Below are 112,327 nucleotides of genomic sequence, written 5' to 3' on the forward strand. Positions count from 1 at the left end.
GACCGGTGCGCGAAGTTGCATGTTGTTCTCCTGGAGGGCCGCAGGCGGGACGCCGGGTGGCCTGTCCATGAAACGGAGCACGGCCGTCGGCGGGGTTGAATTCCGCAGATTTTTTTCGCTGCACGCTCCGCCAGGTGACGGAAATCAGACTTTGCCCGACCCCCGCATGCGCCGATCGCCACTACAATCGCCTGATTCCTTCCCCCAGGAGACATCGCATGGCCCACTTTGACCTCAATTCGATGGTGTGGCGGAGCACGCTGGCCCTGACCACGGCCGCGCTGCTTGGAGCGTGTGGAACGCAGGGCGGAGGGACAGGGACGCCCGCCGCGGCCGCCGCGCCGGCTGCGCCAGCTGCCGCACCGGCCGCGGCAGCGCCCGCGGCGGCCATGCCGCCGGCTCCGGAGGTCGCCTCCGGCTACCGCGCCGGCATGTCGACGGTCCATGCGCAGCGCCATATGGCCGCCGCGGCCAATCCGCTGGCCACCGAGGCCGGGCGCGCCATGCTGCGCCAGGGCGGCTCGGCCATCGATGCCGCCATCGCCATGCAGGCCGTGCTGACGCTGGTGGAGCCGCAGGCCACCGGCATCGGCGGCGGCGCCTTCATCATGTACTGGGACGGCAAGCGCGTGCAGGCCTTCGACGGCCGCGAGACCGCACCCGCCGGCGCCACTGAAAACATGTTCATGCGCCCCGATGGCAAGCCGATGGAGTTCAGCGAAGCGCAGATCGGCGGGCGTTCGGTCGGCACGCCGGGCGTGATGCGCGCGCTGGAGATGGCGCATCGGCAGCACGGTCGCCTGCCATGGGCCAAGCTGTTCGAGCCGGCGATTTCCCTGGCGGAGAAGGGCTTCCCGATCTCGCAGCGCCTGTACACGCAGGTTGCCGCCGACAAGTTCCTGGCCAATTCGCCGGAAATGGCTACGTACTTCCTCGATGCGCAGGGCAAGCCCAAGCCGGCCGGCACGGTGCTGAAGAACCCCAAGCTCGCACAGACGCTGCGCGATATCGCCCGGCGCGGTGCCGGCGTGCTGTACGGCGGCCCGATCGCGCAGGACATCGTCACCAAGGTGAACGGCGGCACCAACGCCGGCTCGCTGTCGATGGCCGATCTGCGCAACTACAAGGCCAAGCAGCGCGTGCCGGTCTGCACCGACTACAAGCGCTGGAAGATCTGCGGCATGCCGCCGCCGTCGTCAGGCGGTATCGCCATTGCGCAGATCCTGGGCACGCTGCAGGCGCTGGAGACCAAGAATCCCAAGTACGCGCTGGCCGCGCTCAAGCCGCAAAACGTCAACACGCCCGCGCAGGTGGAAGCCAATCCTGACGCGGTCCACGCGATCGCCGAAGCCGACCGCCTGGCCTATGCGGACCGCGGCCTGTATGTGGCCGATTCCGACTTCGTGCAGATCGACGTGGCTGGCCTCGTCAACCCGAACTACCTCGCGTCCCGCGCCGAGCTGATCAGCGACAAGAGCATGGGCAAGGCGCAGCCGGGCGTGCCGCCGGGGCCTGCGGTGGCGTATGCCCCCGACCGCTCGCCGCCGCGCATCTCCACCTCGCAGATCGTGGCGGTCGATGACCGCGGTGGCGCGATCTCGATGACCACCACGATCGAGTCGTACTTCGGCTCGCATCTGATGGTGCGCGGGTTCATGCTGAACAACCAGCTGACTGACTTCTCCTTCGTGGCGAGCGAGAACGGCAAGCCGGTGGCTAACCGCGTCGAGCCGGGCAAACGCCCGCGTTCGTCGATGGCGCCGACGCTGGTGTTCGACCGCCAGACCGGGCAGCTCGTGGCCACGGTTGGTTCGCCTGGAGGTTCGCAGATCATCGAGTATGTGTCCAAGACGCTGGTTGGCATGCTGGACTGGAATATGGATCCGCAGGCTGCGATCGGGATGGGTAACTTCGGCAGCCGCAATGGGCCTACCGAGGTGGAGAAGGGGCTGGTGTCGCCGGGGCTGGTGCAGGCGCTGCAGCAGCGTGGGCATCAGGTTGCCGAGATTGAGATGACCAGCGGGACGCAGGCTATCGTGCGCCGGCAGGGGCCCGATGGGAAGGTGGCGTGGGCTGGTGGCGCGGACCCGCGGCGGGAAGGGGTGGCGTTGGGGGATTAAAGGGGGAGGGCAGTTTTTCTGTCGTGGTCGCTGCTGGTGACATGCTGTCCGCCTTTGAACCGCCTGGTTCCGCCCTCCTGGGCGGGTTCAACGGCCGACAGCATGTCACCAACCGCGACCACAGCGTCAGAGCCTAACTCCAGTCAACCCTTAGCCTTCTTCGCATACTCCCACCCCATCTCCGCCATCGGCCGCGCCCGCTTGCCCGCATCAGTAGCCTGCGCCGACGAAGCCGTCCCATCCACCACGCGCTTCATGATCCCCTGCAGGATCCCGGCAATACGGAACATGCTGAAGGCCAGATAGAAATTCCAGTCGCCAGTGATTGCACGCCCGGTACGCTGCTCATACATGCGCCGATACGCAGCTTCATCGGGAATTCCCAGCCCCGCATAGTCCAGCCCCGCAATCCCACGGAACTGCCCTGGCGCGATATGCCAGCTCATGCAGTGGTAGCTGAAGTCCGCCATCGGGTGCCCCAGCGTGGACAGCTCCCAGTCCAGCACCGCCAGCACCCGCGGCTCGGTCGGATGGAACATCAGATTGTCGAGCCGGTAATCGCCATGCACGATCGACGTCAGGTCCGCGTCTTCCTGCGGAATATGCTGAGGTAGCCAGTCAATCAGCGCGTCCATGGCCGGGATCGACTCCGTCTCGGACAGCTTGTATTGCTTGCTCCACCGCTCGATCTGGCGCTGGAAGTAGTTGCCGGGCTTGCCGTAGTCGCCCAGCCCGATGGCGTTGTAGTCGACCGTGTGCAGCGCGGCGATGACGCGGTTCATCTCGTCATAGATGGCGCCGCGCTCCACGTTGCCCATGCCGGGCAGCGACTGGTCCCACAGCACGCGGCCGGCGACAAACTCCATGATGTAGAAGGCGCGGCCGACCACCGATTCGTCTTCGCACAGCGCGTACATGCGCGCCACCGGGACATCGGTGCCGGCAAGGGCGGCCATCACGCGGTATTCGCGCTCGATGGCGTGCGCGGACGGCAGCAGCTTGCTCTTGGGGCCGGGCTTGGCGCGCATCACGTAGGTCTGCCCCGGCGTGACCAGCTTGAAGGTCGGGTTGGACTGCCCGCCCTTGAACTGCTCGACGGTCAGCGGGCCGGCAAAACCTTCCACGTGCTGGCGCATCCAGGCTTCCAGCGCGTCGGTGTCGAAGCGTTGCTGGTCTGCCACCGGGCGCGTGCCCTCGAAGTGCGATACGTTGCTCGTCATGCTGTCTCCGTTGGTTTTCTGTTCGGGTTCGGTTGGATGGCTTGGGTGACTCAGGCGGCCGGCTGGCGTCCGCGCAAATACTGGTGCAGCAGCACTTCCATGGTGGTGTGGCGCGAGCCGCTGTGGACGGGCGTCGGCGGCGAGTAGTTGGTCATGCGCACCACCCAGTCGAGCGGGCCGTCGCCCATGTCGAGCACATTGATGCAGCCCGCCGTTTGCAGCAGCGAGCCGAACAGCACGCGCCGCCCGCAGGTGATGGCCTGCGACAGGATGGCGCGGTTGGTGCCGCCATGCAGCACCATCAGCACGGTGTCCCATTCCGGGTCGGCGCGCAGGCGATCCAGCCCGGGCAGCACGCGGTCGAGAAAGGCGCCGATGGTCTCGCCGTTGAGGAAGCGCTTGTCTTCGGGGACTTCGCCTTCAAAGGCGCCGACGAAGGCGTCGCGCAGGTCGGCGTCGGCAATTGCGGACAGGTCGCCGCCGCGGATTTCCTGGAACTCGGGCCAGACCTCGGGCACCACGTCGTCCATGTCGGGCAGTTCGGCCAGCACCCGCTCGGCAGTCTCGACCGTGCGCGGCAGGCCGCTGACGATGACGCGGTCGAAACGGATCTGCTCGGCGGCAAAGGCGCGTCCGGCGGCGGTAGCCTGCATGCGGCCGGTTTCGTTGAGCGGCACCATCTCCGGCAGGGCGGGGCGCCCGCCTTCATCGAAGTACGAAACGGCACCGTGGCGCATCAGATAGATGCGGCGACGCGAGGACGGCGGCAATTCCATGCGTTGTCTCCTTGTGTTGTGCTGGCGTGCCCGTCTGTTGCGGGCTTGCCGTGAGGACGGGCAGTGGCCCGTCCGTGTGCTTCAGGTCCGTCAGCGGTATTGCGGCTTGCGCTTCTCCAGGAACGCGCTGATGCCTTCGCCGCCATCCGGGTGATGCAGGGCGGCGACAAAGTTGTCGCGCTCGGCTAGCAGGTGTTCGTCGAGCGAGGCAGTGGCCGCATAGTTGATCAGGCCCTTGATGCGGCCGACCGCATGCGGCGATTGCCTGGCCAGCCCCGCGGCCAGCCGCAGCGACTCGGCCACCGCCTCGCCCGGCGGCGTGACGCGGTTGACGAGGCCAAACTGGGCCAGCCGCTCGGCGCTGACCGGCTTGCCTTCCATCATCATCTCGCTGGCGAGCTGGCGCGGCAGGGCGCGCGCCAGTTCGTACGAGCCGCCGCCGTCGGGCGTGAGGCCGACCGAGACATAGGCCATCACAAACTTGGCGTCGCTGGCCGCGACCACGAAGTCGCACGCCAGCACCAGCGACAGGCCCGCGCCGGCGGCCGCGCCTTCCACCGCCGCGATGATCGGCTTGGGAAAGGCGTGCAGCGAACGGATAAAGCCGTTCAGCACTTCGATGCTGGCGGCCTGGACCTCGGGCGGCTGGCTGCGGTTGCCGAGCAGCCGGTTCAGGTTGCCGCCGGCGCAGAACATGCCGTCGGCGCCGGTGAAGATCACCGCGCGGATCGAATCGTCGGCGGCGGCCGCATCCAGCGCCGCCTTCGAGCCCGCATAAATGTCCGGGTGCAGCGCGTTGCGCGCCTCGGGGTTCGAGATGGTCAGGACCAGCGTCGAATCGACGCGTTCGGAAAGCAGTTGTGCGGGCATGGGGGCGGACTCTGTAAAACCGGACTCTGAAAACGATAAGGGACGGGCTTACTGCTCTTCGGCCAGCAGCGACAGGCCGAGGCCGGCACGGCGCCACAGCCACGGGCTCGGGCGGTAGCGCATGTCGCCGGTCAGCGCTTCCATGTTGCGCAGCGTCTCCAGCACCAGTTGCGGGCCGACCGCATCGCCCAGCGCCAGCGGGCCCTTCGGGTAGCCGAGGCCGAGGTTCACGGCGAGGTCGATGTCCGCCGGCGTGGCGATGCGTTGCTGCGCGATATCGCTGGCGATATTAATGATGCAGCAGAGCACGCGCTGCGCGACGAAGCCGGCCGAGTCGCGGATCAGCGTCACTGGCACGCCGTCGCTGGCAAACAGGCCATGCGCGGCGTCACCCGCGGCGGCGCTGGTGGCCGGCGTGGTCATCAGCGTGCGGCGCCTGGTGGCCTCGAACGGCAGCAGGGTGTCGATGGCGACGGTGCGGGCCGGGTCCAGGCCTTGTTGCAGCGCGCTGGTGGTAGCGTCCAGGCCCAGCGGCGTGACGACGATCAGCGCGTCGGCCGACGGCTTGTTGCCGCCTTCCGGGGTCACGCCGAGCGCGCCCAGAAGCCTGGTCACCATGGCGTGGCCGCGCTCGCTGTCGTGGCTGACCCACACGCTCGACGGGCGCGCGCTCGGCACCACGGCGGCGGCAGGCACCTGCTTCTGGCCATCGGCGTACGCATAGAACCCGGCGCCGGCCTTGCGGCCGATCAGCCCGCCGACCGCGCGGATCGCGGTGATCGGCGACGGACGGTAGCGCGGCTCCTGGTAGAACTGGTTGTAGATCGACTCCATCACCGGGTGCGACACATCCAGCCCGGTCAGGTCCATCAGCTCGAACGGGCCCATACGGAAGCCGGCCTGCTCGCGCATGATGTTGTCGATGTCGGCAAACTCGGCCACGCCTTCCTGCGCGACCTTCAGGCCCTCGATGTTCATGCCGCGGCCGGCATGGTTGACGATAAAGCCCGGCATATCCTTGCAGCGCACCGGCGTATGGCCCATGCGGCGCGACAGCGCCATCAGCGCGTCGCCCACCGCGGGGTCGCCCGACAGGCCGTCGATGACCTCGACCACCTTCATCAGCGGCACGGGGTTGAAGAAGTGATAGCCGGCGACGCGGCCCGGGTGCCTGGCACCCACGGCGATCGCGGTGATCGACAGCGAGGAGGTGTTCGAGGCAATGATGGCGTCTTCGCGCAGGATCGCTTCCAGCTTTGCGACCAGGTCGCGCTTGACTTCCAGCTTCTCGACGATGGCTTCCAGCACCATGTCGCAGCCGGCCAGGTCTTCCAGCGCGCCGCAGGGCCTGACGCGGGCCAGCGTGGCCTCGGCGTCGGCGGCGCTGATCTTGCCCTTGTCGGCGAGCTTGGCCAGCGTGTCCTGCAGGTACTGGCGGGCGGCGGCCACAGCTTCCGGGTTGGCGTCGTACAGGTTGACGGTCAGGCCAGCCTGGGCGGCGATCTGTGCGATGCCGCGGCCCATGGCGCCGGTGCCGACGACGCCCAGCGTGTCGATGGTGAAGGTGCTCATCATTTGTCCCAAAAGTTGTGGTTAAATTAGCACGATCGTACGTTTTTTGCACCTTTCCGAACAGACCGGAAGGGCAGGCGGCGTGCGCTGATCGGCCAGCCCGGACACGGCAGGCTCCGGATGGGCCACAATCCCCCTCAGACCCGCGACGCGCGGGCGACCATTCCAACAACGGAGAGAGACGACATGCTGAAGCTCTGCGGCTTTGCCGCCAGCAACTACTACAACAAAGTGAAGCTGGCGCTGCTGGAAAAGAACGTGCCGTTCGAAGAGGTGCTGGCATGGATCGGCGAAACCGACCCGTCTGCATCGCCCGCGGGCAAGGTGCCCTACATGATCACCGAATCCGGCTCACTGTGCGAGTCGGAAGTCATCGTCGAATACCTGGAAGCGGCCTTCCCCCAAACGCCGCTGCTGCCGAAGGATCCGCTGCAGGCAGGCAAGGTGCGCGAGATCGTCACCTTCCTGGAGCTGTACCTGGAACTGACCGCACGCGAGCTGTATCCGGAAGCGTTCTTCGGCGGCAAGGTCAGCGACGGCGTCAAGGAGCGCCAGCACAAGCTGCTGACGCGCTATATCCCGGCGTTTGCCAGGCTGGCCAAATTCTCGCCGTATATCGCCGGCGAAAGCTTCACGCTGGCCGACTGCGCGGCAGCCGTGCACCTGCCGCTGGTGTCGTCGTGCACCAAGATCATCTATGGCACGGATATGCTGGCTGACCTGCCGGTCAAGGATTACCTGAAGACGCTGTCGCAGCGCGAGTCGGTGCAGCAGGTCAATGCGGACCGGAAGGCGAATACCGAGCTGATGATGAGCCGGAGCAAGAAGTAAGCGTCCAGCGCTTTTACGAGACAAAGCAAAACGCCCACGAGCAATCGTGGGCGTTTTGCTTTTTGGCCGGATGCCGGGCGCTTGCTTATAGCTTGGCGAGCCGTTCCAGCGCCAGCGCCAGCGTCTCTTCCTTCTTCGCAAAACAGAACCGCACCACGCCTGACTCACGCGGCTGCGTATAGAACGCCGACACCGGAATCGCCGCCACGCCGATCTCGCGCGTCAGCCACATGGCGAAGTCCGCCTCGCTCAGGTCGGAAATGGCCGAGTAGTCGACGCACTGGAAGTAAGTGCCATCCGACGGCAGCAGCTTGAAGCGCGAACTGGCCAGCCCGGCACGGAAGAAATCGCGCTTGGCCTGGTAGAACGCGGACAACTGCAGGTACGGCGCGGGATCGGCCATATAGTCGGCCAGCCCGTGCTGCACCGGCGTGTTGACGGTGAACACGTTGAACTGGTGCACCTTGCGGAACTCTGCCATCAGCGCCACCGGCGCGGCCACGTAGCCGACCTTCCAGCCGGTCACGTGGTAGGTCTTGCCGAAGCTCGAGACCACGAAGCTGCGGCGCGCCAGTTCGGGATGGCGCGAGACCGATTCATGCCGCTGGCCGTCGTAGACCATGTGCTCGTAGACCTCGTCCGACAGCAGCAGGATGTCGGTGCCCGCCAGGATCTGCGCCAGCTTGTCCATGTCGCCCGCGCGCCAGATCGTGCCGGTCGGGTTGTGCGGCGTGTTGATGAGGATCATGCGCGTGCGCGGCGTGATCGCGGCGGCGAGCTTGTCGAAGGGCACGCGGAATTCCGGCGCCTCCAGCGTGACCGGCACCGCGGTGGCGCCTGCCAGTTCGATCGCCGGCAGGTAGCTGTCGTAGCAGGGCTCGAGCACGATGACCTCGTCGCCCGGATGCACGGCGCACAGGATCGCGGTCAGGATGCCCTGCGTAGCGCCGGCGGTGACAGTGATCTCGGTATCCCAGCTGTATTGGTGGCCGTAGAGCGCGGCGATCTTGTCGGCGATGGCCTGGCGCAGGCGGGGCACGCCCGCCATCGGCGGGTACTGGTTATGGCCGGCGCGCATGGCCCCGGCGACCGCGTCGACGATCCTGGGGTCGCAATCGAAGTCCGGGAAACCCTGGCCCAGGTTGACGGCGTTCTTCTCGATGGCCAGGGCCGACATCACGGTGAAGATCGTGGTGCCGACGGCGGGCAGGCGCGAGGGCGGCGGGGTCAGGGGAGCGAGCGTGGTGTCTGCGGACATGTTGCGGGCGTCAGTGCGGTAAGAGAAAGGCGCGCGTGCCGGATTGGCCCCGCGCGCGATGCGGCAATTTTAAAGCGGATCGGCCGCGGTGTCGGTTGTGAAGTCGGCCGTGGTGCCGGCCTGAGCGGCCAGCCAGGCGCCAAAGCCCGGCGGCGTCAGCACCTCTACGCCGCTGGAGCGGCGCAGGCGGCTGCGCAGCTTGAGCACCGCCTTGTCCTTCGATACCAGGCACGCGGCGCCGGCAAAGTGGGCCAGCTCGACAAACTTCTGGTCGTCGGTGTCCTTGCAGCGGGGCAGCCTGATGGCGTCGGCTTCGTCCTGCGGCGGCAGTGGTTCGAGGCGGGTCAGGCGATCGACGGTGGCCAGCGCGGCGTCGATATCGACCTCGAAGCGGGCAAATTGCGGATAAGCCAGCACTCGGCGCAGCTCTTCGCGGCAATCGGCGCGGATCACCGGGGCGATGGTGCCGGCTTCCAGCGCCTGGCGGATGGGCTCGACATGCGGGTCGCGGAAGACCAGCAGGTCGACCCAGATATTGGAGTCGAGCACCACGCAGGGCGCGCCCGTCAGGGCGGATGTGATGCCGGCGGGGCTGGCGGGATGGTCGGTTCCGGTACTGTCGAGGCGCATTCGCTACAATCTTGGCTGGTTTGTCCTTGGCTACTGCCGCGATTTTGCCATGCTCATCGTTTTGTCTCCCGCCAAATCACTGGACTACGAGACACCCCCCCGCATCAAGACCCATACGCTGCCGCGTTTCATCGACCGTTCCGCCGCGCTGATCGAGCGCCTGCGCAAGCTCGCGCCGCAGGACGTGGGCGCGCTGATGGACATCTCCGACAAGCTCGCCGTGCTCAATGTCACGCGCTATGCCGAGTGGTCGCCCGAGTTCACCGCGGCCAACAGCAAGCAGGCGGTGCTGGCCTTCAATGGCGATGTCTACGACGGGCTCGATGCTAAGACGCTGCCCGCCGAGGACCTGGCCTTCGCGCAGAAGCACCTCCGCATCCTGTCCGGCCTGTACGGTGTGCTGCGCCCGCTGGACTGGATGCAGCCCTACCGGCTGGAGATGGGCACGCGCCTCGACAACGCCGCGGGCAAGGACCTGTACGCGTTCTGGGGCGACGAGGTCACGCAGATGATCAACGGCGACATGGCCGCGCTCAGGCAGGAAGGCGCGCCGGTGCTGGTCAACCTGGCCTCGGAAGAGTATTTCAAGGTGGTGCGGCCCAAGGTGCTGCAGGCGCGCATCGTCACGCCGGTGTTCGAGGACTGGAAGGGCGGCCGCTACAAGATCATCTCGTTCCACGCCAAGCGCGCGCGCGGCACCATGGCGCGCTACGCCGTCACGCACCGCATCACCGAGCCGGAAAAGCTCAAGGGCTTCGCCGAGGATGGCTATGCCTTCGATGCCTCCGCTTCTGACGCCGGCCGCTGGGTGTTCCGCCGCCGCCTGGAAGACTGATCCTAACGAAACGAGACCGCCAGCCATGCCTTCCGCCCTGCATATCTCCTCGCATTTCGATTCGGGTGCCATCGAGGTCGAGGCGCTCGACCGTGCCGACGATATCCGCCTGCGCCTGCGCGCCGATTCGCACGCCGACTTCCGGCAGTGGTTTCACTTCCGCCTGCAGGGCGCGGCGGGGCAGGCTTGCCGGATGCATTTCCTCAACGCGGGCGACTGCACTTATCCGGACGGCTGGCGCGACTATCGCGCGGTGGCCTCGTATGACCGCGCGCACTGGTTCCGCGTGCCGACGAGTTTCGACGGGCAGGTGATGACGGTGGAGTTCACGCCCGAGCACGACAGCGTCTGGTTCGCGTATTTCGAGCCCTATCCCGACGAGCGCCACCTGTCGCTGCTGGCGAGCTGCCAGCGCTCGCCGCTGGCGCAACTGTCGCACCTGGGCAGCACCGTCGACGGCCGCGACATGACCCGTGTCACGCTGGGACAGCCCGGCCCCGGCAAGAAGACCATCTGGATGATCGCGCGCCAGCATCCGGGCGAGAGCATGGCCGAATGGTTTGTCGAGGGCGTGCTGCAGCGCCTGACCGGCACCGGCGTGTGGAATGGCGATCCGGTCGCGCGCAAGCTGCTAGAGCGCGCCGTGTTCCATATCGTGCCGAACATGAACCCGGACGGCTCGGCGCGCGGCAACCTGCGCACCAACGCCGCGGGCGCCAACCTGAACCGCGAATGGATGTCGCCCAGCGCGGATACCAGCCCGGAGGTCTATCACGTGCGCCGCGCCATCGAGGCCACGGGTTGCGACATGTTCTTCGATATCCACGGCGACGAGGGCCTGCCTTACAACTTCGTCGCCGGCAGCGAGATGCTGCCCGGCTTTACCGAGGCGCGCCGGCGCGAGCAGCAGCGCTTCATCGAGGCCTTCAAGCGCGCTTCGCCGGACTTCCAGGACGTGCACGGCTATGCCGCCAGCAAGTACAACGCCGACGCGCTCAAGCTCGCGTCCAAGTACATTGGCCATACCTTCGGCTGCCTGGCGCTGACGCTGGAAATGCCGTTCAAGGACAACGCCGATTTGCCCGATCCGGCGGTGGGCTGGAACGGCGCGCGCAGCGCCCTGCTGGGCACGGCGATGGTGCAGGCGATCCTGGACTACCTGGGCTGAGGTGGTGCCTCTCTCGCACGCTGAGGGTTTGCTCCCTTCTCCCTGACGGGAGAGGGGAGACACAGCGCGCTTACTGCTTCTTCTTGGTCGTGCTGCTCGTCTTCGCCGACCCTGACGCCGATTTCGACGAAGCCGACTTCGTCGACTTGGCCGACGAGGACTTGCTCGACTTCGACGACGCCGTACTCTTGCCTTTCGCACCCTTGCGGCTCTTGCTGGATGACGTGGCCTGGCTCGACGTGGGCACTGCCGGCGCGGCAGCGGGTTCGCTGATGGTGGCGCCGCTGGTGTCCTGCAGTTCATACGCCAGCATCATGCCGTCGTCGTAGCCGCAGCGCACGCGCACCGGCTGCCAGTCGTTGTCGCCACGGCGCTTGTGCGCCGTGGCGTTGAAGGTGACCACGGTGCTGACCGGCACGGCCTGCTTGCCGGGCGAGAAGCGTCCGCTCCAGGGCTCGGTCGTGGCCTGCCCGGCGGCGAGCGCGCCGGTGGGGATCTTCAGGGCATCGTAGGTGGCCGAGCGCGGCACCACCCAACTGGCGTGCGCGGCGCAGTCCGCTACGTCGCTGGTGGCGTTCTCGGTCTTCATCAGCTGCTCGCGCATGCGTGCGCGGTACTCGGACAGGCTGACGCGGCCGCGCTCGGGCAGGGTGATGGTCTTGGTAGGCGGCGCGGAAGTGGCGGCGGGAGCGGAAGCGGCGGGCCGGGCAGGGGTGGCCGTCGGGGCCGGGACCTGGGTGGCGGCCTCGTCGGCGGGCATGTTGGCGCAGCCCGCCAGCCCGATCGCACCGGCCACCGCGGCAGCCACCATGCGGAGCCGGCTGCCGAGCAGTTCGGAAATTCGTCGGATCACAGTGTTTGCGGTGTTTGCGTTCTGGGATTGGCCTGCCGGCGCGGGGCCGGCAGGCCGGGTAGCTTCGCAAAGGAATGCCATGATAGAGGAAACCTATCTGGCAAAGTTCCTAAATCTTGTTACCTATTCTTCTAACGCATGACGACGCGCAGGAAGCGAGGCCTGCTTTCTAGCAGATATTTCCCACGTGGCACAACTGCGGGCAACCCGCACGACCGGTCCGCGGTGATCCAGCGCGGCCCGGCCGTGGTGCGTTGGAAAACGCCTCAGGCTACGCGCGAGGGCATTGCGCGCGTGAAGCGCAGCAGTTCGTCGAGCAGTGCGTTCAGATTGTGGCGCAGCTTGGCAAAGCCGGCGGTGTGGGTCAGGCCCACTTCGTCCATGTACAGCTTGCGGTTGACCTCGAGCTGCAGGCTGTGGCGCCCGGCCTGCGGCTGGCCGACCACGCGCACGATCTCCACGCCTTTGTACGGGTGGTTGCGCCAGACCTCATAGCCCATGTCCTTGAGCACGCCTTCGATGCGGTCGGTGAAGCGCTTGTCGCAGGTGGTGCCGTCGCGGTCGCCGACGACGAAGTCGGGATGCTCCAGGCCGGGGAACTCGGTCGCGTATTGCGCGGCCTGGCTCGGCATCGAATGGCAGTTGATGTGCCAGGCGCTGCCATGGCTGGAGACGGCGCGGTCGGCCAGCTTTTGCAGTTGCGCGTAGTAGGGCAGGTAGCAGCGGTTGATGCGCGCCTGCACTTCTTCCACGGCGAGCTTGCGGTCGTAGATCGCCTCGCCGCTGTCGAGCACGCGCCAGACCAGGCCCTTGCCGAGCCGGGTCTTGGAGGTTTCCTGCCTGGCGCCGGGCCAGGGGGTCTCGAGCAGGGCTTCGTCGATTTCCTCCAGCGCGCGGTTGGCGTCGAGGTAGCTGCGCGGGAAGCCCGCGCACAGCAGCGGGATGCCGCGCGCCGGCGCGCCGGCGTAGAGTTCATCGACAAAGGTGTCTTCGGCCTGCCGCAGCAGCGGCAGCGGCAGGGCGGGATCGGGGCGGAAGTCCGTCGGGTAGATGGTCGCGCTGTGCGGCGAATCCAGGAACAGCGGAGCGGACTCGCCCTCCGGCTGGTACAGGAAGAACGGACTATCCGCGGTGGTTCGGTCGGTATCGGTCATGGTGCTGCGCCAGGGGTCAGTCGAGCGAAATCTTGGCGGCCGCGGCCACGCGCTTGTTCTTGGCCACTTCGCTCTTGATCTGCGCGGCGAAGTGCGCCGGGGTGTCGCCCACCGGGGTCGCGCCCAGCTTTTCCAGCTTGGCCTTGACCTCCGGCAGCGCCAGCACCTTGACGGCGGCGGCATGCAGCTTGTTCTGGATGTCGGCCGGCAGGTTGGCCGGCGCGATCAGGCCGAACCAGGCAGCGTCGTTGACTTCGCCCAGGCCCAGCTCGGCGAAGGTCGGCACGTTCGGCAGCGCCGCCACGCGCTTGGGCGCGGCCACGGCCAGCGCGCGCAGCTTGCCGCCTTCGATGAACGGCAGCGACGACGGCAGGTTGTCGAACAGGATCTGCACCTGGTTGGCCAGCGCGTCGTTCAGCGCCGGGCCCACGCCCTTGTACGGCACGTGCAGCAGTTCGGTCTTGCTGCTCATCTTGAACAGTTCCCCCATCATGTGCGAGACGCTGCCGTTGCCGGCCGAGCCATAGGCCAGCTTGTTCGGCTGCGATTGCGCCAGCGCGATGAAGGACTTCATGTCGGTGGCCTTGACCGCCGGGTTGATGCTCATCACGTTCGGCACGGAGGCCAGGTTGGTGATGGTGGTGAAGTCCTTGGTTGCATCGTAGGACAGGCGAGGGTAGACCGCAGGGTTGATGCCGTGGGTCGAGGCCGTGGCAATGCCCAGCGTGTAGCCGTCCGGCGCGGCCTTGGACAGGAAGGTGGTGCCGATGCTGCCGCCGGCGCCGCCCCGGTTGTCGACCACAACGGCCTGGCCCAGCTGCTGGCCGAGCTTGTCGGCGACGATGCGTGCCACGATATCCGTGGTGCCGCCGGCGGGGAATGGCACGACCAGCGTGATCGGCTTGTTCGGGTAGCCGGACTGGGCGGCTGCGCTGAACGACAGGCCGGTGGCGAGGGCGGCCGAGGCGGCGGCCAGGACGCGGAGGAGGTGGCGACGTTGCATGAGGGTTTTTGTAGGGAAAAGGAGAGACAGAGGTGGTTTCCTGATTCTGCGCGTTTGAGCAAGACCCTCGCAAACGAAATAAAATCCCTAGCTCATTCCATCTGGTCGTGAAGTAGAGGTGAATTATGCGACGCATGTGTCCGTCGCTGACCGAGTTGCAGGCCTTCGAGGCCGCAGCCCGGCACAACAGCTTCACCGTGGCGGCGCGCGAGCTGCATGTGACGCAGGGTGCGGTCAGCAAGCAGGTGCGCAGCCTGGAGGCTTATCTTGGCGTGGAGCTGTTCGATCGCGTGCGCCAGCGGCTGGTGCTGACCACGGCGGGCGAACGCTACCTGGAACGCATCGGCCCCAGCCTGAACGAGCTGGAGGCGGCCACCGTCGAGCTGATGGCGCGGCAGGGTGGCGGCGGCGTGCTGCATATCGCCAGCATGCCGACGCTGGGCGCGAAGTGGCTGATCCCGCGCCTGCCGCAGTTCTTCGCCCGGCATCCGGAAGTAACGCTTGAATTCGTGCCGCATGCGCAAGGCTACGATTTTTCCGAGCCTGACCTGGATGCGGCGATCCGCTTCGGCGACGGTGTCTGGCCCGGCAGCCTGGCCGACTACATGACGGGGCGCGAAGTGCTGCCGGTATGCCGGCCGGGCCTGCTGGCAAATGAACCGGATGGCATCGCGCGCACGCCGGCTGCATTGCTGCACTATCCGCTGCTGCACCACACCACCGTGCCGGAGGCCTGGCCCGACTGGTTCGCCACCCTCGGCGTGACTACGCGGCAGGCGTGGGGCGGCGCGCGCTTCGACCAGTTCTCGCTGCTGACGCAGGCGGCGCTGTCGGGCCTGGGCATTGCGCTGATCCCGCGCTGCCTGATCGAACAGGAACTTGCCACCGGCGCGCTGGTGGTCGCCCATCCGGCGCAGGTGCTGGCCAAGAAGGGCTATTACCTGTGCTACCCGGAGCAAAAGCAGCACTTGCCCGCGCTGCGGACCTTCCGCGCCTGGGTGATGGAAGGCGCTGACCTGGCGCGGCCCGGCTGAGGCGGGGAGCCCAGCATACCGGCGGTTTGCTCCCCTCTCCCGTTTGCGACCCGTTTGCGGGAGAGGGGAGCCTGGTTCGCGCGGCGTCGGCTACGGCGCGCATTTTGAAAAGTCTTACTTCGACAAAACCTTCATCGCCTGCTCCAGCCCGGCCAGCGTAACGGGGAACATGCGCCCCTTCATCAGCTGGTTGATCACGGTGATCGACTGCCGGTATTGCCAAAGGCCTTCCGGCTCGGGGTTGAGCCATACGAAGTGCGGGAACTGCTCGGTCATGCGGTTCAGCCACACCGCGCCGGCCTCGGCGTTGTTGTACTCGACCGAGCCGCCTGGCTGCAGGATCTCGTACGGGCTCATGGTGGCGTCGCCGACGAAGATGATCTTGTAGTCGGAGGTGTACTTGTGCAGCAGGTCCCACGTCGCCAGCTTTTCGGCATGGCGGCGGCGGTTGTTCTTCCACACGTAGTCGTACAGGCAGTTGTGGAAGTAGTAGTACTCCAGGTGCTTGAACTCGGTCTTGGTGGCCGAGAACAGTTCTTCCACGCGCTTGATGTGGTCGTCCATCGAGCCGCCCACGTCCATCAGCATCAGCACCTTGACCTTGTTGTGGCGCTCGGGCCGCAGCTTGATGTCGAGCAGGCCGGCATTGGCGGCGGTCGAGTGGATGGTGTCGTCCAGGTCCAGCTCGGTGTCGGCCCCGTCGCGCGCAAAACGGCGCAGGCGGCGCAGCGCCACCTTGATGTTGCGCGTGCCAAGCTCGACCTGGTCGTCGTAGTCCTTGTAGGTGCGCGCTTCCCACACCTTGATCGCGGTGCGGTTGCCCTTGCTGGGGCCGCCGATGCGGATGCCTTCGGGGTTGTAGCCCCCGTGGCCGAACGGTGAGGTGCCGCCGGTGCCGATCCACTTGTTGCCGCCCTCGTGCTTTTCCTTCTGCTCCTCGAGCAGTTGCTTGAGGCGCTCCATCAGCTTGTCGAGGCCGCCCATGGCCTCGATCCTGGCCTTTTCCTCGGGCGACAGCTCGCGCTCCAGCGTCTTCTGCAGCCAGTCGAGCGGAATGTCGGACTTCCAGTCGACCAGGCTTTCCACGCCCTTGAAATAGGCGCCGAAGGTCTGGTCGAACTTGTCGAAGTGCTTCTCGTCCTTGACCAGCGTCATGCGCGACAGGTAGTAGAACTCGTCGATCGACGGCGTGATGACCTGTGCCTTGAGCGCTTCCAGCATGGTCAGGTATTCCTTGACCGAGACCGGCAGCTTGGCGTGTCGGAGCGAGAAGAAGAAATCGATCAGCATGATGCCTCGCGTTCAGTAGGCGGCCGCTTCAGCGCGGTCGGTCAAGCTGGAATTGCAGGTGTTGACGCACCGTCGGCCACTCGCTGGCGATGATCGAAAACACCACGGTATCGCGCAACGAGCCGTCCGGCATGCGCTGGTGGTTGCGCAGCACGCCGTCCTGCTTGGCGCCGAGCCGCGCGATCGCGGCGCGGCTCTGCTGGTTCATCCAGTGCGTGCGGAATTCCACGGCGATGCAGTCGAGCTGGTCGAAGGCATGGCCGAGCAGCATCAGCTTGCACTCGGTGTTCAGCGGCGTGCGCTGGACCCGGCGCGCATACCAGGTGGAGCCGATCTCCACGCGCCGGTTGGCCGCGTCGATATTCATGTAGGTGGTCATGCCCGCCAGTTCCCCCGCGGCGTCGCGCACCGCGAACGGCAGCATCGAGCCCTGTTCCTGCAGGCCCAGGCGGCGCGCGATCTCGGCTTCCAGGCGCTCGGGCGCGGGCACGCTGGTGTACCAGAGCTTGTGCAGCTCGCCGTCGGCCGACGCGGCGCGCAGGCCGTCGGCATGTTCGGGGCGCAGCGGCTCCAGCGTGGCGTGCTTGCCGGCCAGGGTCACGGGTTTGGCAAAGGCGGTCATGACAGGCAGCTCGCTCAGCGGTTGGCGCGGTTCATGAACACCAGGCGCTCGAACAGGTGCACGTCCTGCTCGTTCTTCAGCAGCGCGCCGTGCAGCGGCGGGATCGCGGCCTTCTTGTCCGGGCTCTTCAGCGCCTCGGGCGGGATGTCCTCGGCCATCAGCAGCTTGAGCCAGTCGATCAGCTCGGAGGTCGACGGCTTTTTCTTCAGGCCCGGCAGGTTGCGCATCTCGTAGAACGATTCCAGCGCGGCGGCGACCAGCTCGCGCTTGATGCCGGGGTAGTGCACGTCGACGATCTGCTGCATGGTGTCGGCGTCCGGGAACTTGATGTAATGGAAGAAGCAGCGGCGCAGGAAGGCGTCGGGCAGTTCTTTCTCGTTGTTCGAGGTGATGATCACCAGCGGACGGTGCCTGGCCTTGACCAGTTCGCGCGTCTCGTAGACGTAGAACTCCATGCGGTCGAGTTCGCGCAGCAGGTCGTTGGGGAATTCGATATCGGCCTTGTCGATCTCGTCGATCAGCAGCACCACCTGCTCGTCGGCCGAGAAAGCCTGCCACAGCACGCCCTTGACGATGTAGTTGCGGATGTCGTGCACGCGGTCGTCGCCGAGCTGCGAGTCGCGCAGGCGCGAGACCGCGTCGTACTCGTACAGGCCCTGCTGGGCCTTGGTGGTCGACTTGATATGCCACTGCAGCAGCGGCATGCCCAGCGCGGCGGCCACTTCCTCGGCCAGCATGGTCTTGCCGGTGCCGGGCTCGCCCTTGATCAGCAGCGGGCGCTGCAGCGTGCGCGCGGCGTTGACGGCCAGCTTGAGGTCGTCGGTGGCGACATACTGGTCACTGCCCTCGAATTTGACCTGCTGGGCGGAGGGTGCTTGGGCGGAAGCGTTGGCGGTGTTTGACATGAGGCAACCTGGAGGTGACGGCCTTGTCCTGGAAGGGTCGGGCCGGGTTGGCGTGTTTTGGCGCAGTCTCTTCGCGCTGTCACGCGCGCTTTCATTATGGGTGGTACGGTACGGCCGGGCTGGCTGCGGGCGCCAGCGAACGGTCGTGCGCTTTCCCGGAATGGGCCAGTATAAAAGACCTTTGCGGTTCGTGTTGGACGGGGTTGACAGCCCGCCCGCCACGGGGGGCGGTGGCTGGACTGCCAGGTGTCGCCTGCTGTACAATGCGCCGGTTTGACGCGCCCCACGTCCAGTTCTCCAGTATCCGGCAGTCCGCGTTCAGAAGTCCCAGCGGCCCGCCCGGGTCGCGGCGATTGCGCGAGGTGGTTCCAGAATGGTGTTCCACATCTCGGCATTAAGACCGGGTGCCGAATGCCTGGCGGGTTGCACCTCTGGCAACCCCATTGCCAAGCCAGGCTTCCCCAGAAGCATTCTGAAACCGTCTCCCGCCCCGGCAGGGCAGGTCACGCACGGTTTAACTTCCAATCCGCAAAGACAATGAAAAAGCTCCTCACGATGGTGGTGCTGGGCGCGGCTGCAATGGCCACGCAGGCACAGGAAGTCAAGGGCAATGGAGACGCTGCCAAGGACAAGGTTGCAATGTGCATCGGATGCCACGGCATTCCGGGCTACCGTGCGTCGTTCCCCGAGATCTATGAAGTGCCGCTGCTGGGCGGCCAGAGCGCCAAGTACATCGAAAACGCGCTGAAGGCGTACCAGAAGGGCGAGCGCAAGCACCCGACGATGCGCAGCATCGCCGCCACGCTGACCGAGCAGGATATTGCCGACGTGGCTGCCTACTACTCGCAGCAGAAGGCGAATACCCAGAACAACTCCCTGAAGTAAGAGACCCATCATGAAGACGCTCAAGACGCTTTCGATCGCGCTCGGCGCACTCGTGCTGGGTGCCGCCGCAGTGCCGGCCTCGGCCGCCGACCTCGCCAACGGCAAGACGCTGGTGGAAAAGGGTGCCTGCGTGGCCTGCCACGGCGCGGGCATGAACAAGCCGATTTCGCCTGACTATCCCAAGCTGGCCGGCCAGCATGCCGACTACCTGTACCACGCGTTGCTGTCGTACCAGGTGTCGGGCAACTCCCTGGTGGGCCGCTCCAATGCAATCATGGCCGGCCAGGTCAACGCCAATCCGGCCGTGACCGGCAAGGACGGCAAGCCCCGTCCGTTCACGCGCAAGGAGCTGAAGGACATGGCGGCGTATATCGAGTCGCTGCCGGGCGACCTGGTGCTGAAGAAGTAAGCCGTGGCGCGGCGCCTGCCGCGCCGTCGCAGAGGGAAAGGCCGCCTTGGTACAGGCGGCTTTTTCATTGGGCAGCGCGCCAGCGCGTCCTACGCCGCGACACCTGCCAGCCGGCGGCGCATCCCTGCCGTGGCCCAAGGCTCGCCGTCGCCTACGACCAGCGCGTCGACGCCGGCCGCACTGTGCAGCAGGCTGGCCGCGGCGGACTCGCCCGCGACCATCAACGCAGTGCCCAGTCCATTGACCGCCGCGGCCTGTGAAGCCACCAGCGTCACGCCATGCGGACCCGCCGCCGGCATGCCGCTGGCGGGGTCGAGCACGTGGTGGTAGCGCCTGCCGTTGGCGACGAAGCAGCGCTCATAGTCGCCCGAGGACGCGACCACGGCATCGGAAACCGCCAGCACGCCCAGCAGCCGCGCCGGTGCGCGCGGGTCGCGCACGCCTACGCGCCAGTCGCGCCCTTGCAGCTGGCCGCTCGCCAGCACATCGCCGCCGCCATTGATCATGGCATGACGCAATCCATGCCTGCGCAGCACCTGCATGCCCGCCTGCAGGATCGGCAGCTTGGCGATCCCGCCCAGGTCCAGGCGCATGCCGGGGCGCAGCAGCATTGCTTCGCCCCGGCGCTCGTCGAGCATGACCTGCCGGTAGTCCACCAGCGCCCGTTCGCGTGCCAGCTCGGCGGCAGGAGGCACGCGCGCGTTGTCTTCACCGAAGCGCCAGCCGGCGAATGCACCAACGGTAATGTCGAACGCACCACCGGTACGCGCCGACAGCGCCGCCGCCGCTTGCAACACCGCCATCACTTCCGGTGCGACCGGCACCGGTTGCCGGCCGGCTGCGCGCTGCAGTGCGCTGACCTGGCTGTCGGGCCGGTAGCGCGACATCAGTTGCTCCAGGCGCGCCATCTCGGCAAAGGCGGCGGCGATTCCGGACCTTGCATCCAGGTAAGAACTGTCCTGCACCAAAATATCGACTTGCGTGCCCAGCAGGCGCCGCGACACGCGCGTGACCGTGGCATCGGCCAGCGCCGGCCTGAAGAACATGGCAGTGGCAAGCATCGGCACGCTGGCCGCGGCGGCGCGCAGCACGTTGCGCCGCATGGCGTCGATGCGAGGGGAAGAAGACAGCGTTGCCGGTAGGGTCTTGGCGCGCATGACAAGGTGGGCGGCGCTTGCCGCATTAGTTGATGACGTTGTGGTGCCGCCATTCTCCCGGCAGTTTTCGCGAAAACATGCATTAAAAATGAATATTTAAAAGATCCATGACGACCGTCAACCTCGTTCGCGTCAACTGCTTCGACTATTTGTAGCCGGCACCAACAGGCCACCAACAGGCCACCAACACAACGAAGAAAGCGGGCGGAGCCCTCCGCCCTTTGCAATGACGGTTCGAGGATCGAAGATGACGAGGCATTCCCAAGACCCCCTGGCACACACCGATGCACCGGCGGCACCGGGACGAAGGCGCTTTATCAATACGGCGGCGCTCGCCGGGCTGGCCGGCGTGGCGGCGTGCACGGACAAGGGCGGCGCGCCCGCCGCGGCCACCGCCACTGCGGCAAGCGGTGCGCACGCAGGACATGGCAGCGCGCATGCCGGTGCTTCGGTGCACCTGAAGCCGGGCGAGCTCGATACCTACTACGGCCTGTGGAGCGGTGGCCATGCGGGCGACGTGCGCGTGCTGGGCCTGCCCTCGGGGCGTGAGCTGCATCGTATCCCGTGCTTCGTGCCCGATGCGCTGACCGGCTGGGGCATCACCAATGAATCCAAGCGCGTGATGGGCACGGGCCCCGACGGCCACGTGATGTACACCGTCGGCGACACGCACCACGTGCATGCCTCGTACAAGGACGGCAATTACGATGGCCGCTACGCATGGATCAACGACAAGATCAACGCGCGGCTGGCGCGCATCCGGCTCGACTATTTCGTCTGCGACAAGATCACCGACCTGCCTAACGTGCAGGGCTTCCACGGCATCTTCCCGGACAAGCGCGACCCCGTCGACGCGAACATCAACTACACCACGCGCGTGTTCTGCGGCGCGGAGTTCGCCCTGCCACTGCCCAATACGCCGACCGAGGACGCGGGCAAGTACCGCTCGCTGTTCACCTGCGTCGATGCGCAGACGATGGCGGTGCGCTGGCAGGTGCTGATCGACGGCAACTGCGACCTGGTCGCGACCTCGTACGACGGCAAGCTGGCCGCGACCAACCAGTACAACGTCGAAATGGGCGCGCGCTATGAAGACATGATGTCGGCCGAGCGCGATGCCTGCCTGTTCTTCAACATCGCCCGCATCGAGGCTGCAATCAAGGCTGGGAAGTTCAAGACCATCGGCGACTCGAAGGTGCCGGTGGTGGACGGCACGCACACGGCCAACGCCGACCCGAAGACCGCGCTGACCGCCTACGTCTCGGTGCCGAAGAACCCGCACGGGGTCAATGCGAGCCCGGACCAGAAGTACTTCATCTGCGCCGGCAAGCTGTCGCCGACCGGCACCGTGATCGAGCTTGCGAAGGTGCTGGACTGGTTCGACGGCAAGCTGGAGAAGCTCGACGACGCCATCGTCGCCGAGGTCGAACTGGGCCTGGGGCCGCTGCATACTGCCTTCGACGGGCGCGGCAATGCCTACACCACGCTGTTCCTCGACAGCCAGATCGTCAAGTGGAACATCGACTCGGCGATCCGCTTCCACAAGGGCGACAAGAACGCCAAGTACGTGGTCGACCGGCTCGACGTGCAGTACCAGCCCGGCCACCTGAACGCCTCGCAGTCCGAGACGATTGCCGCCGACGGCAAGTTCCTGGGAGTAGGCTGCAAGTTCTCCAAGGATCGTTTCCTGCCGGTGGGGCCGCTGCATGCCGAGAACGAGCAGCTGATCGATATCTCCGGCGACAAGATGGTGCTGCTGGCGGACCACCCGGTGCACAGCGAACCGCACGACTTCATCATCTTCCGCCGCGAGCTGCTGCGGCCCAAGCAGGTCTACGCGCTGGATGATTTCCCGCTGGCGGTGAAGGATCCGCAGCAGTCGGGCGTGTTCCGCAACGGCAAGAAGGTGACGGTGAAGATCACGTCGCAGGCGCCTGTGTTCTCGCTGCGCGAGATCAAGCTGAAGAAGGGCGACGAGGTCACGCTGATCCTCACCAACCTGGACAAGATCGAAGACCTGACGCACGGGTTTGCCATCCCCAAGTACAACATCAACTTCATCGTCAATCCGCTCGAAACCGCGTCGGTGACCTTTGTCGCCGACAAGCCGGGCGTGTTCTGGTGCTACTGCACCCACTTCTGCCACGCGCTGCATCTTGAGATGCGCAGCCGCATGATCGTCGAGGCCTGAGACGGCATGCGTGGATGACATGGCGCGGTGCTTGCCGCTGCGCCGGTTGTCTGCTTGCCCCCAATTCCATGATCCACGCATTTCTCGAACGGCTCGCGGCGTGCTTCGCCGCGTGCGTACTGGCGCTTGGCTTTGTTGCGCCGGCACATGCGGGCGCCTACGAGGCAGCCTTGCCGCCGGAACTGTCCACCGCGGCGGACCTGTGCGCACTGGTGCCCTGCACCGAAGTGCTGCCCGGCGCGACCAGCTTTTCCACGCGCAAGGGTCAACCGCCCTACGTAGAGGGCTATCGCACCGGCGCGGACGGCAAGCAAGATCTGCTCGGCTACGTGATGCTGTCCACCGATATCACCGATACGCCGGCGTATTCCGGCAAGCCGGTGGTGACGCTGATCGGCATGGATACGCGGGGACAGTACACGGGCGTCAGGGTACTGAAGCATTCGGAGCCGATCCTGCTGCTGGGCATCCCGGAATCGGCGCTGCTCGATTTCAACCGGCAGTACGTTGGCAAGTCGGTTGGCGACAAGATCGAGGTCGGGCAGTCGCGGCCGGACGAGGGCGTGGTCGGCGTGGATGCCATTTCCGGGGCTACCGTGACGGTGATCGCGCAGAACCAGGTGCTGACCATATCGGGCGCGGCGGTGGCGCGGCAGGTCGGCATCCTGGCGCCGACGCAGCGGGCACCGGCGCGATATGCGGAAAGCGGCAAGCACTATGGCTGGCAGCAAATGGTGGCCGGCGGCCTGGTGCAGCGGCTGCTCGTGCAGCCGGCGCAAGTCGGGCTGGCCGGTGGCAGCGAGCCCTTTATCGAATTATGGTTTGGCGACCTCAACCATCCCGACATCGGCCGCAGCGTGCTGGGCGATGCCGGCTGGCAGGGATTGCGCGCGCAGCTGAAGCCCGGCGAGCATGCCATCTTCGTCATCCGCACCGCGGGGTCGGAGTCGTTCAAGGGCTCCGGGTTCGTGCGCGGCGGCATCTACGATCGCGTGCAGGTGCGACAGGGTGCCGACGCGTTCACCTTCCGCGACCTGGACTACCTCAACCTCTACGGCGTCGCGGCGGAGGGCGCGCCGGCGGTGACGGAGTCTGCGATCTTCGTGATCCGGTCGACGGCGTTTTCCGCCGCCTATCCATGGAAGCTGTCGTTCCTTGGCAATCGCGTCGACCGCGCCACCGGCACGCGCAGCTTCGCCAGCTTCGATGCGCCGTACTGGCTGCCGGCAGCGATGCTGCAGGGCGGCCGGCCACAGGTCGACGAACCCGAGGCGCCGTGGCGCAAGGTCTGGCGCAAGCAGGCCACCGCAATTGGCCTGTTCATCGCGCTGCTCGGTGCGGTCACGCTGGTCTACGCACTGCGCGACCGCCTGACGCGGCGCGCCACGCACAAGAACAAATGGCCGGTCAACGCGTTCAAGTACACGGCCTGGGGCCTCAGCATCGTCTTTGTCGGCTTCGGCGCGATGGCGCAGCCGTCGATCACGCAGGTGCTGACGTGGTTCCATGCGCTGCTGCTGCGCTGGGACTGGGCGTTGTTCCTCAGCGATCCCTTTATCTTCTGCTTCTGGATCTTCATCATCGCCACCGTGCTGCTGTTCGGGCGCGGGCTGTTCTGCGGCTGGCTGTGCCCGTTCGGCTCGCTGTCCGAGGCGATCTACAAGCTGGGCCGCTTCCTCGGACTGAAGCGATGGCAGCGGCAACTGCCGCGTCGCTGGCATGACCGGCTCAAGTGGGTCAAGTACGGTGTGTTTTTCGGGCTGCTGGCGGTGTCGGTGTTTTCGATGGGGCTGGCCGAGATGCTGGCTGAGATCGAGCCGTTCAAGACGACCTTCCTGGTCGGCATCCCGAACCGCGCGTGGCCGTACGGGCTGTTCGCCTGCACGCTGCTGGGACTGTCGCTGTTTGTCGAACGGCCTTACTGCAAGTACCTGTGCCCGCTCGGCGCAGCACTGGCGATGCCCAGCACGTTCCGCTGGTTTGGCCTGCGGCGCAAGCCCGATTGCAACCACTGCAAGGCATGCGCGGTGGGCTGCGGCGCGCAGGCGATCGATGCCGACGGCCGCATCGACCAGCGCGAATGCCTGCATTGCCTCGACTGCATGGTGCTCTATACCGATACGCGCGGCTGCCCGCCGCTGGCCCGCGAGCGCAAGCGGCGCGAGCGCGACGGGCTGGCGCTGGCGCCAGTCGGGCGCGACGGGTATTTCATCCCGCTGGTGCCGGTGCCGGCCGACGCGAAGCAGCCGTCGGGCCCCGATCCGAGGATGCCGACCGACCCGGTGGCGCCGTACGCTGCAAGGGCTGGCGCCACGCGCTGGTCCGCCGAGCTGTGGGACCACTTGTGGCCATGGAGCGGGCAGGGCTGGCGCACCGCCGCTGCATTGCAGATGGCGGGGCTTGCGGTGGCGCTGGCGGCCACCGTCGCGTGGGCGCTGGCCGCCAGCGGACAAATGCGCGCGGGCGCGGTGATCGGATGGTGGCTGGGCTGGAGCCTGTACGAGGTGCTGATCCGCCTGTCGGGCAAGCGCTACGTCAAGGATGGCCCGTGGTGGCGCGGCCGCTACCGGCGCGCCACGGTGATGGACATGCTCAGCTATGTCGGCTTCAAGAACCTGCTGGTCGGCGCGGTGCTGTTCCTGGTGCTGAAGACGATGGGGATGCTGGCCACATGAAGGCGCTGCTTGGTATCGCGCTGCTTTGCATGACCTGCGCGCAGGCCGCGACCTGGCGCGTGCAGCCCGGCCAGTCGCTGCAGGCGGCGATCGACGCCGCCGGCGCAGGCGACACCATCGAGATTGCGCGCGGCCATTACACCGGCAACTTCGTCGTCGACAAGCCGCTGGTGCTGCGCGGCATTGCACGGCCCACGCTCAGCGGCGCGCTGCGCGGCGATACGCTGCGCATCACGGCGCCCGACGTGACGGTCGAAGGCCTGATCGTGCGCGACTCCGGCGACAGCCTGAAGGACCAGAACGCCGGCATCTATATCCGCCCCGGCGCGCACCGCGCGGCGGTGCGCCGGTGCGACCTGACCTACAACCTGTTCGGGCTGTGGATCGAGAAAGCCGACGATGTCCGCGTCGAACACAACACCATCACCGGCAAGCGCGATTACAACTCGGCGCAGCGCGGTAACGGCGTGCAGCTCTACAACACGCGCGGCGCACGCATCCTCGACAACAACATCAGCTTCGTGCGCGACGCGCTCTACGTCGATGTCTCGCACCATGCCATCTTTCGCGGCAACCGGCTGCACCACAGCCGCTACGGCACCCATTACATGAACTCGTACCACAACCTGTGGGAAGGCAACGACAGCTACCGCAACCGCGGCGGGCTGGCGCTGATGGAAGTGCGCGACCAGGTCGTGCGCAACAACCGCACCTGGGGCAATGCCGACCACGGCATCATGCTGCGCACGCTGCAGGACTCGGTGATCGAAGGCAACGTGGTCGCCGGCAACCAGCGCGGCTTCTTTATCTACGACGTCGAGTACGTGACGCTGCGCGGCAACCTGGTGCTGGGGAATGCGGTCGGCGTGCACCTGTCGGCCGGTTCGACGCGCAACGTAGTGCAGGGCAACGATTTCATCGGCAACCGCGAGCCGGTGCGCTACGTGGGCGCGCGCGACGAACCATGGGGCGGGCGCGGGCAGGGCAACTACTGGAGCAACTACCTGGGCTGGGACCGCGACGGCGATGGCGTGGGTGACGTGCCGTACCAGGCCAATGACCTCGTCGACCGGCTGGGCTGGCGCTATCCGGGCGTGACGCTGCTGCTGGGCAGTCCGGCCCTGCAGGCGCTGCGGCTGGCGGGACAGCAGTTCCCGGTGATCCGGGCGCCGGGCGTAGTCGATGCTTATCCGCGGATGCGCCCGGTGCGCGCCAACTGGAGGGACTGGGATGCTCAGGCCAGCGGCCACTGAACCGCACGACGCCATCGTGCTGGCCGGCGTCAGCCGGCATTTCGGCGCGTTGCGCGCCGTCGACGACGTCAGCCTCAGCGTGGGGCAGGGCGAACTGCTCGGGCTGATCGGGCACAACGGCGCGGGCAAGAGCACGCTGTTCAGGATGATGCTGGGACTGTTGCCACCTACGCATGGCACGTTACGCGTCGCCGGTGCCGACGTGGGCAGCCGCGCATTTCGCAACGCCCGGTGCGGCATCGGCTACCTGCCCGAGCACCTGGTGCTCTATGACAACCTGAGCGGCCTGGAAACGCTGCGCTTCTTCGCGCGCCTGAAGGGCGTGAGCGCGGATGCGTGCGCGCCGATGCTTGCTCAGGTCGGCCTGTCCGCCGCCGCCGCGCGGCCGGTGCGCGAGTATTCGAAAGGCATGCGTCAACGGCTCGGCTTCGCGCAGGCGCTGCTCGGCGCGCCGCGCGTGCTGTTCCTCGACGAGCCGACCAACGGACTGGACCCGGCGGCAATCCGCGACTTCTACCTGATGCTCAACGCATTGCGCGAACGCGGCGTGACCATCGTCATCACCTCGCACATCCTGGCCGAGCTGCAGCAGCGCATCGATCGCTTCGCCATTCTCGCCGCCGGCCGTTTGCAGGCCACCGGCAGCCTGGAAGCGCTGCGCGCGCAGGCGGGGCTGCCGCTGACGCTGGCGCTGCGGCTCGAACCGGGCGCGCGCGAAGACGCGCTGCGCCTGCTGCGGACGCAAGCGTGGGACAACATCGAAGTGGTGGAGGGGGAGCCGGCGGAACTGACCGTGCGCTGCCCCGTTGCGGCCAAGATGCCGGTGCTGGCCGCATTGCAGCCGCTGGCGGGCCGCCTGCTGGACCTGCAGATCCGCGAGCCGTCCCTCGAAGACCTGTTTCTCGGCATGCGGGGGCAAGCATGAACGCGCGCATCGATGCAAGGCAGGTGGCCGCGATTGCCGCCAAGGAATTCCGCGACCGCATGCGCAACCGCTGGGTGCTCGCCGTGGCGGTCGTCTTCACCGCACTGTCGCTGGCGATCGGCTATTTCGGCGGCGCCGAGCAGGGTGTGCTCGGACCGCGTTCGCTGGAGTTCGTCATCACCAGCCTGGCGAGCCTGGTGATCTACCTGGTGCCGATGATCGCGCTGCTGCTCGGTTTCGATGCCGTGGTGGGCGAGCGCGAGCGTGGCTCGCTCGACCTGCTGCTGTCATTGCCGCTGACGCGCGGCGAGCTGCTGCTGGGCAAGTACCTCGGGCTGGCCGCCGCATTGCTGCTGGCCACTACCGGCGGCTTTGCGTTGATGGCGGTGCTGCTGGCGCGCCAGTTCGGCTGGCCGGGCCTGTACCACTACCTCGGCTTCGTCGCGAGTGCCGCGCTGCTGGGCCTGGCATTCCTGAGCCTGGCGCTGTGGCTGTCGGTGCTGTCGCGCGACCGCGCGCAGGCATCGGGCCTGGCGATCGGCCTGTGGTTTTTCTTCGTGCTGGTGTTCGACCTGCTGCTGCTCGGGCTGCTGGTCGCCGGCGCGGGCGAGGGCGGCGCCAGCGCGTCTGGCACCGACTGGATCGCGTGGCTGCTGCTGCTGAACCCCGCGGACCTGTTCCGCATCGTCAATGCCTTTTCACTCGACCAGTTGCGCAGCGCCGGCGGCGTTGCCAGCATCGTGCCGCCGGCGCTGGCCAGCCCCTGGCCTACCGGCGCGGCGCTGCTGGCGTGGATCGCCGTGCCGCTGGTCCTTGCTGCCCGGAGATTCCGCTGATGTGTTCCCCATCGTCTTTGCGCCGCCGCCACCTGATGCTCGCCATGGCCGGTGCCACGGTCTTCGTTGCCGCCTGCGGCAAGAAGCCCGACGGCGCCGTGCACCCGCATGAGATCGAGTCCGCCACCGCCTGCGAGCTGGATGGCATGCTGCTGGCCGACTATCCTGGCCCCAAGGCGCAGGTCTTCTACGCGGGCGAAGCACGCCCGCACTGGTTCTGCGACACGGTGGAAATGTTCCACGCGCTGCTGCGGCCGGAGCAGGTCAGGCCGGTGCGCGCGGTGTTCGTGCAGGACATGGCGCGGGCTGACTGGGAGCGTCCGCGCGGCCACTGGTTCGATGCCACCACCGGCGTGTATGTCGCCGGCAGCGGGCGCCACGGATCGATGGGGCCGACGCTGGCGAGCTTCCGGGCGCAAAGCGATGCCAGCGCCTTTGTCGCCCGCCATGGCGGCAGGCTGCTGCGCTATGCCGAGGTGACGCCGGAACTGGCGGACCTCAGCGGCGGCGCCATGCACGACAGCCGGATGTAATGGCTGTCACGCAAGGCGCGCGCGATTGGAGGGGTTGGTGGCTCAGTTGCCGCTGCCCGGCACCAGGCGGCGCTGGCGCACCGATTCCGCCAGGCCTTCCAGCACCTTGACCGACTCATCCCAGCCGATGCACGCATCGGTGACCGACTGGCCGTAGGTCAGGTCCTCCAACGGCATGCCCTGCACGTGGTCCTGGCGGCCAGCCACCAGGTGCGATTCGACCATCACGCCGATGATGCGCTGGTCGCCGCCGGCGACCTGGCGGCCGATCTCTTCGCACACCGGGATCTGGTTCTCATGCTTCTTGCTGCTGTTGGCATGCGAGGCATCGATCATCAGGCGCGAGGCCAGCCCGGCCTTGGAGATGGCGTCGCACGCTTCCTGCACGCTGGCGGCATCGTAATTGGGCGCCTTGCCGCCGCGCAGGATCACGTGGCAGTCCTCATTGCCGGAGGTCGACACGATCGCCGAGTGGCCGCCCTTGGTCACCGACAGGAAATGGTGCGGCTGCGACGCGGCCTTGATTGCGTCCACCGCGATCTTGACGTTGCCGTCGGTGCCGTTCTTGAAGCCCACCGGGCACGACAGTCCCGAGGCCAGCTCGCGGTGCACCTGCGACTCGGTGGTGCGCGCGCCGATCGCGCCCCAGCTGACCAGGTCGGCGATATATTGCGGGCTGATCATGTCGAGGTACTCGGTGCCGGTCGGCACGCCCATCTCGCTGATGTTCAGCAGCAGTTCGCGCGCGGTGCGCAGGCCATCGTTGATCTTGAAGCTGCCGTCCATGTGCGGGTCGTTGATCAGGCCTTTCCAGCCCACCGTGGTGCGCGGCTTCTCGAAGTAGACGCGCATCACCACTTCCAGCTCGTTGGCGAAGCGGTCGCGCTGCACCTTGAGCAGCTTGGCGTATTCCAGCGCGGCGCGGGTATCGTGGATCGAGCACGGGCCGATGATGACGATGAGCCGGTCATCCATGCCGTGAAGGATGCGGTGCATGGACTGGCGCGCGCCGTAGATCACGTCCGAAGCCTTTTCAGAGCAGCCAAATTCGCGGATCAGGTGCGCCGGCGGCAGCAGCTCCTTGAGTTCGCGAATGCGCAGGTCGTCGGTGTTCTTCAGCATGATGGCTCCAGGATTTCTTGTGAGGTCGTGAGAGTGGGGGAAACAAACAGGTATAAAAAAACCGCCAGGGTCGCTGGCGGTTTCTTTTGTATTCGGGGCGCTTACAGCCGTCCCTCCCTATCCGCCAGCGGTGTGAGATCGCTAAAAAAGTAAAAGTAAAACTTAGCGGACATGGCGGGAAAGGACGTTGGCTGGGGTCAGCTTGATTCGATTTTGTGGATAGGCGCTGAATTCATGCTGCACTGCGTAGCAGAAAGGCAGGAAATTGCGCGCCGGTCGACAATTGTTTGACGCGCCTTGATTGCCTGCGGCACGACGAAGCATCTTTATAGCGCCTTTTGCCGGGGTTGGCAAGTGTCCGCGGCGTCGCGCGCGCGCTCGCGCCATGCCTCGTGTGGCGCGCAATTTCCTTGCTGTATCGGCTACGGCCGCGGCCTATATTGGACGGGAGGGAGCGCACGGGGAGGTGCATCATGAGCGTCGATGAGGCGAGGCTGAATGCCTTCATGGAGAAATTCGTCCACGATATCGGCGCGGTGATGCACGCGGCCACCGTGGTGGTCGGCGATGAACTGGGCCTGTACAAGGCCATGGCGGAAAAGCCGATGACCGTCGACGTGCTGGCGCAAAAGACCCATACCGACGTGCGCTACCTGCGCGAATGGCTGTCGGCGCAGGCAGCCAGCGGCTACGTCGACTACGATCCCGACAGCGCGGAGTTCAGCCTGAACGAAGAGCAGGCCTTCGCGCTGGCGCAAGAGGGCAGCCCGGCGTTCATCCCCGGCGCGTTCCAGATTGCCGTGGCGCAGTTCCGCGCCATTCCCAGGATGATCGATATCTTCCGCAACGGGCGCGGGCTGGGCTGGCATGAACACGACCCGGCGCTGTTCCACGGTACCGAACGCTTTTTCCGGCCCGGCTATGCCGCGCACCTGGTCTCGGAATGGATCCCCGCGCTCGACGGCATCGAGGCGCGGCTCAGGGACGGTGCCAGCGTGGCCGACGTCGGCTGTGGCCATGGCGCGTCGACCATCATCATGGCGCAGGCCTATCCGGCCTCGCGCTTCGTCGGCTTCGACTACCACGAGCCTTCGGTACGCCATGCCACCGAGGCCGCGCGGCGCGCCGGCGTGGGCGATCGCGTGCGCTTCGAAGTGGCCAGCGCGAAGGACTATGCCGGCAAGGACTACGACCTGGTCGCGGTGTTCGACTGCCTGCACGACATGGGCGATCCGGTCGGCGCGGCGCGGCACGTGCGCGAGACGCTGCGGCCCGACGGCGCATGGCTGATCGTCGAGCCGTTCGCCAACGACAAGCTGGAAGACAACCTCAATCCGGTCGCGCGCGTGTTCTATTCCGCGTCGACGTTCATCTGCACGCCGGCGTCGCGTTCGCAGGAAGTCGGGTTGTGCCTGGGCGCGCAGGCGGGGGAGGCGCGCCTGCGCGGGGTGGCCGAGCAGGCGGGCTTCGGCAGCTTCCGCAGGGCGGCGCAGACGCCGTTCAACCTGGTGTACGAGGCGCGGCCGCACGCACAAGAGGCATCATGAAAAACGGGACCCGCGGGTCCCGTTTCCTTGGGGCGATGCAGCGTCAGGCAGTGCCGCCCACCGTCATGTTTTCAATCCGCAGCGTCGGCTGGCCCACGCCGACCGGCACGCTCTGGCCTTCCTTGCCGCAGACGCCAACGCCGGAATCCAGGCGCATGTCGTTGCCGATCATGGTCACGTCCTTCAGCGATTCCGGGCCGTTGCCGACCAGCGTCGCGCCCTTGACCGGGTACGTGATCTTGCCGTCCTCGATCATGTACGCCTCGCTCGCCGAGAATACGAACCTGCCGTTGGTGATATCGACCTGGCCGCCGCCGAAGTTGACCGCATACAGGCCCTTCTTGACGCTGGCGATGATTTCCTGCGGATCCCTGTCGCCGTTGAGCATGTAGGTGTTGGTCATGCGCGGCATCGGCAGCGCGGCATAGCTTTCGCGGCGCGCGTTGCCGGTGACCGGCATCTTCATCAGGCGCGCGTTGAGCGTGTCCTGGATATAGCCGCGCAGGATGCCGTCCTCGATCAGCGTGGTGCACTGGGTCGGGTTGCCTTCGTCGTCGAGGTTGAGCGAGCCGCGGCGGTTGGCCAGCGTGCCATCGTCGACCACGGTCACGCCCTTGGCCGCGACGCGCTCGCCCATGCGGCCGGCGAAAGCCGATGAGCCCTTGCGGTTGAAGTCGCCTTCCAGCCCATGGCCGACGGCCTCATGCAGCAGCACGCCGGGCCAGCCCGGGCCCAGCACCACGGTCATCGCGCCGGCCGGGGCGGGGCGGGCGTCCAGGTTGACCAGCGCCGACGACACGGCTTCGTCCACGTATTTCTGCAGCAGTTCGTCGCTGAAGTACCCATAGGCATAGCGGCCGCCGCCACCCGAGGAGCCGATCTCGCGGCGCCCGCCCTGTTCGGCGATCACCGTCACCGACACGCGCACCAGCGGCCGCACGTCGGCGGCGATCACGCCGTCGCTGCGCGCCACCAGCACCACGTCGTATTCGCCGGCCAGGCCGGCCATCACCTGCACCACGCGCGGGTCCTTGGCGCGCGCCATGCGTTCGATGCGTTCCAGCAGTGCCACCTTTTCGGCGGCGCTCATCGAATCCAGCGGGTCGTTGGGTGCATACAGGCTGCGGCCGGCGTGCGAGGCCAGTTCGCCCGCCACCTTGACGCGGCCGTTGCCGGCGCGGCCGATGGTGCGGGTGGCGGCTGCCGCCTGCGACAGCGCGGCCAGGCTGATGTCGTCCGAATAGGCAAAGGCGGTCTTGTCGCCCGATACGGCGCGCACGCCCACGCCCTGGTCGATGCTGAAGCTGCCCGACTTGACGATGCCTTCTTCCAGGCTCCACGCCTCGTTGCGGGTGTACTGGAAGTACAGGTCGGCATAGTCGACCTTGTGCGTGAAGATATCGGCCAGCACGCGCTGCAGCTTGGCCTCGTCCAGGCCATATGGCGCCAGCAGCAGTTGCTGCGCGGTGGCCAGGTTGCGGATTCCGAGATCGCCGGCGTTCATGAGATGTCCTTTTTTCCGATTGCCGCCCCGGCGCGACAGGGGTCTTGCCGGTGGCGTGAAATGCCTTGTGCGGGCGCCGCCTGCGGCCCCGCGGTTGCGTACATGCTACAGCACCCGGTGACGCAATGCCGGCAGGTTTTGCCGGACTTCTTCCAGCCGCGCCGGGTCGATGGTGCCGGCCACCACGCCTTCGCCTTCGGGCAGCATGGCCAGCACCTCGCCCCAGGGATCGACCAGCATCGAATGGCCCCAGGTGCGGCGACCGTTCTCGTGCTTGCCACCCTGTGCGGCGGCCAGCACATAGCACTGGTTTTCGATGGCGCGGGCGCGCAGCAGGATCTCCCAGTGCGCCTGGCCCGTGGTGTAGGTGAAGGCGGCTGGCATCAGGATCAGGCTGGTGCCTGCGCCGGACGCCAGCCCGCGGTACAGCTCGGGAAAGCGCAGGTCGTAGCACACCGACATGGCCACGCGGCCGCACGGCGCGTCGAAGCTGACGGGGGTGCGGCCGGCCAGGATGGTGCGCGATTCGTCATAGCTCTCGGCACCGCGCGTGAAGCCGAACAGGTGGATCTTGTCGTAGCGCGCCACGCGCTCGCCGCGCGGGTCGAAGGCGAGCGAGGTGTTGTACACGCGTGCCGGGTCGTCGCACCACATCGGCAGCGTGCCGCCCACCAGCCAGATGCCGTGGCGGCGTGCGGCGTCGGCCAGGAACTGCTGCACCGGGCCGTCGCCGTCGTGCTCGCGCACGGCCACCTTGTCCGCTTCGGAGCGGCCCATCATGCAGAAGTACTCGGGCAGCAGCACCAGTTGCGCGCCGCCGGCGGCGGCCTCGGCGATCAGCGCCTCGGCACGCGCGAGATTGGCATCGAGCGAAGTGCCGGTGACGGTCTGCACGGCGGCCACGTGGAACGGGGCGGGGGCGGTCATGGGCGTTGGTTTCCTCTTGGACTTTCTCGGACTTTCTTGGACGGCAGCGGGCTTCAGCGCGGGAACGCGGGGTCGGCGCGGTTCTGGAACCTGGGGGCTTGCGCCTTATTCTCCTCCAGTTTGCCGATCTGCGGGTTGGCCCAGCTGCCGGTGATGCGGTAGTGCTGGGTGAACACCTTGGAGAATTCGTCGGCAAACAGCAGCTGCGCGGCGAGCGTGCCGATGCCCAGCACCGGGTTGATAAAGGCGGCCGCCACCGAAGTCGAGGTGGCGTTGATGCGCGGCACCACGTCCACGCGCAGGTCCTGGGTCTCGCGCAACAGGTTGGCGGTGCCGCTCATGCTGGCGATGATCTGCGGGCTTTTCAGTTCGAAGTCCTGGATGGTGCCGACGCCGTTCTCGATCGTGCCTGAGCCGGTGATGCGGTCGAACAGCAGCCCGCGGCCCGACAGGCTGCGGAAGTCCAGCGTGGCAAAGCGTAGCAGCCCCTGCAGGCTGAGCACGCCCAGCAGCCGCGCCGCCCCGGGCTCGACGCTCATGATCTGGCCGTTCTCCAGCTCGAGCGACAGCTTGCCGGACAACGTCGGGTAATCGATCGACAGCGGCGAGCCGCGCCAGGCCACGCGGCCTTCCAGCTTGCCCTTGCCGTCGCGCAGCGTGTGCGGCAGCCCCAGCCGGTCGAGCGTGGCGCCGGCGTCGCCGATGTCGATGGTGAACGACAGCAGGGTGCGGCGCTCGGCATTGCCGTCGGCGCGCAGCCGGCGCGGCACGCGCCAGCTGCCCTGGCCGGTCAACGTGGCATCGGGCTGTTCGATCCTCAGCTTGTCCAGGGTCCAGACCGGGTCGGTGCCGCTGGTGCCGGTGTGCGCCTTGACTTCCAGCTTGCCGAAGTCGTGGCCGCGCAGCATGAACTGCTCGGCGACCAGGTCGATGGCGGGCAGTTCGTCGATGCTGCTGGCGAGGGCGTCGACCACGTTGTGCTCGTCGCTGGCATCGGGCACGTTCAGGCGCGACAGGCGCAGTTTCAGCGCGCCCGTGGCGTTGGAGCCGGCACCCGCACCCGCACCCGCACCCGCACCCGCACCCGCACCGGCGGCGGCCGGTTGCCACTGCACGGCGCCGGCGATCTGGCGCGATTCGATCCTGGCGTTCCAGCCGTCGGCTTCGCGCGTGGCATCGAGGGCCACGTCGTCGAGCGTGCGGCCCATGCCATGGAGCGTGCCGGCGCGCAGCGAAATGCGGCCGGGCAGGAAAAGCGAGGGGCGCACGCCTTCGCCGGTGGAGTTTGCAGGGCCGGCGAAGGCCGCGCGCCAGGCATCGATGTCGAGCCGGTCGAAAGTTGCCGCGGCGCTGACGCCGGGCGTCGGCGCCGGCGCCGCCTGCTGCACGCCGATGCCGCCGGCGATGACTTCGACGCCATTGCCGCCGTTCTGGTCGCGGCGCAACAGGTAGCGCGCATTGAGGGCGTTGCCCAGCTGCAGTGCCAGTTCGTCGATGCCGGCGCGGCCGGGGGCGGGGCGCAGTTCGATGCGCAGCGGCAGGTCGTGCGGCGCCGCCTTGGCCAGCGGCGCCGGCAAGCCGATCGCCATGCCGTTGAGCGCGGAATTCAGCTGCACCTGCAGCTCGCGTTCGCGCACCGCGATCACGGTGTTGTAGCCAGTGCTGCCCTCCAGCTTGGCCGCCAGCGGTGCGAGTGCCGAGCCCGCCGCGGCCTCGCGCAGACCCGCGGCGGAGGCGGTGCCGCTCGCGGTGACGCGCGTGCCGCCGTCCGGCTGGGTCCCGCCGCCCAGCCTGACTTCGCCGCCCAGGAAGCGCGCGCGCAGGTTCTCCAGCCCGAACCAGTGCTCATTGAATGTGATGTCCCCGCTGGCGTTGCCGAATGCCGGCAGCTGCGGGTTTAGCACGACGTCGTTGCCGGGGAAGCGGAAACGCCCGTCCACCTTGGCCGCGTTGGCGTGCTCCAGCGGCATGTCGAGCTTGAGCCTGAGCTCGCCGTTGCCGTGCGCGCGCGCCGCGTCGGCCACGCGCGCGGTCCATTCGCGCACCGGCGACGCGGCGATGTAGCGCAGGAAGCCCTGCACCGGCCCGCTGGCGCCGCCGTCGATGGCGAGGCGGCCGTGTTCGCTGAGGTCGTCGATGCGGCCGCTGACGTCCTGCAGCACCACGCCCGGGATGTCGTGCACCGCGGCGCGCCGTGCCAGGAAGGTCATGCCGCCGCGGTCGAACGTGACCTGTCCGGCGATGTCGGTGAACGCCGGCCACAGCGGCGCGCCACCCGCGCCTGTCTCGTGCGGCGCGATCTGGTAGCTGACGTGCTCGATCGGCACGTCGACGCGGAACTCTCCTGCTTTCTCGAACGGCCCGTGGAACGGGAAGTGCTCCAGGTCGCCCTTGAGCAGGAAGCCGACGCCGGCTGCGTCGCCACGCATCAGTGCGCCTGCCAGGTAGTGCCGCGTGCCCGCGGGGATGGTCAGCGGCAGGTAGCGCGGCACGCGCGCGACCTGGGCGCGGGTCATCTCGCCGCTCAGGTCGGCGATGCCGGACGTGCCGTCGCCGCCGGCGCGCCAGGTGCCGCGCACCGAGCCCGCGGCATCGGCGTTGGCAAAGCGGATGCCGTCCAGCGTCACCACCAGCTTGCCGCCGGCGTGGTGCCAGCGCACGTCGCCGCCGATCTGGTCGAACGGCACGCGCGGCTCTTCGAACAGCCCCGGCACCACCAGCGACGCGCCATTGCCCTCGAAGCGCGCATTGCCTTGCTGGTCGTCGAACGAGAACGTGCCCGACAGGCGCGAGAAACCGGGTGTGCCCAGCCGCGGGTGCCCCTTGGCATCCAGGGCCGGCACCGCCGGCTGGCCGTTGACCGAGACGTCGCGCAGCGTGCCCTGCACGTTGTAGTGGAGCTTGCCGCCGCTGCGGTCGAGCATGCCGGCGCGCTCGCGGCTCCAGCTGACGTTGAGGTTGTCGAGATGGCCGGCCGGCTGCAGCGCGCGCAGGCGGCGCAGCACCGCGGTCTCCAGCGGCATCGAACTGGCCAGCGCGCGCACCGTGTTGAGGTCAAGCGTAGGCGCCTTCAGGGTGAACTTGCGCAGGCTGCCGTCCTTCGCATAAGCCCAGCCGAACTCGACCTTGCGCATGCCTTCGCGCCAGTTGCCATCCGCGGGCGCCGGCTGGCCGTCGGCGGGCTGCGGCCGCCACAGCAGCGTGTCGACGGTGAGCAGGTTGCTGCCGTCGCGCTCGGTCCGGTGCAGCAGGAAGGCCTGCGCATTGGCCAGTCGCAGGGGGGCGGCGGCGCCGGCCAGCTGCAGGTCGATGTCGCTGGCGCGCAGCCGGGTCTGGCTGCGCACGATGCGGCCCTGGCGGAATTCAATGCTGCCGTCGGTGCTGAAGGTGCCGCTGGCCACGCCCTCGACCATGGCCAGGTAGCGCTGCAGCACCGGCAGCTCCAGCTGGGCCACGTCCCAGCTGGCCTGGCCGGTCCAGTAGCGCCAGTTGCCGGCGCTGTGCAGGTAATCGTTGCGAAAGCTGGATTTGACCACCAGCGGGCGCGGGCCCAGCGCCGGCGAGCGCGCTTCCAGGGTCAGCGTATGGCGCGAGCCGTCGCGGCGGGTGTCGAGGCGGATTTCGCCGATATCGAGCCGCGGCAGCCCGGCCTTCTCGTCCAGCCAGCGCAGCTTGCCGTCGGACAGCGACACGCGGCCCTGCGACATCAGCCAGCCCAGGAAGCGGTCGTCCTCCTGCTGGCCGCCGGTGGCGTCGACCGGCATGCCGCCGACCAGCAACTTGCCCTCGGCCGTGCGGCGCACCAGGATGTCGGTGCCGGTGGCGCCCAGGCTGACGAACTGCAGGTCCATGCCGAACAGGGAGCGCCACGACAGCTTGCCGTCGAGCGTGGCGGTCGCCAGCAGTACGCGCTTGCCATCGTCCACGGCGCGCAGGTCGCGGGCGCGGAAGGCGGGGTTCCAGCCGTCCCAGTAGGTATCGAGCGCACCGATGGTGACTTGTGCCGACAGCGCGACCGAGCCGCGCTCCTCCAGCCATTCGCGCGCGGCCGATGCCTGCGGCCATAGCACGAAGCGGATCAGCAGGCCCGCCACCAGCGCCAGCACGCCCAGCACCAGCGCCAGCCGCACCAGCGCGCGTCCGAGCCCGCGCCAGAACGGGTGGCGCACCACGGCAACGGCCGCGCGCACGCCGGCGCCGGCGAGGCCGCGCAGGCGCGCAAGTCCCGACGCGGGGCGCGTCAGGGCAGGGGAATCGATACCGGGAGCAGCCAAGGAATTTGCTGGTGGTGGCGAAGCGGGGTTGGTAGCCGGATTGTTAGCCGGACTGTTAGCGGGGTTGTGTGCCGGATCGGGCAGCGTAGCGGCGGCCTCATGCCTACCCGCGCCGCCATTGGGGGGAGAACCGTTAGCGGGTTGTGGGGCGCGGCTGGACATGCGCAGATTATCCGACAATACTAGCCGCTCTCCAATCTGGTGCCCGGCCGGCTACAACAACACAGCGCGCACCGCGCGCAGCGCGAACCGGGGCAGCATGGCCCGGGCACGCCCAATCTGGCGACGGTACTGGCCGCACCTTTTCTCGCATTTCAAGTTACTGGAATGACTGTCTCTGACCCGACGAGTTCCGCCGCTGGCGATCCCTCCGACCAACATGGCGCGGGCGCCACACCGGCGCCGACGGATCCGGCGGCGCGTGCCCCGGGCGAGGGGCCCGGGACCATGACCGCCGGCGCCTTTGCCGTCTCCGCGGCGCAGGCATTGCCGCAGGGTCTGCAGATGGCCGATTGCGGCGGCCATGTATTGTACTCGGCGGCGTATTCGCACTACGCGCGGCGAGTGCTGCAGGCCCGCCCCGAGTTGCCGGCGGTGATCGCCGCGGCGGCGGGGCAGCCGCTCACTCGCGCATGGATGGAGGCGCGGCTGCAGGCGCTGCATGAGCCCTCGGCGGATGCCGAGGAAGCCACCAAGCGTACCTTGCGCCGGCTGCGCGCCGAAGTCATGTGCGTGGTGATCGAGCGCGACCTGCGCGGCCTGGCCCCGCTGGGCGAAATCACCGGCGCCATGACCGACCTGGCCGAATTGGTCGTCCAGCACGGCCTGGCTGTGCTCGGCGCGGATCTCGCCGCCACCTTCGGCCGCCCGGTCGGGGAGCAGAGCGGCGAGGTGCAGGAGCTGGTGGTGGTCGGCATGGGCAAGCTCGGCGGGCGCGAGCTGAACGTCTCGTCCGACATCGACCTGATCTTCCTGTATGACGAAGATGGCGACACACAGGGCGGCACGCGCAGCCTGTCCAACCACGAGTATTTCATCCGCCTCGGCCGCCGCCTGATCAACCTGCTTGCCGAAGTGACCGCCGACGGCTACGTGTTCCGCGTCGACATGCGGCTGCGGCCCAATGGCGACGCCGGTCCGCTGGCGTGCAGCCTGGGCATGCTGGAGGAATACCTGGTGGTGCAGGGGCGCGAGTGGGAGCGCTACGCCTGGATCAAGGGCCGCGTGGTGTCGGCGCTCGACACGCCGCACGCGCAGCGCACCGCCGGCCTGCTGGCGCGCCTGACCACGCCGTTCGTGTTCCGCCGCTACCTGGACTACGGCGTGATCGCGGCGATCCGCTCGCTGCATGCGCAGATCCGCAGCGAGGCGGCCAAGCGCAGTGGCGGGCTGTCGGGCCACGGCATGAACATCGGCAGCCAGCGTTCGTTCAATATCAAGCTCGGCCGCGGCGGGATCCGCGAGATCGAGTTCATGGCGCAGGTGTTTCAGCTGATCCGCGGCGGCCAGGACCCGGCGCTGCGGGTGCGGCCGACCCTTGAAGTGCTGGGCGTGGCGGTCGGACGCGGCCTGCTGCCGGCCGGCCAGGCCGGGCAACTGGGCGACGCCTACCGCTTCCTGCGCCAGCTGGAACACCGTCTGCAATACCGCGACGACGCGCAGACCCATCATCTGCCTACCTCGGAAGACGAGCAGCAGGCGGTGGCGCAGATGATGGGCTGCGCAAGCTGGACCGAACTGCTGGCGCGCCTGGCGGCGCTGCAGGACCCGGTGGCGCAGCAGTTCGAGGCCACCTTCTCCGATCCCGACGCCGCGCCCTGCGAAGCGTTGTGGCCCGATATCGTGCTCGACGACAACGCCGCGCGCGCGCAGGACAACCCGCAGGAGGATGCCGCCGCGCAGGCACAGGCCGAGGAGGGCGGCCAGGGAGGGTGCGACGACGATGCCACGCCGTGCGGCCGCCTGAAGGCGGCCGGCTTCACCGACTGCACCGGCCTGCTCGACCGGCTGCGCGCGATCGCGTCGTCGCTGCGCTACCGCGCGCTGTCCGAATCCAGCCGCACCCGCTTCGACCTGCTGGTGAACCGCGCGCTTGACCTGGCTGCGCGCCAGGACGACGCCGACAGCACCATCGCGCGCTTTATCGACTTCCTCGAGGCGATCAGCCGGCGCGCCTCTTACCTGTCGCTGCTGTCCGAGTTCCCGCAGGCGATGGACCGCGTCGCGCAGACGCTGCACGCCTCGCGCTGGGCCGCGGCCTACCTGACGCGCCACCCGCAACTGCTCGACGAACTGCTCGACAGCGATGCGCTGGCCGGCGCGCCCGACTGGGCCGCGTTCCGCAAGCGCCTGCACGAGCGGCTGCTGGCCGCCGAAGGGCAGGTCGAGCACCAGATGGACATCCTGCGCCGCGAGCACCATGCCGAGACCTTCCGCGTACTGCTGCAGGACCTGCAGGGCATGCTGACGGTGGAGCAGGTGGCCGACCGCCTGTCGGACCTGGCCGACGCCATGCTCGATGCCACGCTGGAGACGGTGTGGCGCCAGCTTGCCACGCGCCATCGCGACACGCCGCGCTTCGCGGTGATCGCCTACGGCCGGCTTGGCGGCAAGGAGCTGGGCTATGCCTCGGACCTCGACATCATTTTCCTGTATGACGACGAGCACGAGCGCGCGCCCGACGTCTATGCCGCCTTCGCGCGCCGGCTGATCACCTGGCTTACCAGCCATACCGCGGCCGGCGCGCTGTTCGACGTAGACACGCGGTTGCGCCCCAACGGCGCCGCCGGCCTGCTGGTCACCAGCTTCGACGCTTTCCGCCGCTACCAGCTGCGCGAGGGCGACAACACCGCATGGGTGTGGGAACACCAGGCGCTCACGCGTGCGCGCTTCTGCGCCGGCGACGCGGCCATCGGCGAGCGCTTCGAGGCGCTGCGCGACGAGGTGCTGCGCCAGCAGCGCGATGCCGCGGTGCTGTGCGACGAGATCGTGCAGATGCGCCGCAAGGTCGCCGAGGGCCATCCCAATCCCACCAGCCTGTTCGACCTCAAGCATGATCGCGGCGGCATGGTCGACATCGAGTTCACGGTGCAATACCTGGTGCTGCTGCACAGCCGCGCGCATCCGCAGCTGACGCGCAACGCAGGCAATATCGCGCTGCTGCGCGAAGCCGGCGAGCTCGGGCTGATCGATGCCGCGCTGGCCCTGGCGGTGGGCGATGCCTACCGGCTGTTCCGCGCACGCCAGCACCAGTTGCGGCTCGACGGCCAGGCGCACGCGCGCGTGGCGGCGGAATCGGTCTCCGCGCAGACGGCGCAGGTGCGCACGCTGTGGCGCGCGGTGTTCGGTGAGGACTGAGGCCGCAGCGGCCGCAGTTGCAGCGGTGGCCCCGAGCCGGCCCGCCGGTGCCTCGTGGCCGGGGCTGCTGGCGGCGATCGCGCTGGTCTGGGCGCTGTCGGCCTGCTTCACCTTCGTGCCGTGGTGGCACGCGCACGGCCTCTACCTGCGCGATGCGGTGCGGCTCGACGGCCAGTGGTGGCGGCTGGCCACTGCCATGTGGGTGCACCTGAACGCCATGCACTGGCTGGCCAACGCACTCGCGGCCGCGGGCCTGCTGGCCCTGGCCGGGCGTGTGGCGCGGGTGCGGGCCATGCTGCTGGTGCTGGTGGCCTGCGGCCTCGCCGCGCAGGCCGCGCTGCTGCGCGTGCCATCGGTCGGCTGGTATGGCGGCTTGTCGGGCGCCTTGCACGGGCTGGCGCTGTGGGGCGGGCTCAGCCTGTTGCGCACGCCCGGATTGTCGCGCGTGCTCGGCGTGATCCTGTGCCTGGGTGTGCTGGCCAAGGTCTGGATCGAGCAATCGTGGCTGGCACCGGTCCTCCTCGATCCGTCATGGGGCTTCGGTGTGGTGCGCGCCGCGCACGCAGCCGGCGCGGTGGCCGGGCTGCTGTGCTGGGTGGTGCAGGAGTGGCGGCTGGCGCGGCGGCCACTGCGTGGCGTTGACGACGACTGAGCCGTGTCCGCAGCACCGGCCAGCACTGGCCAGCGTCAGGCGCGCCGGCGCAGCGCGAAGCCGAGCAGTCCCGAGCAGGCCAGCGCCAGCGCCAGCCAGTGTGGCACCGCACCGCCGCCACCGCCGCCATTGGACGGGGCCGGTTCCGCGGGCGCCGGCGGGGCTGATATGGCCGCCGCCAGCGCATTGTCGGCATCGAGCAGGCCGGCGCCGCACACGCCCGGGTTGGTGGTGCAATAGGTGCCGGAAGGGTGCGGCCGCGCCGACGACTTCAACGCCGCGGTCACTTGCGCCGGCGTCAGCGATCCGTTCAGCGCAAACATCATCGCCACCACGCCCGAGACCATCGGCGCCGCGAAGCTGGTGCCCTGCGACGACGACACCGTGTAGGCCCCGAACGAAGTGCCGCCGTCGTTGCCCAGCGTGCGGATCACCGACGGCGTAGTGGTGCACGATCCGTTCTGCACGCGCGAGTTGCCGCAGCCGCCGCCCGGCGCGCTGAGCGCGACCTGCGGGCCGATGTTGGCATAAGTGGCGTTTTCGCCGTCGTTGGCGTGGGCCGTGACCGCGATCACGCCGCTGCAGTCGGCCGGCGCTTCGACCGCGCTGCGGTTGTTGCCCGCCGCCGCCACCACCACCACGCCGCGCGCGTTCAGGTCGTTGACCGCCTGCTGCTCGATGCTGCTGCACGTGCCGCCGCCCAGGCTGATATTGACCACGCGCGCCGGCGTGGGATTGGCCGGCACGCCGGGCACCGACATGCCGCCGGCCCAGCGCATGCCATCGACGGTATCGGACAGCAGTGCGCCGCACCGTCCCGAGACCCGCACCGGCAGGATGCGCGCGCTCCAGTCCACCGCGGCAATGCCGTCGCCGTTGTTGGTGGCCGCGCCCAGTACGCTTGCCACGCGCGTGCCGTGCCAGCTGTTGGTCGTGGCGTCGGTGGTCGGGGCGGAACTGCCCGGGCAGGTGAAGCCAGCGGGGACATTGTCGCCGGTGTCGGTGGCATCGCCGTCGCGCCCGTCGCCGTCGTTGGAGACGGTGGTGGTGCTGATGAAGTCATAGCCCGGCAGCAGCCGGGGGGCCAGGTCGGGGTGGTTCAGGGTCCCGGTATCGACCACCGCGATCACGATGCCGCTGCTGCCGCGCGTGCGGTCCCACGCGCGCGGCAGGTTGACGCCGCCGACCGTGGTGCCGGTGCCCAGCAGGTAAGGCTGGTTGGCGCGGAATTCCGGATCGTTGGGCAGCGTGTCGTGCAGCCGCAGCCAGCGGTCCGGCACCGCGTCGGCAACACGCGGGTCCAGGCGCAGGCGCGCGGCCGCGGCTTCGGGGTCGGTGGCGAGGTCGTCCGGCACCTGCAGCAGGTCCATGTTGCCGCCCATGGGCCGGCGCAGCGTGGCGGCGATGCCGGTACGCTCGCGCAACTGCTGCAGCTGGCTTGCCGCCTGCGCGGGGGCTGCCGACGCGGCCGGTGTCCTGCTGGCCGCATCCGGGGTGATGGTGGAGGCGGTGCCATCGCGCCAGCGCACGATGATCTGGCCGGTATAGGGTGCGGCCGGGGCGGCGGGGGTGGAGGCGCCGGTGGCGCTGGCCGCGAATGCCGCGCTGGTCGGTGCCGTGGCGCACAGCGCGGCGATGGCGATCAGGAATACCCGCCATCGATGGACCGGGATGCAGCGACGGAAGACGGACTGCGCAGAATGCGGCATGTATTCCTCCAGATGCACCCCGCGCGGCATTGGCCGCGCAAGGGAATCTTATGTAGGGAATACGATCCGCTGCGGTTGTGCAAGGGCTACCGAAGGTTTAGAACCCGGCGCTTGCGGACAGGTCCCGGGCGCGGGCTCAGCTCTTCGGCATGTCCCGGCTGGTCGGCATGGTGCGGTTGGGCTGGATGAGCCGGTCCGGGTCGGCGGTCTCGATGCGTGGGGTAGCGCGCAGGGTATCCACCGCCTGGTCGATGGTGGCGTCGGCCGAACTGGAAATGGCCGTCACCAGCCACACGCCGCCCGACATCGGGCGCTTGACCACGTAGCGGATCGGGCCCTTGATCTCGGCCAGCAGCTTCCCCGCATCCTCGGACATGTCGACCGCGGGCGGCTTGAAGCGGACCATGATGTCGCCCAGCGCGCGGTCGTCGGTGATGCTGCCCGGCGGCGGGGCAGAGGCCCCGGAGTGCGCCTGGCAGCCGGACAGTGCCAGCAGTGCGGCCGTGGCCGCGGTGGCCAGGGCCAGTACGTGGCGCAAGGGGCGGTGGCGGCGGCCTGCCGGCGGCGCGTGGCGGGTCATGATGGGACTCCTGTGAAAGTTGGTTCGGTAGGCCGGGAGGCCAGCGCTAGTCGGGGCGCCAGCTGGGACGCCCGGTTGGGACGCCGGTTGGGACGCCGGTTGGGACGCCGGTTGGGACGCCGGTTGGGACGCCGGTGGGGACGTCAGCCGGCGGCGCGCCGGCCGCGCCGGCTTTCCTTTGCCGTGCCGCGCGCCGGGGCGCCGGCCTGGCCTTCGGCGCCTTGCGCCAGCATCTCTTCGGCATGTTGCAACGTGGTCGCGGTGACGGTGGCGCCGCCCAGCATGCGCGCGGTCTCGACCACGCGCCCGGCCGGGTCGAGCATGCGGATGCGCGATCGCGTAACCGAGCGCGTGACCGAGCCCTCACCGCCATCGGTGGTCTCCTTGCTGACGAGCAGGTGCGTGCCGGCCTGCGCGGCGACCTGCGGCAAGTGGGTCACGCACAGCACCTGGCGCGCGCGGCCCAGTTCCTGCAGGCGCCGGCCGACGACTTCGGCGACGGCGCCGCCGATGCCGGTGTCGACTTCGTCAAAGATCAGCGTCGGCGTGGGCGAGGCCTCGCTGGTGATCACCGAGATGGCCAGGCTGATGCGCGCCAGTTCGCCGCCGGAGGCGACGCGTGCCAGCGGCCGCGCGCTGACGCCGGCATGGCCGGCCACCAGGAACTCGACCTGCTCCAGCCCGTAGCTCTGGCCTTCTTCCAGCGCGTTCAGCGCGGCGACGAAGCTGCCGCCCGCCATCGACAGGCCCTGCATGGCTTCGGTGACCGCCGCCGACAGTGCCTGCGCCGCTTGCTTGCGCGCATGGCTGAGGTGTTGCGCCAGCGTCAGGTAGGCGGCCTTGGCCGCGGCTTCGCGCGCTATCACCTTGTTCAGGTCCTGCGCGGCCTGCAGGTCGTCGAGTTGCTGGCGGCGCGCCAGCAGTTCGTCAGGCAGCTGCTCGGGCGGCAGGCGATACTTGCGCGCGGTGGCGTGCAGCCCCTGCATGCGTTCTTCGACGGCCTGCAGCCGTTCGGGATCCAGTTCGAGCCGGTCGACGTAGCGGGTCAGCGAGTGCGCGGCTTCCTCGGCCTGCACCTGGGCGGGCTCGAGCGCGGCCAGCACGTCGCGCAGGGCGGAATCGACGTCGGCCAGTTGCTGCAGCCGATGCACGATCGAATTCAGCGCCGACAGGACCGAGCCGTCGGACTCGGACAGCGCGTCCAGCGCCGCGCGGCTGCCGTCGATCAGGCCGGCGGCGTGCGACAGGCGGTTGTACTCGGCCTGGATCTCTTCCCATTCGCCCGGCTGCGGATTGAGCTTGTCGAGCTCGCCCACCTGCCATTCCAGCCGCTCGCGCTCAAGCTGCATCTCGCGCGACTGGTGCTCGACCGCCTCGCGCTGGCGCACGCAGGCGCGCCACGCGCGCCAGGCCTCGGCCACCGCACCGGCCTGCTGGGTCAGCCCGGCGTGGGCGTCGAACAGCAGCCGCTGCGCATCCGGGCGCAGCAGCAGCTGGTGCGCGTGCTGCCCGTGGATGTCGACCAACTGGTCGCCCACTTCGCGCAGTTGCGCCAGCGTGGCCGCGGCGCCATTGATAAAGGCCTTGCTGCGGCCGCCGGCATCGACCGTGCGGCGCAGCAGCACCGAGCCGGCGCCATCGGCGCCATCGCCGGCATTGAGTTCGCGCTCGGCCAGCCAGGCGTCGAGCGCCGGGTGGGTCGAGAAGGTGGCGCTGATGCTGGCGCGGGCAGCGCCTTCGCGCACGATGCCGGCATCGGCGCGCTCGCCCAGCACCAGGGCCAGGGCGTCGATCAGGATCGACTTGCCGGCCCCGGTCTCGCCGGTAAAGACGGTGAAGCCAGTGGTGAAATCCAGGTCGAGCGAGTCGACGATGACGAAATCGCGGATGGACAGGCTGCGCAGCATCGTGGCGGAAAGTGAGATCGGTCCGGGAGGTCGGGCTGGCGTCGGATCGGGGTGGCTAGCTCGGGCTCTGGGGGCGGCTCAGAGGCGGTTGTCTTCGGACGGGTATTCGTGCCAGTGCAGCTTCTTGCGCAGCGTGGCGTAGTAGTTGTAGCCCACCGGGTGCAGCAGGTTGATGCTCTTCTCCGAGCGCCGCACCACGATCCGGTCGCCGGGCAGCAGCGAGGTCAGCGACTGCATGTCGAAATTGACGCTGGCGTCGCGCGCGCTGGCGACTTCGATGGTGACCTCGGCGTCGTGCGGCAGCACGATCGGCCGGTTCGACAGCGCATGCGGGGCGATCGGCACCAGCACCACGCCAGACAGCGTCGGGTGCAGGATCGGGCCGCCGGCGGACAGCGCGTAGGCGGTCGATCCGGTCGCGGTCGACACGATCAGGCCGTCCGAACGCTGGTTGTACATGAAGTAGCCGTCTACGGACACCGCCAGTTCGACCATGCCGGAAATGCCCGAACGGTTCACCACCACGTCGTTCAGCGCCAGCGCGGAAAAAATGACGTTGTCGTCGCGTACCACGCGTGACTCGAGCAGCAGCCGGTTCTCGGCCTCGTAGCGGCCGTCGAGCATGTCGGGCAGCACAGTGTGCGCGTCTTCCAGCGCGATGTCGGTCATGAAACCGAGCCGCCCGTGGTTGACCCCGATCAGCGGCACGTCGTACCCGGCCAGCTGGCGGGCAATGCCCAGCAGCGTGCCGTCGCCGCCCAGCACCACCGCCACGTCCGCGTGCTTGCCGATTTCCTCGGCCGACAGGGCAGGGTAGGCGGTCAGCCCGGTGGCCAGCGCGGTCTCGCGCTCGAACACCACATCCTGGCCGTTGCGCAGGATATAAGAGGCAATCTCCTCCAGCGGTCCTTCGATGCCGGCAGTCGAGTAGCGGCCCACCAGGGCGACGGTGTTGAACGAAGTGCGCAAGGCGCTGGCTCTCGGGGGGGCGGACATGCCGGGATTAGACCATACCGCCGCTGCCCTTGCCAGCAGGCGCCGGAGCCGCAACCCAGGCGGGGCGCCAGAAGGTCTAAAACTTGCGTAAAATCGGGACATCATGGATGAACGTTCCAAAACGCTGCTCAAGACCCTGATCGAGCGCTACATCGCCGAAGGCCAGCCGGTCGGATCCCGCACCCTGTCGAAGTTCTCGGGGCTGGACCTGTCGCCGGCGACCATCCGCAATGTGATGTCCGACCTGGAGGAAATGGGCTTTATCGCCAGCCCGCATACGTCGGCCGGCCGCATCCCGACGCCGCGCGGGTACCGGCTGTTCGTCGATTCCATGCTGACGGCCAAGCCGCTGGAGCGCAACGCCGACCTGGCCGAACTGACCGGCCAGATCCAGGGCCAGCTCGGTGCCCAGCAACTGGGGCCGCAGCGCATGATCACGGCGGCGGCGCGCACGCTGTCCAACCTGTCGCACTTCGCCGGCGTGGTGATGACGCCGCGGCGCGCGCAGGCGTTCCGGCAGATCGAATTCATGCGCCTGTCCGACAAGCGCATCCTGCTGATCATCGTCAGTCCCGAGGGCGATGTGCAGAACCGGATCATCCAGACCGAGCTGTCATACACCCCGGCCCAGCTGATCGAGGCGGCCAACTACTTCAACTCGCACTACACCGGCATGAGTTTCGACGCCGTGCGCAGCCACCTGCGCGTCGAGCTGCGGGACCTGCGCCGCGACATGTCGCAGCTGATGCAGGCGGCGGTCGAGGCCGGCAGCGTGGCCGACGACGAGGAAGACGACCACGTCTATATCAGCGGCGAGCGCAAGCTGCTGGAAGTGGAAGACCTGTCTTCCAGCATGGACAAGCTGCGCCGGCTGTTCGACGTGTTCGAGCACAAGACCAGCCTGCTGCAGCTGCTCGATGTCTCCAGCCACGCGCAGGGCGTGCAAATCTTCATCGGCGGCGAAAGCCAGCTGGTGCCGCTGGAAGACATGGCGGTCATCACCGCGCCGTACGAGGTCGACGGGCAGATCGTCGGCACCCTCGGCGTGATCGGCCCGACACGCATGGCATACGAGCGCGTGATCCCGATCGTCGACATCACCGCGCGGCTGCTGTCCAGCGCGCTGAGCCAGAACCAGTGACGCGGCTGGCCGGTCTGACAAGCTGCCCCATTCCTACCGAGCGCCGACTTTGCCGGCGCGCCACCATGGCGCGTTCCCGGCCGTGCGCCAACCCGGAAGCGACATGACGTTTTCACCCGAACCGGTCTACCAGCACGGCCAGGCGCCGCGCACGGCGATCCTGCTGGTCAACCTGGGCACTCCCGACGCACCCACGCCCAAGGCGGTGGGGCGCTACCTGAAGGAATTCCTGTCCGACCCGCGCGTGGTCGAGATCCCGCGCGCCGCCTGGCTGCCGCTGCTGCATGGCGTGATCCTGCCGTTGCGGTCACGCGCGTCGGCGCTGAAGTACGAGTCGATCTGGCTGCGCGAGGCGCATATGACCGGCTCGCCGCTGCTGGTCTACAGCGAGCGCCAGGCGCACGCGCTGCAGCGGCTGCTGAACCAGAACGGCCATGAAGTCACGGTGGCGTGTGCCATGCGCTACGGCAACCCGTCGATCGCCTCGGTGATGGAGGCGCTACGCCGCCAGGGCTGCGAGCAGGTGCTGGTGCTGCCGATGTATCCGCAGTATTCGGGCACCACTACTGCCACCGCGTTCGACGAGGTCTTCCGCGTGCTGGGTCAATGGCGCAACCAGCCCGAGCTGCGGCTGGTCAAACATTTCCATGACCACCCGGCGTATATATCGGCGCTGCACCAGCAGATTGGGGCCTACTGGTCACGGCACGGCATGCCCGACTTTGCACATGGCGACAAGTTGATCCTGTCGTTCCACGGCGTGCCGCGGCGCACGCTCGAGCTGGGCGATCCGTATCACTGCGAGTGCGTGAAGACCGGCCGGCTGCTCGGCGATGCGCTGGGCTTGCAGCCGGGGCAGTACCAGGTGACGTTCCAGTCTCGCTTCGGCAAGGCGGAGTGGCTGCAGCCTTACACGGCGCCCACGCTGGCTGAGTTGGGCAAGGTCGGCGCCGGGCGGGTCGACGTGTTCTGCCCGGGCTTCCCGGCAGACTGCATCGAGACGCTGGAGGAAATTGCAATGGAAGGGCAGACCGCATTCAAGGTGGCCGGGGGCAAGGAGTTCCACTTTATCCCTTGCATGAACGACTCGGCGCCGTGGGTGGCCGCGATGGCGGAGATTGCCCTGCAGCACCTGCAGGGATGGCCGCTCAATACGCCGCACCCGCATGAACTGGAAGCGCGCCGCTCGCGCGCACAGACCCGGGGAGCCGCAGCATGAACGTGGATTATGAGGCGGATGCGCGCCAGCGCATCGACAAATGGCTGTGGTGCGCGCGCTTCTTCAAGACGCGTTCGCTCGCGGCAGAGGCGGTGGAGCGCGGCAAGGTGACCGTCAACGGCCAGCTGGTCAAGAACTCGCGCGAAGTGCGGCCCGGCGACAAGGTTGTGCTTGAAGCACACCAGCAGCGCTGGGAGCTCCAGGTGAAGGGCGTTGCCCCGGCGCGTGGGCCGGCACCGGTGGCGCAAACGCTGTATGAAGAAGGCGCGGACAGCCAGGCGCGCCGGCAGGCCGAGGCCGAGCGCCGCCGCCTGCAGCCGGAACCCGCCGCGCAGCTGCAGGGGCGGCCGACCAAGCGCGACCGCCGCCGCATCGATGATTTCCGGCACTGAGGCCGCCAGCAAGTTGACAAAAAGACACGCGGCGGCGCCGGCAGGGTGCCGGGGCCGCCGCGGTGTGCGTGCGCCGGGAAGTTGCGCGGATGCCTATTCCTGCGAGACTTCCTGGCTGACGATAGGAACGATGTAGTGCTTGAACACCGCCTTGCCGCTGCCATACTCGGTATCGCGCGGCGTGAAGGCGCCGGACAGGCAGATAAAGGCGGTCATGACCGCCAAGGCGGCCACGAGGCAGAGTGTCACGACTGGCAGCTTATGCATGGCCAACCTTTCCGAAGCGGTGCAAAAATGAACCATCTCCAGGGCCCCCGGCATTTTTGTCATTTTTCTTAATGAGAATCTTAGTGAGTGCAGTGCAGCGAGGCAATAAGGCGTCAATTGCATAACTCACGCCTTTGTAACCGCTTGTTTCCGCGTCTCGCCGGCGCCACTCTTGAAATCCGGCGCATCGCCACCAATTGCCCGCTAAACACGCCGATTGACCCATCGCGGCCGTGCCCACGGACGGCCGCGCCAATGCATTGATACGGATCGACATGGAAGAACTGAAGCAGACGCCATCCAACCCGACGCCCAACGACGAAGCCAGCGCTGCCGCCGCGCAGGAGAACGCCGCGCCGGAGGCTGCCGCCGTGGAGGACGTGGCGGCCCAGCTGGCCACCTTGGAAGCCAAGGCGCGTGAGCACTATGACCTGTACATGCGTGCGGTCGCCGAAGGCGAGAACATCCGCCGCCGGGCGCAGGACGATGTGGCCAAGGCCCACAAATTTGCCATCGAAAGCTTCGCCGATAACCTGCTGCCGGTGATGGACAGCCTGCAGGCCGCGCTCGCGGACGGTTCGGGCGACATCGCCAAGCTGCGCGAAGGCGTCGAACTGACCGCGCGCCAGCTGGCCGCCGCGTTCGAGCGCGGCAAGATCGTCGAGCTGAACCCGGTCGGCGAGAAGTTCGACCCGCACCGCCACCAGGCCATTTCGATGGTGCCGGCCGAGCAGGAAGCCAACACCGTCGTCACCGTGCTGCAGCGCGGCTACACCATTGCCGACCGCGTGCTGCGCCCGGCGCTGGTGACGGTGGCGGCACCGAAATAAGAGGGATCAGGAAAGCCAGGACCGCCTGGCGGTGGACGATGCGCCCGGTGCCTCTCAGGCCCGGGCGTTTTGCCTTGTTTTGTCTTTGCGGGAGCCAACCATGTCAAGCGAATCGCCGGCCGGCGGGCCGTCCGCGGACGAAGCCGCGGCACCCCATCTCGACCACCGCGCCTTCGAGGCCTTCGGCATGCGCCAGGTCGATGACGGCAGCATCGACGCCGCGATTGCGCAAGCCGGCGATGCGCTGGTGTGCGTGTTCTTCTGGGGCGTGGATTGCTTCAATTGCGAGATGGCCAAGAAGGCCATGCTCGCCAGTCCCGAACCGATCCGGGCGCTGGGCCTGCACTGGCTGCACGCCAACGTCTATGAACATCCCGCGCTGGGTAAACGCTTCGGCCTGCACGGCATCCCGGTCTTCATGTTCTTCCAGAACGGCAAGAAGCTGGGCCGGGCCACCGGCTGGCATGGTCACGGCCAGTTCGCGGCCGCCGTTGCCAATGCCCGGCTGAAGGCGGACGGCAGGCCGCTGGCGGGCTGAGTGGCCAGACCAAGCCAGGCCGCAGGCAGCATCAGAGATTCAGCGCGACAGCGCGTAGCCGATGCGGAACTGCCAGGGCAGTTTGTGGTTGTAGTCGAGCAGGCTTTCGCCATAGCCGACGAAATAACCCGCCATCAGGTAGCCCGCGGTACCCGGCAGCAGCCGCGCCAACGGGTAGGTGAGCTGCGCATCGACGCTGCCGTACCACTTGCGCGTGCCCTTGCGCAGCGTGGCGGAAAACTCCCACGAATCCGGACGCCCATACGCAATGCCCAGGTCCATATACCCGCGATAGTGGGCGATGTCAGGGTTATCGCCCTTTTCCACGTAGGCATAGAGCTTGGGCGCGACGCGCCAGTGCCAGTCGTTCTGGTCGCCGAAGTAGAACGTCGGCTTGACGAACACGGTGTTGATGCTGCGCGACTCGCCGCCGCTGCGGCCGTTGGACTCGTGCTCCACGCCGGCCGCCAGCGACAGCCGGCTGACGGCGCGGTTGCGCACGCCGGTATCCGACAGGTAGTAGAACAGGCTCGGACGGTAATTGGTGTCGCGAAACGGCTTGGACTGCTCTGACAGATCCCACAGCGAAAACTGGGTATAGCCGAGGTAGAGGTTGTCGAACAGGCTCTTCGATGCCGGATCCTCGCCCTCGAAGATCCGGTACTTGAAGCTGAACTGGAACTTTGCGTTGGCGCCGTCGTGGGCGCCGACGGTGAAGAACATCGGATCGTAGAACGACAGGCGCGCGCTGTCGCGCAGGTCTGCCGGTGCCGGGGCGATGGCGCTGGCGCTGGTCACCGGCGTGACGGGAACCGGCGCCGCCTCCGCGCCTTCGCCGGCAGGCGCCGGCGTCGCGGCCACCGCAGGCGGGGAGGCAGTGGCCGCGGTGGCGGCTTCGCCCGGCTGGGGCAGCCGGTTCAGTGTGACCAGCACCGGTGCGGCATCGATGCCGGTTGCATCCAGCCGCACCTGGCCGCGCAACTGGGGCGGCAGCGTCGCGGTGTAGCGGATGGCACGGTGCTCGCCGCGGCGCAGGCTGACCATGGCCGGCCCGGATACCTCGCGCCAGAGCACCAGCCGCACCGGCGCCTGCATTTCGCTTGAGGCCGTCACTTCCAGGGTGTCGGGGATCCGGTAGCGCCGCGTCGCGCCGTCGGCGCTCACCACCAGCGTCAGCACCAGCGGCTGGTTGCCATCGATGACGCGCGGCGGTTGCAGCAGCGCTACGCCGGCGTGGGCGGCCAGAGGCCAGGCCAGCGCCAGGGAGACGGACAGGGATAGGCACAGAGGGGCGACGACGCGGCTGGCGGACGCCAGGCCGCGCCGGCGGGGCAGGGTCACTCGGGACATAAATCTGATACCGCGGGGCGCCGATGTGCGGCGCGCGCGGTCTAGGAAATTTCGGAACCCGCAGAGCCTACCACGCGGTAGAAAGCGGGTTGTGACGAAATGTACGCAGCGGGATTTGCGTGGCGGGCTCAGCGCATTGCACGCCGGCGCACGCTGTCGACGTATTGGTCGCCATTTGGCGGCAGGCCGCTGCGCTGTGCCTGCCACAGCATCTCGCCCAGGCATTCCATCACCTGGTGCTGGGCCTCGTGCGGCGAATCGAGCCGGCGCGCGAGCGCCTCATAGGCCTCCCGGATTCCGCGCGGCTGGTCGACCGAAACCTGTTCCGAAATCGACAGGTGCATCGCCAGGTGCAGGAACGGGTTGGTCTGGCCTTGCTCCGGGGTGTAGTCCTGCGTCAGCGCGCCTTCGGTGTCGCGCAGCAGTTCGTGGTACTCGGGATGCTCGCCGATCCAGTCGACGGCAATGACTTCAAGCGGCGTCAGCACGCTGCCCGCAATCTGCTTCTGCCAGGCTTCGCAGAAGAAACGGCGGACTTCTTCTCGTGAGGGATTAAACATGGTGGCGCCATTGTAAGCGAGGGCCGCGGCGAGCGCTGGCGGCCCGGCGGCGCCAAGTAGAATGCGGGATCGCCGACTTCCCGCCATCTTCATGACCGCCTCCGCCTCCACGACCGCCCAGGAACAGGCCCGCGCCAAGCTTGTCGGGGTGCTGCTGATCGCGGTGTCGGCCAGCGCCTTCGGCGCGATGGCGATCTTTGCGCGTTTTGCCTACGCCGCCGGTGCCGACGTCTACGGCCTGCTGTTGGTGCGCTTCGTGCTGGCGGCCGTGGCACTGGCCTGGGTGATGCGCACGCGCGGCATCGGCCTGCCGCCGTGGCGGCGCGTGCTGGCGCTGGCGGCGATGGGCGGCATCGGCTACGTGGGCCAGTCGTTCTGCTTTTTCAGCGCGCTGAACCACGCGCAAGCCAGCCTGGTGGCGCTGCTGCTGTACCTGTATCCGTTGTTCGTGACGATCCTGGCCGCGGTGTTCCTGAAGGAGAGGCTGACCACGGCGGCCGTGATCGCGCTGGTGCTGTGCTCGGTGGGAGCTGGCCTGACCGTCGGCGGGGGCGAGGGTTCGCCGCTGGGCATCGCGTTGGGGCTGGCGGCGGCGGTGATCTATTCGGTCTACATCATCGTCGGCGCGCGCGTGACGGCCGGCGTCAACCCGATCGCCACGACCACGGTGATCTGCACCGCGGCCGCGCTGGTCTACGGCGTGGTCGGGTTGTTGCGCCTCGGCGCGGGCGTGCCGCCGCAGTTCCCGGCCAGCGCCGGCGGCTGGCTGGCACTGGCGGCGATCGCGCTGCTGTCGACGGTGCTGGCGATCCTGACCTTCTTCGCCGGGCTGCAACGGCTCGGCGCGGCGCAGGCTTCGATGTTGTCGACGCTCGAACCGGTGGTCACGGTGCTGCTGGCGGCGTTGTTGCTGGGCGAGCATATCGGCGGCACGCAGGCGGTGGGCGGCGGGCTGATCCTGGCAGGCGTGCTGTGGCTGACGCGGCGCAGCAGCGCGCCGGCGCCGGCCCGCGGGGATATGCAAGAGAATTGAACGGGTTGGTCAAAGTCACTGGCGCGGCACATCCCGGGGCTTGGGTAAAATCGCCGCTTCTTACACATCACGGATAGGAAGAGCCGCATGTCCCAGATCGACCAAGCCGCGCTGGCGCAACTGTTCACCGAGGCCCGCACCCACAACGTGTGGCAGGACCGCCATGTGGACGACGCCGTCCTGCACCAGATCTATGACGCGATGAAGTTTGGCCCGACCGCCGCCAACAGCGGCCCGGCCCGCATCGTCTTCGTCAAGAGCGCCGCCGAGAAGGCGCGTCTGGTGGAGTGCGTGTCGGCCGGCAACGTCGAGAAGACCCGCTCCGCGCCGGTCACCGCGATCATCGCCTTCGACAAGGCCTTCCACGACCAGTTGCCGCGCCTGTTCCCGCACGCCGACGCGCGTGCCTGGTATGCCGGCAACGAGCAGAAAATCGCCCGCGACGCCCTGATGAACAGCTCGCTGCAAGGCGGCTACTTCATCCTGGCCGCACGTGCGCTGGGCCTGGATTGCGGCCCGATGGCCGGTTTCGACGCCGACAAGGTCAACGCGGCCTTCTTCCCCGATGGCAAATGGTCGGTCAACTTCCTGGTCAACCTGGGCTACGGCGTTGCCGAGAAGCTGCATCCGCGCCTGCCGCGCCTGTCGTTCGACGAAGCCTGCCGCATCGTCTGAAGACGCCCCGCGCGGGTGGCGCCGCGAATTAAAAAAGCGACTCCTGGGGTCGCTTTTTTCATGGCGCGCGGCAACGTCAGGCAGTCCATTCCTGCGCGGGGCGGCAGGCGAGGTAACGGCCGGGTTCGGCAATGCCGAGCCGGGCGCGCGCCGCGTCGAGCGGTTCGTGCAACAGCTTTTCGTAGTCCTCGCCCAGCAGCCACCCGGCGCGGTGGCCCAGCCGGTAGCCTTCCAGCACCGCGCGTGCAAAGGCCCGGCTGCCGGTCACGCGCAGGCTCTTCAGCGATGCCGCGATGGCGATGAATGCCCATCCCTTGCCGCCGGTCTGCGCGTAGCTGAACGCCACCAGCGCGGCTTCGCCCAGGCTTTCGTCGGCACGGTAGCCGGTGAGCACATGCCAGATGTCATGGATGTCGCGGGTACGCCGGCCGAACCACAGGTAGGCGTCCTCAATCACCGGCTCCTGGTCGAGGTTCGACACCTTGGCCAGGCCGTCCGCGCTGTAGCCGGTCTTTTCCAGGAACGTGCGATAGGCCGCGCCGACCGTGCCCGGGGCGAAGCTGGCGACATAGGCGGGATCGGACAGGCGCTCGGCCAGTTCGATGCGCTGGTAGACCATGCGCCGGCCATCGTGCGTGCCCAGCAGGCGGCTGAAGTTGCGCGGCATCGACGGGCCGTTCAGCGCGCGCATGATGCGGAATACCTGCTCGGTGTCGTTGCCGTTCGCCAGCAGCTTGCGCACGGCCCGGAACGCGGCGAAGACGTCCTGCTTGTAGGGATTGGAAGAGGGATTGGAAGCGGGATTGGAAGCGGCTGGGGTAGTCATGGCAGTGACTCCGTGAATCAGGCGAACTGGGCCGGGCCGGGGGCCGGCGCATGCAGTGGCGCGGCGGCGTCGCGGACAAAGTCGACACAGGTGTCGATGGCGGTCACCGGCAGCATATGGCCGCCACTGACCAGCGTCAGTGTCGCGCCCGGCACCCTGGCCACCAGCGCTTCGCCATGCTCGGCATAGTCGAGGATGCGGTCATCGCTGCCGTACAGCACGCTCACCGGCACACGCAGCGAGCCATAGTGCTGCAGCAGCGCCGGCAGGCTTTGCGCGGCACCGATCAGGTCTTCCGACGCGGCCAGGAAGTGGTCTGGCCGTAGCGCCAGCAGGCCGCCACCCCGGATCGGGAAGTCGAGCGGGAACGGGTCGGGACCGAACACGATATCCATGACTGCCTCGCGCCGCCGAACCGACATCGGCACCACCAGCGTCCACGCCAGCAGCCGGCGCAATGCGCGCGGCACGGTCATCGCCTGGAATACCGGCGAGATCGCCTTGGGCGGGTGCGTCAGCGGCGCGATCAGTGCCAGCCCGCCGATGCGCTCGGGGTGGTAGGCGGCCAGCGCGAGCGCGATCGCGCCACCCAGCGAGTGCCCGACCACCAGCGGCTTTTCCAGGCCCAGCTGGCCGCACAGCGCGGCGAGGGCGGCGGCCTGTGCCGGCAAATCCGCCGCGGTGCCCGCCACGCGCGTCGAGTGGCCCGCGCCGGGGCGGTCGACGGCGATCACGCGGAAATGCCGGGCGAGCGGATCGATCATGCCGTAGCCGAAATTCTCCAGCTGGCCCGAGAGTCCATGCACCAGCAGCACGGCGGGACCCTGGCCGCGCTCGACCACATGCAGCCGTGCGCCGGGCACGTCGACAAAGCGGCCGCGTGGCGGCATCGCGGCCTCGATGCGCCGGACGGTGCGCAACGTGTACAGCCAAAGCGCCGCACCCGGCAGCACGAGCAGCGCGATCAGCACGCCAGCGACGGTCAGCGCGATGGTCACGATTGCACCTCGCTGGCGGCGACGGCCGGCACGGCATTGGTTTCTGTGGCGCCCTGGCTGTCCCGGTGGGGCCGGCTAGCCTGGGTCAAGCGAGGCGGGACATCGAACTGCAGCACGCCGTCGGCGATGCGCCCGTGCCGGATCGTCAGCATGTCTTTCAGGTAGTTCTGGTAGACGCGCCATGGCTTGCGGTCCCCCTGCCGTGGCAGCACGGTGGCGGCGCGTTGCACATAGCCCGAGGTGAAGTCCAGGAACGGCGTGGGCTGCATGCCGGCGTGCGCGCTCGGCATCGCCATGCGGCGGCCATGGCGGTCCATATGGCGCAGCAGGCGGCAGACGTATTCGGCGGTGAGGTCTGCCTTGAGCGTCCACGAGGCGTTGGTGTAGCCGAAGGCGAGCACGAGGTTGGGTACGTCGCTCAGCATCATTCCCTTGTACGCGAAGGACTCGGCGGGGCGGCGCGGCTCACCGTCGACGCTGACCGCGATATCGCCCAGCATGTTCAGCTTCAACCCGGTCGCCACGACCACGATATCCGTGGGGAGCGTCTTGCCGCCGGCCAGCACGACCCCGTCTTCGGTGAATCGTTCGATGGTGCCGGTCTCCACCGTGGCGAGCCCATTGCGGATCGCGCCGAACAGGTCGCCATCGGGCACCAGGCACAGGCGCTGGTCCCACGGGTTGTAGCGGGGTGTGAAATGGGTAGCGACGTCGAAGTCCGGTGCCAGCTGCGCCGCCGCCATGCCGATCAGCTTTGCCCTGGTGCGCTCCGGCCGCCGCCGCGCCAGCTGGAAGAACAGCATGCCGAGCAGCACGTTCTTCCAGCGCGTGGCGCCGTAGGCCAGCCGCTCGGGCAGCAGCCGGCGCAGCTTGTGGGCGATCGCGTCCTCGGCGGGGCGCGTCACGATGTAGGTGGGCGAGCGTTGCAGCATGGTCACGTGCGCCGCGCGCTTTGCCATCTCCGGCACCAGCGTGACCGCGGTGGCGCCGCTGCCGATCACCACCACGCGCTTGCCGCCGTAGTCGAGCGATTCGTCCCAGAACTGCGGATGCACGATGCGCCCGCGGAAGCGATCCTCGCCGGCAAAAGCCGGACGGTGGCCTTCGGCATAGCTGTAATAGCCGGCGCAGACATAGAGCAAACGGGCGCGCAGTTGCACACGGGTGTGATCCGCCGTGCGCTCGGCCTCGACCGTCCAGCAGGCCGCCGCGCTGTCCCATGCGGCGCTGACGACCTTGTGGCCGAAGCGGATATGCGGCGTGATGCCGGCTTCCGCGGCGGTCTCGCGGATATAGGCGCGGATCGACGGCCCGTCGGCGATGGCCTTGGCGCCACGCCAGGGCTTGAAGCGGTAGCCCAGCGTGTACATGTCCGAGTCGGAGCGGATACCGGGGTAGCGGAACAGGTCCCAGGTGCCGCCGATGGCGTCCCGTGCCTCCAGGATGGCATAGCGCTTGCCGGGGCAGCGCATCTGCAGGTGGCGCGCGGCGCCGATGCCGGACAGGCCGGCGCCTACGATCAGGACATCCAGGACGGCATCATCGGGACGGGCGGCGGTCATGTCAGGCATCCGGGGCGAATGGAGCTTCTGACAACATAGGTTGTCAGAAGCGATATGACAAGGCATCTGACAATAGGGAATGTCATAATGGCACGCATGACCACCGAGCTCGTCCCTGCACGCCGCTATCGCGGCGCCGAAGCCGAAGAACGGCGCGCGCAGCGCCGGGGCCAGCTGATTGCCGCGGCGGTGCAGGTCTATGGCGAACGTGGCTACCAGAACGCCACGGTCAAGGCCGTGTGCGAGGCCGCCGGCCTGACCGAGCGCTATTTCTACGAGTCATTCGCCAACAGCGAGGCGCTGCTGCTGGCGTCGTTCCAGGCTGTCACCCACCGCTTGCTGCAGACACTGGCCCGCGCCGGGGAGGCCGCAGCCGGCGGCGGCCCCAACCGGGCGCTGGCGATGCTGCGCGCCTATTTCGGGGCGCTGCAGTGCGAACCGCGTTCGGCGCGCGTGTTTTTGGTAGAGATCCGCGGCGTCAGCAAGCTGGTCGACGGCGCGCTGGCGGATTCTCTGAGCGAATTTGGCGGCCTGCTGGCGCAAGCGCTGCTGCCGCCGGGCCGGCGGCTCGATCCCTTGCTGACCGCGGGCGTGGCGGGCGGAGTGATCCACGTCGCGCTGCGCTGGATCGGACAGGGCTATACGCCCGACGTTGAGGTGGTGGCACGTACGGCGCTGCAACTGGCCATGGTGCTGGCGCGCGAGCCGGACTGAAGCCGGCCGGCGGCGCTTACAGTTGCGGCGCTTCGGTCTTTTCCCGGAACTCGCATAGCGGCTCGATCACGCAGTGCCAGCATTCCGGCTTGCGCGCCTTGCACACGTACCGGCCGTGCAGGATCAGCCAGTGGTGCGCATCGTGCAGGAATTCATGCGGCACGCACTTGAGCAGCTTCTGCTCGACCACCTGCACGTTCTTGCCGGGCGCCAGCCCGGTGCGGTTCGAGACCCGGAAGATATGCGTATCCACCGCGATGGTGGGCTCGCCGAAGGCCGTGTTGAGGACCACGTTGGCGGTCTTGCGGCCCACGCCCGGCAGCGCTTCCAGCGCTTCGCGGTCGGGCGGCACCTTGCCGCCGTGCCGCTCGACCAGGATGCGGCAGGTCTCGATGACATGCTTCGCCTTGGTCTTGTACAGGCCGATGGTCTTGATGTATTCGCTCAGCCCGGCCTCGCCGAGGTCGAGCATCTGCTGGGGCGTGTGCGCGATCGGGAACAGCCGGCGCGTGGCCTTGTTGACGCCGACGTCGGTGGCCTGCGCCGACAGCAGCACGGCAATCAGCAGCTCGAACGGCGAGCTGTATTCCAGTTCAGTGGTCGGGGCCGGGTTGACTTCGCGCAGCGTCTCGAAAATGGCACGGCACTTGGCGGCGTTCATTGCTGTGGTTCTGGGTCGGGTTTGGCGTCCGGGCCGGCAGCCGGCCCCGTCAGGCCGGCGCGCGCACGGCGCGCTTCGGCGGCATCGATCTGGGCCTGCACCGCAGGCGACACATTCTCCGTATTGCGCGGCTGCGCGGCCTGCTGCTTCTGGCGGGCGCGCTCGATCGCAGCCTGGATGATGGCGCGCTTGCGTTCCTGCGCGGCGCGCTCGGTGTCGTCTTGCGGCGCTTCGGCCTGAACCGCGGCCAGCTTGGCCGCGGCCTTGGCGGCCAGGCGCGCGTCGTTTTCCTCGCGCTCGCGCACCAGCCGGGCCTGGCGCTCCAGGTAGCGCGCGTGGGCCGCGTCGGCCTGGTCCTGTGACCACGCGTCCCAGCCAGTGCGCTCGCCGGTGACCGGGATCATGGCGATGCAGTCGACGGGGCAGGGCGCCACGCACAGGTCGCAGCCGGTGCACAGCTCGGGAATCACCGTATGCATCTGCTTGGCGGCGCCGGCAATGGCGTCAACCGGGCATGCCTGGATGCAAAGGGTGCATCCGATGCACAGGCTCTCGTCGATCAGCGCGACCGCGCGCGGTTGCTCGGTGCCGCGTTCGGGATCGAGCGGCATGGGTTCGACGCCGAGCAACCCGGCCAGCCGGCGTATCCCATCCGCGCCACCCGGCGGGCAGCGGTTGCAGGCCGCTTCGCCGGCGGCCATGGCCTCGGCATAGGGGCGGCAGCCGTTGAATCCGCATTTGGTGCACTGGGTCTGGGGCAGCAGGGCCTCGATGCGATCGGCAAGGGTCTTGACGGCGGGATTCACGACGACGGGCTGGAAATCAGGAGACAAACCGGATCTGGACGGGACAAGACTGGACATTTATGGGCGCGATGGGCGCATATGGCGCTGTGCGTTGTTGCCGACATAACTGCGGCCCGGCAGACACCCGGCGCGCAAGCGTCGGCGCACAATGGTCCGGCGAAACCGTCGCCGGCGGGCCTCATCGGCCCGGTCGGGCTTCTTCGAGCCCTCGCGCCGCAAGGATTATCCCCGATTTCGCCGATGGACAGAAACGGCGATGATGCGCGTCGCGCAGCCGGACTGCCGCATTCCGGCGTGTGCCATAATCCGCGCAACGATCGACCTGCCATCCATGTCAACAGAGACCAAGACCAAACGCGACCCCGAAGGGACGCGCCGACGCATCCTCGCCGCGGCCACCGAGGAATTCGCCAAGGGTGGTCTGGCCGGCGCCCGCGTCGACCAGATTGCCCGGCGCGCGGAAACCAACGAGCGCATGCTGTATTACTACTACGGCAGCAAGGAAGGGCTGTTCCTGGCGGTGCTGGAAAAACAGTACGCCGAATTCCGCGCCGCCGAAGAGAAGCTACACCTGGTCGACGAAGACCCGATCGCCGGCGTGCGCGCGCTGGCCCGTTTTGTCTGGGACTGGTACTACGAGCACCCCGAGTTCATCCGCCTGATCAACAGCGAGAACCTGCACGAAGCCCGCCACCTGAAGAAATCGGCGCAACTGCAGCAGCTGATCAACCCGGTCGTGGACGTGCTGGCCGACGTGATCCACCGCGGCCAGCAGCAGGGCGTGTTCCGCGACCACATCGACGTGCCGCAGTTCTACCTGACGATCTCGGCGCTGGGCTACTACGTGCTGTCCAACCGCTACACCATCAGTGCCGTGACCGGGCGCGACGTGGCGTCGCAGCACGAGCACGAGCGCTTTGCCGAGCTGCATACCGAGATGCTGCTCTGCTACCTGAAGCGCTGAGGCTGTCCCGAGAGCGCGCATAAGAAGAAACGCCCGCGATTGCGGGCGTTGTCTTGTCTGCGGCAGCGTTACTTCGCCACGGGCTGGTGGTACTTGCGGATGAAATCGCGCAGGTCCGGATAGATGTCCTCGCGCCAGCGGCGGCCCGAGAAAATCCCGTAGTGGCCGCAACGCGGCGCGGTGATGTGCTGCTTGCGGTTTTTCGGGATGCCGCTGCACAGGTCGTGCGCGGCGGCGGTCTGGCCCGCGCCAGAGATATCGTCCAGTTCGCCCTCTACCGTCATCAGCGCGGTGGCCTTGATATCCTGCGGGCGCACCGGCTTGCCATCGATGGACCACGTGCCGTTGGCCAGGCGGAATTCCTGGAACACTTCGCGGATGGTGTCGAGGTAATACTCGGCGGCCATGTCCAGCACCGCGTTGTATTCGTCGTAGAAGCGCACATGCGCCTCGGCGTCGTCGGCGTCGCCCTCGACCAGGCTCAGGTAATAGTCATAGTGCGAGGACAGGTGCCGGTCCGGGTTCATCGCCACGAAGCCGGCATGCTGCAGGAAGCCCGGGTACACGCGGCGCCCATGGCCGGCGTAGTTGGCCGGCACGGTGTAGATCACGTTGTTCTCGAACCACTCGAACGACTTGTTCGTGGCCAGCGAGTTGACGGCGGTCGGGCTCTTGCGGGCATCGATCGGGCCGCCCATCATGGTCATGGTGCGTGGCGTGGTCTCGCCGGCGGAAGCCAGCAGCGAGATCGCGGCCAGCACCGGCACGGTCGGCTGGCACACCGAAACCACATGCAGGTTCTCGGCGCCGATATGGCGGATGAACTCCTGGATGTAGTAGATGTAGTCCGAAAGGTGGAAGGCGCCGTCTTCAATCGGCACCATGCGCGCGTCGATCCAGTCGGTCACGTAGACCTTGTGGTCCTGCAGCAGCGTGCGCACGGTGTCGCGCAGCAGCGTGGCATGGTGGCCCGACAGCGGCGCACACACCAGCACCACCGGCTCGTCCTTCAGCAGCTTGATGGTTTCCGGATCGTCGGCATAGCGCTTGAAGCGCAGCAGCTTGCAGAACGGCTTTTCCAGCACGGACTGCTCGACGATGGGGATGTCGCGCCCGTTGGAGCGCACCGACCTGATGTCGAACGCGGGTTTTTCGTATTCCTTGCCGAGCCGGTACAGCAGCTCGTAGCCCGCGGCCAGGCGAGGGGCGCCTGGCACCAGAGACATCGGGCTGAGTGGATTGGTGAAAGTCTTGGCGGTCGCCTGGGCCCACGCGGTGAGCGGGTGCAGGATCGAGCGCTGGAACTCGTGCAATTGGTAGAGCATGCCGTTTCTGCCTGGTCTTACTTTTGGTCACGTACCACCAAGTACTAATGTACTGACAATACACCTAGGATCGCGTCGCGGATTATGCCCGTTCTCGAACGACCGTGCTAACGATCTTGCTTTGCAGCATATACCTTAAGGTACATCCCTATGCGCGGAACACAATAAGGCATTGGCCTGATTTTTGGATGACACGTCCTACAAAACTGAAAACAAATGCAAAAAGCGGCCGGGGCCGCTTTTTTTGTGACGCTTTGTGACGTTGACGCCAGTTGCCATGTGTTGCCGCCCGTTGCCGTGCAGCAACGCCTGCAACGTTACATCACTGCTGCGATCGCATCGACCACCGCGTCGATATTGCGGCTGTTCAGCGCCGCCACGCAGATGCGGCCGGTGCCGACGGCGTAGATGCCGTGCTCATTGCGCAGGCGGTCCACCTGGGCCGAGGTCAGGCCCGAGTACGAGAACATGCCGCGCTGGGCCTTGACGAAGGAGAAGTCGCCCGGCACGCCCTTGGCGGCCAGCTTGTCCACCAGCGCATGGCGCATCAGCTTGATGCGGTCGCGCATCTCGGCCAGCTCTTCTTCCCACATGGCACGCAGTTCCGGGCTGTTCAGCACGGTGGCGACCACGGTGCCGCCGTGCGTCGGCGGGTTGGAATAGTTGGTGCGGATCACGCGCTTGACCTGCGACATCACGCGCTGGGCTTCTTCCTTGCCGGTGGTGACGATCGACAGCGCGCCCACGCGCTCGCCGTACAGCGAGAAGCTCTTGGAGAACGAGCTCGACACGAAGAAGGGCAGGCCGGAGTCGGCGAACAGGCGCACGGCGGCACCGTCGGCGTCGATGCCGTCGGCGAAGCCCTGGTAGGCCATGTCCAGGAACGGGATCAGGTTGCGTTCCTTGATCAGTCCCACCACTTGCTGCCACTGCTCGGCCGACAGGTCCACGCCGGTCGGGTTATGGCAGCAGGCATGCAGCACGACGATGGTGTTGGCCGGGTACGACTTCAGCGATTCCACCATGCCGGCGAAGTTCAGGCCGTGGCTGGCGGCATCGTAATAGGCGTAGTTGACCACCGGGAAGCCGGCGGCCTCGAACAGGGCGCGGTGGTTTTCCCAGCTCGGGTCGCTGATGGCGACCTTGGCCTCCGGGTACAGGCGCTTGAGGAAGTCGGCGCCGATCTTCAGCGCGCCGGTGCCGCCCAGTGCCTGGGCCGTCACAACGCGGCCTTCGGTGATCAGCGGCGATTCCTTGCCGAACAGCAGCGTCTGCACGGCCTGGTCATAGGCGGCGATGCCTTCGATCGGCAGGTAGCCACGCGGGGTGGCGGTGGTCAGACGGGCCTTTTCTGCCTCCTGGACGGCGCGCAGCAGCGGGATTTTCCCTTCGTCGGTGAAGTACACGCCAACGCCCAGGTTGACCTTGGTGGCGCGGGTGTCGGCATTGAAGGCTTCGTTGAGGCCCAGGATCGGGTCGCGCGGGGCCATCTCGACGGCAGAAAACAAACTCATTTGGAATCTCGTGGTCGGCAATGAAAGAAAACGGGAAGGCGTAGAATGCTCCGGACTGCGCTGCGGCTGGCAGGCCCCGTTCCGTTCTGGGCGGAATCGGCCCCACGCCGTTGGAAACGGCTTGAAGCGGGGGCTGTCAACCCCAAGATTCTAGCGTATCCGCCCGTTTTCCTGAGGTTTTTCCCTAATCCGCCATCACTTCTTTCGTTACTTCTTTATTACTTCTCCCGCTATTCCGCCCCCTATGTCGAACCTCGCAGAAGCCGCGCCGGCCCTGGACGAAAGCAAATTCGTCACATTTTCCGGCTCCCCGTTCCAGCTGTACCAGCCGTTCGCGCCCGCCGGCGACCAGCCGGAAGCGATCCGCCAGCTGGTGGAAGGGGTGGAGGACGGCCTGTCGTACCAGACACTGCTGGGCGTGACCGGATCGGGCAAGACCTTCACCATGGCCAACGTGATCGCCCGGATGGGACGGCCGGCGATCGTGTTCGCGCCCAACAAGACGCTGGCGGCCCAGCTCTACGCCGAGTTCCGCGAGTTTTTCCCGCGCAATGCGGTCGAGTACTTCGTCAGCTACTACGACTACTACCAGCCTGAGGCTTACGTCCCGCAGCGCGACCTGTTCATCGAGAAAGACTCGTCGATCAACGAGCATATCGAGCAGATGCGGCTGTCGGCGACCAAGAGCCTGCTGGAGCGCCGCGACACGGTGATCGTGGCGACGGTCTCGGCGATCTATGGTATCGGCAACCCGAACGAATACCACCAGATGATTCTCACTTTGCGGGCCGGCGACAAGATCAGCCAGCGCGATGTGATCGCGCGCCTGATCGCCATGCAATACACCCGCAACGAGACCGATTTCCAGCGCGGCACGTTCCGCGTGCGCGGCGACACCATCGACATCTTCCCGGCCGAACACGCCGAGATGGCGGTGCGGCTGGAGATGTTCGACGACGAAGTGGAATCGCTCCAGTTCTTCGATCCATTGACCGGCCGCGTGAAGCAGAAGATCCCGCGCTTCACGGTCTACCCGTCGAGCCACTACGTGACGCCGCGCGAGACCGTGCTGCGCGCGATCGAGGCGATCAAGGACGAATTGCGCGGCCGGCTGGAGTTCTTCCACAAGGAAAACCGGCTGGTCGAGGCCCAGCGGCTGGAGCAGCGTACCCGCTTCGATCTCGAAATGCTTTCGGAGCTGGGCTTTTGCAAGGGCATCGAGAACTATTCGCGCCACCTGTCCGGCGCGCGCCCCGGGGAACCGCCGCCGACGCTGGTCGACTACCTGCCGTCCGACGCGCTGATGTTCCTGGATGAGTCGCACGTGCTGATCGGCCAGCTCAACGGCATGTACAACGGTGACCGCGCGCGCAAGACCACGCTGGTCGAGTACGGCTTCCGGCTGCCGTCGGCGCTGGACAACCGGCCGCTCAAGTTCGACGAGTTCGAGGGCAAGATGCGCCAGGTAATGTTTGTCTCGGCGACACCGGCGCAGTTCGAGCAGGAGCATGCCGGGCAGGTGGTGGAGCAGGTGGTGCGCCCGACCGGGCTGGTCGACCCGACCATCATCGTGCGTCCGGCGACCACGCAGGTGGACGACCTGCTGTCGGAAATCCACGCGCGCGTGGAGGTCAACGAGCGTGTGCTGGTGACCACGCTGACCAAGCGCATGGCCGAGCAGCTGACCGAGTTCCTGTCCGAGAACGGCGTCAAGGTGCGCTACCTGCACTCGGACATCGACACGGTGGAGCGCGTCGAGATCATCCGCGACCTGCGCCTGGGTACCTTTGACGTGCTGGTCGGCATCAACCTGCTGCGCGAGGGTTTGGATATCCCCGAAGTCTCGCTGGTGGCGATCCTGGATGCCGACAAGGAAGGCTTCCTGCGCGCCGAGCGCTCGCTGATCCAGACCATCGGCCGCGCCGCGCGCAACGTCAATGGCGCCGCCATCCTGTATGCCGACCGCATGACCGAGTCGATGCGCAAGGCCATCAGCGAGACCGAGCGCCGCCGCGCCAAGCAGATGGCCTTCAACGAGGCCAACGGCATCATTCCGCGCGGCGTGGTCAAGCGCATCAAGGACATCATCGACGGCGTCTACAACGCCAGCGATGCCAAGGCCGAGCTGCAGGCCGCGCAGGAGCAGGCGCGCTACGAGGATATGAGCGAAAAGCAGGTGTCTAAGGAAATCAAGCGCCTGGAAAAACTCATGCTCGACCATGCCCGCAACCTGGAATTCGAGCAGGCGGCGCAGGTGCGCGACCAGTTGGCCAAGCTCAAGGCGCAGGTGTTCGGCGCCAGCGGCGAGGGCGCGCTGCCGCCCGCCTGAACCTGCGCCACGGGGCGGGCGTGCGGCGTGGCTGGCCTATAGTGAAATGCGTCAGGACCGATCCCGGAGACGCATCATGGTAAAGCTTGGCCTGTGGGTGCCGCTGGAGGCGCGACCCGGCAAGGAACAGGAAGTCGATCAGTTCCTGCGCGACGGACTGGCGCTGGTGCAGCAGGAGGCCGGTACTGCGGCCTGGTTCGCGCTGCGGCTGGGGCCGTCGATGTTCGGCATCTTCGATGCCTTTGCCGACGAGTCCGCGCGCGACGCACACCTGTCCGGCAAGGTTGCCGCCGCGCTGATGGCCAGGGCGCCGGAACTGTTCATGGGTACGCCGCCGATCCAGAAGCTGGAGGTGCTGGCGGCCAAGCTGCCAGGGTGAACCGGGCGCAAGGAGCTGCCATGGAACGCCAATTCGAGTACGGAGGCTACCTGGTCGTGGCCAGCGCGGTGCCAAATGCCGCAGGCGGTTTTGCCGGGCAGATGCGCATTGCCGACGCCTTTGGCGAGCCGGCCGGCCCTACCTACGAGGCCATTGCCGGCGATGCGCCCACGCAGGAGGCGGCTGTTGCACTGGCCGAGGCCGCGGCGATGCGGGCCATCGATGCCGGCGAGGTCAACTAGCCGTCCGCCCCGTCCCATTTCCCGAGGAGAACACACAATGGCCGAAATCGGCGAGTGGAAGAAGAAGGTCTATGAAACCCACGAGGTGCAGGTGCAGGTCAGGCAACGCTCGCAGAGCGAATGGTCGTACACGGTGCGCGTCTGCCGCCCGGGGACCAATATCCGCGCCGCCGGCACGCTGACCGAGACTTCGCGCATCACCGATCATTTCAAATCCGCCGAAGCCGCCGCGGTGGCCGGGTTTGCGCATGGCGAGCGCCTGGCCAGGCAGCTCGCTTAGGCAGGGCCCGGCGCCACGGCGCGAGCCGGCGAGCATCGGCGGCTCGCTCCGGACAGGCGGCTAGAATTGCGCCTCGCCTAATCTACCGGGCAGGCCGGCAGGCAGGGAGCCTTGAGCGCCACGCCGTGGCCGCGCTTGCGCTTTCACCAGCCCACGCTGTCGATCGACCGATGAAAAAATACGCCATCCTGATGTGTTGCATGGGCAACATCTGCCGTTCACCGACTGCGGAAGGCGTGCTGCGCGCCAAGCTTGCTGCAGCCGGGCTGGAGCCGCTGGTCGAACTGGACTCGGCCGGCACCCATGAGTACCACCTGGGCCGCGCGCCCGACCCGCGCACCCAGCGCGCCGCGCTGCGCCGCGGCTACGACCTGTCGGCGCTGCGCGCCCGCAAGGTCGGCCTGCCTGACTTTGACCGTTTCGACCTGATTTTGGCGATGGACCGCGAGAATCTCGCCGGCCTGACTCGGCTGCATCCCGATGCCGGCGACAAGGTGCGCCTGCTGATGAGCTTCGCCACTCTTCACGACGCCGACGAAGTGCCTGATCCGTACTACGGCGAGGGCGACGGTTTCGAGCGCGTGCTCGACTATGTCGAGGACGCCTGCGACGGACTGATCGCGATGCTTCGCCAGCACCTGCAAGACCCGGCCGGCTGAGCCGGCACCCGCGCGCATCCTCCCGCGGCCGGCGCTTCGCTCACGCAATTTGCGGCGGGTGGATCGCGCCGAGCCAAGCGCCGTCGTGCGGCGCCGCATCCTGAAACACCCGCTTTCGCTGGTCGTGCCGCCCCGCGCCGCAAGCCCGGAGAGGGTTGCCGGCGAGTGCAGCGCTTGATGCGCTGCGGCAGCGGTAGTTGACTGAATTAGTCGGGTACCTTTATACTTGACGGAAACGATCAAGTATTCGCTTTACCCCCAGAGCCCTGCACCATGAGACTGACCACCAAAGGCCGCTTCGCGGTCACTGCGATGATCGACCTGGCGATGCGCCAGGACCAGGGACCGGTGACGCTCGCCGGCATCAGCCAGCGGCAAAAGATCTCCCTGTCGTACCTGGAACAGCTGTTCGGCAAGCTGCGCCGGCATGAGATCGTCGAAAGCGTACGCGGTCCGGGCGGTGGCTACAGCCTGGCACGCAAGGCCGAAGACGTCACGGTGGCGGACATCATCATCGCCGTCGACGAGCCGCTGGACGCTACCCAGTGCGGCGGAAAGGGTAATTGTAACGGAGATGACGGCTCCGGGCGTTGCATGACCCACGAGTTGTGGGCAACGCTGAACCAGAAGATGGTCGAGTACCTCGACTCCGTCTCCCTCAAGAACCTGGTTGACCAGCAGCGCGCCCGCCAGCCGGCGGTGCTGCACGACATGCGCGAGGAAGCCGCGCAGCCGGCAACCGCCGCCGCGCGCGGCAAGGCCGACAAGCAGGAAAAGCCGGTCCGGGCGAGGGTGGTGAATTCAGTTTTCAGCCTGGCGCAGTCCTGACCCCCAAAGGCGCGACACAGGCAACGGTAGAAATCAGCGATCAGCGGTCCCTAAAAAGGCAGTCATAACGATGAGCACCCCACATTTCCCCATCTACATGGATTACTCGGCCACCACGCCGGTAGACCCGCGCGTGGCGGACAAGATGATTCCGTACCTGCGCGAGCAGTTCGGCAACCCCGCCTCGCGCAGCCATGCGTACGGCTGGGAGGCGGAGCGCGCGGTGGAAGAGGCGCGTGAGCAGGTGGCAGCACTGGTCGGCGCGGACCCGCGCGAGATCGTGTGGACGTCGGGTGCGACCGAATCGAACAACCTGGCCATCAAGGGTGCCGCGAACTTCTATTCGGGCAAGGGCAAGCATCTCATCACCGTGAAGACCGAGCACAAGGCCGTGCTCGACACCACGCGCGAACTGGAACGCCAGGGCTTCGAGGTGACCTACCTGGACGTGAAGGAAAACGGCCTGGTCGATATCGACGTATTCAAGCAGGCGCTGCGCCCGGACACGATCCTGGTGTCGGTGATGCTGGTCAACAACGAGATCGGCGTGATCCAGGACGTCGAGCAGATCGGCGAGATCTGCCGCGAAAAGGGCATCATCTTCCATTGCGACGCCGCGCAGGCGACCGGCAAGGTGGTGATCGACCTGAACAAGCTGAAGTGCGACCTGATGTCGTTCTCGGCCCACAAGACTTATGGCCCGAAGGGCGTCGGCGCGTTGTATGTGCGCCGCAAGCCGCGCGTGCGCATCGAGGCGCAGATGCACGGCGGCGGCCATGAGCGCGGCATGCGCTCGGGCACGCTGGCCACGCACCAGATCGTCGGCATGGGCGAAGCCTTCCGCATCGCCCGCGAAGAAATGGCGACGGAGAACGAACGCATTCGCATGCTGCGCGACCGCCTGTGGAACGGCCTGTCGGACATGGAAGAGGTCTACCTGAACGGTGACCTGGACCACCGCGTGCCGCACAACCTGAATGTCAGCTTCAACTTCGTCGAAGGCGAGTCGCTGATCATGGCGATCAAGGACGTGGCGGTGTCGTCGGGTTCGGCCTGCACCTCGGCTTCGCTGGAGCCGTCGTACGTGCTGCGCGCGCTGGGCCGCAATGACGAGCTGGCGCACAGCTCGATCCGCTTCACGGTCGGCCGCTTCACCACCGAGCAGGAGATCGACTACACCGTCCAGCTGCTCAAGTCCAAGATCGGCAAGCTGCGCGACCTGTCGCCGCTGTGGGAAATGTTCAAGGACGGCGTCGACCTGAATTCGATCCAGTGGGCCGCGCACTGAGCGCATTAAGTACCCGCAGGATCCAGCCAAAACAAAAGCAAGACCCCCGTAAAAGATACGCAAGAGGTAAGCAAAATGTCATACAGCACGAAGGTTCTCGACCACTATGAAAACCCCCGCAACGTCGGTTCGTTCGACAAGAACGACGATGCGGTCGGCACCGGCATGGTCGGCGCCCCGGCTTGCGGCGACGTGATGAAGCTGCAGATCAAGGTCAACGAAGCTGGCGTGATCGAAGACGCCAAGTTCAAGACCTATGGCTGCGGCTCGGCCATCGCCTCGTCGTCGCTGGTGACCGAGTGGGTCAAGGGCAAGACCGTGGACCAGGCGCTGGAGATCAAGAACACCCAGATCGCTGAAGAACTGGCCCTGCCGCCGGTGAAGATCCACTGCTCGATCCTGGCTGAAGACGCGATCAAGGCTGCTGTCGAAGACTACAAGAAGAAGCACGGCGCCGAGCAGAAGGCTGCCTGATCCTGTCGATCGACAAGAAGCACGAAGGAAGACGCAACGATGATCACGATGACCGAGAAGGCGGCCAAGCACGTCGCCCGCTATCTGGAACGCCGCGGCAAGGGCGTGGGCCTGCGCCTGGGCGTGAAGACCACCGGCTGCTCGGGCCTGGCCTACAAGCTGGAATATGTCGACGAGCTGCTGCCGGAAGACGCGGTGTTCGAGTCGCACGGCATCAAGGTCATCGTTGACGCCAAGAGCCTGCCGTACATCGACGGCACCGAACTCGACTATGCGCGCGAAGGGTTGAACGAAGGGTTCCGCTTCAACAACCCCAACGTCAAGGACGAGTGCGGCTGCGGCGAGTCGTTCACGGTCTGAGCAGCATCGCACCAAAGCCACGAAGGACGTCGGTGGAGCGCAGCATCACCGGGTTCCACCGGGACGCGGAAGGCTACTGGGTGGCTGAACTCGATTGCGGCCATGGCCAGCACGTGCGGCACGATCCGCCGTGGCAGTTGCGGCCGTGGACACAGAGCGAGCAGGGCCGCGCCGGCATGGTTGGCGCGCGGGTGAATTGCCTGAAGTGCGACCGCAACGAACCGCCGGCGGAGTGGGCCCTGGCGCGGGCCAGCCAGCCTGCCGGCCGGTGACGGCGGCAAATGGACGAAGGGGCGGCGCGGCCGCTCTTTTTTCTTGGGGAAGCAGTTGAAAGACGATTTTTTTGCGCTGTTCGGTCTGCCGGCGCAGTTCGGCGTAGACGAGGCCGCGCTGGATGCGGCCTATCTCACCGTGCAGTCGCAGGCGCACCCGGACCGCTTCGCCAACGCCGGCGATGCCGAGCGCCGCGTGGCCATGCAGTGGGCCGCGCATGCCAATGAAGCCTACCGCACGCTGCGCCAGCCGTTGCGGCGCGCGACCTACCTGCTGAAGCTGCGCGGCGTCGACGTGCAGGCGGAGAACAACACCGCCATGTCGCCCGCCTTCCTGATGCAGCAGATGGAGTGGCGCGAAGCGCTGCAGGAAGCGGTGGAAGCGCGCGACGTGGACCGCCTCGATGCGCTGCTGCGCGAGCTGCGCCAGGAAAAGCGCGAGCGCCATGCCGCGCTGGGCGCACTGCTGGATGGCGGCGACAACGAGGCAGCCGGTGCCGCGGTCCGGCAACTGATGTTTATCGAGAAGATCGAGCACGATACCAGCGAGGCCATCGACCGGCTGGAAGACTGACCGGCAAGATTGCCGGGGCCGTGACACAATGGCGCCCGGCGTGAAAACCGCCCCCATGCGGCCCGCATGGCGGTTTCCCCTGCCGCACAAGACAGCGAAGAATTACCATGGCACTGCTCCAGATTTCCGAACCCGGCATGTCGCCGGCGCCCCACCAACGCCGCCTGGCCGTCGGCATCGACCTCGGCACCACCAACTCGCTGGTGGCCGCGGTGCGCAGCAGCATCCCTGAGGTGCTGGGCGACGAGCGCGGCCGCGCGCTGCTGCCGTCGGTCGTGCGCTACCTGCCGGACCGCACCGCGCATATTGGCTACCGGGCCCAGGAAGAGGCGGTGCGCGATCCCAAGAACACCATCGTCTCGGTCAAGCGCTTCATGGGCCGTGGCCTGCGCGACGTGGCCAATATCGAGCACAGCCCGTACGACTTCGTCGACGCGCCCGGCATGGTGCAGATCAAGACCGCCGCGGGGGTGAAGAGCCCGGTGGAAATCTCGGCCGAGATCCTGGCCACGCTGCGCCAGCGCGCCGAAGACACGCTGGGTGACGACCTCGTCGGCGCGGTCATCACCGTACCGGCATATTTCGATGAGGCGCAGCGCCAGGCGACCAAGGACGCCGCGCGCCTGGCCGGCCTGGAAGTGCTGCGCCTGCTGAACGAGCCGACCGCCGCAGCCATTGCCTATGGCCTCGACAACGCCGCCGAAGGCGTCTACGCGGTCTATGACCTGGGCGGCGGCACTTTCGATATCTCGGTGCTCAAGCTCACGCGCGGCGTGTTCGAGGTGTTGGCCACCGGCGGCGATTCCGCGCTGGGCGGTGATGACTTCGACCAGCGCCTGCTGTGCTGGATTGTCGAGCAGGCCAGCCTGCAGCCGCTGTCGGCGCAGGACATGCGCCTGCTGATGGTGCGCGCGCGCGCCGCCAAGGAAGCGCTGTCGGAAGCGGACAGCACCGTGATCGATGCCGTGCTTGACTCCGGCGAGATCGTCCACCTGACGCTGACCGACGAGACTTTCGAGAAGATCACCGCCCATCTGGTGCAGAAGACGCTGGCGCCGGTGCGCAAGGCGCTGCGCGACGCCGGTGTGGCGCCCGACGACGTCAAGGGCGTGGTGCTGGTCGGCGGCGCCACGCGCATGCCCTCGATCCGCAAGGCCGTCGGCGATCACTTCGGCCAGACCCCGCTGACCAACCTTGACCCCGACCGCGTGGTGGCGCTGGGCGCCGCAATGCAGGCCAACCTGCTGGCCGGCAACCATGCTCCCGGTGAAGACTGGCTGCTGCTCGACGTGATCCCGCTGTCGCTGGGCGTCGAGACCATGGGTGGCCTGGTCGAGAAGATCATCCCGCGCAACAGCACCATCCCGGTGGCGCGTGCGCAGGAATTCACCACTTTCAAGGACGGCCAGACCGCGATGGCGATCCACGTGCTGCAGGGCGAGCGCGAACTGGCGAGCGACTGCCGCTCGCTGGCGCGCTTCGAGCTGCGCGGCATCCCGCCGATGGTGGCCGGCGCGGCGCGCATCCGCGTGACCTACCAGGTCGATGCCGACGGCCTGCTGTCGGTGACGGCCCGCGAGACGCACTCCGGCGTGGAAGCTTCGGTGACGGTCAAGCCGTCGTACGGGCTGGCCGACGACGATATCGCGCGCATGCTGCAGGACAGCTTCCGCGAAGCCGAGCACGACATGAAGAGCCGCGCGCTGGCTGAAGAGCGCGTCGAGGCCGACCGGTTGGGCGAGGCCACGCGGCGCGCGCTGGAGACCGACGGCGACCTGCTGTCGGCCGAAGAGCGCGCCGACGTCGAAGCGCTGATCGCCAGCGTGCGCGAGATTGCCAGGGGCGAAGACCACCTGGCGATCCGTGCCGCGGTGGAAAAACTGTCGCACGGCACCGATGAATTCGCCGCCCGCCGCATGGACCGCTCGATCAAGAGTGCGCTGGCCGGGCGCAAGGTGCAGGAACTGGGCTGATCACCGCGCCTGCACCGCATTACAGAACCCCAGGAAACGACATGCCACAGATCATTGTTTTGCCCCACGTCGAATACTGTCCCGAAGGGAAGGTGATCGAGGCCGAGAAGGGCGTCAGCGTCCTCGACTCCCTCCTTTCCCACGGTATCGATCTCGAACACGCGTGCGAGAAGTCGTGCGCCTGCACCACTTGCCACGTGATCGTGCGCGAAGGCTTTGACTCGCTCAACGAGGCTGAAGAGAAGGAAGAAGACCTGCTCGACAAGGCCTGGGGCCTGGAGCCGAATTCGCGCCTCTCGTGCCAGGCCATCGTCGACGAGGACGACCTGACCGTCGAGATCCCCAAGTACACCATCAACCACGCCAAGGAAGGCCACTGAGCCGACGGCGCAGATCTCAGCGGAGAACGACCCATGAAGTGGACCGATACCTACGACATTGCTTCGGCGCTGTACGACAAATATCCTGATGTCGACCCGGCCGGCGTACGCTTTACCGACCTGCGCAGCTGGGTGCTGGAGCTCGACGGCTTTGCCGACGATCCCGCACGTTCGGGCGAGAAGATCCTGGAAGCGATCCAGCAAGCCTGGATCGAGGAAGCGGAATAAAGCTTTCGGTATCGGGGAGAAGCAAAAGGCCGGCATAGTCGCCGGCCTTTTGCATTGGTGCTGCGCGAGCGTGGGAATCAGCCTCGCACCAGCGCACCGTTCTCCATGTGCACGCGCTCGCCGACCTGCACCGCGGGATCCTTTTCATACGTAAAGGTGCGCTGGCTGCCGTCATCCATGCGGACGCGCACCTCGTAGTGCGTGTCCTTGCTCACGGCCTTCTCGATCTGGTTGCCTGCGACACCGCCGCCCACCGCACCGACAACAGTGCCGACGATACGGCCATTGCCCTTGCCGACCTGGTTGCCAACCAAGCCGCCGACCACGGCGCCGCCCAGCGCGCCCAGGCCGCTGGTGTTGGGCTTCTGGGTCTGTATCGGTGTCACGGCGACGATGCGCCCGGCGTAGGGGCTGCCCTTGGCGGCCGGGCGCTCGGTGTCGGCGCGCTGGCTGGTGCGGGGTTCGCTGTCGCGCTGGGCGGCCTGGCGTGCGGGAGCGGCGCGCGGGGCGGCTTGCGCCGGTTGCGAGGTGGCGTTCTGGCGCGATTGCGCTTGCTGGCCGTCGTCATAGACCGGCGGGCGGGTTGTACTGCCCGGCGGCGGCGCGGTCTGCGTGGTGACTGGCAGCGGCCCCTGCGGCGCCTGTGCCCCTTGCTGGCTTTGCCGCGCCTGCAGGTCAGGATTCGCCTTGCTGATCGGCAGCACGCCGGTGACGGCGGCTACGGCGGTCAGGCTGGCGATGACCACGGACACGGCTGCCGCGCCGATCAGCGGATGCAGCCGGCGTTGCGGCGGCAGCGGGGCGGACGTTTGGTTGGGCGAAGTGGCTGGGCTCTGCATTATGGCTCCGGTGCGGCGATGGCCGCGATGGGATGGAACCAGTTTGGCGGAAGCGGGGCGCGTTTTCCGTTTGTTTTTGTAAATATATGTAGGCGGAAAAGGCCTTTTGTATCAATGGGTTGCGAGAGGCTTGCGGGGCGGGGAGCGGGCGCTGTAACAACCCGCGAGCGACGCGAGGAGGCTTGAATCACCCGCTTGTTTGCTCCCTCTCCCGCTTGCGGGAGAGGGAGCAAACCGTCAGTCTTCCTTGCGCAGGTGCGGGAACAGGATGACGTCGCGGATATTGGGGCTATCCGTCAGCAGCATCACCAGACGGTCGATGCCGATACCGCAGCCGCCCGTCGGGGGCATGCCGTATTCCAGCGCGCGGATGTAGTCGGCGTCGAAATACATCGCTTCCTCGTCACCGGCGTCCTTCTGCTCGACCTGCTTGCGGAAACGGTCGGCCTGGTCTTCGGCGTCATTCAGTTCCGAGAAGCCGTTGGCGATCTCGCGGCCGGTGATGAACAGCTCGAAACGCTCGGTAATGCCCGGCACCGTGTCCGAAGCGCGCGCCAGCGGCGAGACCTCGACCGGGTAGTCGATGATAAAGGTCGGCTCCCACAGCTGGCTCTCGGCGGTTTCCTCGAACAGCACCAGTTGCAGCGTGCCCAGCCCGGCATTGAGGAACTGCGGCGCGTTGGTGTTGACGCCGAACTTCTTCAGCTCAACGCGCAGGAACTCGGCATCGGCCAGTTGCGCGTCGGTGTATTGCGGCGCGAACTTCTGGATCGCCTGGCAGATGGTCAGGCGGTGGAACGGCTTGGACAGGTCCAGCTCGCGTTCCTGGTATGTCAGCACGGCGCTGCCGCGCGCATCGATCGCGGCCTTGCGGATCAGGTCTTCGGTGAAGTCCATCAGCCAGCGGTAGTCCGTGTAGGCCGCGTAGAACTCCATCATGGTGAACTCGGGGTTGTGGCGCGGGCTCACCCCCTCGTTACGGAAGTTGCGGTTGATCTCGAACACGCGCTCGAAGCCGCCGACCACCAGGCGCTTCAGGTACAGCTCAGGCGCGATGCGCATGAACATCTGCATGTCCAGCGCATTGTGGTGCGTGATAAAGGGCTTGGCCGCGGCGCCGCCCGGGATCGGGTGCAGCATCGGCGTTTCCACTTCCATGAAGCCGGCGTCGGCCATATGGCGGCGCAGCGACGAGATCGCGTTGGTGCGGGCGCGGAAGGTGTTGCGCGTTTCCGGCGACACGATCAGGTCGACATAGCGCTGGCGGTACTTCATTTCCTGGTCGGCCAGGCCGTGGAACTTGTCCGGCAGCGGGCGCAGCGACTTGGACAGCAGGCGCAACTCGCGCACCTGCACCGACAGTTCGCCCTTGTTGGTGCGGAACAGCTCGCCGCGGGCGCTGATGATGTCGCCCAGGTCCCAGTGCTTGAAGGCGGCGTAGACCTCTTCGCCGACCTTGTCGCGCGTGATGTAGAACTGGATCTGGCCGCTGCCGTCCTGCACGGTGGCGAAGCTGGCCTTGCCCATTACGCGCTTGAGCATCATGCGGCCGGCGATCGCGACTTCAACCGGGCTGGCTTCGAGCGCGGCCTGGTCGGTCTCGCCGTATTGCGCGTGCAGCGCGGCGGCCTGGTGGGTGGGGCGGAAATCGTTGGGGAAGGCCACGCCTTGCTGGCGCAGCGCGGCCAGTTTCTCGCGCCGCTCCGCGATGATCTTGTTCTCGTCGACGGCGGGCGTGTCTGCGGCGGCTGGCTTGGCCTGGGCGTGGTTCGGTTCGGTCATGATGTCTTGTAGCGTCGCACGCGGCGGGCCGCATGCGGGTTCAGTATGGCTTCAGTAGTTGCGGAGATCGTCCAGCTCGGTGCTGCCGAAATCCGGGCGGTGCAGGTAGGCGACGATGCGGCCTGCGGTTTCCTCGGCGGAAGCGAGCTGCTCGTTCGCCTTCAGGTCGCGGAAGCGCTGCACCTGGGCAAAGTCGGCGTTGCGGATCACGTCCTGCATGCCGGTGTCGATCACGCCCGGCGCCAGCGCCACCGCGCGCACGGTGCGCGGTGCCGGTGCCTGCGCGTACTCGGCGTTGACCGAGCGCATGAACATGTCCAGGCCCGCCTTGCCGGCGCAGTAGGCGCTCCAGCCCTCGATCGGGCGGCGCGCCGCGCCGGAAGAGATTGCCAGCACCTTGCGCGGGCAGTCGTACTTCTCGGTGCGCTCCAGGAAGGCAGCGGTCATTGTCATCGGCGCCGCGAGGTTGGTCAGCAGGTGCGGCACCAGCGTGCTTTCCTGCAGGCGCGAGACCGGGCCGATCGGCTCGACCACGCCGGCGTTCAGGATCAGCGTGGCGCTGGTCGGCGGCTGGTCGAGGGTATCGATCACGCTGGCCAGCCAGGTGGCCGCGGGCCCGGCCTGGGACAGGTCCTGCAGGTGCCAGGCCACCGGCACGCCGCTCATGGTGGCGATGCGCTCGAGCTCATTGTTGCGGCTGCGCGCCACGCAGATCAGGCGGTTGCCCGGCACGAGCAGGGCGTTGGTCAGTGCCGCGCCCAGCCCGCGCGAGGCGCCGGTGATGATGTAGAGGTGATTGGCTTCGCTCATGGTGCCCCGGTCGGAAAGGCCGCAAGTGCGGCGGTACAGCAGTGAGGTGCAGCTGTGACGCAGCGAATGCGGCGATGTTGCCGTGCCGCCGCGGGTGCCGCCGCCGCGCCGCAGGGCGCGGGGCGGGCAGCCCGGTACGGCCTTACAGTCCCTGCTTGAGGCTGGCCTCGATGAACGGGTCCAGGTCGCCGTCCAGCACCTTCTGGGTGTTGGACATTTCCACGTTGGTGCGCAGATCCTTGATGCGGCTCTGGTCCAGCACGTAGGAGCGAATCTGGTGGCCCCAGCCCACGTCGGTCTTGCCGGCTTCCAGCTTGTCGGCCTCGGCCTGGCGCTTGCGCATCTCGTGCTCGTACAGGCGCGACTTCAGCATCGACATGGCCTCGGCACGGTTGCGGTGCTGTGAGCGGTCGTTCTGGCACTGCACCACGATGCCGGTCGGGATGTGCGTGATCCGCACGGCCGAGTCGGTCTTGTTGATGTGCTGGCCGCCGGCGCCCGAGGCGCGGTAGGTATCCACGCGCAGGTCCGCCGGGTTGACTTCCACCTCGAACGATTCATCCACCTCGGGGTAGACGAACACCGACGAGAACGAGGTATGGCGCCCGCCCGACGAATCGAACGGCGACTTGCGCACCAGGCGGTGCACGCCCGTTTCCGTGCGCAGGTAGCCAAAGGCGTATTCGCCCTCGATCTTGATGGTCGCGCTCTTGATGCCGGCCACGTCGCCTTCGGACTCTTCCAGCACCTCGGCCTTGAAGCCCTTGCGCTCGCAGTACTTCAGGTACTGGCGCAGCAGCATCGAGGCCCAGTCGCACGCTTCGGTGCCGCCGGCGCCGGCCTGGATGTCGATAAAGGCGTTGGCCTGGTCCATCTCGCCGGAGAACATGCGGCGGAATTCCATGCCCGCCACGATCTCCTCGAAGCCCTTGACGTCGGTTTCGATCGATTCGAGCGTCTCGTCGTCGCCTTCTTCCCTGGCGAGTTCAAACAGCTCGTCGGCGCCGCCAAGGTCGTCCGTGAGCTTGCCCAGGACGCTTACCACGCCCTCGAGAGCCTTCTTTTCCTTGCCGAGATCCTGGGCACGCTTGGGGTTATTCCAGACGTCCGGGTCTTCCAGCAAGCCGTTGACTTCGTCCAGCCTTCCTACTTTGACATCGTAGTCAAAGATACCCCCGTAGATCTTCCGTCCGGGAACGGAGATCGGAGATGGCACCGGAGATGGCGTTGAGGCGTTCTGCTTCCATGATGTTCCTGCGCTTCGAAAACCTTGAATTATAGCGGATTGATGCCCGGAATCGGTCGCGGATTCGGGGATTCCGGCCGCCCCCGGCATGGTGCGCCGCGAACGGAAAGGGCGTGCGATGGTCTATCCGGCGGTGCCGGGCAGCGCACGCGGCGATAATACGCATTCGCAAACCGCCTCCCGGCATGAAGACAAACAGGGACGCATGACGAAAACCAGACATGACATCGAACCAGGCCGGCGCCGCGCGCTGGGCCTGCTGCTGGCGGCCACGGCCGCCGCGGTCGCGGCCGGCTGCGGCACCACCGGCGGCCCCGTGCCGGATGGCTATTACCGCGTGGAACGGGGCGATACGCTCTATTCGATCGCCCGCAAGCACGGTCGCACCGTGCGCGACCTGACCCGCTGGAACAGCGAGATCACCAGCCCCAGCCAGATCGAGGTGGGCCAGCTGATCCGCGTGCGGCCTGCCGGCGGCAGTGCCGCGGCCGGCACCGGCACCGGCCAGGCCGTCACCGAGACCCCGCGTGTCGACAGCGGCGCGTCGAAGCCGCCCGCCAGCAGCATCCGCCTGCAATGGCCGGCCGACGGCCGCGTCACCGCAAATTACTCGCCGCCCGCCAGCAAGGGCCTGACCATCGCCGTGCCTGCCAACGGCACGGTGCGTGCGGCCGCCGCCGGCCGGGCCATCCATGTGGGCAACCTGCGTGGCTACGGCATGCTGGTGATCGTCAAGCACAACGACGACTGGCTGACCGTCTACGGCAACCTCGACCAGCCGCTGGTCAGCGAGGGCGCGACGGTCGCGGCCGGACAGGACGTTGGCCGCATGGGCGCGAGCGCCAGCGAGCTGCATTTCGAGGTGCGGGGCAACGGCAAGCCGGTCGATCCGATGGCGTACCTGCCGGCGCGCGGCTAGGGCCGGGGGCAATCCCCGGGCACGCTATTGCGCGTGCTCGATCACCAGCTGCACGCGGGTGACGCCGTTGAAGGTGTTGTTGTCCAGCCGGTAGGCAATCTGCGCGCTGGCGCCGAGCGAATCGGCGTGGTTGAACCAGATCGCGTCAAAGCGCTGGCTGCCGCGCCCCAGCTGCAGCTTCAGGTGCTTGCCCTTGAGCACGGTCTGGCGCAGCACGTCGAACTCGCCGCAAAAGGTCGGGGCGGGGAAGCCCTGGCCCCAGACCTGCTGCTCCAGCAGCGTGACGAACTCCGGGCTGAAACACTGGTCCTCGATATCGCCGTCGGTCTCGATCACGCGCGCGAGCTGGTCGTCGGTCAGCCATTCCTTGCCGACCGCTTCGAACGCCTCCTGGAACTCGGCGAAGCGCTCGGCGCGCACGGTCAGGCCGGCCGCCATGGCGTGGCCGCCGAACTTGACCATCATGCCCGGGCAGCGCTTGGACACCAGGTCGAGCGCGTCGCGCAGGTGGAAGCCCGGGATCGAGCGGCCGGAGCCCTTGATGGTGGCTTCGTCGCCAGGCGCGAAGGTGATGGTGGGGCGGTGGTACTTGTCCTTGAGCCGCGATGCGACGATGCCGATCACGCCCTGGTGCCAGGTGTCGTTGAACACGCTGACGGTAAAGCGCGCCGACGGATCGGGGCCGGCAAGGCCGGCCATGGGCTGTTCCAGGATCTGCAGCGCCTCCTGCTGCATGCCGGCCTCGATATCGCGCCGCTCGCGGTTCATGCTGTCGAGTTCCTGGGCGATTTCCCAGGCGCGGTTGGCATCGTCGGTCAGCAGGCATTCAATGCCCAGCGACATGTCCGCCAGCCGGCCGGCGGCGTTCAGGCGCGGGCCCAGCCCGAAGCCGAGGTCGAAGGTGTTGGCGCGCGACGCCTCGCGTCCCGCGGCGCGGAACAGCGCCGCGACGCCCGGATGCATGCGTCCCGCGCGCATCCGGCGCAGGCCCTGCGCCACCAGGATGCGGTTGTTGGTGTCGAGCTTGACCACGTCGGCGACAGTGCCCAGCGCCACCAGGTCGAGCAGCGTCTGCAGCGGCGGCTGGGTCGCCTGGGTGTAGACGCCGCGCTGGCGCAGCTCGGCGCGCAGCGCCAGCAGCACATAGAACATCACGCCCACGCCCGCCAGGTTCTTGCTGGGGAATTCGCAACCGGGCTGGTTCGGGTTGACGATCACCGCCGCCTCCGGCAGTTCCGCGCCCGGCAGGTGGTGGTCGGTCACCACCACGTCGATTCCCAGCGCATTGGCCGCGGCCACGCCGTCGACGCTGGCGATGCCGTTATCGACCGTGACGATCACGTCGGGCTGTTGCTTCGCCGCCAGCGCCACGATTTCAGGCGTCAGGCCGTAGCCATACTCGAAGCGGTTGGGAACGATGTACTCGACCCGCGCGCCCAGCATGCGCAGCCCGCGCACCCCAACCGCGCAAGCGGTGGCGCCGTCGCAGTCATAGTCGGCGACGATCAGCAGTCGTTTGCCGGCGGCGATGGCGTCGGCGAGGTAGGCGGCGGCATGGCCGATGCCTTTCATGGCGCCCGGTGGCACCAGCTCAGGCAGGTCGGTCGCCAGCTCGGCGGTGCGCGCCACGCCGCGCGCGGCCAGGATGCGGGCCAGGGTCGGATGCAAGCCGGCGGCGGCCAGCGTGGTGACGTGTTCGGACGAATAGGTGCGGATGGCAATCCGGGTCATGGCGGGGGTCTTGTTCTTGCGGTAGGGCGGCAGTCGGGCGACGTTAGGCGGTCTTGGGTGACGTTCGGCGATATTCAGGCGGCAAAGGCGAGGTCGGACAGCAGGGCGCGCCAGTTGCCGCGCTGGCCCATGCCGCGCCAGAACTTGCGCAGGTCGGCGCGGGTCACGGTGAACTCGGCAAAGTGGTTCTCGCCCCCCAGCACCAGCGTCACGGCGCCGATGCCGCCGGCCGCCAGCGCCTCCAGCGCCGGCGCGAACCAGTCGGCATCGAGCGCATGCATGCGCTCGATCCACAGGCCCCAGTCCTCCGTGATATGGGCTTCGGTGGCCCGTTCCAGCATCGCCAGCACCGATCCCTCGGCCTCGGCCACCCCGGCCAGTCCCGCTGGCACTGGCAGCACGCGGCTGCCGGCGGCCAGCGCCAGCCCGGCCAGGAACGGGTCGTCGCTCAGTACCGTGTCGGCCAGGCGTGGCACCGTCTGCAGCGCGCCGCCGCCGTACAGCCAGACCGAGTTCACCGGCAACTCGCCGCGCGCCTCGCGGGCCTGGTTGACCGGGTGGTCGAACCAGGTCATCTGGATCTCGTTCTGTACCCGGCGCCAGTCGCGCGCACGCTCGCCGGCCTGCATCCAGATATCGATGTTGCGCCCCGCCGCGCGCAGCGGGGTGGTGGCTTCCAGCGGCCCGAACACGGACTCGGGCAGGTACCAGCGCGACGGGCTGGGCGTTTCGACCGCGATGCCGGACTCCTGCAGCAGCGGAGCGATGGCGGCGCGCAGGGCGTCGGCCTCTTCCGGCCGGATGCCGAGGTGCGTTGGCGGCATCAGCACCAGGTGGTCGCGCGCCGCGTGGATGTGCACCGGCTGCAGGCAGGCCCAGGTCTGGCCGTCCTGCGCAGCAGGGACGGCTGCGCCGCTGTCGGCCAGCTGCATATAAGGCGCCGACGGCACCCGGCTGGTATCCAGTCCCGTCTTGCCGGCCAGCCAGCGTTCCTGCGGCAGGCTGCGCAGAAACGGGTCGTCGTGGCGCTCGCGCGGGCCGGGCGTGGCCCGCGTCAGCAACTTTCCGAGCGCGGGCAGCTCCAACTGCCGCAGCAGCGCGCCGGGAATGACGTCGTCGCGGCCGTCGTCGCCGGCGCCCGGCGGGACGGAAAAGGGCACAATCAGGGTCAGGTGCGTCATCATGGTGGCGAGATTGTAAACTTCCGGCTGGCCGATGTGAGTACCGAGCCAGTACGGGGCCAGTCCCGGCCGAGTCCGGTGCAGCGTGGACCGCGCCCGCGACGGCTCGCACGAGTGCCGTCGGCGCCCCTCGGAGGGGCGCCGGCGATATCCCGAAACAACAGGAATCCTCTTGAACTTCCCCTACGAGTGGCAGATCGGCTGGCGATACACCCGCGCAAGCAAGCGCGCCAGCCGCAACACCTTCATTTCGTTCATCTCGATGATCTCGATGCTTGGGATCGCCCTGGGCGTGGCCGCGCTGATCGTGGTGCTGTCGGTGATGAACGGCTTCCAGAAAGAGGTGCGCGACCGCATGCTGTCGGTGCTGTCGCATATCGAGGTCATCGGCCCGTCGTCGCTGCCCGACTGGCAGCACACCGCGGCCGAGGCCATGCAGAACAAGGAAGTGGCCGGCGCCGCGCCCTATGTGGCGGCGCAGGCCATGCTGACCCGCGAGGATGCCGTGCGCGGCGTGCTGCTGCGCGGCGTCGAGCCGTCGCAGGAGCCCAAGGTCTCGGACATTGGCAGCCAGTTCAAGTCCGGCAGCATGAACGCGCTGGTGCCGGGCGAGTTTGGCATTGCGCTGGGCAACGAGCTGGCCAATGCCATGGGCGTGCAGGTCGGCGACAAGGTCACGCTGGTCGCGCCGCAGGGCACCATCACGCCGGCCGGCGTGCTGCCGCGGCTCAAGCAGTTCACCGTGACCGGCATCTTTTCGTCGGGCCATTTCGAATTCGACAGCGCGCTGGCGCTGGTCAACATGCATGATGCCGAGACGCTGTTCCGCCTGAGCGGCCCCACTGGCGTGCGGCTGAAGCTGCACGACATGCAGCGCGCGCCGCAGGTGGCGCAGCAGCTCGCCGGCACCATGTCGGGCGAGCTCTACCTGCGTGACTGGTCCAAGCAGAACCGCAACTGGTTCGCCGCCGTGCAGACCGAAAAGCGCATGATGTTCATCATCCTGACGCTGATCATCGCGGTGGCCGCGTTCAACCTGGTGTCGACGCTGGTGATGACCGTGACCGACAAGCAGGCCGATATCGCCATCCTGCGCACCATGGGCGCGCAGCCCCGCTCGATCATGAAGATCTTTATCGTGCAGGGCGTGGCCATCGGCTTTATCGGCACGCTCCTTGGCGTGGGCGGCGGCACGCTGATCGCGACCAATATCGACGTGATCGTGCCTTTCATCGAACGGGTGCTGCACGTGCAGTTCCTGCCGCGCGACATTTATTTCATCAGTGAATTGCCCTCGGATCCCCGCGTGAACGACATCGTCACCATCGGCATCATCTCCTTCGTGCTGGCCACGCTGGCCACGCTCTATCCCAGCTGGCGTGCCGCCCGCGTCAACCCCGCGGAGGCGCTGCGCTATGAGTGAAGCAGTGCTGCAAGCGGATACCGCCGCCAACACGGCGGGCCAGCCGCGCGCCGGATCGCCGGTGCTGGTCGCCGAGGGCCTGACCAAGCGTTTCCGCCAGGGCGAACTCGATGTCGATGTGCTGCGCGGCGTGGACGTGCGCGTCAACGCCGGCGAGAAGGTCGCCATCGTCGGCGCGTCCGGCTCCGGCAAGAGCACGCTGCTGCATGTGCTGGGCGGGCTCGACAATCCCGACTCGGGCCGCGTCGCGCTGCTCGGCAAGCCATTCACGGCGCTGCGCGAGCGCGAGCGCAACGTGGTGCGCAACCGCTCGCTGGGCTTTGTCTACCAGTTCCACCACCTGCTGCCGGAGTTCACCGCGCTCGACAACGTGGCGATGCCGATGCGCATCCGCGGCCTGACGCAGCACGATGCGCGCGGCACGGCGCAGGCGATGCTGGAACGCGTGGGGCTGGGCGGCCGCGCCAAGCACCGTCCCGGCGAACTGTCCGGCGGCGAACGCCAGCGCGTGGCGATCGCGCGCGCGCTGGTGGGGCAGCCCGCCTGCGTGCTGGCCGACGAACCGACCGGCAACCTCGACGACCACACCGCAGGCGGCGTCTACGATCTGATGCTGGAGCTGTCGCGCACGCTCGGTACCAGCTTCGTCATCGTCACCCATGACCTCGACCTGGCCGGCCGCTGCGACCGCGTGCTGCGCCTGCGCGACGGCCACCTGCACCAGGAACGCTGAGCCCGGCGTTGCACCATGTGGATCGACACTCACTGCCATCTCGATGCCCGCGAGTTCGACGCTGACCGGCGCCAGATTGCCGACGCCGCCGAGGCCGCCGGCGTGCGTGGCATCGTGGTGCCGGCGGTGGCGGTGGGGAATTTCGAGGCGGTGCGCAAGCTGGCGCACGAGGACGCGCGCTGTGTCTATGCGCTCGGCATCCATCCGCTGTGCTCGCCCGGCGCCGGGCAGCCCGATATCGACGCGCTCAGGCGCGAGGTCGCGGCCAGCATGGGCGATCCGCGCTTTGTCGGCATCGGCGAGATCGGGCTCGATTTCTTTGTCGCCGGTCTCGATAACGATCATCAGACCTGGCTCTATGCCGAGCAGCTGAAGATCGCGCGCGAATTTGACCTGCCGGTGCTGCTGCATGTGCGCAAGTCGCAGGACCAGGTCGGCGCGCAACTGCGCAAGCATGGCGTCAGGCGCGGTATCGCGCATGCGTTCAACGGCAGCCATGAGCAGGCGCGGCGCTTTGTCGAGCAGGGCTTCAAGCTCGGCTTCGGTGGCAACGTGACCTTTAGCCGCGCGCGCCAGATCCGCCGGCTGGCGGCCGAGATGCCGCTGGATGCGCTGGTGCTGGAAACCGATGCGCCCGATATCGCGCCCGCTTGGCTTTCGGACGACCAGTTCGGCGAGCAGCACAAGGTGCGCAACACGCCTGCGGAAGTCGCCGGCGTGGCGCGTGTGCTGGGCGATCTGCGCGGCCTTGATGCCGCCGTCCTGGCGCAGGCGACCTGGTGCAATGCCGTCGACGCGCTGCCGCGGCTGGCGGCCTTTGCCGAATCCATGGCGCCGGCCGGACACACAACTTCCACGACTTCCTGACAGGCTGACAAGCTTTCCGCTGCGTCGAGCGGTTACAACTCTGGCTGTGTGCAATCAGCCGGGGAGATGCCGTGCGCGGGTTCGTGGTGGCGTTCGTCGCGGGATGCTGGGTGCTGCAGCAGCAGGCAACGCTGCCGCGGCAGGACGCCGTGCGCATGGCCGCTGCCGGACTGGCGCTGGCGGGCATCGCCATGCTGCTGTGCGGCACGCGCCTGCGTGCCGCGCGGCGGGGCCCGATGCTGGCGCTCCTGGCCTTCGGCGCCGCGTTCTGCTGGGCGGCATGGCGCGCCGATATCCGCTTGCGGGAGTGGTTGCCTGCTTCGCTTGAATCGCGCGACCTCGACGTGCAGGGTGTGGTTTCCGGGTTGCCGTCGGAATCAGCGGGCGGCGTCCGCTTTGCCTTCGCCGTCGAGCAGGCCGTGCCGGATGGGTCGGACGAACCAGGGTTGGTGTTACCCGGCCGGCTGCTTCTTCACTGGCGCGACGCGCCGCCTGGCCTGTATCCCGGCCAGCGCTACGCCCTGACCATACGCTTGCGGCGCCCGCGTGGGCTGGCCAATCCATTCGGCTTCGACTATGCCTACTGGCTGCTGGCGCAGGGCTATGGCGCGACGGGCTATGTACGGCGCGCACAGGGGCCACCGCAGGAGGTCACGCGGGAGCGGCTTGGATGGCGCATCGAGGCATGGCGCGCGGCGGTGCGCGATCACCTGCGCGCGGCGATGCCGGCCGATGCGCGCTATGGCCCCGTGCTGATCGCGCTGGTGATCGGCGACCAGCGCGGCATCGATACGGAAGACTGGCAGTTGTTCCGGCGTACCGGCATCAGCCACCTGGTCAGTATTTCAGGTTTGCACATCACCATGATTGCCGGCATGGCGGGGTCGCTCGCGGGCATGTTATGGCGGCATTCATTCGGCCTGGGGCGCAGGCTGCGCCGGCCATTGCCGCTATGGCTCCCGGCCAGGCACGCGGCGCTGGCGGCGGCGGTGGCCAGCGCGCTGGTGTATGGGCTGCTGGCTGGCATGCAGATCCCGGCATTGCGCACCGTGGCGATGCTGTGCGTGGCTGCGGTGGCGGTTTGGGGCGCGCGGACGCCGCCGGCCTCGGTGGTGCTGGCCTTCGCTGCGCTGGTGGCGTTGCTGCTGGATCCATGGGCCGTGATGTCGCCGGGCTTCTGGCTGTCGTTCGGCGCGGTGGCGGTGATCTTCTATGCTGCCCGGTCCGAACGCGGCCATGCGCCGGAAAGCCGCTGGCAACGCTCGCGTGCTACGCTTGCCGCCGCTGCGCGCACGCAATGGGCGGTGACAGCCGGACTGGTGCCGCTGACGCTGCTGATGTTCCAGCAGGTGTCGGTGGTGTCGCCACTGGCCAATGCGGTCGCCATCCCGGTGGTCAGCCTGCTGGTGACGCCGCTGTCGCTGGCGGCCGCCGCCGCGCCGGCGATGCTGGCCGCGCCGTTGCTGACCGTCGCGCACCAGGCGATGGTGTGGCTGGCGGCCCTGCTGGGCTGGTTTTCCGGCCTGCCTTGGGCCATGTGGGAAGCGCCGGGCTCGGGCCCATTGCCTTTGCTGCTGGCCGGGCTCGGGATTGCGCTGTTGCTGGCGCCGCCGGCCAGCGCCGTGGTGCCCCTGCACGGCGGCCTGCTGGTGTTGCCGCTGGTATTGGCGCGCGGGCCGCCGGTGGCGCACGGCGAGTTCCGCGCGGTGATGCTCGATGTGGGACAGGGAACCGCGGTGCTGGTGCAGACGCGCGCGCATGCGCTGCTTTACGACGCGGGGCCTGGCTACGCATCGGGCGCCAGCGCCGGCGCGCAGGTAGTGGTGCCGCTACTGCGTGGCCTGGGTCTTGGCCGGATCGACCATCTGATGGTCAGCCATGAAGACGCCGACCATGCCGGCGGGGTGGCGGATGTGGAAGCGGCGGTGCCCGTAGCGGCGCGCAGTACCGGCGCGCCACCGGATCATGCCTTGCTCGGGCCGGCGCCATCCGGCTGGGCGCCGTGCGCGGCCGGGCAGCAATGGGAATGGGACGGCGTGCATTTCACGGTGCTGCATCCGCTGCCATCGCAATCGCAACAGGCGGCGATCGCCAGCAATGCCCGCAGCTGCGTGCTGCACGTGGCGTCCGCGCGCCATCGCCTGCTGCTGACAGGCGATATTGGCGTGGCCGAGGAACGCGCGCTGATCGATAGGTTGCCGCCGGAGGCGCTGCTTGCCGACGTCATGGTGGTGGCGCACCACGGCAGCGGCACGTCGTCCGGCGCCGCCTGGCTGGACGCAGTGCGGCCCCAGGCGGCGGTATTCCAGCTGGGCTATGCCAACCGGTACCGCCATCCGCGTGCCGATGTGTGGGAGCGCTACGGGCGCGCCGGCATCGCGCGCTACCGTGCAGACGAAACCGGCGCGGTGACCTTGTCCACCGCGCCGGCGGGCTACACGCTGTCGGTCTTCCGGCAGGCCGAGCCGCGCTACTGGCGCGCCCGGGCGGAGGCGCCGCGCTAGCGGGGCTTGCGGCGGCGCGCGCGGGTAGCCACCGGGCTTGGCTGCGCGTCCCCGGAATCCGGCTGGGGCGTGGCGCGGCCTCGGGCAGGGGGCAGCGTGCGTGCCGGCTCGGCGCCTGCGATGCGGCGCTCGCGCAGGTGGGCCTTGGCGCGCTGCAGGCCGGCGGCGACCGTTTCCGCGCGCTCCAGCGCCACGCCTGCGGCCAGCACATCGCCAAGCACCAGGTGGCTGATGCGGGAGGTCATCGGCGTATAGACCTCGCTGTCTTCCTCGACGTCGGAAAACACGCAGACGTCGGCCAGCTTCGCCAGCGGCGAGCCGCTGTGGGTGATCGCCAGCACGCTGGCGCCGCTGCTGCGTGCCAGCGTGGCGGCGGTCAGCATGTCCCAGGTGCGGCCGCTGTTGGACACCAGCACCGCCACGTCGCCGGCACCGAGCAGTGCGGCGGACATGCTGAATACATGCGGGTCGGAGTAGGCGACGGTCGGAATGCCGAGGCGGAAGAATTTGTGCTGGATGTCGAGCGCGACGATGCCCGAATTGCCGCAGCCGTAGAACTCGATGCGGCGTGCGCGGGCCAGCAGGTGGATGCCATGCTCGATCTGGTCGGCCGACAGCGCGTTGCGCACGCTCATCAGCGTGGCGATGGTGCGGTCGAACACCTTGCCGGCGATGTCGGCGGGGCGGTCGTGGGCCTCCACGTCCTGGTGCACGAAAGGCATGCCGCCGCCGACGTTCTGCGCGAACTGCAGCTTGAACTCGCGAAAGCCGTCGTAGCCCAGCGCGGCGCAGAAGCGTGCGATGGTGGGCTGCGACACGCCTGCGCGCTCGGCCAGCTCGGGCATCGACAGGCGGATCACGGCGGCGCCGTGCTCGGCGACGTAATCCGCCAGGCGGCGTTCGGAAGGGCGGAGCGTGTCGTAGACGGCAAGGATTCGGTCGCGCATGGCGGCTGGCGGGTGGGTCGGGTTGTTCGGATACTTCGGAATGTAGAGATTCTACATCCGTTGGCGCGGCATCATGCCCGAAATCGTGCATGGCAGGCTGTCAGGGTTTGCCCGTAATCCGGTGAATTCGGCGAATTCCGGTGATATTGTGATGCATGACCCAGTCGACGGCGACATTGCTATCGGTATAATGTAGAAAATCTACATGCGACGCGCCATTTTGGTGCTGCCGCCCCGACAACAAGGAACGTCTCCGCCATGCCCATTGCCGTCCATGCCGAGCTGTTGGCCGTCACCGAACGCATCGTTGGCCGCAGCCGCGCCAGCCGTGCCGCCTACCTGGCGCGCTGCGAGCGTGCGCAAGCCGAGTTGGGGCCGCTGCGCGGCATGTCATGCGCCAACCTGGCGCACGGCTTTGCGGCGCTGCCAGCCAACGACAAGTTGAAGCTGCGCGTCGACCATGCGCCCAATCTAGGCATCGTCACCGCGTACAACGACATGCTGTCGGCCCACCAGCCCTATGAGCGCTATCCCGGCGTGATCCGGGAAGCCGCGCGCGCAGTAGGGGCCGTGGCGCAGGTGGCGGGCGGCGTGCCGGCGATGTGCGATGGCATCACGCAGGGCAATGCCGGCATGGAGCTGTCGCTGTTCTCGCGCGATGCGATTGCCATGGGCACGGCTATCGCGCTGTCGCACAACACCTTCGACGCGGCGCTGATGCTGGGCGTGTGCGACAAGATCGTCCCCGGCCTGCTGATGGGCGCGCTGCAGTTCGGCCACCTGCCGGTGGTGTTCGTGCCCGCGGGGCCGATGGCGACCGGGCTGTCCAACAAGGAAAAGGCGCGCGTGCGCCAGCTCTATGCCACCGGGCAGGTCGGCCGCGATGCGCTGCTCGAGGCCGAATGCCAGGCCTATCACGGCGCCGGCACCTGCACCTTCTACGGCACCGCCAACAGCAACCAGTTCCTGATGGAAATCATGGGCCTGCACCTGCCCGGCGCGGCCTTCGTCCACCCGGACAGCGGCCTGCGCGACGCGCTGACGGCCGCGGCGGCCCAGCGCGCGGTCGCGCTGAGCGCGCGCGGCAGCGAATACCTGCCGCTGGCGCGCATCGTCGACGAGCGCGCGGTGGCCAACGCCATGGTCGGCCTGCTGGCGACGGGCGGCTCGACCAACCACACCATTCACCTGGTGGCGATGGCGCGCGCCGCGGGCATCATCATCGACTGGGACGACTTCGACCACCTGTCGCGCGTCACGCCGCTGCTGGCGCGGGTGTACCCGAACGGCTCCGCCGACGTGAACCACTTCCATGCCGCCGGCGGCGCCGGGCTGATCATCCGCGAGCTGCTGCAGGCGGGGCTGCTGCATGAGGACGTGCAGACCGTCGCGGGCCCGGGCCTGGCGCGATACACGCAGGAGCCGGTGATGAGCGATGGCGTGCTGCAATGGCGTGATGGCGCGACGGCAAGCGGCGACGCCCAGGTCGTTGCCAGCGCGGCGGCGCCGTTCTCGCCCGAAGGCGGGCTGCGGCTGATGCAGGGCAACCTGGGCCGCGGTGTGATCAAGGTCTCGGCCGTGGCGCCCGAGCACCGCGTGGTCGAGGCGCCGGTGCGCGTCTTCGATGCGCAGGAGGCGCTGCAGGCGGCGTTCGAGGCCGGCGAACTGAACGGCGACCTCATCGCCGTGGTCCGCTTCCAGGGGCCGAACGCCAATGGCATGCCCGAGCTGCACCGCCTGACACCGGTGCTGGGCGCGCTGCAGGACGCCGGCCACAAGGTGGCGCTGGTGACCGACGGCCGCATGTCGGGCGCGTCGGGCAAGGTGCCGGCGGTGATCCACGTCGGCCCTGAAGCACTGGCCGGCGGCGCGCTGGCCCGCGTGCGCGACGGCGACCGCATCCGCGTCGACGCGGTGGCCGGCGTGCTGCAATGGCTGGGCGACGAGGGCGAGTTCGCGGCGCGCGAGCCGGCGGCGGCACCGGCCGACGATTTCGCCCGGTTCAGCCTCGGACGAGGGCTGTTCGGCTCGTTCCGGCGCCACGCGCGCATCGCGGAAGAGGGGGGCAGCGCACTCGACCTGTCCGAAGCGGATGCTGGCGCCGCCCCAGCCGCATCCGCCACTGCCGTCGCGGTGCAAACCGTCGCACAATAGTCTCACGCATTCCCGTCGTTGGCCGCCGGCGCGGGGACGACGGGAGCGGCCCGCAGGCAATGACCACGGCCGCGACCCCATCCGAAAGCAAGTCAGCAAGACAGCAAGACAGCAAGATAGCAAGACGATACCAAGACCGACGGAGCAGACATGATCTATATCCTGATGGGCGTTTCCGGCAGCGGCAAGACCACGGTCGGCCAGCTGCTGGCGCAGCGCCTGGGCTGCGGCTTCCATGACGCGGACGAATTCCACAGCGAGGCCAACAAGGCCAAGATGCATGCGGGCATTCCGCTGACTGACGAAGACCGCTGGCCCTGGCTGGCGGCGATGCGCGCCGCCATCGACGCGGCGCGCGCCGAAGGCCGGACCCACGTGTTCACCTGCTCGGCCCTGCGCCAGGCGTACCGCGACCGGCTGACGCCGCCCGACGGCGGCGTGACCTTCGTCCACATGAAGGGCGATGCCGCACTGATCGCCGGGCGCCTGTCCGCCCGCACCGACCATTTCTTCAATCCCGAGCTGCTGCAGAGCCAGTTCGATACGTTGGAGGTGCCCCGCGACGCGGTGGAACTCGATATCCGCCAGCCGCCCGAAGTGCTGGTGGACACCATCCTGCAGTCTGGCGCCCGCTGAACCTTCCGCCCGCGCTCGTCCGTTCTATCCCCTGACGGCCGCCAGCTCCGCTGGCGGCCGTTTTTGCGTGCGCTGGCAGACATCTTGCTAGTTCACTTTCCGTGCCGGCTGCGGTCCACCAGCTTGCGGCTTTCGCCGGTACAGGTATGCTGAAAGGGCCAGTGACTCGACAGCATCGTCGCGCCAATGCCATTGGAGACCATCCCGGGCACCGCGCGGCGGGCTTGTGGCAGGACAGCCAGGTCAAACCAGGGCGGCCGGATGCGGGGCAGTGGCAGCATCCGAACGCCCACTACATGGAGGAGCGGCCATCATGGCGGGGCGGTTTTTCGACGAGATGCTGGACTGGCGCGCCGACGGGGCGCCCACGGTCATCCAGGCAGGGCAATCATTGCCCGACGGGGCGGTACGCCCGCACTACCGGCATTTCTCTGACTGGCTGGCGCGGCAGTCTGGCAGCACCATGGACAACAAGCGTGCCGAGGCAGACCTGATCTTCCGGCGCGTGGGCATTACCTTTGCCGTCTATGGCGACAAGGACGAGGCCAACAGCGGCACCGAGCGAACCATCCCGTTCGACGTGATCCCCCGCATCTTCCCGGCCAGCGAATGGGCGCTGCTGGAAAAAGGCCTGCGCCAGCGCGTCGCAGCGCTGAACCGGTTCATCCACGACATCTACCACGGCCAGGACATCATCCGCGCGGGCGTGATCCCGCCCGACCAGATCTACAACAACGCCCAGTACCGGCCCGAGATGCTCGGCGTCAACGTGCCGCACGACATCTACGCGCATGTCGCCGGCATCGACGTGGTGCGTGCCGGCGAGGGCGAGTTCTACGTGCTGGAAGACAACCTGCGCGTGCCTTCCGGCGTGTCGTACATGCTGGAAAACCGCAAGATGATGATGCGGCTGTTCCCGGACCTGTTCGCGCGCAACCGCGTCGCGCCGGTGGCGCACTATCCGGACCTGCTGCTCGACATGCTGCGCGGCGTGTCACCGCAGGCGATCGCCGATCCCACCGTGGTGGTGCTGACCCCGGGCATGTACAACTCGGCGTACTTCGAGCACGCGTTCCTGGCGCAGCAGATGGGCGTCGAGCTGGTCGAAGGCAGCGACCTGTTCGTCGAGGACGACCACCTGTTCATGCGCACCACGCAGGGGCCGCAGCGCATCGACGTGATCTACCGGCGCGTCGACGACGACTTCCTCGACCCGCTGGTGTTCCGGCACGATTCCGCGCTCGGCGCGGCCGGGTTGCTGTCGGTCTACCGTGCCGGCAACGTGACCATCTGCAATGCGATCGGCACCGGCGTGGCGGACGACAAGTCGATCTATCCGTACGTGCCCGACATGATCCGCTTTTACCTCGGCGAGGAGGTCATCCTCAATAACGTACCCACGTACATGTGCCGGCGTCCGGATGACCTGCAGTACGTGCTCGATCATATGGGCGAGCTGGTGGTCAAGGAAACCCACGGCGCCGGCGGCTACGGCATGCTGGTGGGGCCAGCCGCGACGCGCGCCGAGATCGATGCCTTCCGCGAGGTGGTCAAGGCCAGGCCCGAGCAGTACATCGCGCAGCCGACGCTGGCGCTGTCGACCTGCCCGACCTATGTGGAGTCGGGCATCGCCCCGCGCCATATCGACCTGCGCCCATTCGTGCTGTCGGGCAAGGAAGTGCGCATGGTGCCCGGCGGGCTGACGCGCGTGGCGCTGCGCGAGGGCTCGCTGGTGGTCAATTCCTCGCAAGGGGGCGGCACCAAGGACACCTGGGTGCTCGAACGATGACGACGACAGCCCCTCACGCGATCAACACCGCGATCAAGACTGCCGCTGCCTTGCCAGGAGAGCCCACATGCTGAGCCGTACCGCCGACCACCTGTTCTGGATGGCCCGCTACACCGAACGCGCGGAAAACACCGCGCGCATGCTCGACGTCAACTACCAGACCTCGCTGCTGCCGCAATCGGCCGAGGTGGCAGAGCAGGGCTGGTGGGCCATGCTGGATATCTCGGAGCTGACGCACGCCTTCGACCACAAGTACGGCCTGCTGTCGCGCGACGACGTGATCGATTTCATGGTCCGCGACATGACCAATGTGTCATCGATCATGAGTTGCCTGCGCGCGGCGCGCGAAAACGCGCGCGCGGTGCGCGGCTCACTGACCACCGAAGTCTGGGAGACCGTGAACACCACCTGGCTCGACGTGCAGCGCATGATCGCCGACGGCGTGCTCAGGGAAGACCCGTCGCGCTTCTTCGAGTGGGTCAAGTTCCGTTCGCACCTGGCGCGCGGCGTCCAGTTCGGCACCATGCTCAAGGACGATGCCTTTCACTTCATGCGGCTCGGCACCTTCCTGGAGCGCGCCGACAATACCGCGCGGATCCTCGACGTCAAGTTCCAGGCCTCCGGCAGGGATGACAGCGATCCCAACCGCGAGCAGAACGACTTCTACCACTGGGCCGCGGTGCTTCGCTCGGTGTCCGGGTTCGAGGTCTACCGCAAGGTCTACCGCGCGGTGGTCACGCCGCAGCGCGTGGCCGAACTGCTGGTGCTGCGCCCTGACATGCCGCGCTCGCTGGTGTCGAGCATGGACGAGGTGGTGACGATCCTGGCCATGGTGCGCAACCAGCAGTCGGCAGAGACCGAGCGGCAGGCTGGTAAACTCCACGCCGACCTGAAGTACGCGCGCATCGACGACATCTTTGCCGTCGGCCTGCACGCGTACCTGACCAGCTTCCTGGAGCGCATCGGCGATCTCGGCAATGGCATCAGCCGGGACTTCCTGGTGCCGCTGCAGGCGGTCTGACATGGGCACGCCGGCGGCGACCATGTGCTGCCGGCGCCACACCGTGCCCTGATACCGTGAAATACAAGATCAACCACCATACTGTCTACCGCTATGCCGAGCCGGTGCGCCGCAGCGTGCACGAGCTGCGGCTCGAGCCGCGCTCGGGTCCGCTGCAGACGGTGCACAACTGGCAGCTGAGCACGCCCGGCAACCCGTCCGCGGCGCGCGACGGCTTCGGCAACATCGTGCACAACTTCACCGTCTCCGGCCCGTCGGACACTATCGCCATCGAAGCCAGCGGCGAGGTGGAGGTTCTGCCGCCGCATGGCGACCTCGACCGCGACGGCCACCATGCCTTCTGCGATGTGCCGCCGGCCGGGGAATCGCGCGTGTCGCCGCTGTACTTCCTCGGCAGCACGCCGCTGACCACGGCGCCGCGCGAGATGCAGGCCTTCGCCGCGCCGTTCCTGGCTTCGGGCCATGAAATTCCCGCGTTGCTGGCACTGGCCCAGGCCATCGGCGAACGCGTGCGTTACAAGCCCAATACCACCGATGTCGGGACTTCCGCCGCCGAGGCTTTCGGCCTGGGTAGTGGCGTGTGCCAGGACCAGGCGCAGGTGATGGTGGCGGCGTGCCGCGCGCTCGGCGTCCCGGCACGCTATGTGAGCGGCTACTTCTACGATCCCGCCGCCACTGACCTGGCCAGCCATGCGTGGGCCGACGTTTGCCTGGATCCGCAACGCGAGATCTGGTGCAGTATCGACATCACCCACGGCTGCCTCACCGACGAGCGCCATGTCCGCCTCGCCGTGGGGCGCGACTACCAGTCCGCCGCACCGGTCCGGGGCATCCTGGAGGGCGGTGCCGGGGAGACGCTCGAAGTCAATGTCGTAATCACGCCGCTTGCCGACCCGGTCTAGCTCCGGCCGCCTCAATTAGGTGCCGCATTCCAGAACCGGCACCGATAGGCGGCAGCGGCGCTAGAATCCGTTAATGCAGGCCTCCGGCCGGCCACTCCCGGCCGTCCAACAAGAACACCAGAACAAGACCATGACGTACTGTGTAGCCATGCGGCTGGATGCCGGCCTGGTATTCCTGTCCGATTCCCGCACCAACGCCGGGGTGGACGCCATCTCGACGGCGCGCAAGATGACGGTGTTCGAAGAACCCGGCGACCGCGTGATGGTGCTGATGACCGCCGGCAACCTCGCCATCAGCCAGTCTGTGCGCCAGATCCTGGCCGAAAACCATGACGACAAGCGCTCCCTGTGGAATGCGCGTGACATGTTTGAAGCCGCCTCCATCGTGGGCGACGCGGTGCGCCAGGTACATAAGCGCGACGCGCACGCGCTGCGCGATGCCGGCATCGAATTCAATGTCAGCCTGATCTTCGGCGGCCAGGTCCGGGGCGAGCGGCAGCGGCTGTTCAATATCTATGCCGCTGGCAACTTCGTCGAAGCCACGCCGGAAAACTGTTATTTCCAGATCGGCGAGGCCAAGTACGGCAAGCCGATCATCGACCGCGTCGTGCATCCTTCGCTGCCCCTGGCCGAGGGCGCAAAATGCGCGCTGATCTCGATGGATTCGACGCTGAAGTCGAATATTTCAGTGGGATTGCCTCTGGACCTGCTGGTCTACGAGGCCGATTCGCTGCGCGTGACGCGCTTCGTCAACATCGACGAGCGCAACGCCTATTTCCGCATGATTCGCGATACCTGGGGCCACCGGCTGCGCCAGGTGTTCGGCGAGATCCACAACCCGGAGTGGGATGTGACCCAGCAGCCCGACTTCCCGCTGGCGCGTGGCGCGGAGGGCGACTGCTGGGGGCAGCCCGTGCGCGCCAGGCGCAATCCCTCCCGTACCCAGGAATGAGGGGCGGGGCGGCGATGCGCGAGATCATTCATTTTTCCCATGCCAACGGCTTCCCGGTCACCACGTACCGCAAGCTGTTTGGCGAACTGGACGGCGAGTTCGAATTCCGCGCCGTTGACCGCTACGGCCACCGGCCGCAGTTCCCGGTCACGCGCGGCTGGCCGCATCTGGTGGAAGAGTTGCTCGAGGAAGTGGGGCGCCAGTACCGCGAGCCGGTCTGGCTGGTGGGCCATTCGCTGGGCGGTTTCCTGTCGATGATGGCGGCGCTGCGCCGGCCCGAATGGGTGCGTGGCGTGGTGATGCTGGATTCGCCGATCATTGCTGGCTGGCGGGCCTCGCTGCTGAAGACGGCGCAGGTGCTCGGCATGGATGAAAAGCCCGGTCCGGCGGCGGTGACCAGGAACCGGCGCACGCACTGGCCCGACGCCGAGGCCGTATGGCAGCATTTCCGCAGCAAGCCGAACTTCGCCGTGTGGGATCAAGAGGTGCTGCGCGACTATGCGCTGCATGGCACCGAGCCCACCGGCAAGGCCGACGAGCGGCGCTTGCGCTTCGACCGCGAGGTCGAATACTGGATCTACCGCACGCTGCCGACCAGCCTGGGACGCAAGCTCAGGCGGGGCGCGCCAGTGCCGGTCGGCTTCGTCGCCGGTACGCGATCACGCGAGGTGCGGCAGTGCGGCCTCGCGGCCACCCGCAAGCTGGTGGGCGAAAACCTGCGTTTTATCGAGGGCGGCCATTTGTACCCGATGGAGCGGCCCCAGGAGACGGCGCAACTGGTGCGCGACCTGATCGGCGCGATGCGCCGCGACGGGCGCTGAACGGGTATGCGGCGCATGCGCCGCAGCGCTAGCCCGGGGACGTCGGAACGCCCCGGCAGGCCACGCGCGAACCGGCGCTGGCGGGTCGGGTTGTCACAATTTCCGGGTCGGCGCAGAACGGGCTCTCATGTATAATCCCGATTTCCCCGGCAAGCTCGGTTTATGACCAAATTCGTCTTCGTCACCGGTGGCGTCGTCTCTTCTCTCGGCAAGGGCATCGCTGCTGCCTCGCTCGCGGCCATTCTTGAGTCGCGCGGCCTCAAAGTCACCCTCCTCAAGCTAGATCCCTACATCAACGTCGATCCCGGCACGATGAGCCCCTTCCAGCATGGCGAGGTGTTTGTCACGGAAGACGGTGCGGAAACCGACCTCGATCTCGGCCACTACGAGCGTTTCGTCTCGGCCAAGATGCGCAAGTCGAACAACTTCACCACCGGCCAGATCTACGAATCGGTGATCCGCAAGGAGCGCCGCGGCGAATACCTCGGCAAGACCGTGCAGGTGATCCCGCATATCACCAACGAGATCCAGGCCTTCATCGAGAAGGGCGCTGCCGCCTCGCACGACGGCAAGGCCGACGTGGCGCTGGTGGAAATCGGCGGTACCGTGGGTGACATCGAATCGCTGCCGTTCCTGGAAGCCGCGCGCCAGATGAGCCTGCGCATGGGCCGCAACCACGCTGCCTTCGTGCACCTGACGCTGGTGCCGTTCATTGCCAGCGCCGGCGAGCTGAAGACCAAGCCGACCCAGCACTCGGTGCAGAAGCTGCGTGAAATCGGCATTTCGCCGACCGCGCTGCTGTGCCGCGCCGACCGCCCGATCCCGGACGACGAGCGCGCCAAGATTTCGCTGTTCGCCAATATCCCCCAAGACGCCGTGATCTCGGTGTGGGATGCGGACAGCATCTACAAGATCCCGCAGATGCTCAACGAGCAGGGCCTCGACCGCCTGATCTGCGAGGAACTGCGCCTGGATCCGCGGCCGGCCGACCTGTCGATGTGGCAGAAGCTGGTCAACGCCCAGGAAAATCCCGAGCACGAAATCACCATCGGCATGGTCGGCAAGTATGTCGACCTGACCGAGTCGTACAAGTCGCTGATCGAGGCGCTGCGCCACGCCGGCATGCACACCGCCACGCGCGTCAACATCGAGTACATCGATTCCGAGGAACTGGAATCGGGCCACCTCGAAGTGCTGGCCCCGCTGGACGCTATCCTGGTGCCGGGCGGCTTCGGCAAGCGCGGCACGGAAGGCAAGATCCGCGCGATCCAGTACGCCCGCGAGAACAAGGTGCCTTACCTGGGCATCTGCCTGGGCATGCAGCTGGCCGTGATCGAGTTCGCCCGTCACGTCGCCAACATGGCTGACGCCAACTCGACCGAGTTCAACCTCGAAACCGAACACCCGGTGGTCGCGCTGATCACCGAGTGGGTCGACCGCGAAGGCAAGGTCGAGCAGCGCTCGGCAGATTCCGACCTGGGCGGCACCATGCGCCTGGGCGCGCAACGCGTGCCGGTCAAGGAAGGCACCAAGGCCAACGCCATCTACGGCGCAGAGGTCAACGAGCGCCACCGCCACCGTTACGAGGTCAACAACCACTACGTGCCGACGCTGGAAAACGCCGGCATGGTGATCTCGGCCCGCACCCCGACCGAGAACCTGCCGGAAATGATGGAACTGCCGGTGTCGATGCACCCGTGGTTCGTCGGCGTGCAGTTCCACCCGGAATTCACCTCGACGCCGCGCGACGGCCATCCGCTGTTCAAGGCGTACGTCGAAGCCGCGCTGGCCAGCCAGCAGCGCAAGGGCGCCTGAGGCCAGGCGGCAAGAGAGGAGTCTGTCATGAAACTCTGTGGATTCGAGGTCGGCCTCGACAAGCCGTTCTTCCTGATCGCTGGTCCTTGTGTGATCGAGTCCGAGCAGATGGCGCTGGATACCGCCGGCGAGCTCAAGGCCATCACCGCTGAACTGGGAATCCCGTTCATCTACAAGTCGTCGTTCGACAAGGCCAATCGTTCTTCCGGCAAGTCGTTCCGCGGCCTGGGGCTGGAGAAGGGCCTGGAAATCCTGGCGACCGTCAAGCGCGAGATCGGCGTGCCGGTGCTTACCGACATCCACGAGATCGACGAGATCAAGCCCGTCGCGGCCGTGGTGGACGTGCTGCAGACCCCGGCCTTCCTGTGCCGCCAGACCGATTTCATCCGCGCCTGCGCCCAGAGCGGCAAGCCGGTGAACATCAAGAAGGGCCAGTTCCTGGCGCCCGGCGACATGAAGAACGTGATTGACAAGGCCCGCGACGCCGCGCGCGACGCAGGCCTGCCTGACGACGTCTTCATGGCCTGCGAGCGCGGTGTCTCGTTCGGCTACAACAACCTGGTGTCCGACATGCGCTCGCTTGCGATCATGCGCGAGACGGGTGCCCCGGTGGTGTTCGACGCTACCCACTCGGTGCAGCTGCCGGGCGGCCAGGGCACCAGCTCCGGCGGCCAGCGCGAGTTCGTGCCGGTGCTGTCGCGCGCGGCCGTCGCCACCGGCGTGGCGGGCCTGTTCATGGAAACGCACCCGGACCCGAGCAAGGCCATGTCCGATGGCCCCAACGCGGTGCCGCTGTCGCGCATGAAGGAATTGCTGGCCGTGCTCAAGGACCTGGACACGCTGGTCAAGCGCGCCGGTTTCCTGGAAGACAACTTCGGCTGGCCGGCCTGCGCCTGAGCAGGCCCGGTTTTGTCACCACCGCGCCATTTCCGGGCGCCGGTGATGACAAACCATATCGAAAGACAATACAAAAAATCGGGAGATTCTCCATGGCCGCGGGCTATATCATCGCCTACGTCGACGTGACCGACCCCCAGCAGTACGAAGAATACAAAGTGCTCTCGAGCAAGGCCATGCAGATCCATGGCGCCGAGGTGCTGGTACGCGGCGGCAAGACCGAGCCGCTGGAGGGCGAGTGGGCGCCGACCCGCGTCGTGGTGCTGAAATTCCCCAGCTATGAAGCCGCCAGGTCGTTCCACGACGGCGAAGCCTATCGCGCCGCCCGCAAGGCGCGCGAGCATGCAGCAAAGATGAACATGATCGTGGTGGAAGGCGCTGCCTGAGGGTTGTCGGGCAGTTTGACATGCGCCTGACACGGGCACAGGTTGAAGTAATCAGCAGCAGCAAGAATCAACAGTCAGAGAGGAATTCATGAGTGCAATCGTAGATATCATCGGTCGCGAGGTTCTCGACTCGCGCGGCAACCCCACCGTCGAATGCGACGTGCTGCTGGAATCCGGCGTGATGGGCCGCGCCGCGGTGCCGTCGGGCGCGTCGACCGGTTCGCGCGAAGCCATCGAACTGCGTGATGGCGACAAGTCGCGTTACCTGGGCAAGGGCGTGCTGAAGGCCGTCGAGCACATCAACACCGAAATCTCCGAAGCCATCATGGGCCTGGACGCCTCCGAGCAGGCCTTCCTGGACCGTACCCTGATCGACCTCGACGGCACCGAGAACAAGGGCCGCCTGGGCGCCAACGCCATGCTGGCCGTGTCGATGGCTGTCGCCAAGGCCGCCGCGGAAGAAGCCGGCCTGCCGCTGTACCGCTATTTCGGCGGTTCGGGCGCGATGCAACTGCCGGTGCCGATGATGAACATCGTCAACGGCGGCGCGCACGCCAACAACAGCCTGGACATCCAGGAATTCATGATCATGCCGGTGTCGCAGACCAGCTTCCGTGAAGCCCTGCGTTGCGGCGCCGAGATCTTCCACGCGCTGAAGAAGATCCTGGCCGACAAGGGCATGTCCACCGCGGTGGGCGACGAAGGCGGTTTTGCCCCGAATTTCTCGTCCAACGAGGAATGCCTGAACACCGTGGTGCAGGCCATCGAGAAGGCCGGCTACCGCGCCGGTGAGGACGTGCTGCTGGCGCTGGACTGCGCCGCCAGCGAGTTCTACCACGAAGGCGAAGGCGTGTACCAGCTGGAAGGCGAAGGCCTGAAGCTGACCTCGACCCAGTTCGCCGACTACCTGGCCAACCTGTGCGACAAGTTCCCGATCGTGTCGATCGAGGACGGCATGGCCGAAGGCGACTGGGACGGCTGGAAGACGCTGACCGACAAGCTGGGCAAGCGCGTGCAGCTGGTGGGCGACGACCTGTTCGTCACCAACACCAAGATCCTGAAGGAAGGCATCGAGAAGGGCATCGGCAACTCGATCCTGATCAAGATCAACCAGATCGGCACCCTGACCGAAACGTTCGCAGCCATCGAGATGGCCAAGCGCGCCGGCTACACCGCCGTGATCTCGCACCGCTCGGGCGAGACCGAGGACAGCACCATCGCCGACATCGCCGTGGGCACCAACGCCGGCCAGATCAAGACCGGCTCGCTGTCGCGCTCGGACCGCATGGCCAAGTACAACCAGCTGCTGCGCATCGAGGAAGACCTGGGCGATATCGCCAGCTACCCGGGCAAGGGCGCGTTCTACAACCTGCGCTGAAGCCCGTCGTTCCCGCTTGCGCGGGAATGACGCCGTAGTACTGAGAGCGGCGGTGGCACGGATCTACATCCGGCCACCGCCGTTTTTGTATCGAAATCTGCCTGGCAATTGCCTTCCGGGCTGACTTCGCAGATCATTGTGCGGAATTTCTTGTCCGCAACCTTTCATGCGTCTGATTTCGTTGCTGTTGTTCGTGTTGCTACTCGCGATCCAGTATCCGCTCTGGCTGGGCAAGGGTGGCTGGCTGCGCGTCTGGGACCTGAACCGCCAGCTGACCGAGCAAGGTACCCGCAACCAGACGCTCAAGCTGCGCAACGCCAAGCTGGAAGGGGAAGTTGCCGACCTGCAGGACGGTACCGGCGCGATCGAGGAACGTGCCCGCTATGAGCTGGGCATGGTGCGGGAAGGCGAGGTGTTCGTGCAGTTCGTGGCACCGGCACCCAAGGTCAGCGCCACGCCGCCGCTGCCGCCGCCGGCAAATTCCGTCGCCGGGCGCGGCGGACACTGATCAACATTCTGTCTTGCTGTGGGCGGCACCTGGCCGTCACCACCAGTACGGATAGCCGCCCCAGTAGCCGGGCATCCCCACGCTGACGCCGCCACCCCAGTGGCCGCCGCCCCATCCCCCGTAGAACAGGTTCCAGCTCGTGTTGGGATAGGCGTATGCCCGTGCGTACGCCTCGGCTTGTTGCCGTCGCGCGATGGCGTCGGCCTGTTCGCGCAGCACCTCCTGGTTCAGGGCATCGAGCTTTTGCCGCGCTTCGGGCGTCAGCCGCGCCGGCGGCATGGCGTTCGGCGCGAGCCGCGCCGTCGGAGGCGAGCCGTTGGCGTCGCGTGGGATCTCAGCGCAGCCAGTGGCCAATAGCAGGGCGCCTGCCGCGGCCAATGCAACAGCGCCACGCATCCGGCTGCGCGTGGCGGCCGTTGTCGTGGCGCTGGATTCGGGTAAGGGGAGTGACGCTTCGGCGGACATGGCGGTTCTCAGGCACGCGGGCACAGCGATCGTACAGCCGTTGGACAGGGCGGCGCGCCGGATGTTTCCGTTACGCCGCTCCCGCTCTCATTCCCCGCTCACGTTGCCGCCACGGATCAATCCGTGGCTTGCCGCCTCAGTGGTGCTGGTGCGCGCCAGCCCCGGCGCCGGTGGCGACGTGGGTGGCCGAGAACAGCTGGGCGCAATCGACCGGGTCGAACTCATAGCGCTGGCCGCAGAAATCGCAATGGATCTCCACGTTGCCGCGTTCGGCGATGATGCTCTCGATCTCTTCGCGCCCCAGCGACTGCAGCATGCCCGCCACCTTGGGACGCGAGCACGAGCAATGGAAATGCGGCGTCATCGGCTCAAACACGCGCAGGCCGGCGTCCTGCAGGTCTTCCCAGAACAGGCGGCGCAGCAGCGTCTCGGGCGACTCGGCCAGCAGTTCTTCGGCCTTGAGCGTGGTGCCCAATTGCACCGCGCGGTCCCAGGTGTCCAGGTCCTGGGCCTTGGCATGGCTGGCCAGCGGAGCGCCGGTCTCGCCCACGTTGGCCGTACCGCCGTAGGAGGGCAGCTTCTGCAGCAGCATGCCGGCGGCGACGCGGTCGTCGGCGGCCAGCCACAGGCGCGTGTCGAGCTGCTCGGATGCCTTCATGTAATGCTCCAGCACCGCGCTGATCGACGCCAGCGGGCCGTGCTCATCCGCCAGCGGCACGATGCCCTGGTACGGCTGCTGGCCCGGCAGCTTGTCCTTCGGGTCAAGCGTGATGGCAAAGCGGCCGTGGCCGTGCGCATGGACCAGGTCGGCCAGCGTGGCGTCGTCGGCAATCTCGGCGCCCTCGGCCAGCTTGGCGGTGGCGCGCATCGACAGGTCGGACAGGCATTCCACCACCAGCATGCGCACCGGGCCGTCGCCGTGCAGCTGCATCACCAGCGCGCCGTTGAACTTCAGGTTGGCCGACAGCAGTGCCGCGGCGGCCACCATCTCGCCCAGCAGCCGGCGCACCGGCGTGGGGTAGCTGTGGCGGCCCAGCACTTCCTGCCAGGTGGCTTCCATGCGCACCAGTTCGCCGCGCACGGGGGCGGCGTCGAACAGGAACTTCTGCAGGGTGTCGGGGGTGGTGGGGGTAGTCTGAGTCACGTTGTCTGTCGGTAATTCGATGGGTGCCGCCGCGGCTTGCGTTCAGCCGATCCGCTTGAGCTGTTGCTTGTACATGGCCTGCCGCGAGGCGTAGGTCTCGGCGTTGCGGTACAGGTTGGCGACGTCCTCGTCGGTCAGCTGCCGCACCACCTTGGCCGGCGCGCCCAGGATCAGCGAGCGGTCCGGGAAGACCTTGCCCTCGGTGACCACGGCACCAGCGCCTACCAGGCATTCCTTGCCGATCACGGCACGGTTCAGCACCACGGCCTGGATACCGATCAGCGAGCCTTCGCCGACGGTGCAGCCGTGCAGCATGGCCTGGTGGCCAATCGAGACCTTGTCGCCCAGGGTCAGCGGGCAGCCCGGGTCAGTGTGCAGCACCGAGCCCTCCTGGATATTGGTGTCATGCCCCACCACGATCGGCTCGTTGTCGCCGCGGATCACGACACCGGGCCAGGCGCTGGCGCGGGACTTGAGGGTCACGTTGCCGATGACGGTGGCTTCCGGGGCCACGTAGGCTTCGCTGTCGATATTGGGCTTGACGTCGCCGAGCTGGTAAAGCGCCATGAGGTCTCCTGCACGAAAGGCTTGTGTTGAAATGGGGGTTGCCGCCGGACTTTAAAGAGTCAGCGGGTCTGTGGGGAACTGCATGGCCAGGCACGCGGGTGGGTGCCGGCGAGGCCCTACAATGGCGGCAGTCCGGATTTTACGCCCATGCCAGAAAAAACACCCGCCACCGCTTTGCCTGATCCGTCACTTTCGCCGCGCCATCGCGCGCTGGTGGTGCTGTGCATGACCGATCCGCGCGAAAAGGCCGGCGCCGCGCGGGCGTTGTACCGCGATGCCATGGCGCTGTCCGATGGAGCGCTGCGTGCGGACGAGGCGATCGATGCCGACGGGGGCCATATCATCCCGGGACGTCCGGAGCGGCCGGCACTGGTGGCGCCGCAGGGCGTCGAACGGCGCCGCTCGCTGCACACGCCCGCCGGCCGCGCGGCGATGATCCACGCACTGTGCCATATCGAATTCAACGCCATCAACCTCGCGCTGGATGCAGTGTGGCGCTTTGCCGGCATGCCACCGGCCTACTACCGCGACTGGTTGCGCGTGGCCGACGAAGAAGCGCTGCATTTCACGCTGCTGGCCGACCATCTGGGCACGCTGGGTGCGGCCTACGGCGATTTTCCCGCGCACAACAGCCTGTGGGAGATGACCGACAAGACCGCCGGCGACGTGCTGGCGCGCATGGCGCTGGTGCCGCGCACGCTGGAAGCGCGCGGGCTCGATGCCTCGCCGCCGGTGCGCGCCAAACTGGCCGGCGCCGGGGACCATGCCGCCGCGGCGATCATCGATATCATCCTGCGCGACGAGGTCGGGCATGTAGCGATCGGCAACCACTGGTACCGCTGGCTGTGCGCGCAGCGCAAGCTGGAGCCGGTGGCTACCTATGCGCAACTGGCCGAGCAGTACCGTGCGCCGAAGCTGCGCGGGCCGTTCAATCTCGATGCGCGGCGTGCGGCCGGGTTCGACGAGGATGAGCTGGCGTGGCTGGAGGCGTCGGCCGGCTAGGCAGACTGCCGGCGCTGCGCCGCCCGCTCTTCCTCCAGCAACCGCAACACCCGCCGCTGGATCTTGCCGGTGGTCGTCATCGGCAACTGGTCGATGAACTCGATTGCCTTCGGATACTCGTACGGCGCGAGTTGCCCGCGCACATGCGCCTGCAGTTCTGCGATAAGCGCCGAGTCGCCGTCGAACGAGCGCGCCACCGACGGCGTCAGCACCACGAAGGCCTTGACCACCGCGCCGCGCTCGGGATCGGGCGAGGGCACCACCGCGCAGTTGGACACCGCGGGATGCTTGAGCAGGCAGTTCTCGATCTCGCTCGGCCCGATGCGATAGCCCGAGGACTTGAACACGTCGTCGGCACGGCCCTGGTACCACAGGTAGCCGTCGGCATCGATGCGCGCAAGATCGCCGGTGCGGCACCAGCGCAGGCCGTCGCGCTCGACGTACTTGCCCGCGGTCGCCGCCTCGTTTTTCCAGTAGCCGAGGAAGAACACCGGGTCCGGGTGCCCGGCGATATCGGTGGCGCAGACCGCGACTTCGCCGTCCTCGCCCGGCGCGCACGGACGGCCTTCATCGTCGATCACCTGCACGCGATGGCCGGGGTAGGGGCGTCCCATCGAGCCGGGCCGCGCCGGCCAGCCCAGGCGCTCGTCGTCGTTCTGCGCGGTGCAGTTGCCGACGATGTAGTTGATCTCGGTCTGGCCGAACATCTCGTTGACGATCACGCCGAGTGCGTCGCGGCACCAGCCGAACACGGTTTCGCCAACCGCTTCGCCGGCGCTCATCAAGGCGCGCAGCTTTATGTCATAACGTTGCCGCGGCTCGGGGCACGCCTTCATCATCTGCTTGAGCGCGGTCGGGAACAGGAAGGTGTTGGTGACGGCGTAGCGTTCGAGCAGCTCGAAGGCGCGCTCGGCGGAGAAGCGGCCCTGGTAGCCGACGATGGGTTTGCCGAAGTACAGCGCCGGCATCAGCGCATCCCACAGCCCGCCGGTCCAGGCCCAGTCGGCCGGGCTCCAGAACACGTCGTCGTCCTGCGGATACCAGTTCTGCGAGCATACAAAGCCGGTCAGGTTGCCGACCAGCGCGCGGTGCGGGATCAGCGCGCCCTTGGGCGGGCCGGTGGTGCCGCTGGTGTAGATCAGCACGGCGGCCTCGTCGGCCTTGGTCTGCTCGGCGGTGAAGGCAGGCAGCTGCGCTGCCAGCAGCACGTCCCAGTCGTGGTCGCCGCGGCCGTGCGCATCGCCGGCGGCGATCACGGTGGCCAGCGCCGGGCATTCCGGGCGCGCGGCAAGCACGTTGTCGATCGAGGTTTCGTCGGCGATCGCCACGCAGGCTTCGCTGTGCGCGATGCGGTAGGCCAATGCCTCCGGCCCGAACAGCATCGACAGCGGCATCGCGATCGCGCACAGCTGGTAGATCGCCATATGGGCGATCACGGTCTCGATCCGCTGCGGCATCACGATCGCCACGCGTTCGCCGCGCGCCACGCCAAGGCCGCGCAGCGCCGCCGAAAGCCGGTTGGCCTCGGCCTGGATATAGGCGAAGGTATGCGCGTTGCGCCGGCCGTCTTCGTGCTCGGTATAGACCGCGATGCGGTCCATGGTTGCCGGATCCCGCGCCCAGCGGCCGCAGCAGGCTTCGGCAATGTTGAAGTTCGGGGGGATTTCCCAGCGGAAGGATTCGTACAGCGCGTGGTAGTCGTCGCGCCGGCTTGCCGGCAAGGCAGCTGCGGCCATCCAAGGTCTCCAGAAGGTCTGCGGCAAGCTGCAAATGGCGCTGGCCGCTATAATGCCTGCAAGCGAACGATCGTTCTATTTTGTCGGGGCTTCCCTTTTGCCGGCCCACGCTGGCAGGAAGACCCCGACGCCAGGGTGGAGACAATGACAATCAAGGAAACCTCGCGGTCTGAATTTATCACGTTGCGCGGGCTGCGCTACCACGTGCGCCACTGGGGCACGCCCGGTGCGCGCAAGCTGTTCATGCTGCACGGCTGGATGGACGTGGCCGCTTCGTTCCAGTTCCTGGTCGACCACCTGCACGGCGACTGGCATGTGATCGCACCCGACTGGCGCGGCTTTGGCGAGACCGACTGGCCTTCGCGCTATCCCGGCACGCAGTCGTACTGGTTTCCCGACTACCTCGCCGACCTGGAGGCGCTGCTCGATTACTACCAGCCGGAAGGGCCGGTGGACCTGGTCGGCCATAGCATGGGTGCCAACGTGATCTGCCTGTACGCAGGCATCCGTCCCGAACGCGTGCGCCGCGTGGTGGACCTGGAAGGCTTCGGCATGACGGCGAGAGGGCCGGCGCATGCGCCCAAGCGCTATGCGCGCTGGCTTGACGAGTTGCGCATCGGTACGGAGCTGAAGACGTACGACAGCGTTGGCGGCGTGGCGGCGCGCCTGCAGAAGACCAACCCGCGCCTGCCGGACGACCGCGCCGCGTTCCTGGCCGCGCACTGGTCGCGCCGGAATGCGGACGGCCGCTGGGAAATCCTGGGCGACCCGGCGCACAAGCTGGTCAATCCGACGCTGTACCGGCTCGACGAAGTGATGGCGATCTGGGAGCAGGTCAGCGCGCCGGTGTTGCATGTGGAAGCGCGCGATTCGGAGACGCTGCGCCATATCGCCCACAAGCAGAGCATCGACGAATTCAAGGAGCGTTTCCGCGCCTTCCGCGATTTCCGTGAAGCGGTGATCGACGACGCCGGCCACATGTTGCATCACGACCAGCCGGCCGCGGTGGCGGAGCTGGTCGAGTCGTTCTGTCGTTAAGCCGGCGACCGCGCTCAGGCGTGCGTGAGCCTTTCCTTCAGCGCGGCGTTGTTGCTGGTGTGCACGTGCACCAGCGCCTTTTCCGGGAAGGCGTAGTGATACGCGCGGCGCAGCGCCAGCGCGGCTTCATGGAAGCCTGACAGGATCAGCTTCTGCTTGTTGGGATAGAAGGCGATGTCGCCCGCGGCAAAGATGCCGCGGCGCGAGCTTTCATACGTGGTGGTGTCGACCAGGATGCGGCCGGCGCGCATGTCCATGTCCCACTGCGCGATCGGGCCGGGCTCGGACACCAGGCCGTACAGCGCCACCAGTTCGTCGGCGGGAAGCGCCTGGCTGCCGTCGCGGGTGCGCACTTCCACTTCGGCCAGTGCATTGCCGTCGATGCGCAGCGCGCCCAGCATGCCGACCACGAAGTCCATCTCGCCGGCCGCCACCGCGGCGCGCATCTCGGCCACGGTGCCGTCGGCGGCGCGGAAGCCTTCGCGCCGGTGCAGCAGCGTCACGCGGGCGGCCACCTTGCGCAGCGCCAGCGCCCAGTCCAGCGCCGAGTCGCCGCCGCCGGCGACGATCACGCGCTTGCCGGCAAAGTGCGATACATCGCGCACGGCGTAGTGCACGTGGCGGTCTTCCAGCGCCGCGGCTTCGGGCAGCGATACGCGCTGCGGCGCGAACGCGCCCGCGCCGGAGCAGACCAGCACCGCGGCGACATCGTAGCGCTTGCCGCCATCGGTGGTGACCAGCAGGCGCGAGTGGGCAGGGTGGCCGTCCTGCGCGGGCACTCCGGGGATTTCGGACACGCTCTCGGCGCGCTGGCCGAAGTGCATCGGGAAGGCAAACGGCGCGCATTGCTCCAGCAGCCGGTCAACCAGGTCCTGCGCCAGGCAGCCCGGCACGGCGGGGATGTCGTAGATCGGCTTTTCCGGATACAGCTCGGTGCACTGGCCGCCGGCGCGGTCGAGCACGTCGATCAGTTCACATTTGAGGCCGAGCACGCCGGCCTGGAAGGCGGCGAACAGCCCGACCGGGCCGGCGCCCACGATCAGGACGTCGGTGGTGGTGACGGCGGGCGTGGCGGCGGTGGCGTTGTCGGTGGACATGGCGGACATGATGGACAGGGCGCGGGCACGGACGGCCCGCGGAAGATGGTGCAAAGCCCGACTATACCCCGCGCCAGCCCGTTTCCCGGCGACGCCAGCGTTGCCGGCAGGGCTTTGGCACGCGCGCCGGAGCCCCTCCGGCAAGCCTCCGGCGCCACGCAGGCAAGGGTCGACAGGAGTAGAATGAGCCCCATGCAAAACGCCCACGCCATCAACGCCGACCTGCACTGCCATTCCACCGTGTCCGACGGCACGCTGTCGCCCCGCGCGGTAGCGGAAATCGCGCGCGATGCGGGCGTTGCATACTGGGCGCTGACCGACCATGACGAGGTCGGCGGGCAAGCCGCGGCGCGCGCCGCGGCCGAGGAATTCGGCATGCGCTATGTGCCGGGTGTTGAGATCTCGGTGACCTGGGCCGGGCAGACCGTGCATATCGTTGGCCTGCAGATCGACCCGTTCTGCCCCGAGCTGATCGATGGCCTGACCGATACCCGTTCCGGGCGTGCCCGGCGTGCCCGCGATATCGGCGAGGCGCTGGCCAAGGTCGGCATCGGCGACGCCTACGCGGGCGCGCTGCGGTATGTCGGCAACCCGGACCTGATCTCGCGCACCCATTTCGCGCGCTGGCTGGTCGACCAGGGCCACTGCGCCACCATCGGCGACGTGTTCAGCGAGTACTTGTCCGAGGGCCGGCCCGGCTATGTCGGCCACCGTTGGGCGAGCCTGTCCGAAGCCGTTGGCTGGATCCGCACCGCCGGTGGCATCGCCGTGATGGCGCACCCCGGCCGCTACCACTACACCGCTACCCAGCACGATGCGCTGTTCGATGAGTTCAAGTCGCTCGGCGGCGGCGCGGTCGAGGTCGTGACCGGCAGCCACACGCCGGACCAGTACCGCCGCTATGCCGATGTGGCGCGGCACTACGGGCTGCTGGCTTCGCGCGGCTCGGATTTCCATGGGCCCGGCGAAGGCCGGGTCGAGCTCGGCACGCTGCCACCGCTGCCGTCCACGGTCACGCCGGTCTGGCACGACTGGTAACCCGCCAGCCCAACGAAAGGCGCCCTGCATGTCCCAGTACTTCGAGATCCATCCGCTCAACCCGCAGTCGCGCCTGATCAAGCAGGCCGCGCAGATCCTGCAGAAGGGCGGACTGATCGCGCTGCCGACCGATTCCAGCTACGCGCTCGCCTGCCAGCTCGACGACAAGCATGCGGTCGAGCGCCTGCGCCGGCTGCGCGACATCGACGACCGCCACCACCTGACACTGATGTGCCGCGACCTGTCCGAGCTGGGCAACTTCGCCCGCGTCGACAACCGCCAGTACCGCTGGATCAAGGGCGCCACGCCGGGGCCGTACGTCTTTATCCTGGAAGCCACCAAGGAAGTGCCGCGGCGCCTGTCGCACCCGGCGCGCAAGACCATCGGCATGCGCGTGCCCGACCACGCCATCCCGCTGGCGCTGCTGGGCGAGACCGGCGAGCCGCTGATCACGGCGACGCTGCAGATGCCCGGCGACGACGAGCCGCTCAACGACCCGGCGGAAATCCGCGCCCGGCTGGAAAAACAGCTCGACCTGGTGGTCTGCGGCGGCCCGGCGCCGGCGCAGCCGACCACGGTGATCGACCTCACCGGCGGCGAGCCCGAACTGGTGCGCGCTGGCCGCGGCGATATCTCGCTTTTTGGACTCTGAGCGGGCTCCAAGCGTGCGCTGCGCCGCCGCCACAGGGGCGCGGCCGTGTGCCTGGCAAGCCGGCGGCCCGTTACAATAGCCGTCATGGATTCCTCCCTTATCCAGACCTTCGCGGTCTATGCCCTG

Annotated in this window: 105 protein-coding genes (2 of these 105 cut by a window edge); 61 read left to right on the forward strand and 44 right to left on the reverse strand. The window is 67.5% G+C overall.

Annotated elements, in window-relative coordinates; genetic code table 11:
• Positions 1-21: the start of a von Willebrand factor type A domain-containing protein gene (locus LPA45_RS05005; protein WP_367394958.1), read on the reverse strand. The gene continues 1,740 nt to the left of window position 1, outside the view; only the first 21 of its 1,761 coding nucleotides appear in the window; its start codon is at positions 19-21; its stop codon lies off the left edge, out of view.
• 197 nt (positions 22-218) lie between these two features.
• On the opposite strand from LPA45_RS05005, the gene ggt reads away from it, so the two are divergent.
• Positions 219-2,120 (forward strand): gamma-glutamyltransferase, encoded by a 1,902-nt coding sequence (gene ggt, locus LPA45_RS05010; RefSeq protein WP_367394959.1) that lies wholly within the window; start codon positions 219-221, stop codon positions 2,118-2,120.
• Positions 2,121-2,263: 143 nt separating this feature from the next.
• Here the strand turns inward: ggt and LPA45_RS05015 are convergent, their stop codons facing one another.
• From LPA45_RS05015 to LPA45_RS05030, 4 genes are all read right to left on the reverse strand, one after another.
• Positions 2,264-3,340: a phosphotransferase gene (locus LPA45_RS05015; protein WP_367394960.1), complete on the reverse strand. Its 1,077-nt coding sequence runs from the start codon at positions 3,338-3,340 to the stop codon at positions 2,264-2,266.
• 50 nt (positions 3,341-3,390) lie between these two features.
• Positions 3,391-4,116, reverse strand: a complete 726-nt coding sequence (locus LPA45_RS05020; RefSeq protein ID WP_367394961.1) for a histidine phosphatase family protein — start codon at positions 4,114-4,116, stop codon at positions 3,391-3,393.
• Between the two features lie 90 nt (positions 4,117-4,206).
• Entirely contained in the window at positions 4,207-4,986 is a 780-nt protein-coding gene (locus LPA45_RS05025; RefSeq protein WP_116317569.1) for an oxepin-CoA hydrolase, alternative type, read from the reverse strand.
• 48 nt (positions 4,987-5,034) lie between these two features.
• The gene (locus tag LPA45_RS05030; protein ID WP_367395011.1) at positions 5,035-6,558 is read right to left on the reverse strand and encodes a 3-hydroxyacyl-CoA dehydrogenase; all 1,524 of its coding nucleotides are present in this window, start codon (positions 6,556-6,558) and stop codon (positions 5,035-5,037) included.
• A gap of 186 nt (positions 6,559-6,744) precedes the next feature.
• Here LPA45_RS05030 and LPA45_RS05035 point away from each other — a divergent pair, with 186 nt between their 5' ends.
• The gene (locus LPA45_RS05035) at positions 6,745-7,389 is read left to right on the forward strand and encodes a glutathione S-transferase (protein ID WP_116317571.1); all 645 of its coding nucleotides are present in this window, start codon (positions 6,745-6,747) and stop codon (positions 7,387-7,389) included.
• 85 nt (positions 7,390-7,474) lie between these two features.
• Here the strand turns inward: LPA45_RS05035 and LPA45_RS05040 are convergent, their stop codons facing one another.
• Positions 7,475-8,647, reverse strand: coding sequence for a pyridoxal phosphate-dependent aminotransferase (locus tag LPA45_RS05040; protein ID WP_116317572.1), 1,173 nt, complete (start codon positions 8,645-8,647; stop codon positions 7,475-7,477).
• 69 nt (positions 8,648-8,716) lie between these two features.
• Positions 8,717-9,277 carry a putative toxin-antitoxin system toxin component, PIN family gene (locus LPA45_RS05045; protein ID WP_317921936.1) on the reverse strand — a complete coding sequence of 187 codons (561 nt, stop codon included), beginning with the start codon at positions 9,275-9,277 and terminating at the stop codon, positions 8,717-8,719.
• Between the two features lie 49 nt (positions 9,278-9,326).
• Here LPA45_RS05045 and yaaA point away from each other — a divergent pair, with 49 nt between their 5' ends.
• Both yaaA and LPA45_RS05055 read left to right on the forward strand, forming a co-directional pair.
• Positions 9,327-10,112 (forward strand): peroxide stress protein YaaA, encoded by a 786-nt coding sequence (yaaA, locus tag LPA45_RS05050; RefSeq protein WP_317921937.1) that lies wholly within the window; start codon positions 9,327-9,329, stop codon positions 10,110-10,112.
• Positions 10,113-10,137: 25 nt separating this feature from the next.
• Entirely contained in the window at positions 10,138-11,280 is a 1,143-nt protein-coding gene (locus tag LPA45_RS05055; RefSeq protein ID WP_317921939.1) for a M14-type cytosolic carboxypeptidase, read from the forward strand.
• 70 nt (positions 11,281-11,350) lie between these two features.
• Here the strand turns inward: LPA45_RS05055 and LPA45_RS05060 are convergent, their stop codons facing one another.
• From LPA45_RS05060 to LPA45_RS05070, 3 genes are all read right to left on the reverse strand, one after another.
• On the reverse strand, positions 11,351-12,133 hold the full coding sequence (locus LPA45_RS05060) for a BspC domain-containing protein (RefSeq protein ID WP_376790632.1): 783 nt from the start codon (positions 12,131-12,133) through the stop codon (positions 11,351-11,353).
• A 266-nt stretch (positions 12,134-12,399) separates the two neighbouring features.
• Positions 12,400-13,287 (reverse strand): N-formylglutamate amidohydrolase, encoded by an 888-nt coding sequence (locus tag LPA45_RS05065; RefSeq protein ID WP_116317575.1) that lies wholly within the window; start codon positions 13,285-13,287, stop codon positions 12,400-12,402.
• A 16-nt stretch (positions 13,288-13,303) separates the two neighbouring features.
• Positions 13,304-14,290 (reverse strand): tripartite tricarboxylate transporter substrate binding protein BugE, encoded by a 987-nt coding sequence (locus LPA45_RS05070; protein ID WP_116317576.1) that lies wholly within the window; start codon positions 14,288-14,290, stop codon positions 13,304-13,306.
• 125 nt (positions 14,291-14,415) lie between these two features.
• Here LPA45_RS05070 and LPA45_RS05075 point away from each other — a divergent pair, with 125 nt between their 5' ends.
• Positions 14,416-15,324 (forward strand): LysR family transcriptional regulator, encoded by a 909-nt coding sequence (locus LPA45_RS05075; RefSeq protein ID WP_116317577.1) that lies wholly within the window; start codon positions 14,416-14,418, stop codon positions 15,322-15,324.
• A 114-nt stretch (positions 15,325-15,438) separates the two neighbouring features.
• On the opposite strand, the gene LPA45_RS05080 is transcribed toward LPA45_RS05075, so the two are convergent.
• Genes LPA45_RS05080 through LPA45_RS05090 form a run of 3 tightly spaced genes read right to left on the reverse strand, consistent with a single transcriptional unit; the run spans position 15,439 to position 18,141 of the window.
• Entirely contained in the window at positions 15,439-16,614 is a 1,176-nt protein-coding gene (locus tag LPA45_RS05080) for a VWA domain-containing protein (protein WP_116317578.1), read from the reverse strand.
• Positions 16,615-16,642: 28 nt separating this feature from the next.
• Entirely contained in the window at positions 16,643-17,236 is a 594-nt protein-coding gene (locus LPA45_RS05085) for a GNAT family N-acetyltransferase (protein ID WP_317921944.1), read from the reverse strand.
• A gap of 14 nt (positions 17,237-17,250) precedes the next feature.
• Entirely contained in the window at positions 17,251-18,141 is an 891-nt protein-coding gene (locus LPA45_RS05090; protein ID WP_116317580.1) for a MoxR family ATPase, read from the reverse strand.
• 537 nt (positions 18,142-18,678) lie between these two features.
• Between LPA45_RS05090 and LPA45_RS05095 the strand changes: the two genes are divergently transcribed.
• Both LPA45_RS05095 and LPA45_RS05100 read left to right on the forward strand, forming a co-directional pair.
• A complete protein-coding gene (locus LPA45_RS05095; RefSeq protein ID WP_116317581.1) occupies positions 18,679-19,026 on the forward strand; it encodes a cytochrome c in 348 nt (115 codons plus the stop codon).
• A gap of 10 nt (positions 19,027-19,036) precedes the next feature.
• Entirely contained in the window at positions 19,037-19,435 is a 399-nt protein-coding gene (locus LPA45_RS05100) for a c-type cytochrome (RefSeq protein ID WP_116317582.1), read from the forward strand.
• An 89-nt stretch (positions 19,436-19,524) separates the two neighbouring features.
• Here the strand turns inward: LPA45_RS05100 and LPA45_RS05105 are convergent, their stop codons facing one another.
• A complete protein-coding gene (locus LPA45_RS05105) occupies positions 19,525-20,538 on the reverse strand; it encodes an FAD:protein FMN transferase (RefSeq protein WP_317921983.1) in 1,014 nt (337 codons plus the stop codon).
• Positions 20,539-20,839: 301 nt separating this feature from the next.
• Here LPA45_RS05105 and nosZ point away from each other — a divergent pair, with 301 nt between their 5' ends.
• The 6 genes from nosZ (at position 20,840) to LPA45_RS05135 (ending at position 29,005) form a co-directional block, all read left to right on the forward strand.
• Entirely contained in the window at positions 20,840-22,783 is a 1,944-nt protein-coding gene (gene nosZ, locus LPA45_RS05110) for a TAT-dependent nitrous-oxide reductase (protein ID WP_116317584.1), read from the forward strand.
• A gap of 68 nt (positions 22,784-22,851) precedes the next feature.
• Positions 22,852-25,458, forward strand: coding sequence for a 4Fe-4S binding protein (locus LPA45_RS05115; protein ID WP_367394962.1), 2,607 nt, complete (start codon positions 22,852-22,854; stop codon positions 25,456-25,458).
• Positions 25,455-26,711 (forward strand): nitrous oxide reductase family maturation protein NosD, encoded by a 1,257-nt coding sequence (locus LPA45_RS05120; RefSeq protein ID WP_317921949.1) that lies wholly within the window; start codon positions 25,455-25,457, stop codon positions 26,709-26,711. Before LPA45_RS05115 ends, LPA45_RS05120 begins: the two co-directional genes overlap by 4 nt.
• A complete protein-coding gene (locus LPA45_RS05125; RefSeq protein WP_367394963.1) occupies positions 26,689-27,636 on the forward strand; it encodes an ATP-binding cassette domain-containing protein in 948 nt (315 codons plus the stop codon). The genes LPA45_RS05120 and LPA45_RS05125 overlap by 23 nt, the downstream gene beginning before the upstream one ends.
• Positions 27,633-28,472 (forward strand): ABC transporter permease, encoded by an 840-nt coding sequence (locus LPA45_RS05130; protein WP_199414502.1) that lies wholly within the window; start codon positions 27,633-27,635, stop codon positions 28,470-28,472. The genes LPA45_RS05125 and LPA45_RS05130 overlap by 4 nt, the downstream gene beginning before the upstream one ends.
• Positions 28,472-29,005 carry a nitrous oxide reductase accessory protein NosL gene (locus LPA45_RS05135; RefSeq protein ID WP_116317588.1) on the forward strand — a complete coding sequence of 178 codons (534 nt, stop codon included), beginning with the start codon at positions 28,472-28,474 and terminating at the stop codon, positions 29,003-29,005. Before LPA45_RS05130 ends, LPA45_RS05135 begins: the two co-directional genes overlap by 1 nt.
• Before the next feature lie 42 nt (positions 29,006-29,047).
• Here LPA45_RS05135 and aroG read toward each other — a convergent pair whose 3' ends face one another.
• The gene (gene aroG / locus LPA45_RS05140) at positions 29,048-30,127 is read right to left on the reverse strand and encodes a 3-deoxy-7-phosphoheptulonate synthase AroG (RefSeq protein WP_116317589.1); all 1,080 of its coding nucleotides are present in this window, start codon (positions 30,125-30,127) and stop codon (positions 29,048-29,050) included.
• Positions 30,128-30,600: 473 nt separating this feature from the next.
• Between aroG and LPA45_RS05145 the strand changes: the two genes are divergently transcribed.
• Complete coding sequence (locus LPA45_RS05145; RefSeq protein WP_116317590.1) at positions 30,601-31,674, forward strand: class I SAM-dependent methyltransferase; 1,074 nt, start codon at positions 30,601-30,603, stop codon at positions 31,672-31,674.
• Positions 31,675-31,717: 43 nt separating this feature from the next.
• Here LPA45_RS05145 and tldD read toward each other — a convergent pair whose 3' ends face one another.
• The 3 genes from tldD to LPA45_RS05160 form a co-directional block, all read right to left on the reverse strand.
• Positions 31,718-33,178, reverse strand: coding sequence for a metalloprotease TldD (gene tldD / locus LPA45_RS05150; protein ID WP_317921953.1), 1,461 nt, complete (start codon positions 33,176-33,178; stop codon positions 31,718-31,720).
• Positions 33,179-33,283: 105 nt separating this feature from the next.
• Positions 33,284-34,105 carry a carbon-nitrogen hydrolase family protein gene (locus LPA45_RS05155; protein WP_317921954.1) on the reverse strand — a complete coding sequence of 274 codons (822 nt, stop codon included), beginning with the start codon at positions 34,103-34,105 and terminating at the stop codon, positions 33,284-33,286.
• A 53-nt stretch (positions 34,106-34,158) separates the two neighbouring features.
• Positions 34,159-38,541 carry a YhdP family protein gene (locus LPA45_RS05160; RefSeq protein WP_367394964.1) on the reverse strand — a complete coding sequence of 1,461 codons (4,383 nt, stop codon included), beginning with the start codon at positions 38,539-38,541 and terminating at the stop codon, positions 34,159-34,161.
• A 285-nt stretch (positions 38,542-38,826) separates the two neighbouring features.
• Here LPA45_RS05160 and glnE point away from each other — a divergent pair, with 285 nt between their 5' ends.
• A complete protein-coding gene (glnE, locus tag LPA45_RS05165) occupies positions 38,827-41,736 on the forward strand; it encodes a bifunctional [glutamate--ammonia ligase]-adenylyl-L-tyrosine phosphorylase/[glutamate--ammonia-ligase] adenylyltransferase (protein WP_367394965.1) in 2,910 nt (969 codons plus the stop codon).
• A 25-nt stretch (positions 41,737-41,761) separates the two neighbouring features.
• Positions 41,762-42,388 carry a rhombosortase gene (gene rrtA / locus LPA45_RS05170; RefSeq protein ID WP_367394966.1) on the forward strand — a complete coding sequence of 209 codons (627 nt, stop codon included), beginning with the start codon at positions 41,762-41,764 and terminating at the stop codon, positions 42,386-42,388.
• Positions 42,389-42,423: 35 nt separating this feature from the next.
• Here rrtA and mprA read toward each other — a convergent pair whose 3' ends face one another.
• The 4 genes from mprA to LPA45_RS05190 all read right to left on the reverse strand — a co-directional run bounded on the left by mprA (position 42,424) and on the right by LPA45_RS05190 (position 47,580).
• The gene (mprA, locus tag LPA45_RS05175; protein WP_367394967.1) at positions 42,424-44,097 is read right to left on the reverse strand and encodes an MprA protease, GlyGly-CTERM protein-sorting domain-containing form; all 1,674 of its coding nucleotides are present in this window, start codon (positions 44,095-44,097) and stop codon (positions 42,424-42,426) included.
• A 136-nt stretch (positions 44,098-44,233) separates the two neighbouring features.
• Positions 44,234-44,677 carry a hypothetical protein gene (locus tag LPA45_RS05180; protein ID WP_367394968.1) on the reverse strand — a complete coding sequence of 148 codons (444 nt, stop codon included), beginning with the start codon at positions 44,675-44,677 and terminating at the stop codon, positions 44,234-44,236.
• A gap of 143 nt (positions 44,678-44,820) precedes the next feature.
• Positions 44,821-46,584: a DNA repair protein RecN gene (gene recN, locus LPA45_RS05185; RefSeq protein WP_367394969.1), complete on the reverse strand. Its 1,764-nt coding sequence runs from the start codon at positions 46,582-46,584 to the stop codon at positions 44,821-44,823.
• Between the two features lie 78 nt (positions 46,585-46,662).
• The gene (locus tag LPA45_RS05190) at positions 46,663-47,580 is read right to left on the reverse strand and encodes an NAD kinase (protein ID WP_116317596.1); all 918 of its coding nucleotides are present in this window, start codon (positions 47,578-47,580) and stop codon (positions 46,663-46,665) included.
• Positions 47,581-47,683: 103 nt separating this feature from the next.
• Between LPA45_RS05190 and hrcA the strand changes: the two genes are divergently transcribed.
• From hrcA to LPA45_RS05205, 3 genes are all read left to right on the forward strand, one after another.
• The gene (gene hrcA, locus LPA45_RS05195) at positions 47,684-48,721 is read left to right on the forward strand and encodes a heat-inducible transcriptional repressor HrcA (protein ID WP_116317597.1); all 1,038 of its coding nucleotides are present in this window, start codon (positions 47,684-47,686) and stop codon (positions 48,719-48,721) included.
• A 103-nt stretch (positions 48,722-48,824) separates the two neighbouring features.
• The gene (hemH, locus tag LPA45_RS05200) at positions 48,825-49,940 is read left to right on the forward strand and encodes a ferrochelatase (protein WP_116317598.1); all 1,116 of its coding nucleotides are present in this window, start codon (positions 48,825-48,827) and stop codon (positions 49,938-49,940) included.
• Positions 49,937-50,332, forward strand: a complete 396-nt coding sequence (locus LPA45_RS05205; protein WP_116317599.1) for an RNA-binding S4 domain-containing protein — start codon at positions 49,937-49,939, stop codon at positions 50,330-50,332. The genes hemH and LPA45_RS05205 overlap by 4 nt, the downstream gene beginning before the upstream one ends.
• Positions 50,333-50,425: 93 nt before the next feature.
• Here the strand turns inward: LPA45_RS05205 and LPA45_RS05210 are convergent, their stop codons facing one another.
• Positions 50,426-50,599 carry a hypothetical protein gene (locus LPA45_RS05210; RefSeq protein WP_199414505.1) on the reverse strand — a complete coding sequence of 58 codons (174 nt, stop codon included), beginning with the start codon at positions 50,597-50,599 and terminating at the stop codon, positions 50,426-50,428.
• 275 nt (positions 50,600-50,874) lie between these two features.
• On the opposite strand from LPA45_RS05210, the gene grpE reads away from it, so the two are divergent.
• Positions 50,875-51,429, forward strand: a complete 555-nt coding sequence (grpE, locus tag LPA45_RS05215) for a nucleotide exchange factor GrpE (protein WP_116317600.1) — start codon at positions 50,875-50,877, stop codon at positions 51,427-51,429.
• A 100-nt stretch (positions 51,430-51,529) separates the two neighbouring features.
• The gene (locus tag LPA45_RS05220) at positions 51,530-51,967 is read left to right on the forward strand and encodes a thioredoxin family protein (RefSeq protein WP_367394970.1); all 438 of its coding nucleotides are present in this window, start codon (positions 51,530-51,532) and stop codon (positions 51,965-51,967) included.
• A gap of 39 nt (positions 51,968-52,006) precedes the next feature.
• Here LPA45_RS05220 and LPA45_RS05225 read toward each other — a convergent pair whose 3' ends face one another.
• Positions 52,007-53,317, reverse strand: coding sequence for a phospholipase A (locus LPA45_RS05225; RefSeq protein ID WP_367394971.1), 1,311 nt, complete (start codon positions 53,315-53,317; stop codon positions 52,007-52,009).
• A 128-nt stretch (positions 53,318-53,445) separates the two neighbouring features.
• The gene (locus LPA45_RS05230; protein ID WP_367394972.1) at positions 53,446-53,877 is read right to left on the reverse strand and encodes a DUF1841 family protein; all 432 of its coding nucleotides are present in this window, start codon (positions 53,875-53,877) and stop codon (positions 53,446-53,448) included.
• A gap of 91 nt (positions 53,878-53,968) precedes the next feature.
• On the opposite strand from LPA45_RS05230, the gene LPA45_RS05235 reads away from it, so the two are divergent.
• The gene (locus LPA45_RS05235; RefSeq protein ID WP_367394973.1) at positions 53,969-54,910 is read left to right on the forward strand and encodes a DMT family transporter; all 942 of its coding nucleotides are present in this window, start codon (positions 53,969-53,971) and stop codon (positions 54,908-54,910) included.
• 87 nt (positions 54,911-54,997) lie between these two features.
• Entirely contained in the window at positions 54,998-55,585 is a 588-nt protein-coding gene (locus LPA45_RS05240) for a malonic semialdehyde reductase (protein WP_116317604.1), read from the forward strand.
• Between the two features lie 76 nt (positions 55,586-55,661).
• Here the strand turns inward: LPA45_RS05240 and LPA45_RS05245 are convergent, their stop codons facing one another.
• Genes LPA45_RS05245 through LPA45_RS05255 form a run of 3 tightly spaced genes read right to left on the reverse strand, consistent with a single transcriptional unit; the run spans position 55,662 to position 58,971 of the window.
• Positions 55,662-56,411 (reverse strand): Coq4 family protein, encoded by a 750-nt coding sequence (locus tag LPA45_RS05245; protein WP_317921972.1) that lies wholly within the window; start codon positions 56,409-56,411, stop codon positions 55,662-55,664.
• Between the two features lie 17 nt (positions 56,412-56,428).
• Complete coding sequence (locus tag LPA45_RS05250; protein WP_317921974.1) at positions 56,429-57,409, reverse strand: alpha/beta fold hydrolase; 981 nt, start codon at positions 57,407-57,409, stop codon at positions 56,429-56,431.
• A complete protein-coding gene (locus LPA45_RS05255) occupies positions 57,406-58,971 on the reverse strand; it encodes an NAD(P)/FAD-dependent oxidoreductase (protein ID WP_317921975.1) in 1,566 nt (521 codons plus the stop codon). Before LPA45_RS05255 ends, LPA45_RS05250 begins: the two co-directional genes overlap by 4 nt.
• 87 nt (positions 58,972-59,058) lie before the next feature.
• Here LPA45_RS05255 and LPA45_RS05260 point away from each other — a divergent pair, with 87 nt between their 5' ends.
• Positions 59,059-59,685, forward strand: a complete 627-nt coding sequence (locus tag LPA45_RS05260; protein WP_317921976.1) for a TetR/AcrR family transcriptional regulator — start codon at positions 59,059-59,061, stop codon at positions 59,683-59,685.
• A 16-nt stretch (positions 59,686-59,701) separates the two neighbouring features.
• Here LPA45_RS05260 and nth read toward each other — a convergent pair whose 3' ends face one another.
• Complete coding sequence (nth, locus tag LPA45_RS05265; RefSeq protein WP_116317609.1) at positions 59,702-60,346, reverse strand: endonuclease III; 645 nt, start codon at positions 60,344-60,346, stop codon at positions 59,702-59,704.
• Complete coding sequence (gene rsxB / locus LPA45_RS05270) at positions 60,343-61,152, reverse strand: electron transport complex subunit RsxB (protein WP_317921977.1); 810 nt, start codon at positions 61,150-61,152, stop codon at positions 60,343-60,345. The genes nth and rsxB overlap by 4 nt, the downstream gene beginning before the upstream one ends.
• A gap of 331 nt (positions 61,153-61,483) precedes the next feature.
• Between rsxB and LPA45_RS05275 the strand changes: the two genes are divergently transcribed.
• A complete protein-coding gene (locus LPA45_RS05275) occupies positions 61,484-62,116 on the forward strand; it encodes a TetR family transcriptional regulator (RefSeq protein WP_116317866.1) in 633 nt (210 codons plus the stop codon).
• A gap of 68 nt (positions 62,117-62,184) precedes the next feature.
• On the opposite strand, the gene LPA45_RS05280 is transcribed toward LPA45_RS05275, so the two are convergent.
• Positions 62,185-63,441: a polyhydroxyalkanoate depolymerase gene (locus LPA45_RS05280; RefSeq protein ID WP_317921978.1), complete on the reverse strand. Its 1,257-nt coding sequence runs from the start codon at positions 63,439-63,441 to the stop codon at positions 62,185-62,187.
• Between the two features lie 317 nt (positions 63,442-63,758).
• The gene (locus tag LPA45_RS05285) at positions 63,759-64,955 is read right to left on the reverse strand and encodes an amino acid aminotransferase (RefSeq protein ID WP_317921980.1); all 1,197 of its coding nucleotides are present in this window, start codon (positions 64,953-64,955) and stop codon (positions 63,759-63,761) included.
• Between the two features lie 244 nt (positions 64,956-65,199).
• Here LPA45_RS05285 and uvrB point away from each other — a divergent pair, with 244 nt between their 5' ends.
• The 14 genes from uvrB to iscX all read left to right on the forward strand — a co-directional run bounded on the left by uvrB (position 65,200) and on the right by iscX (position 75,221).
• Positions 65,200-67,284 carry an excinuclease ABC subunit UvrB gene (gene uvrB, locus LPA45_RS05290; protein WP_116317613.1) on the forward strand — a complete coding sequence of 695 codons (2,085 nt, stop codon included), beginning with the start codon at positions 65,200-65,202 and terminating at the stop codon, positions 67,282-67,284.
• A 76-nt stretch (positions 67,285-67,360) separates the two neighbouring features.
• Positions 67,361-67,663 (forward strand): putative quinol monooxygenase, encoded by a 303-nt coding sequence (locus tag LPA45_RS05295; RefSeq protein ID WP_116317614.1) that lies wholly within the window; start codon positions 67,361-67,363, stop codon positions 67,661-67,663.
• A gap of 20 nt (positions 67,664-67,683) precedes the next feature.
• A complete protein-coding gene (locus tag LPA45_RS05300; RefSeq protein ID WP_029046863.1) occupies positions 67,684-67,905 on the forward strand; it encodes a hypothetical protein in 222 nt (73 codons plus the stop codon).
• A 37-nt stretch (positions 67,906-67,942) separates the two neighbouring features.
• A complete protein-coding gene (locus LPA45_RS05305; RefSeq protein WP_116317615.1) occupies positions 67,943-68,185 on the forward strand; it encodes a hypothetical protein in 243 nt (80 codons plus the stop codon).
• Positions 68,186-68,355: 170 nt separating this feature from the next.
• Entirely contained in the window at positions 68,356-68,844 is a 489-nt protein-coding gene (locus LPA45_RS05310; RefSeq protein ID WP_116317616.1) for a low molecular weight protein-tyrosine-phosphatase, read from the forward strand.
• 273 nt (positions 68,845-69,117) lie between these two features.
• Positions 69,118-69,672 (forward strand): Fe-S cluster assembly transcriptional regulator IscR, encoded by a 555-nt coding sequence (iscR, locus tag LPA45_RS05315; protein WP_116317617.1) that lies wholly within the window; start codon positions 69,118-69,120, stop codon positions 69,670-69,672.
• Between the two features lie 64 nt (positions 69,673-69,736).
• The gene (locus LPA45_RS05320; protein WP_271815680.1) at positions 69,737-70,960 is read left to right on the forward strand and encodes an IscS subfamily cysteine desulfurase; all 1,224 of its coding nucleotides are present in this window, start codon (positions 69,737-69,739) and stop codon (positions 70,958-70,960) included.
• Positions 70,961-71,035: 75 nt separating this feature from the next.
• Positions 71,036-71,434: a Fe-S cluster assembly scaffold IscU gene (iscU, locus tag LPA45_RS05325; protein WP_010809025.1), complete on the forward strand. Its 399-nt coding sequence runs from the start codon at positions 71,036-71,038 to the stop codon at positions 71,432-71,434.
• 39 nt (positions 71,435-71,473) lie between these two features.
• On the forward strand, positions 71,474-71,794 hold the full coding sequence (iscA, locus tag LPA45_RS05330; RefSeq protein WP_010809024.1) for an iron-sulfur cluster assembly protein IscA: 321 nt from the start codon (positions 71,474-71,476) through the stop codon (positions 71,792-71,794).
• 32 nt (positions 71,795-71,826) lie between these two features.
• On the forward strand, positions 71,827-72,066 hold the full coding sequence (locus tag LPA45_RS05335) for a DUF3565 domain-containing protein (RefSeq protein ID WP_116317619.1): 240 nt from the start codon (positions 71,827-71,829) through the stop codon (positions 72,064-72,066).
• A gap of 55 nt (positions 72,067-72,121) precedes the next feature.
• Positions 72,122-72,640, forward strand: coding sequence for a Fe-S protein assembly co-chaperone HscB (hscB, locus tag LPA45_RS05340; protein WP_317924292.1), 519 nt, complete (start codon positions 72,122-72,124; stop codon positions 72,638-72,640).
• A 107-nt stretch (positions 72,641-72,747) separates the two neighbouring features.
• A complete protein-coding gene (hscA, locus tag LPA45_RS05345; RefSeq protein WP_116317621.1) occupies positions 72,748-74,613 on the forward strand; it encodes a Fe-S protein assembly chaperone HscA in 1,866 nt (621 codons plus the stop codon).
• Positions 74,614-74,654: 41 nt separating this feature from the next.
• Positions 74,655-74,993, forward strand: a complete 339-nt coding sequence (fdx, locus tag LPA45_RS05350; protein WP_063238412.1) for an ISC system 2Fe-2S type ferredoxin — start codon at positions 74,655-74,657, stop codon at positions 74,991-74,993.
• Between the two features lie 33 nt (positions 74,994-75,026).
• Positions 75,027-75,221, forward strand: a complete 195-nt coding sequence (gene iscX, locus LPA45_RS05355; RefSeq protein WP_116317622.1) for a Fe-S cluster assembly protein IscX — start codon at positions 75,027-75,029, stop codon at positions 75,219-75,221.
• Between the two features lie 77 nt (positions 75,222-75,298).
• Here the strand turns inward: iscX and LPA45_RS05360 are convergent, their stop codons facing one another.
• The 4 genes from LPA45_RS05360 to prfB form a co-directional block, all read right to left on the reverse strand.
• Positions 75,299-76,060, reverse strand: a complete 762-nt coding sequence (locus LPA45_RS05360; RefSeq protein WP_317925916.1) for a glycine zipper 2TM domain-containing protein — start codon at positions 76,058-76,060, stop codon at positions 75,299-75,301.
• A gap of 237 nt (positions 76,061-76,297) precedes the next feature.
• A complete protein-coding gene (gene lysS / locus LPA45_RS05365) occupies positions 76,298-77,842 on the reverse strand; it encodes a lysine--tRNA ligase (protein ID WP_317925918.1) in 1,545 nt (514 codons plus the stop codon).
• Positions 77,843-77,893: 51 nt separating this feature from the next.
• Entirely contained in the window at positions 77,894-78,652 is a 759-nt protein-coding gene (locus LPA45_RS05370) for an SDR family oxidoreductase (protein ID WP_116317625.1), read from the reverse strand.
• A gap of 142 nt (positions 78,653-78,794) precedes the next feature.
• On the reverse strand, positions 78,795-79,868 hold the full coding sequence (gene prfB, locus LPA45_RS05375; protein WP_158577632.1) for a peptide chain release factor 2: 1,074 nt from the start codon (positions 79,866-79,868) through the stop codon (positions 78,795-78,797).
• A 235-nt stretch (positions 79,869-80,103) separates the two neighbouring features.
• On the opposite strand from prfB, the gene LPA45_RS05380 reads away from it, so the two are divergent.
• Positions 80,104-80,817: a peptidoglycan DD-metalloendopeptidase family protein gene (locus LPA45_RS05380; RefSeq protein WP_116317867.1), complete on the forward strand. Its 714-nt coding sequence runs from the start codon at positions 80,104-80,106 to the stop codon at positions 80,815-80,817.
• A 24-nt stretch (positions 80,818-80,841) separates the two neighbouring features.
• On the opposite strand, the gene recJ is transcribed toward LPA45_RS05380, so the two are convergent.
• Positions 80,842-82,548 (reverse strand): single-stranded-DNA-specific exonuclease RecJ, encoded by a 1,707-nt coding sequence (recJ, locus tag LPA45_RS05385; RefSeq protein WP_317924637.1) that lies wholly within the window; start codon positions 82,546-82,548, stop codon positions 80,842-80,844.
• A 74-nt stretch (positions 82,549-82,622) separates the two neighbouring features.
• A complete protein-coding gene (locus tag LPA45_RS05390; protein ID WP_116317627.1) occupies positions 82,623-83,732 on the reverse strand; it encodes a hypothetical protein in 1,110 nt (369 codons plus the stop codon).
• A gap of 169 nt (positions 83,733-83,901) precedes the next feature.
• On the opposite strand from LPA45_RS05390, the gene LPA45_RS05395 reads away from it, so the two are divergent.
• The 4 genes from LPA45_RS05395 to LPA45_RS05410 all read left to right on the forward strand — a co-directional run bounded on the left by LPA45_RS05395 (position 83,902) and on the right by LPA45_RS05410 (position 89,256).
• Positions 83,902-85,152, forward strand: coding sequence for a lipoprotein-releasing ABC transporter permease subunit (locus LPA45_RS05395; protein WP_116317628.1), 1,251 nt, complete (start codon positions 83,902-83,904; stop codon positions 85,150-85,152).
• Positions 85,145-85,885 carry a lipoprotein-releasing ABC transporter ATP-binding protein LolD gene (gene lolD, locus LPA45_RS05400; RefSeq protein WP_116317629.1) on the forward strand — a complete coding sequence of 247 codons (741 nt, stop codon included), beginning with the start codon at positions 85,145-85,147 and terminating at the stop codon, positions 85,883-85,885. Before LPA45_RS05395 ends, lolD begins: the two co-directional genes overlap by 8 nt.
• Before the next feature lie 15 nt (positions 85,886-85,900).
• Positions 85,901-86,752: a TatD family hydrolase gene (locus LPA45_RS05405; RefSeq protein ID WP_317924636.1), complete on the forward strand. Its 852-nt coding sequence runs from the start codon at positions 85,901-85,903 to the stop codon at positions 86,750-86,752.
• 71 nt (positions 86,753-86,823) lie between these two features.
• Positions 86,824-89,256, forward strand: a complete 2,433-nt coding sequence (locus LPA45_RS05410) for a DNA internalization-related competence protein ComEC/Rec2 (protein ID WP_317924635.1) — start codon at positions 86,824-86,826, stop codon at positions 89,254-89,256.
• Here LPA45_RS05410 and LPA45_RS05415 read toward each other — a convergent pair.
• The gene (locus LPA45_RS05415; RefSeq protein ID WP_116317632.1) at positions 89,253-90,203 is read right to left on the reverse strand and encodes a MurR/RpiR family transcriptional regulator; all 951 of its coding nucleotides are present in this window, start codon (positions 90,201-90,203) and stop codon (positions 89,253-89,255) included. The two genes, LPA45_RS05410 and LPA45_RS05415, sit on opposite strands and share 4 nt — an antisense overlap.
• Before the next feature lie 258 nt (positions 90,204-90,461).
• Between LPA45_RS05415 and edd the strand changes: the two genes are divergently transcribed.
• The 12 genes from edd (at position 90,462) to ftsB (ending at position 103,462) form a co-directional block, all read left to right on the forward strand.
• A complete protein-coding gene (edd, locus tag LPA45_RS05420; protein ID WP_317924634.1) occupies positions 90,462-92,357 on the forward strand; it encodes a phosphogluconate dehydratase in 1,896 nt (631 codons plus the stop codon).
• Between the two features lie 150 nt (positions 92,358-92,507).
• Positions 92,508-92,993, forward strand: coding sequence for a gluconokinase (locus tag LPA45_RS05425; RefSeq protein WP_116317634.1), 486 nt, complete (start codon positions 92,508-92,510; stop codon positions 92,991-92,993).
• Positions 92,994-93,306: 313 nt separating this feature from the next.
• On the forward strand, positions 93,307-94,782 hold the full coding sequence (locus tag LPA45_RS05430) for a circularly permuted type 2 ATP-grasp protein (RefSeq protein WP_116317636.1): 1,476 nt from the start codon (positions 93,307-93,309) through the stop codon (positions 94,780-94,782).
• 67 nt (positions 94,783-94,849) lie between these two features.
• The gene (locus LPA45_RS05435) at positions 94,850-95,803 is read left to right on the forward strand and encodes an alpha-E domain-containing protein (protein WP_317924633.1); all 954 of its coding nucleotides are present in this window, start codon (positions 94,850-94,852) and stop codon (positions 95,801-95,803) included.
• Between the two features lie 56 nt (positions 95,804-95,859).
• Positions 95,860-96,705: a transglutaminase family protein gene (locus LPA45_RS05440; protein WP_116317638.1), complete on the forward strand. Its 846-nt coding sequence runs from the start codon at positions 95,860-95,862 to the stop codon at positions 96,703-96,705.
• A gap of 130 nt (positions 96,706-96,835) precedes the next feature.
• Positions 96,836-97,657 (forward strand): peptidase, encoded by an 822-nt coding sequence (locus tag LPA45_RS05445; protein ID WP_116317868.1) that lies wholly within the window; start codon positions 96,836-96,838, stop codon positions 97,655-97,657.
• Between the two features lie 14 nt (positions 97,658-97,671).
• On the forward strand, positions 97,672-98,478 hold the full coding sequence (locus LPA45_RS05450; protein ID WP_317924631.1) for an alpha/beta fold hydrolase: 807 nt from the start codon (positions 97,672-97,674) through the stop codon (positions 98,476-98,478).
• A gap of 162 nt (positions 98,479-98,640) precedes the next feature.
• A complete protein-coding gene (locus LPA45_RS05455) occupies positions 98,641-100,293 on the forward strand; it encodes a CTP synthase (RefSeq protein ID WP_116317640.1) in 1,653 nt (550 codons plus the stop codon).
• A 27-nt stretch (positions 100,294-100,320) separates the two neighbouring features.
• On the forward strand, positions 100,321-101,190 hold the full coding sequence (gene kdsA / locus LPA45_RS05460; protein ID WP_116317641.1) for a 3-deoxy-8-phosphooctulonate synthase: 870 nt from the start codon (positions 100,321-100,323) through the stop codon (positions 101,188-101,190).
• A gap of 92 nt (positions 101,191-101,282) precedes the next feature.
• A complete protein-coding gene (locus LPA45_RS05465) occupies positions 101,283-101,576 on the forward strand; it encodes a DUF1330 domain-containing protein (RefSeq protein WP_010808997.1) in 294 nt (97 codons plus the stop codon).
• Between the two features lie 88 nt (positions 101,577-101,664).
• A complete protein-coding gene (gene eno / locus LPA45_RS05470) occupies positions 101,665-102,954 on the forward strand; it encodes a phosphopyruvate hydratase (protein WP_116317643.1) in 1,290 nt (429 codons plus the stop codon).
• Between the two features lie 166 nt (positions 102,955-103,120).
• Positions 103,121-103,462 (forward strand): cell division protein FtsB, encoded by a 342-nt coding sequence (gene ftsB / locus LPA45_RS05475; protein WP_010808995.1) that lies wholly within the window; start codon positions 103,121-103,123, stop codon positions 103,460-103,462.
• Positions 103,463-103,498: 36 nt separating this feature from the next.
• On the opposite strand, the gene LPA45_RS05480 is transcribed toward ftsB, so the two are convergent.
• From LPA45_RS05480 to LPA45_RS05490, 3 genes are all read right to left on the reverse strand, one after another.
• The gene (locus LPA45_RS05480) at positions 103,499-103,927 is read right to left on the reverse strand and encodes a hypothetical protein (protein WP_317925811.1); all 429 of its coding nucleotides are present in this window, start codon (positions 103,925-103,927) and stop codon (positions 103,499-103,501) included.
• Between the two features lie 136 nt (positions 103,928-104,063).
• Entirely contained in the window at positions 104,064-105,071 is a 1,008-nt protein-coding gene (locus tag LPA45_RS05485) for an Hsp33 family molecular chaperone HslO (RefSeq protein ID WP_116317645.1), read from the reverse strand.
• Between the two features lie 42 nt (positions 105,072-105,113).
• Entirely contained in the window at positions 105,114-105,638 is a 525-nt protein-coding gene (locus LPA45_RS05490) for a gamma carbonic anhydrase family protein (protein ID WP_063238435.1), read from the reverse strand.
• A gap of 147 nt (positions 105,639-105,785) precedes the next feature.
• Between LPA45_RS05490 and LPA45_RS05495 the strand changes: the two genes are divergently transcribed.
• A complete protein-coding gene (locus LPA45_RS05495) occupies positions 105,786-106,640 on the forward strand; it encodes a ferritin-like domain-containing protein (protein WP_317925809.1) in 855 nt (284 codons plus the stop codon).
• Here the strand turns inward: LPA45_RS05495 and LPA45_RS05500 are convergent.
• Positions 106,637-108,376: an acyl-CoA synthetase gene (locus LPA45_RS05500; protein WP_317925807.1), complete on the reverse strand. Its 1,740-nt coding sequence runs from the start codon at positions 108,374-108,376 to the stop codon at positions 106,637-106,639. The genes LPA45_RS05495 and LPA45_RS05500 overlap by 4 nt on opposite strands.
• Before the next feature lie 144 nt (positions 108,377-108,520).
• On the opposite strand from LPA45_RS05500, the gene LPA45_RS05505 reads away from it, so the two are divergent.
• A complete protein-coding gene (locus LPA45_RS05505; protein WP_317925806.1) occupies positions 108,521-109,414 on the forward strand; it encodes an alpha/beta fold hydrolase in 894 nt (297 codons plus the stop codon).
• A 14-nt stretch (positions 109,415-109,428) separates the two neighbouring features.
• Here LPA45_RS05505 and LPA45_RS05510 read toward each other — a convergent pair whose 3' ends face one another.
• Positions 109,429-110,511 carry an NAD(P)/FAD-dependent oxidoreductase gene (locus LPA45_RS05510; RefSeq protein ID WP_233527961.1) on the reverse strand — a complete coding sequence of 361 codons (1,083 nt, stop codon included), beginning with the start codon at positions 110,509-110,511 and terminating at the stop codon, positions 109,429-109,431.
• A gap of 192 nt (positions 110,512-110,703) precedes the next feature.
• Here LPA45_RS05510 and LPA45_RS05515 point away from each other — a divergent pair, with 192 nt between their 5' ends.
• From LPA45_RS05515 to LPA45_RS05525, 3 genes are all read left to right on the forward strand, one after another.
• Positions 110,704-111,549, forward strand: coding sequence for a 3',5'-nucleoside bisphosphate phosphatase (locus tag LPA45_RS05515; protein ID WP_116317650.1), 846 nt, complete (start codon positions 110,704-110,706; stop codon positions 111,547-111,549).
• Positions 111,550-111,577: 28 nt separating this feature from the next.
• A complete protein-coding gene (locus tag LPA45_RS05520) occupies positions 111,578-112,201 on the forward strand; it encodes an L-threonylcarbamoyladenylate synthase (RefSeq protein ID WP_317925804.1) in 624 nt (207 codons plus the stop codon).
• An 84-nt stretch (positions 112,202-112,285) separates the two neighbouring features.
• On the forward strand, positions 112,286-112,327 hold the beginning of the coding sequence (locus LPA45_RS05525; RefSeq protein WP_116317652.1) for a site-2 protease family protein. The gene runs 624 nt beyond the window's last position; the window shows 42 of its 666 coding nt (coding positions 1-42); it begins with the start codon at positions 112,286-112,288; the stop codon falls past the right edge of the window.

It is taken from the genome of Cupriavidus sp. Agwp_2 (assembly GCF_040784895.1).
GTDB lineage: Bacteria > Pseudomonadota > Gammaproteobacteria > Burkholderiales > Burkholderiaceae > Cupriavidus.

What these genes read in the sequence shown, in the direction of transcription:
- ggt (WP_367394959.1), top strand. Translation starts at nt 219, where the DNA reads ATGGCCCACTTTGACCTCAATTCGATGGTGTGGCGGAGCACGCTGGCC.
- LPA45_RS05015 (WP_367394960.1), bottom strand. Translation starts at nt 3,340, where the DNA reads ATGACGAGCAACGTATCGCACTTCGAGGGCACGCGCCCGGTGGCAGAC.
- LPA45_RS05020 (WP_367394961.1), bottom strand. Translation starts at nt 4,116, where the DNA reads ATGGAATTGCCGCCGTCCTCGCGTCGCCGCATCTATCTGATGCGCCAC.
- LPA45_RS05025 (WP_116317569.1), bottom strand. Translation starts at nt 4,986, where the DNA reads ATGCCCGCACAACTGCTTTCCGAACGCGTCGATTCGACGCTGGTCCTG.
- LPA45_RS05030 (WP_367395011.1), bottom strand. Translation starts at nt 6,558, where the DNA reads ATGAGCACCTTCACCATCGACACGCTGGGCGTCGTCGGCACCGGCGCC.
- LPA45_RS05035 (WP_116317571.1), top strand. Translation starts at nt 6,745, where the DNA reads ATGCTGAAGCTCTGCGGCTTTGCCGCCAGCAACTACTACAACAAAGTG.
- LPA45_RS05040 (WP_116317572.1), bottom strand. Translation starts at nt 8,647, where the DNA reads ATGTCCGCAGACACCACGCTCGCTCCCCTGACCCCGCCGCCCTCGCGC.
- LPA45_RS05045 (WP_317921936.1), bottom strand. Translation starts at nt 9,277, where the DNA reads ATGCGCCTCGACAGTACCGGAACCGACCATCCCGCCAGCCCCGCCGGC.
- yaaA (WP_317921937.1), top strand. Translation starts at nt 9,327, where the DNA reads ATGCTCATCGTTTTGTCTCCCGCCAAATCACTGGACTACGAGACACCC.
- LPA45_RS05055 (WP_317921939.1), top strand. Translation starts at nt 10,138, where the DNA reads ATGCCTTCCGCCCTGCATATCTCCTCGCATTTCGATTCGGGTGCCATC.
- LPA45_RS05065 (WP_116317575.1), bottom strand. Translation starts at nt 13,287, where the DNA reads ATGACCGATACCGACCGAACCACCGCGGATAGTCCGTTCTTCCTGTAC.
- LPA45_RS05070 (WP_116317576.1), bottom strand. Translation starts at nt 14,290, where the DNA reads ATGCAACGTCGCCACCTCCTCCGCGTCCTGGCCGCCGCCTCGGCCGCC.
- LPA45_RS05075 (WP_116317577.1), top strand. Translation starts at nt 14,416, where the DNA reads ATGCGACGCATGTGTCCGTCGCTGACCGAGTTGCAGGCCTTCGAGGCC.
- LPA45_RS05080 (WP_116317578.1), bottom strand. Translation starts at nt 16,614, where the DNA reads ATGCTGATCGATTTCTTCTTCTCGCTCCGACACGCCAAGCTGCCGGTC.
- LPA45_RS05085 (WP_317921944.1), bottom strand. Translation starts at nt 17,236, where the DNA reads ATGACCGCCTTTGCCAAACCCGTGACCCTGGCCGGCAAGCACGCCACG.
- LPA45_RS05090 (WP_116317580.1), bottom strand. Translation starts at nt 18,141, where the DNA reads ATGTCAAACACCGCCAACGCTTCCGCCCAAGCACCCTCCGCCCAGCAG.
- LPA45_RS05095 (WP_116317581.1), top strand. Translation starts at nt 18,679, where the DNA reads ATGAAAAAGCTCCTCACGATGGTGGTGCTGGGCGCGGCTGCAATGGCC.
- LPA45_RS05100 (WP_116317582.1), top strand. Translation starts at nt 19,037, where the DNA reads ATGAAGACGCTCAAGACGCTTTCGATCGCGCTCGGCGCACTCGTGCTG.
- LPA45_RS05105 (WP_317921983.1), bottom strand. Translation starts at nt 20,538, where the DNA reads ATGCGGCGCAACGTGCTGCGCGCCGCCGCGGCCAGCGTGCCGATGCTT.
- nosZ (WP_116317584.1), top strand. Translation starts at nt 20,840, where the DNA reads ATGACGAGGCATTCCCAAGACCCCCTGGCACACACCGATGCACCGGCG.
- LPA45_RS05115 (WP_367394962.1), top strand. Translation starts at nt 22,852, where the DNA reads ATGATCCACGCATTTCTCGAACGGCTCGCGGCGTGCTTCGCCGCGTGC.
- LPA45_RS05120 (WP_317921949.1), top strand. Translation starts at nt 25,455, where the DNA reads ATGAAGGCGCTGCTTGGTATCGCGCTGCTTTGCATGACCTGCGCGCAG.
- LPA45_RS05125 (WP_367394963.1), top strand. Translation starts at nt 26,689, where the DNA reads ATGCTCAGGCCAGCGGCCACTGAACCGCACGACGCCATCGTGCTGGCC.
- LPA45_RS05130 (WP_199414502.1), top strand. Translation starts at nt 27,633, where the DNA reads ATGAACGCGCGCATCGATGCAAGGCAGGTGGCCGCGATTGCCGCCAAG.
- LPA45_RS05135 (WP_116317588.1), top strand. Translation starts at nt 28,472, where the DNA reads ATGTGTTCCCCATCGTCTTTGCGCCGCCGCCACCTGATGCTCGCCATG.
- aroG (WP_116317589.1), bottom strand. Translation starts at nt 30,127, where the DNA reads ATGCTGAAGAACACCGACGACCTGCGCATTCGCGAACTCAAGGAGCTG.
- LPA45_RS05145 (WP_116317590.1), top strand. Translation starts at nt 30,601, where the DNA reads ATGAGCGTCGATGAGGCGAGGCTGAATGCCTTCATGGAGAAATTCGTC.
- tldD (WP_317921953.1), bottom strand. Translation starts at nt 33,178, where the DNA reads ATGAACGCCGGCGATCTCGGAATCCGCAACCTGGCCACCGCGCAGCAA.
- LPA45_RS05155 (WP_317921954.1), bottom strand. Translation starts at nt 34,105, where the DNA reads ATGACCGCCCCCGCCCCGTTCCACGTGGCCGCCGTGCAGACCGTCACC.
- LPA45_RS05160 (WP_367394964.1), bottom strand. Translation starts at nt 38,541, where the DNA reads ATGTCCAGCCGCGCCCCACAACCCGCTAACGGTTCTCCCCCCAATGGC.
- glnE (WP_367394965.1), top strand. Translation starts at nt 38,827, where the DNA reads ATGACCGCCGGCGCCTTTGCCGTCTCCGCGGCGCAGGCATTGCCGCAG.
- mprA (WP_367394967.1), bottom strand. Translation starts at nt 44,097, where the DNA reads ATGCCGCATTCTGCGCAGTCCGTCTTCCGTCGCTGCATCCCGGTCCAT.
- LPA45_RS05180 (WP_367394968.1), bottom strand. Translation starts at nt 44,677, where the DNA reads ATGACCCGCCACGCGCCGCCGGCAGGCCGCCGCCACCGCCCCTTGCGC.
- recN (WP_367394969.1), bottom strand. Translation starts at nt 46,584, where the DNA reads ATGCTGCGCAGCCTGTCCATCCGCGATTTCGTCATCGTCGACTCGCTC.
- LPA45_RS05190 (WP_116317596.1), bottom strand. Translation starts at nt 47,580, where the DNA reads ATGTCCGCCCCCCCGAGAGCCAGCGCCTTGCGCACTTCGTTCAACACC.
- hrcA (WP_116317597.1), top strand. Translation starts at nt 47,684, where the DNA reads ATGGATGAACGTTCCAAAACGCTGCTCAAGACCCTGATCGAGCGCTAC.
- hemH (WP_116317598.1), top strand. Translation starts at nt 48,825, where the DNA reads ATGACGTTTTCACCCGAACCGGTCTACCAGCACGGCCAGGCGCCGCGC.
- LPA45_RS05205 (WP_116317599.1), top strand. Translation starts at nt 49,937, where the DNA reads ATGAACGTGGATTATGAGGCGGATGCGCGCCAGCGCATCGACAAATGG.
- LPA45_RS05210 (WP_199414505.1), bottom strand. Translation starts at nt 50,599, where the DNA reads ATGCATAAGCTGCCAGTCGTGACACTCTGCCTCGTGGCCGCCTTGGCG.
- grpE (WP_116317600.1), top strand. Translation starts at nt 50,875, where the DNA reads ATGGAAGAACTGAAGCAGACGCCATCCAACCCGACGCCCAACGACGAA.
- LPA45_RS05220 (WP_367394970.1), top strand. Translation starts at nt 51,530, where the DNA reads ATGTCAAGCGAATCGCCGGCCGGCGGGCCGTCCGCGGACGAAGCCGCG.
- LPA45_RS05225 (WP_367394971.1), bottom strand. Translation starts at nt 53,317, where the DNA reads ATGTCCCGAGTGACCCTGCCCCGCCGGCGCGGCCTGGCGTCCGCCAGC.
- LPA45_RS05230 (WP_367394972.1), bottom strand. Translation starts at nt 53,877, where the DNA reads ATGTTTAATCCCTCACGAGAAGAAGTCCGCCGTTTCTTCTGCGAAGCC.
- LPA45_RS05235 (WP_367394973.1), top strand. Translation starts at nt 53,969, where the DNA reads ATGACCGCCTCCGCCTCCACGACCGCCCAGGAACAGGCCCGCGCCAAG.
- LPA45_RS05240 (WP_116317604.1), top strand. Translation starts at nt 54,998, where the DNA reads ATGTCCCAGATCGACCAAGCCGCGCTGGCGCAACTGTTCACCGAGGCC.
- LPA45_RS05245 (WP_317921972.1), bottom strand. Translation starts at nt 56,411, where the DNA reads ATGACTACCCCAGCCGCTTCCAATCCCGCTTCCAATCCCTCTTCCAAT.
- LPA45_RS05255 (WP_317921975.1), bottom strand. Translation starts at nt 58,971, where the DNA reads ATGACCGCCGCCCGTCCCGATGATGCCGTCCTGGATGTCCTGATCGTA.
- LPA45_RS05260 (WP_317921976.1), top strand. Translation starts at nt 59,059, where the DNA reads ATGGCACGCATGACCACCGAGCTCGTCCCTGCACGCCGCTATCGCGGC.
- nth (WP_116317609.1), bottom strand. Translation starts at nt 60,346, where the DNA reads ATGAACGCCGCCAAGTGCCGTGCCATTTTCGAGACGCTGCGCGAAGTC.
- LPA45_RS05275 (WP_116317866.1), top strand. Translation starts at nt 61,484, where the DNA reads ATGTCAACAGAGACCAAGACCAAACGCGACCCCGAAGGGACGCGCCGA.
- LPA45_RS05280 (WP_317921978.1), bottom strand. Translation starts at nt 63,441, where the DNA reads ATGCTCTACCAATTGCACGAGTTCCAGCGCTCGATCCTGCACCCGCTC.
- LPA45_RS05285 (WP_317921980.1), bottom strand. Translation starts at nt 64,955, where the DNA reads ATGAGTTTGTTTTCTGCCGTCGAGATGGCCCCGCGCGACCCGATCCTG.
- uvrB (WP_116317613.1), top strand. Translation starts at nt 65,200, where the DNA reads ATGTCGAACCTCGCAGAAGCCGCGCCGGCCCTGGACGAAAGCAAATTC.
- LPA45_RS05295 (WP_116317614.1), top strand. Translation starts at nt 67,361, where the DNA reads ATGGTAAAGCTTGGCCTGTGGGTGCCGCTGGAGGCGCGACCCGGCAAG.
- LPA45_RS05300 (WP_029046863.1), top strand. Translation starts at nt 67,684, where the DNA reads ATGGAACGCCAATTCGAGTACGGAGGCTACCTGGTCGTGGCCAGCGCG.
- LPA45_RS05305 (WP_116317615.1), top strand. Translation starts at nt 67,943, where the DNA reads ATGGCCGAAATCGGCGAGTGGAAGAAGAAGGTCTATGAAACCCACGAG.
- LPA45_RS05310 (WP_116317616.1), top strand. Translation starts at nt 68,356, where the DNA reads ATGAAAAAATACGCCATCCTGATGTGTTGCATGGGCAACATCTGCCGT.
- iscR (WP_116317617.1), top strand. Translation starts at nt 69,118, where the DNA reads ATGAGACTGACCACCAAAGGCCGCTTCGCGGTCACTGCGATGATCGAC.
- iscU (WP_010809025.1), top strand. Translation starts at nt 71,036, where the DNA reads ATGTCATACAGCACGAAGGTTCTCGACCACTATGAAAACCCCCGCAAC.
- iscA (WP_010809024.1), top strand. Translation starts at nt 71,474, where the DNA reads ATGATCACGATGACCGAGAAGGCGGCCAAGCACGTCGCCCGCTATCTG.
- hscA (WP_116317621.1), top strand. Translation starts at nt 72,748, where the DNA reads ATGGCACTGCTCCAGATTTCCGAACCCGGCATGTCGCCGGCGCCCCAC.
- fdx (WP_063238412.1), top strand. Translation starts at nt 74,655, where the DNA reads ATGCCACAGATCATTGTTTTGCCCCACGTCGAATACTGTCCCGAAGGG.
- iscX (WP_116317622.1), top strand. Translation starts at nt 75,027, where the DNA reads ATGAAGTGGACCGATACCTACGACATTGCTTCGGCGCTGTACGACAAA.
- LPA45_RS05360 (WP_317925916.1), bottom strand. Translation starts at nt 76,060, where the DNA reads ATGCAGAGCCCAGCCACTTCGCCCAACCAAACGTCCGCCCCGCTGCCG.
- lysS (WP_317925918.1), bottom strand. Translation starts at nt 77,842, where the DNA reads ATGACCGAACCGAACCACGCCCAGGCCAAGCCAGCCGCCGCAGACACG.
- LPA45_RS05370 (WP_116317625.1), bottom strand. Translation starts at nt 78,652, where the DNA reads ATGAGCGAAGCCAATCACCTCTACATCATCACCGGCGCCTCGCGCGGG.
- LPA45_RS05380 (WP_116317867.1), top strand. Translation starts at nt 80,104, where the DNA reads ATGACGAAAACCAGACATGACATCGAACCAGGCCGGCGCCGCGCGCTG.
- recJ (WP_317924637.1), bottom strand. Translation starts at nt 82,548, where the DNA reads ATGACCCGGATTGCCATCCGCACCTATTCGTCCGAACACGTCACCACG.
- LPA45_RS05390 (WP_116317627.1), bottom strand. Translation starts at nt 83,732, where the DNA reads ATGATGACGCACCTGACCCTGATTGTGCCCTTTTCCGTCCCGCCGGGC.
- lolD (WP_116317629.1), top strand. Translation starts at nt 85,145, where the DNA reads ATGAGTGAAGCAGTGCTGCAAGCGGATACCGCCGCCAACACGGCGGGC.
- LPA45_RS05405 (WP_317924636.1), top strand. Translation starts at nt 85,901, where the DNA reads ATGTGGATCGACACTCACTGCCATCTCGATGCCCGCGAGTTCGACGCT.
- LPA45_RS05415 (WP_116317632.1), bottom strand. Translation starts at nt 90,203, where the DNA reads ATGCGCGACCGAATCCTTGCCGTCTACGACACGCTCCGCCCTTCCGAA.
- edd (WP_317924634.1), top strand. Translation starts at nt 90,462, where the DNA reads ATGCCCATTGCCGTCCATGCCGAGCTGTTGGCCGTCACCGAACGCATC.
- LPA45_RS05425 (WP_116317634.1), top strand. Translation starts at nt 92,508, where the DNA reads ATGATCTATATCCTGATGGGCGTTTCCGGCAGCGGCAAGACCACGGTC.
- LPA45_RS05430 (WP_116317636.1), top strand. Translation starts at nt 93,307, where the DNA reads ATGGCGGGGCGGTTTTTCGACGAGATGCTGGACTGGCGCGCCGACGGG.
- LPA45_RS05435 (WP_317924633.1), top strand. Translation starts at nt 94,850, where the DNA reads ATGCTGAGCCGTACCGCCGACCACCTGTTCTGGATGGCCCGCTACACC.
- LPA45_RS05445 (WP_116317868.1), top strand. Translation starts at nt 96,836, where the DNA reads ATGACGTACTGTGTAGCCATGCGGCTGGATGCCGGCCTGGTATTCCTG.
- LPA45_RS05450 (WP_317924631.1), top strand. Translation starts at nt 97,672, where the DNA reads ATGCGCGAGATCATTCATTTTTCCCATGCCAACGGCTTCCCGGTCACC.
- LPA45_RS05455 (WP_116317640.1), top strand. Translation starts at nt 98,641, where the DNA reads ATGACCAAATTCGTCTTCGTCACCGGTGGCGTCGTCTCTTCTCTCGGC.
- kdsA (WP_116317641.1), top strand. Translation starts at nt 100,321, where the DNA reads ATGAAACTCTGTGGATTCGAGGTCGGCCTCGACAAGCCGTTCTTCCTG.
- LPA45_RS05465 (WP_010808997.1), top strand. Translation starts at nt 101,283, where the DNA reads ATGGCCGCGGGCTATATCATCGCCTACGTCGACGTGACCGACCCCCAG.
- eno (WP_116317643.1), top strand. Translation starts at nt 101,665, where the DNA reads ATGAGTGCAATCGTAGATATCATCGGTCGCGAGGTTCTCGACTCGCGC.
- ftsB (WP_010808995.1), top strand. Translation starts at nt 103,121, where the DNA reads ATGCGTCTGATTTCGTTGCTGTTGTTCGTGTTGCTACTCGCGATCCAG.
- LPA45_RS05480 (WP_317925811.1), bottom strand. Translation starts at nt 103,927, where the DNA reads ATGTCCGCCGAAGCGTCACTCCCCTTACCCGAATCCAGCGCCACGACA.
- LPA45_RS05490 (WP_063238435.1), bottom strand. Translation starts at nt 105,638, where the DNA reads ATGGCGCTTTACCAGCTCGGCGACGTCAAGCCCAATATCGACAGCGAA.
- LPA45_RS05495 (WP_317925809.1), top strand. Translation starts at nt 105,786, where the DNA reads ATGCCAGAAAAAACACCCGCCACCGCTTTGCCTGATCCGTCACTTTCG.
- LPA45_RS05500 (WP_317925807.1), bottom strand. Translation starts at nt 108,376, where the DNA reads ATGGCCGCAGCTGCCTTGCCGGCAAGCCGGCGCGACGACTACCACGCG.
- LPA45_RS05505 (WP_317925806.1), top strand. Translation starts at nt 108,521, where the DNA reads ATGACAATCAAGGAAACCTCGCGGTCTGAATTTATCACGTTGCGCGGG.
- LPA45_RS05510 (WP_233527961.1), bottom strand. Translation starts at nt 110,511, where the DNA reads ATGTCCACCGACAACGCCACCGCCGCCACGCCCGCCGTCACCACCACC.
- LPA45_RS05515 (WP_116317650.1), top strand. Translation starts at nt 110,704, where the DNA reads ATGCAAAACGCCCACGCCATCAACGCCGACCTGCACTGCCATTCCACC.
- LPA45_RS05520 (WP_317925804.1), top strand. Translation starts at nt 111,578, where the DNA reads ATGTCCCAGTACTTCGAGATCCATCCGCTCAACCCGCAGTCGCGCCTG.